Source organism: Dyadobacter sp. CY347, from assembly GCF_021502655.1.
Taxonomy (GTDB): Bacteria; Bacteroidota; Bacteroidia; order Cytophagales; family Spirosomataceae; genus Dyadobacter.
Map to the genome: position 1 here is coordinate 1 of NZ_JAKFFT010000010.1, position 115,343 is coordinate 115,343.

Annotated in this window: 89 protein-coding genes and 3 tRNA genes; 64 read left to right on the forward strand and 28 right to left on the reverse strand. The window is 43.4% G+C overall.

Going from position 1 to position 115,343, the window contains the following annotated elements; translation table 11 throughout:
- Nucleotides 1-171 precede the first annotated feature (171 nt).
- Together L0659_RS23015 and L0659_RS23020 are read right to left on the reverse strand one after the other, a co-directional pair.
- Nucleotides 172-564 carry a hypothetical protein gene (locus L0659_RS23015; protein ID WP_235128928.1) on the reverse strand — a complete coding sequence of 131 codons (393 nt, stop codon included), beginning with the start codon at nucleotides 562-564 and terminating at the stop codon, nucleotides 172-174.
- Between the two features lie 65 nt (nucleotides 565-629).
- Nucleotides 630-1,922 (reverse strand): hemolysin family protein, encoded by a 1,293-nt coding sequence (locus tag L0659_RS23020; protein WP_235128929.1) that lies wholly within the window; start codon nucleotides 1,920-1,922, stop codon nucleotides 630-632.
- 217 nt (nucleotides 1,923-2,139) lie between these two features.
- Here L0659_RS23020 and L0659_RS23025 point away from each other — a divergent pair, with 217 nt between their 5' ends.
- The 5 genes from L0659_RS23025 to L0659_RS23045 all read left to right on the forward strand — a co-directional run bounded on the left by L0659_RS23025 (nucleotide 2,140) and on the right by L0659_RS23045 (nucleotide 7,701).
- Complete coding sequence (locus L0659_RS23025; protein ID WP_235128930.1) at nucleotides 2,140-5,583, forward strand: HEAT repeat domain-containing protein; 3,444 nt, start codon at nucleotides 2,140-2,142, stop codon at nucleotides 5,581-5,583.
- 103 nt (nucleotides 5,584-5,686) lie between these two features.
- Nucleotides 5,687-5,932, forward strand: coding sequence for a DUF433 domain-containing protein (locus tag L0659_RS23030; protein WP_235128931.1), 246 nt, complete (start codon nucleotides 5,687-5,689; stop codon nucleotides 5,930-5,932).
- On the forward strand, nucleotides 5,922-6,266 hold the full coding sequence (locus L0659_RS23035; RefSeq protein ID WP_235128932.1) for a DUF5615 family PIN-like protein: 345 nt from the start codon (nucleotides 5,922-5,924) through the stop codon (nucleotides 6,264-6,266). Before L0659_RS23030 ends, L0659_RS23035 begins: the two co-directional genes overlap by 11 nt.
- 23 nt (nucleotides 6,267-6,289) lie before the next feature.
- Nucleotides 6,290-7,363: a hypothetical protein gene (locus L0659_RS23040; protein ID WP_235128933.1), complete on the forward strand. Its 1,074-nt coding sequence runs from the start codon at nucleotides 6,290-6,292 to the stop codon at nucleotides 7,361-7,363.
- Nucleotides 7,360-7,701 carry a DUF6984 family protein gene (locus tag L0659_RS23045; RefSeq protein ID WP_235128934.1) on the forward strand — a complete coding sequence of 114 codons (342 nt, stop codon included), beginning with the start codon at nucleotides 7,360-7,362 and terminating at the stop codon, nucleotides 7,699-7,701. The genes L0659_RS23040 and L0659_RS23045 overlap by 4 nt, the downstream gene beginning before the upstream one ends.
- 14 nt (nucleotides 7,702-7,715) lie before the next feature.
- Here the strand turns inward: L0659_RS23045 and L0659_RS23050 are convergent, their stop codons facing one another.
- Nucleotides 7,716-8,957 (reverse strand): MFS transporter, encoded by a 1,242-nt coding sequence (locus L0659_RS23050; RefSeq protein WP_235128935.1) that lies wholly within the window; start codon nucleotides 8,955-8,957, stop codon nucleotides 7,716-7,718.
- Between the two features lie 32 nt (nucleotides 8,958-8,989).
- Complete coding sequence (gene arfB / locus L0659_RS23055; protein ID WP_235128936.1) at nucleotides 8,990-9,397, reverse strand: alternative ribosome rescue aminoacyl-tRNA hydrolase ArfB; 408 nt, start codon at nucleotides 9,395-9,397, stop codon at nucleotides 8,990-8,992.
- A 302-nt stretch (nucleotides 9,398-9,699) separates the two neighbouring features.
- Here arfB and L0659_RS23060 point away from each other — a divergent pair, with 302 nt between their 5' ends.
- Both L0659_RS23060 and L0659_RS23065 read left to right on the forward strand, forming a co-directional pair.
- Entirely contained in the window at nucleotides 9,700-11,058 is a 1,359-nt protein-coding gene (locus L0659_RS23060) for a DUF6600 domain-containing protein (protein WP_235128937.1), read from the forward strand.
- 95 nt (nucleotides 11,059-11,153) lie between these two features.
- Nucleotides 11,154-12,173 carry a GntR family transcriptional regulator gene (locus tag L0659_RS23065; RefSeq protein WP_235128938.1) on the forward strand — a complete coding sequence of 340 codons (1,020 nt, stop codon included), beginning with the start codon at nucleotides 11,154-11,156 and terminating at the stop codon, nucleotides 12,171-12,173.
- Between the two features lie 361 nt (nucleotides 12,174-12,534).
- On the opposite strand, the gene L0659_RS23070 is transcribed toward L0659_RS23065, so the two are convergent.
- From L0659_RS23070 to L0659_RS23090, 5 genes are all read right to left on the reverse strand, one after another.
- Nucleotides 12,535-13,818, reverse strand: a complete 1,284-nt coding sequence (locus tag L0659_RS23070; RefSeq protein ID WP_235128939.1) for a TIM barrel protein — start codon at nucleotides 13,816-13,818, stop codon at nucleotides 12,535-12,537.
- A gap of 130 nt (nucleotides 13,819-13,948) precedes the next feature.
- Nucleotides 13,949-16,072 (reverse strand): bifunctional aldolase/short-chain dehydrogenase, encoded by a 2,124-nt coding sequence (locus L0659_RS23075; RefSeq protein WP_235128940.1) that lies wholly within the window; start codon nucleotides 16,070-16,072, stop codon nucleotides 13,949-13,951.
- 290 nt (nucleotides 16,073-16,362) lie between these two features.
- Nucleotides 16,363-18,450: a prolyl oligopeptidase family protein gene (locus L0659_RS23080; RefSeq protein ID WP_235128941.1), complete on the reverse strand. Its 2,088-nt coding sequence runs from the start codon at nucleotides 18,448-18,450 to the stop codon at nucleotides 16,363-16,365.
- A gap of 80 nt (nucleotides 18,451-18,530) precedes the next feature.
- On the reverse strand, nucleotides 18,531-20,414 hold the full coding sequence (locus L0659_RS23085; protein WP_235128942.1) for a CocE/NonD family hydrolase: 1,884 nt from the start codon (nucleotides 20,412-20,414) through the stop codon (nucleotides 18,531-18,533).
- Between the two features lie 9 nt (nucleotides 20,415-20,423).
- Entirely contained in the window at nucleotides 20,424-21,341 is a 918-nt protein-coding gene (locus L0659_RS23090) for a PE-PGRS family protein (protein ID WP_235128943.1), read from the reverse strand.
- A 92-nt stretch (nucleotides 21,342-21,433) separates the two neighbouring features.
- Between L0659_RS23090 and aspS the strand changes: the two genes are divergently transcribed.
- From aspS to L0659_RS23225, 27 genes are all read left to right on the forward strand, one after another.
- Nucleotides 21,434-23,191 carry an aspartate--tRNA ligase gene (aspS, locus tag L0659_RS23095; RefSeq protein ID WP_235128944.1) on the forward strand — a complete coding sequence of 586 codons (1,758 nt, stop codon included), beginning with the start codon at nucleotides 21,434-21,436 and terminating at the stop codon, nucleotides 23,189-23,191.
- Nucleotides 23,192-23,332: 141 nt separating this feature from the next.
- The gene (locus tag L0659_RS23100; protein WP_235128945.1) at nucleotides 23,333-25,738 is read left to right on the forward strand and encodes an SLBB domain-containing protein; all 2,406 of its coding nucleotides are present in this window, start codon (nucleotides 23,333-23,335) and stop codon (nucleotides 25,736-25,738) included.
- 18 nt (nucleotides 25,739-25,756) lie between these two features.
- Nucleotides 25,757-26,830 (forward strand): Wzz/FepE/Etk N-terminal domain-containing protein, encoded by a 1,074-nt coding sequence (locus tag L0659_RS23105; RefSeq protein WP_235128946.1) that lies wholly within the window; start codon nucleotides 25,757-25,759, stop codon nucleotides 26,828-26,830.
- Nucleotides 26,831-26,871: 41 nt separating this feature from the next.
- The gene (gene rfbF, locus L0659_RS23110) at nucleotides 26,872-27,642 is read left to right on the forward strand and encodes a glucose-1-phosphate cytidylyltransferase (protein WP_235128947.1); all 771 of its coding nucleotides are present in this window, start codon (nucleotides 26,872-26,874) and stop codon (nucleotides 27,640-27,642) included.
- 9 nt (nucleotides 27,643-27,651) lie between these two features.
- Nucleotides 27,652-28,731: a CDP-glucose 4,6-dehydratase gene (gene rfbG, locus L0659_RS23115; protein WP_235128948.1), complete on the forward strand. Its 1,080-nt coding sequence runs from the start codon at nucleotides 27,652-27,654 to the stop codon at nucleotides 28,729-28,731.
- Nucleotides 28,724-29,620 (forward strand): NAD(P)-dependent oxidoreductase, encoded by an 897-nt coding sequence (locus L0659_RS23120; protein WP_235128949.1) that lies wholly within the window; start codon nucleotides 28,724-28,726, stop codon nucleotides 29,618-29,620. The genes rfbG and L0659_RS23120 overlap by 8 nt, the downstream gene beginning before the upstream one ends.
- 3 nt (nucleotides 29,621-29,623) lie before the next feature.
- Complete coding sequence (gene rfbH, locus L0659_RS23125; protein ID WP_235128950.1) at nucleotides 29,624-30,946, forward strand: lipopolysaccharide biosynthesis protein RfbH; 1,323 nt, start codon at nucleotides 29,624-29,626, stop codon at nucleotides 30,944-30,946.
- 1 nt (nucleotide 30,947) lies between these two features.
- The gene (locus L0659_RS23130; RefSeq protein ID WP_235128951.1) at nucleotides 30,948-31,967 is read left to right on the forward strand and encodes a GDP-mannose 4,6-dehydratase; all 1,020 of its coding nucleotides are present in this window, start codon (nucleotides 30,948-30,950) and stop codon (nucleotides 31,965-31,967) included.
- A gap of 19 nt (nucleotides 31,968-31,986) precedes the next feature.
- Nucleotides 31,987-33,087, forward strand: coding sequence for a glycosyltransferase (locus L0659_RS23135; RefSeq protein ID WP_235128952.1), 1,101 nt, complete (start codon nucleotides 31,987-31,989; stop codon nucleotides 33,085-33,087).
- 44 nt (nucleotides 33,088-33,131) lie between these two features.
- On the forward strand, nucleotides 33,132-34,586 hold the full coding sequence (locus L0659_RS23140; RefSeq protein ID WP_235128953.1) for a lipopolysaccharide biosynthesis protein: 1,455 nt from the start codon (nucleotides 33,132-33,134) through the stop codon (nucleotides 34,584-34,586).
- Between the two features lie 40 nt (nucleotides 34,587-34,626).
- On the forward strand, nucleotides 34,627-35,574 hold the full coding sequence (locus L0659_RS23145; protein ID WP_235128954.1) for a glycosyltransferase: 948 nt from the start codon (nucleotides 34,627-34,629) through the stop codon (nucleotides 35,572-35,574).
- Between the two features lie 101 nt (nucleotides 35,575-35,675).
- Complete coding sequence (locus L0659_RS23150; RefSeq protein WP_235128955.1) at nucleotides 35,676-36,779, forward strand: glycosyltransferase family 1 protein; 1,104 nt, start codon at nucleotides 35,676-35,678, stop codon at nucleotides 36,777-36,779.
- Complete coding sequence (locus L0659_RS23155) at nucleotides 36,776-37,756, forward strand: GDP-mannose 4,6-dehydratase (protein WP_235128956.1); 981 nt, start codon at nucleotides 36,776-36,778, stop codon at nucleotides 37,754-37,756. The genes L0659_RS23150 and L0659_RS23155 overlap by 4 nt, the downstream gene beginning before the upstream one ends.
- Entirely contained in the window at nucleotides 37,737-38,468 is a 732-nt protein-coding gene (locus tag L0659_RS23160) for a glycosyltransferase family 2 protein (RefSeq protein ID WP_235128957.1), read from the forward strand. Before L0659_RS23155 ends, L0659_RS23160 begins: the two co-directional genes overlap by 20 nt.
- 61 nt (nucleotides 38,469-38,529) lie before the next feature.
- On the forward strand, nucleotides 38,530-39,801 hold the full coding sequence (locus L0659_RS23165; protein ID WP_235128958.1) for an O-antigen polymerase: 1,272 nt from the start codon (nucleotides 38,530-38,532) through the stop codon (nucleotides 39,799-39,801).
- Between the two features lie 41 nt (nucleotides 39,802-39,842).
- Nucleotides 39,843-42,119: an alpha-L-fucosidase gene (locus L0659_RS23170; protein WP_235128959.1), complete on the forward strand. Its 2,277-nt coding sequence runs from the start codon at nucleotides 39,843-39,845 to the stop codon at nucleotides 42,117-42,119.
- 370 nt (nucleotides 42,120-42,489) lie between these two features.
- The gene (locus L0659_RS23175; RefSeq protein ID WP_235128960.1) at nucleotides 42,490-44,115 is read left to right on the forward strand and encodes a DUF1800 family protein; all 1,626 of its coding nucleotides are present in this window, start codon (nucleotides 42,490-42,492) and stop codon (nucleotides 44,113-44,115) included.
- A gap of 9 nt (nucleotides 44,116-44,124) precedes the next feature.
- The gene (locus tag L0659_RS23180; protein ID WP_235128961.1) at nucleotides 44,125-45,654 is read left to right on the forward strand and encodes a DUF1501 domain-containing protein; all 1,530 of its coding nucleotides are present in this window, start codon (nucleotides 44,125-44,127) and stop codon (nucleotides 45,652-45,654) included.
- A 190-nt stretch (nucleotides 45,655-45,844) separates the two neighbouring features.
- On the forward strand, nucleotides 45,845-46,960 hold the full coding sequence (locus tag L0659_RS23185; RefSeq protein ID WP_235128962.1) for a glycosyltransferase family 4 protein: 1,116 nt from the start codon (nucleotides 45,845-45,847) through the stop codon (nucleotides 46,958-46,960).
- 67 nt (nucleotides 46,961-47,027) lie between these two features.
- Nucleotides 47,028-48,116 carry a glycosyltransferase family 4 protein gene (locus L0659_RS23190; protein WP_235128963.1) on the forward strand — a complete coding sequence of 363 codons (1,089 nt, stop codon included), beginning with the start codon at nucleotides 47,028-47,030 and terminating at the stop codon, nucleotides 48,114-48,116.
- Nucleotides 48,117-48,179: 63 nt separating this feature from the next.
- Nucleotides 48,180-49,445 (forward strand): nucleotide sugar dehydrogenase, encoded by a 1,266-nt coding sequence (locus tag L0659_RS23195; RefSeq protein ID WP_235128964.1) that lies wholly within the window; start codon nucleotides 48,180-48,182, stop codon nucleotides 49,443-49,445.
- Nucleotides 49,446-49,503: 58 nt separating this feature from the next.
- On the forward strand, nucleotides 49,504-50,496 hold the full coding sequence (locus tag L0659_RS23200; protein ID WP_235128965.1) for an SDR family oxidoreductase: 993 nt from the start codon (nucleotides 49,504-49,506) through the stop codon (nucleotides 50,494-50,496).
- Between the two features lie 64 nt (nucleotides 50,497-50,560).
- The gene (locus L0659_RS23205; RefSeq protein ID WP_235128966.1) at nucleotides 50,561-51,727 is read left to right on the forward strand and encodes a glycosyltransferase family 4 protein; all 1,167 of its coding nucleotides are present in this window, start codon (nucleotides 50,561-50,563) and stop codon (nucleotides 51,725-51,727) included.
- A gap of 261 nt (nucleotides 51,728-51,988) precedes the next feature.
- Entirely contained in the window at nucleotides 51,989-52,990 is a 1,002-nt protein-coding gene (locus L0659_RS23210; RefSeq protein WP_235128967.1) for a sugar transferase, read from the forward strand.
- Nucleotides 52,991-53,029: 39 nt separating this feature from the next.
- A complete protein-coding gene (locus L0659_RS23215) occupies nucleotides 53,030-54,445 on the forward strand; it encodes a capsule assembly Wzi family protein (protein WP_235128968.1) in 1,416 nt (471 codons plus the stop codon).
- Between the two features lie 221 nt (nucleotides 54,446-54,666).
- Nucleotides 54,667-55,935, forward strand: a complete 1,269-nt coding sequence (locus L0659_RS23220) for a capsule assembly Wzi family protein (protein ID WP_235128969.1) — start codon at nucleotides 54,667-54,669, stop codon at nucleotides 55,933-55,935.
- 110 nt (nucleotides 55,936-56,045) lie between these two features.
- Nucleotides 56,046-57,512 (forward strand): capsule assembly Wzi family protein, encoded by a 1,467-nt coding sequence (locus tag L0659_RS23225; RefSeq protein WP_235128970.1) that lies wholly within the window; start codon nucleotides 56,046-56,048, stop codon nucleotides 57,510-57,512.
- 15 nt (nucleotides 57,513-57,527) lie between these two features.
- On the opposite strand, the gene L0659_RS23230 is transcribed toward L0659_RS23225, so the two are convergent.
- A complete protein-coding gene (locus tag L0659_RS23230) occupies nucleotides 57,528-57,926 on the reverse strand; it encodes an HIT family protein (RefSeq protein WP_235128971.1) in 399 nt (132 codons plus the stop codon).
- Between the two features lie 128 nt (nucleotides 57,927-58,054).
- Here L0659_RS23230 and L0659_RS23235 point away from each other — a divergent pair, with 128 nt between their 5' ends.
- Nucleotides 58,055-58,765, forward strand: a complete 711-nt coding sequence (locus tag L0659_RS23235) for a DUF1080 domain-containing protein (RefSeq protein ID WP_235128972.1) — start codon at nucleotides 58,055-58,057, stop codon at nucleotides 58,763-58,765.
- Here the strand turns inward: L0659_RS23235 and L0659_RS23240 are convergent.
- Both L0659_RS23240 and L0659_RS23245 read right to left on the reverse strand, forming a co-directional pair.
- Nucleotides 58,760-62,752, reverse strand: a complete 3,993-nt coding sequence (locus tag L0659_RS23240; protein ID WP_235128973.1) for an AAA domain-containing protein — start codon at nucleotides 62,750-62,752, stop codon at nucleotides 58,760-58,762. The genes L0659_RS23235 and L0659_RS23240 overlap by 6 nt on opposite strands.
- Before the next feature lie 28 nt (nucleotides 62,753-62,780).
- The gene (locus L0659_RS23245; RefSeq protein ID WP_235128974.1) at nucleotides 62,781-63,845 is read right to left on the reverse strand and encodes a TerC/Alx family metal homeostasis membrane protein; all 1,065 of its coding nucleotides are present in this window, start codon (nucleotides 63,843-63,845) and stop codon (nucleotides 62,781-62,783) included.
- Nucleotides 63,846-64,203: 358 nt separating this feature from the next.
- Between L0659_RS23245 and L0659_RS23250 the strand changes: the two genes are divergently transcribed.
- The 5 genes from L0659_RS23250 (at nucleotide 64,204) to L0659_RS23270 (ending at nucleotide 65,995) form a co-directional block, all read left to right on the forward strand.
- Nucleotides 64,204-64,276 (forward strand) — tRNA-Gly (locus L0659_RS23250).
- Between the two features lie 61 nt (nucleotides 64,277-64,337).
- Nucleotides 64,338-64,423, forward strand: a tRNA-Leu gene (locus tag L0659_RS23255).
- Between the two features lie 233 nt (nucleotides 64,424-64,656).
- Complete coding sequence (locus L0659_RS23260; protein WP_235128975.1) at nucleotides 64,657-65,367, forward strand: GIY-YIG nuclease family protein; 711 nt, start codon at nucleotides 64,657-64,659, stop codon at nucleotides 65,365-65,367.
- A gap of 86 nt (nucleotides 65,368-65,453) precedes the next feature.
- Nucleotides 65,454-65,723, forward strand: coding sequence for a helix-turn-helix domain-containing protein (locus L0659_RS23265; protein ID WP_235128976.1), 270 nt, complete (start codon nucleotides 65,454-65,456; stop codon nucleotides 65,721-65,723).
- A gap of 2 nt (nucleotides 65,724-65,725) precedes the next feature.
- On the forward strand, nucleotides 65,726-65,995 hold the full coding sequence (locus L0659_RS23270) for a hypothetical protein (protein ID WP_235128977.1): 270 nt from the start codon (nucleotides 65,726-65,728) through the stop codon (nucleotides 65,993-65,995).
- A gap of 1 nt (nucleotide 65,996) precedes the next feature.
- Here the strand turns inward: L0659_RS23270 and L0659_RS23275 are convergent, their stop codons facing one another.
- On the reverse strand, nucleotides 65,997-66,644 hold the full coding sequence (locus tag L0659_RS23275; RefSeq protein ID WP_235128978.1) for a hypothetical protein: 648 nt from the start codon (nucleotides 66,642-66,644) through the stop codon (nucleotides 65,997-65,999).
- 89 nt (nucleotides 66,645-66,733) lie between these two features.
- On the opposite strand from L0659_RS23275, the gene L0659_RS23280 reads away from it, so the two are divergent.
- From L0659_RS23280 to L0659_RS23300, 5 genes are all read left to right on the forward strand, one after another.
- The gene (locus L0659_RS23280; RefSeq protein ID WP_235128979.1) at nucleotides 66,734-66,982 is read left to right on the forward strand and encodes a hypothetical protein; all 249 of its coding nucleotides are present in this window, start codon (nucleotides 66,734-66,736) and stop codon (nucleotides 66,980-66,982) included.
- 138 nt (nucleotides 66,983-67,120) lie between these two features.
- Nucleotides 67,121-68,632 (forward strand): type IV secretory system conjugative DNA transfer family protein, encoded by a 1,512-nt coding sequence (locus L0659_RS23285; RefSeq protein WP_235128980.1) that lies wholly within the window; start codon nucleotides 67,121-67,123, stop codon nucleotides 68,630-68,632.
- A 29-nt stretch (nucleotides 68,633-68,661) separates the two neighbouring features.
- Nucleotides 68,662-69,444 carry a hypothetical protein gene (locus tag L0659_RS23290; RefSeq protein ID WP_235128981.1) on the forward strand — a complete coding sequence of 261 codons (783 nt, stop codon included), beginning with the start codon at nucleotides 68,662-68,664 and terminating at the stop codon, nucleotides 69,442-69,444.
- Nucleotides 69,445-69,642: 198 nt separating this feature from the next.
- Nucleotides 69,643-72,381, forward strand: a complete 2,739-nt coding sequence (gene mobF, locus L0659_RS23295) for a MobF family relaxase (protein WP_235128982.1) — start codon at nucleotides 69,643-69,645, stop codon at nucleotides 72,379-72,381.
- On the forward strand, nucleotides 72,365-72,769 hold the full coding sequence (locus L0659_RS23300) for a hypothetical protein (RefSeq protein ID WP_235128983.1): 405 nt from the start codon (nucleotides 72,365-72,367) through the stop codon (nucleotides 72,767-72,769). The genes mobF and L0659_RS23300 overlap by 17 nt, the downstream gene beginning before the upstream one ends.
- A 468-nt stretch (nucleotides 72,770-73,237) precedes the next feature.
- Here the strand turns inward: L0659_RS23300 and L0659_RS23305 are convergent, their stop codons facing one another.
- The 3 genes from L0659_RS23305 to L0659_RS23315 all read right to left on the reverse strand — a co-directional run bounded on the left by L0659_RS23305 (nucleotide 73,238) and on the right by L0659_RS23315 (nucleotide 75,875).
- On the reverse strand, nucleotides 73,238-74,074 hold the full coding sequence (locus tag L0659_RS23305) for a zincin-like metallopeptidase domain-containing protein (protein WP_235128984.1): 837 nt from the start codon (nucleotides 74,072-74,074) through the stop codon (nucleotides 73,238-73,240).
- 296 nt (nucleotides 74,075-74,370) lie between these two features.
- Nucleotides 74,371-75,297 (reverse strand): toprim domain-containing protein, encoded by a 927-nt coding sequence (locus tag L0659_RS23310; protein WP_235128985.1) that lies wholly within the window; start codon nucleotides 75,295-75,297, stop codon nucleotides 74,371-74,373.
- A 53-nt stretch (nucleotides 75,298-75,350) separates the two neighbouring features.
- Nucleotides 75,351-75,875, reverse strand: coding sequence for a helix-turn-helix domain-containing protein (locus L0659_RS23315; RefSeq protein WP_235128986.1), 525 nt, complete (start codon nucleotides 75,873-75,875; stop codon nucleotides 75,351-75,353).
- Between the two features lie 107 nt (nucleotides 75,876-75,982).
- Here L0659_RS23315 and L0659_RS23320 point away from each other — a divergent pair, with 107 nt between their 5' ends.
- Nucleotides 75,983-77,281 (forward strand): site-specific integrase, encoded by a 1,299-nt coding sequence (locus L0659_RS23320; protein ID WP_235128987.1) that lies wholly within the window; start codon nucleotides 75,983-75,985, stop codon nucleotides 77,279-77,281.
- A 3-nt stretch (nucleotides 77,282-77,284) separates the two neighbouring features.
- Here the strand turns inward: L0659_RS23320 and L0659_RS23325 are convergent, their stop codons facing one another.
- The 3 genes from L0659_RS23325 to L0659_RS23335 form a co-directional block, all read right to left on the reverse strand.
- Nucleotides 77,285-80,233, reverse strand: coding sequence for a type I restriction endonuclease subunit R (locus L0659_RS23325; protein ID WP_235128988.1), 2,949 nt, complete (start codon nucleotides 80,231-80,233; stop codon nucleotides 77,285-77,287).
- Nucleotides 80,234-80,272: 39 nt separating this feature from the next.
- Nucleotides 80,273-81,499 carry a restriction endonuclease subunit S gene (locus L0659_RS23330; protein WP_235128989.1) on the reverse strand — a complete coding sequence of 409 codons (1,227 nt, stop codon included), beginning with the start codon at nucleotides 81,497-81,499 and terminating at the stop codon, nucleotides 80,273-80,275.
- A gap of 75 nt (nucleotides 81,500-81,574) precedes the next feature.
- Nucleotides 81,575-83,152 (reverse strand): type I restriction-modification system subunit M, encoded by a 1,578-nt coding sequence (locus L0659_RS23335; protein ID WP_235128990.1) that lies wholly within the window; start codon nucleotides 83,150-83,152, stop codon nucleotides 81,575-81,577.
- 742 nt (nucleotides 83,153-83,894) lie between these two features.
- Here L0659_RS23335 and L0659_RS23340 point away from each other — a divergent pair.
- From L0659_RS23340 to L0659_RS23350, 3 genes are all read left to right on the forward strand, one after another.
- Nucleotides 83,895-85,517 carry an AAA family ATPase gene (locus L0659_RS23340; RefSeq protein WP_235128991.1) on the forward strand — a complete coding sequence of 541 codons (1,623 nt, stop codon included), beginning with the start codon at nucleotides 83,895-83,897 and terminating at the stop codon, nucleotides 85,515-85,517.
- A 2-nt stretch (nucleotides 85,518-85,519) separates the two neighbouring features.
- The gene (locus L0659_RS23345; protein ID WP_235128992.1) at nucleotides 85,520-86,386 is read left to right on the forward strand and encodes an HNH endonuclease; all 867 of its coding nucleotides are present in this window, start codon (nucleotides 85,520-85,522) and stop codon (nucleotides 86,384-86,386) included.
- Nucleotides 86,387-86,573: 187 nt separating this feature from the next.
- Nucleotides 86,574-87,443 carry a hypothetical protein gene (locus tag L0659_RS23350; RefSeq protein ID WP_235128993.1) on the forward strand — a complete coding sequence of 290 codons (870 nt, stop codon included), beginning with the start codon at nucleotides 86,574-86,576 and terminating at the stop codon, nucleotides 87,441-87,443.
- 13 nt (nucleotides 87,444-87,456) lie between these two features.
- On the opposite strand, the gene L0659_RS23355 is transcribed toward L0659_RS23350, so the two are convergent.
- The 3 genes from L0659_RS23355 to L0659_RS23365 form a co-directional block, all read right to left on the reverse strand.
- Nucleotides 87,457-88,257 (reverse strand): nucleotidyltransferase, encoded by an 801-nt coding sequence (locus L0659_RS23355; protein WP_235128994.1) that lies wholly within the window; start codon nucleotides 88,255-88,257, stop codon nucleotides 87,457-87,459.
- 96 nt (nucleotides 88,258-88,353) lie between these two features.
- A complete protein-coding gene (locus tag L0659_RS23360) occupies nucleotides 88,354-89,301 on the reverse strand; it encodes a patatin-like phospholipase family protein (protein WP_235128995.1) in 948 nt (315 codons plus the stop codon).
- Between the two features lie 85 nt (nucleotides 89,302-89,386).
- The gene (locus tag L0659_RS23365) at nucleotides 89,387-90,592 is read right to left on the reverse strand and encodes a site-specific integrase (RefSeq protein WP_235128996.1); all 1,206 of its coding nucleotides are present in this window, start codon (nucleotides 90,590-90,592) and stop codon (nucleotides 89,387-89,389) included.
- A gap of 341 nt (nucleotides 90,593-90,933) precedes the next feature.
- On the opposite strand from L0659_RS23365, the gene L0659_RS23370 reads away from it, so the two are divergent.
- The 5 genes from L0659_RS23370 to L0659_RS23390 all read left to right on the forward strand — a co-directional run bounded on the left by L0659_RS23370 (nucleotide 90,934) and on the right by L0659_RS23390 (nucleotide 97,641).
- A complete protein-coding gene (locus tag L0659_RS23370; RefSeq protein WP_235128997.1) occupies nucleotides 90,934-91,632 on the forward strand; it encodes a response regulator transcription factor in 699 nt (232 codons plus the stop codon).
- The gene (locus L0659_RS23375; RefSeq protein WP_235128998.1) at nucleotides 91,616-92,992 is read left to right on the forward strand and encodes a cell wall metabolism sensor histidine kinase WalK; all 1,377 of its coding nucleotides are present in this window, start codon (nucleotides 91,616-91,618) and stop codon (nucleotides 92,990-92,992) included. The genes L0659_RS23370 and L0659_RS23375 overlap by 17 nt, the downstream gene beginning before the upstream one ends.
- Before the next feature lie 141 nt (nucleotides 92,993-93,133).
- Nucleotides 93,134-93,592 carry a hypothetical protein gene (locus L0659_RS23380; protein ID WP_235128999.1) on the forward strand — a complete coding sequence of 153 codons (459 nt, stop codon included), beginning with the start codon at nucleotides 93,134-93,136 and terminating at the stop codon, nucleotides 93,590-93,592.
- Nucleotides 93,583-94,494: a bestrophin family protein gene (locus L0659_RS23385; protein ID WP_235129000.1), complete on the forward strand. Its 912-nt coding sequence runs from the start codon at nucleotides 93,583-93,585 to the stop codon at nucleotides 94,492-94,494. Before L0659_RS23380 ends, L0659_RS23385 begins: the two co-directional genes overlap by 10 nt.
- Nucleotides 94,495-94,701: 207 nt before the next feature.
- Nucleotides 94,702-97,641: a DEAD/DEAH box helicase gene (locus L0659_RS23390; RefSeq protein WP_235129001.1), complete on the forward strand. Its 2,940-nt coding sequence runs from the start codon at nucleotides 94,702-94,704 to the stop codon at nucleotides 97,639-97,641.
- A gap of 313 nt (nucleotides 97,642-97,954) precedes the next feature.
- Here L0659_RS23390 and L0659_RS23395 read toward each other — a convergent pair whose 3' ends face one another.
- From L0659_RS23395 to L0659_RS23405, 3 genes are all read right to left on the reverse strand, one after another.
- Complete coding sequence (locus tag L0659_RS23395) at nucleotides 97,955-99,250, reverse strand: adenylosuccinate synthase (protein ID WP_235129002.1); 1,296 nt, start codon at nucleotides 99,248-99,250, stop codon at nucleotides 97,955-97,957.
- A gap of 74 nt (nucleotides 99,251-99,324) precedes the next feature.
- On the reverse strand, nucleotides 99,325-99,825 hold the full coding sequence (locus tag L0659_RS23400) for a Fur family transcriptional regulator (protein ID WP_026630576.1): 501 nt from the start codon (nucleotides 99,823-99,825) through the stop codon (nucleotides 99,325-99,327).
- A gap of 117 nt (nucleotides 99,826-99,942) precedes the next feature.
- Nucleotides 99,943-102,234 carry a bifunctional (p)ppGpp synthetase/guanosine-3',5'-bis(diphosphate) 3'-pyrophosphohydrolase gene (locus L0659_RS23405; protein WP_235129003.1) on the reverse strand — a complete coding sequence of 764 codons (2,292 nt, stop codon included), beginning with the start codon at nucleotides 102,232-102,234 and terminating at the stop codon, nucleotides 99,943-99,945.
- 169 nt (nucleotides 102,235-102,403) lie between these two features.
- Between L0659_RS23405 and L0659_RS23410 the strand changes: the two genes are divergently transcribed.
- Nucleotides 102,404-102,485 (forward strand) — tRNA-Leu (locus L0659_RS23410).
- A 163-nt stretch (nucleotides 102,486-102,648) separates the two neighbouring features.
- Nucleotides 102,649-103,998, forward strand: a complete 1,350-nt coding sequence (gene tig, locus L0659_RS23415) for a trigger factor (RefSeq protein ID WP_235129004.1) — start codon at nucleotides 102,649-102,651, stop codon at nucleotides 103,996-103,998.
- Nucleotides 103,999-104,054: 56 nt separating this feature from the next.
- Here the strand turns inward: tig and L0659_RS23420 are convergent, their stop codons facing one another.
- Entirely contained in the window at nucleotides 104,055-104,435 is a 381-nt protein-coding gene (locus tag L0659_RS23420) for a helix-turn-helix domain-containing protein (RefSeq protein ID WP_235129005.1), read from the reverse strand.
- Nucleotides 104,436-104,684: 249 nt separating this feature from the next.
- Between L0659_RS23420 and L0659_RS23425 the strand changes: the two genes are divergently transcribed.
- The 7 genes from L0659_RS23425 to L0659_RS23455 all read left to right on the forward strand — a co-directional run bounded on the left by L0659_RS23425 (nucleotide 104,685) and on the right by L0659_RS23455 (nucleotide 113,007).
- On the forward strand, nucleotides 104,685-105,359 hold the full coding sequence (locus L0659_RS23425) for a ClpP family protease (RefSeq protein WP_026630572.1): 675 nt from the start codon (nucleotides 104,685-104,687) through the stop codon (nucleotides 105,357-105,359).
- 254 nt (nucleotides 105,360-105,613) lie between these two features.
- Nucleotides 105,614-106,858, forward strand: coding sequence for an ATP-dependent Clp protease ATP-binding subunit ClpX (gene clpX / locus L0659_RS23430; protein WP_235129006.1), 1,245 nt, complete (start codon nucleotides 105,614-105,616; stop codon nucleotides 106,856-106,858).
- Nucleotides 106,859-106,965: 107 nt separating this feature from the next.
- Entirely contained in the window at nucleotides 106,966-107,742 is a 777-nt protein-coding gene (locus L0659_RS23435) for an SDR family NAD(P)-dependent oxidoreductase (RefSeq protein WP_235129007.1), read from the forward strand.
- A 134-nt stretch (nucleotides 107,743-107,876) separates the two neighbouring features.
- Complete coding sequence (locus L0659_RS23440) at nucleotides 107,877-108,836, forward strand: 1-phosphofructokinase family hexose kinase (RefSeq protein WP_233795327.1); 960 nt, start codon at nucleotides 107,877-107,879, stop codon at nucleotides 108,834-108,836.
- 70 nt (nucleotides 108,837-108,906) lie between these two features.
- Complete coding sequence (locus tag L0659_RS23445; protein ID WP_235129008.1) at nucleotides 108,907-109,968, forward strand: 6-bladed beta-propeller; 1,062 nt, start codon at nucleotides 108,907-108,909, stop codon at nucleotides 109,966-109,968.
- A 126-nt stretch (nucleotides 109,969-110,094) separates the two neighbouring features.
- On the forward strand, nucleotides 110,095-112,422 hold the full coding sequence (locus L0659_RS23450; protein ID WP_235129009.1) for a TonB-dependent receptor: 2,328 nt from the start codon (nucleotides 110,095-110,097) through the stop codon (nucleotides 112,420-112,422).
- 36 nt (nucleotides 112,423-112,458) lie between these two features.
- Nucleotides 112,459-113,007, forward strand: a complete 549-nt coding sequence (locus L0659_RS23455; RefSeq protein WP_235129010.1) for a hypothetical protein — start codon at nucleotides 112,459-112,461, stop codon at nucleotides 113,005-113,007.
- On the opposite strand, the gene L0659_RS23460 is transcribed toward L0659_RS23455, so the two are convergent.
- Nucleotides 113,008-113,418 carry a Fur family transcriptional regulator gene (locus L0659_RS23460; protein WP_235129011.1) on the reverse strand — a complete coding sequence of 137 codons (411 nt, stop codon included), beginning with the start codon at nucleotides 113,416-113,418 and terminating at the stop codon, nucleotides 113,008-113,010. It abuts the gene before it with no gap.
- A 233-nt stretch (nucleotides 113,419-113,651) separates the two neighbouring features.
- Between L0659_RS23460 and L0659_RS23465 the strand changes: the two genes are divergently transcribed.
- Complete coding sequence (locus L0659_RS23465; protein WP_235129012.1) at nucleotides 113,652-114,044, forward strand: MerC domain-containing protein; 393 nt, start codon at nucleotides 113,652-113,654, stop codon at nucleotides 114,042-114,044.
- A 3-nt stretch (nucleotides 114,045-114,047) separates the two neighbouring features.
- Here L0659_RS23465 and L0659_RS23470 read toward each other — a convergent pair whose 3' ends face one another.
- Complete coding sequence (locus tag L0659_RS23470) at nucleotides 114,048-115,262, reverse strand: serine hydrolase (protein WP_235129013.1); 1,215 nt, start codon at nucleotides 115,260-115,262, stop codon at nucleotides 114,048-114,050.
- Between the last annotated feature and the right edge of the window lie 81 nt (nucleotides 115,263-115,343).

Sequence of the window (115,343 nt, forward strand, 5' to 3'; positions counted from 1 at the left end):
CCACCCCCTGCCCCCGGGCGCGTCGCCGACGCCGCGTACCCCAGGAGTAGCGCGCCTTCGACTCCGCTCAGGCTGACAGGGCCTTCGACCGCCCGGCGGCCCGGTACGCTCAGGCTGACAGGGCCCTCGACCGCCCGGCGGCCCGGTACGCTCAGGCTGATAAGCCGGAAACTACTTCACCTCATAATCAATCCGAACCACCCTTCTCCCCTTCTCATCCACCGCGCCTATTGAAATGTTAGTGATATTACTGCTTTTTGTTTTGAGCTCCGTTTCTGCGCGTTTCGCGTTTTTTTCCTTTCTGCCGTTCAAAATATAGGTAACGCTGTCTTTGGGATAACCGAAAACGTCAAACCTATGCTCGGTGACATTGGTGCGCCTGATTAGATTGTATTTACCGGTTTCAGGAATTGCGGAAACTGGGTTGGCATTGATGCTCTGTGGCGCTACGAAATCGTATATTTCTGATTTGTTCCCTCGGATTTGCTCGTAAGTAGGGAAAGAATCTTTCTTTTTGGTTTGAGCGAAAGCAGGAATAAAGGCTATAAAAAAGAATATAATCAAACTTATACAGGGCTGTCTCATCATGTCGTCGATTTAAACTTTTTCGAATCTTCTCCTATAAATAATCAGTCATCGAACACTGTAATTTTTACTTGCGATATGGTTGCGCGATGTTTTTTAAGAATGGTAAACTCAAAATGTTTCGTTTTAAGTTTTTCGCCCACTGCTGGAATCCTGCCAAATTTATAGATCAGATAACCGGCCAGCGTTTCGTAATCACTCTCCTTAGAAATATCGTGGGGAAGTTTGTCATTAATATCCGTGATCGACGCTGAACCCAATACTGTATATGTATTGTCGCTTTCGTTCTTCACTATGGGAATCTCATTGTCATACTCATCCTGAATTTCCCCAACCAGCTCTTCCAGAATATCTTCCATCGTCACAATCCCATCAACGCCGCCATATTCATCAATGATCACAGCCATTTGCTGTCTGCTAAGCTGAAAATCACGCAGCAATGCGCCGATCGGCTTTGATTCGTGGACCGTCGAGATGGGCCGGATCAGCTCAGTAAGCACTATTTCCTTGCCCTGACGCATTTTCAAAAGCAGATCTTTCAAATGCAGTACGCCCACAATCTGGTCCAATGTATCCTCGTAAACCGGGATTCTTGAATAGCCTTCTTCAATGACTTTTTCAAGTTTCGCCTCATCGAAATCGTTGATATCGATACCAAAAACCTGTGGCCGCGGGATCATTATCTGCTTGGCGATCCGCTCCGAAAAGTTGAATGCGTTTTTGATCAGATCATAATCCGCTGCTTCGATCATCCCGCTATCTTTCTGCTGCTGAACCAGATAGCGTAACTCATCGCTGCTATGCACTTCGCTACCGTGCGAAGGCGTGATGCCAACGCCTTTGAGAATAAAATTGGCAATGCCATTCAACATCCAGACAACCGGCCTGAAAACGATGTAGAAGCCATGTAGTGGATAGGATAAAAACAAAGTAGTGGCTTCCGGGCGTTGTATGGCGATAGATTTAGGCGCCAGCTCACCGAAAACAATGTGCAGGACTGTTATAATGGCAAATGCGGCTGGTAATGCGATCTGATGCGCAAGCTCAGGATCCAGTGAAATGCCCACCAGTTCCATTCCGCCAATCAGTATTTTGGAAACGACCGGCTCCCCTATCCAACCTAAACCAAGACTTGCCAGCGTTATTCCGAATTGTGTAGCAGCCAGATATCCATCCAGGTTAGCAACGATTTTTTTTGATAGAATGGCCATTGGATTCCCCTCCTGCGCCTTTTGCTCCAATTGCGAAGCCCTGATTTTCACAATCGCAAACTCCGCAGCCACGAAAAAACCATTCAACAAAACAAGCACTAACGTTATTAAAACCTGGATAGCCATTCAAGATATGTTTTTTAAAAAAAGGGTAATGAACTGCATGTTATGAAAAAATTATTCCAAATAATACACATGGGCACATAAGCGTGCAACACGAATTGTTTTAATATTGTATTGAATGCGTTTTTGTCAGTATAATGGCCCCGAAAAAGCCTCTTTAAATTTCTTTCATTCTGACCAACCAAGATTATAACTAAATCCTGAACAAGGAACTGCCTCAATGATTTCCAAAAAACATTTACGAAAACCTTTAATTCTTCTGGCTGCCACGGGTGTTGTGGTGGTGTCTTGTATGAAAATGTCGCCGACTGGTGGTAAAACTGGCGCTACATCGAAGACAAACAGCACGGCGGTCGTCATTAAAGAAGATGCCGCGACGGGTAAGGCGCGCGCCAAAAAAATCCGTGACAAAACGGTCGTTAAGCTTGCTGACGGCCTCAAACTCGATCTTTGGGCATCAGATTCACTGGCGCCGGACCCGGTTGCTATCTCGGTTGATGATCAGGGAAGGGTTTACCTAAACCGGACAAACCGTCAGAAAAATTCAGAATTCGACATTCGCGGTCACCGGAACTGGATGACTGCTTCTATTGCTTTGCAAACCGTGGAAGAGCGCCGCGCTTTCCTTCGCAGCACTTTTGCACCTGAAAAAAGCAAGGAAAACAGCTGGTTAAAAGATCTGAATGGCGACGGAAGCCATGACTGGAAAGACCTTGCCGTAGAGAAAGACGAGGTTTGGCGCATTGAAGACACTGATAACGATGGCATTGCAGATGTTTCCATGCGTATTCTGGATGATTTCTTTGAAGAAGTTTCAGACGTTGCCGGCGGGGTGCTCATCCGCGCAAAAGATGCATTTGTTGCCATTGCACCGGATCTTTGGCGACTGACGGACACAAATGGTGACGGGGTTTTGGATCAAAAAACCTCCATTAGCCACGGTTATGGCGTCCATATCGGTTTTGGCGGCCACGGCATGTCTAACCCGATCGAAGGACCGGACGGCAAAATCTATTGGAACATCGGGGACATTGGAGCCAACATTACCACAGCCGAAGGCGTAAAACACGAGCATCCAAACTCAGGCATCATCGCACGTTCCAATCCTGATGGAAGCGATTTTGAGGTTTTTGCGCATGGTCTGAGAAACACGCACGAGTTTGTTTTTGATGAATACGGTAACCTGATCAGCTCGGATAATGACGGTGACCATCCCGGTGAGAGCGAGCGGTTAGTCCATGTTGTGGAAGGTTCGGATGCAGGTTGGAGATCCAACTGGCAATACGGAAAATATACGGATCCGAAGAACAATAGTTACAAGGTTTGGATGGATGAACAATTGTATAAACCGCGTTGGGATGGCCAGGCGGCATACATTATCCCGCCTATTCAAAATTTCCATAATGGTCCGACGGGTATGCAATACAACCCTGGAACAGCATTGGGATCGGCTTGGAAAAACAAATTCTTCCTGGTTGAATTCGTAGGTAACCCTGCGCGTTCGCCGATCTGGGCATTTGGTCTGAAACCAAAGGGTGCGTCATTTGTTTTGGATGGTGAGAAAAATATTCTGAACGGAATTCTGCCAACGGGCATTCGCTTCGGACCGGATGGTGCATTATATGTGGCTGACTGGATCAATGGTTGGGATACAAAAAATTATGGAAGAGTTTGGAAGCTGGATGTCTCCGATGACAAAAATGACTTGAAAGAATTGCGCGCTGTTACCAAGCGACTCATGCAGCTGGATTATACAAAGCAAACGGATGATATGCTTTTGACCTTATTGGGCAACCAGGATATGCGTATCCGCCAGAAAGCACAGTTTGAGTTGGCGACGCGTGGCGCAAAAGGCGCAGCGGTGTTGAGCAGAGCCATTGCGCAAACGGGCAATCAGCTTGAAAGAATTCACGGCATTTGGGGAATGGGACAACTGGCGCGCCAGGACAAATCCTATGCGAATGTGTTGATGACATTGCTGAAAGATTCGGATGAAGAAATTTCTGTGCAAGCTGCAAAAGTGCTTGGCGATGCCAAAATCGCCGAGGCGGGACCCATGTTGATCCCTATGCTTTCATCCAAAAATCCGAGAATGCAATTTTTCGGGGCGCAGGCGCTTGGCCGGATTGCTGATAAACAAGCTGTTGCGCCTCTTTTGGCTATGATTAAAGTTAATAATGATCAGGATGTTTATTTAAGACATGCTGCCGTGCTTGCATTATCAAGGATTGGTGAAGTTGAACCGATCGTAGCATTGTCATCGAGTCCTGATAAGTCGCTTAGAACTGCCGCAGTGCTTGTTTTAAGAAGATTGCGCAGTGAGAAGATAAGTGTGTTTTTGCAGGATAAAGACGAATACATTGTGACCGAGGCAGCCCGGGCAATCAATGACGATTTGTCAATTCCTGCTTCTCTTCCTGCATTAGCGGCACTTTTAAAAGAGAAAAGATTCACTTCTGAGCCGTTACTGAGAAGGGCTATCAATGCTTCTCTAAGAGTTGGAACAAATGACCAATTGGATAATCTGATCGCTTTTGCACAGAGAACGGATGTAGACAAAGACGTTCGGACTGAGGCATTGGCAGCGTTAGGAACCTGGGCGAGCCCATCGGTGATGGATCGCGTGGACGGTCGTTACAGGGGCGCTGTAGAACGTGATCCTTCTCTTGTGAAGTCTAAAATACAGCCAGTTGTTGCTGGCTTACTAAATGATAACGACGCAGCCACATTGATCGCCGCAGCGCAAATGGTGACGAATCTGGGAATGTCTGAAAACAATGCTGCATTGGCCAAAATCCTGAGCACGCATAAGGACGCGAAAGTAAGAACTGCAATGCTCGTCGCGTTGAACGAACTGAAATATTCGGACATGGAAACGGCAATGAAGCTCGGCATGACCGATACGGATGCGGACGTGCGTACGGCAGCATTGGGAATGGCAGGAAGCGTAAATATGTCAAAAGAAGCGTTGACCGATATTTCGAAAAGCATTTTTGAGAAAGGAAGTGTAAGGGAACAACAGCAGATGCTGCGTGTGTTGGGCACGATCCCCGTCGCGAAAACGGAAGGCATTTTTGAAGATCTGATCGGTAAAATGTCGGATAAGAAATTACCGCAGAGCCTTGCATTGGATCTTTCGGAAGCGGTTGATTCAACCAAATCCAGCGCATTGATCGCAAAATTGGCTCCGTTGCGTACAACCGGAATGACAGTTGCTGATTATCAGGATGCGCTTTTTGGCGGTAATGCGCAATTGGGAAGAAGATATTTTATGACCAATTCAGCTGCTGAATGTGTGCGCTGCCATTCTATTGGCGGTCAGGGCGGTGAAGTTGGTCCTAACCTTTCCAACATTGGCAATGTGCTGTCAAGGGAGCAAATATTGCAGGCACTGATCGAGCCAAGCGCGCGGCTTTCACCTGGGTTCGGAATGGTTATGCTGACATTAAAAGACGGCACATCCGCTGCCGGAATCCTCAGCCAGGAAAGTGATCACGAACTGGTTTTGAAAACATCGGAAGCTGAACCATTAAAAATCGCAACCGCCAGGATCGCCAAACGCGACAACGTTCCATCCAGTATGCCCCCCATGGGCACAATCATGTCCAAAAGGGAAATCAGGGATATGGTTGAGTTTCTATCAGGGCTGAAAAGCGGGAAATAAAGCAAGAAGGTCCGGGTTATATGATCCGGACCTTTCATTTTGAAAGCATTTACCAAAATATTCGTTGTCTTTATAATGCGTATCTTTGGCTAAATTTTGAGCTATGACAACTTACCTGACCGAAAGAATTGCTGTAAATCCTGATGTTTGCAATGGCCGTCCGGTCATTCGCGGAATGCGGATCACCGTTCAGACTGTTCTTGAATTCTTGTTCGCTGGCACAAGTCGGGAAGAATTATTATATCAGTATCCTAGCCTGGAAAATGAGGATATCGATGCTTGCTATCAGTTTGCGATTGAAATGATGAACCGGAATTATTTCATCAAAGAGATAAAGCATGTCGCCTAAGTACTTGATTGATGTAAATTTACCTTACTATTTTTCCCTTTGGAATAACGAAAATTACATTCATCAGCTGAACATTGAACGGACCGCTGTTGACTCTGACATTTGGGCAAAGGCAAAAGAAAACCAGATGACCATTATTTCAAAAGATGCCGATTTCTCCAATCGGATCCTGATTTCCTCCCCTCCTCCAAGAATTATTCATTTTCGAACCGGCAATATGTCGATGAAAAATTTTCATATGCTCGTTTCAGAGATCTGGGAAGAAGTTTTAACATTAAGCAACGAATACAAATTGGTGGTTATATTTAATGATAAGATTGAGGCATTTAACTAACGGATTAATTTTACCGAGCTGAAATGTCAATTCATCAACGCAAGACATTAATGGAATTAGATAAGAAGGAGGCGGAGGCTGTTGATAAGGCTATTCAGTATTGGCGGGAGAGCGGCAAGGTTTCCGGAGAATTGGCGGAGGAATTGAGGAATAGTTACCAGTTGCGGAATGCTAATGTGGATGCAATTGCCGTTTACGCTTTAATTTCTGCTGTTTCTTGCGGTTTGCTTGCATTTGGCGCATTGGTCCTGGATGAAAAGTGGCTGGAACAACTGCGCAATAAATGGGGTTTTTCGGCAACCATCTTTGGGGTTGGGTTTACTGCATTAGCGGCTTTATTTATTTTTCTGGCCAAAAGAAGACAAACCAAATATCCCGCCTCAAAGGCCAGTAACGAAACTTACAACATTACCATTATCCTCACTATTGGCGTCGCGATCACTTACTGGACGCGCAGCTTCACGAATTTTGAAGGAAATTATGCTATCCCATTGCTCATAGCGACCATTGTTTACGGGGGCGCGGCGGTTTTCCTGCGTTCTACATTGCTATGGACTGTAATGATTATTTCCCTGGCGGGCTGGTGGGGCGCGCAGACGCATTTTTGGTCGGGCGGAAATTACCGCTTTTTAGGGATGAACTATCCTTTGCGGATGACCGTATTCGGACTGGCTATCTGGCTATTTTCAATTGCTTTGCCAAGGCTCAAACTCCTGCCATTCTTCCAGGACACAACCTACTCCATCGGTCTATTTCTGTTTCTTTTGGCGGCATGGACATTGTCTATTTTTGGGAATTATGACGATTTGAGTGGCTGGACGGCGATTAAGCAGAGTTATTTCTGGTATTGGGCGCTGGGTTTCAGCATTATGCTTGCACTTTTACTTGCCTACGCATTTCAGAACAAACTGGATACATTGCGTGACCTGGGGTTGGTTTTCTTTCTGGTTAATATTTATACAAGATATTTCGAATATTTCTGGGACAGGACCAACAAAGGAATTTTCTTTGCCATTCTGGCACTTTCATTCTGGTTTGTAGGAAAAAAAGCGGAGCAGTTGCGAAACAAAAACAGCATTTCAAAAGCCGATTCATGAGCAGCATACGGCCCATCAGACAAAACGAAATTGACCTCATTCATTTTCTGCTCCAACAATTAAGCCTTAATCCGGACGACTATCCTATCAGTAAAGAAGTGGATGAATATGAAGGCGGTAAAATGGGCAGCATTAGCCTGGGAGGCAATGTGGACGCTTATGAGGGTGATCTTATCCAGGCAGAATATGTCGACAGCGACGGAACACCGGTTGTTATCACACTTACCAAAGACACACAAAATCACCTGCTTGACCTCGACTTCTGGAAAGTAGATTTCTCAAAACTCATCGATTACCCGCGACCGGATCAGCTGATTTTTTCACAAAAAACAGATTAGGAAAGAACCAGGGTTTAAGCCTCTTCGTAATCCAGTTCCTTCCCGTAAGTTTCTTCCATTTTCCAAAGTGAAAGCAGTGCCAGCGCAAAGCATACAGCGCCAACAATTGCGCCTGAGCTCAACACGCCCCATCCCGGCTTTAAGAGCTGAAAAACAGGCAATGTGATCAGAACCGTTGCCCGTACATTGTTTGCTACGGAAGTGGTTACGGTTGCGCGTAAGTTTGTGCCGAATTGTTCCGCCGTTGTTGTCAGGAACATGGCAATGTAACCGATTGAAAATCCAAGCCATACATAACATGCATAAAGCACAGTAGTAGATTCAATCCCGCCATAAAGCAGCCAAATCACGCCAGCGAGCGTCATCGACATCATTAACAGAATTGCTTTTCTTCTGGACCGCAGCCACTGACTTAAAATCCCGCTGAAAAAGTCACCTGTTACCACGCCAATGTATGTGTAAAGCACGCACGATGCTGCTTGTACGTCGGCTGTAATGCCCAGCGCCTTAGCGAATTCATTTCCAAATGTTGAATAAATGCCGATCACCATATAAGTTGGCAAACCGATTCCCATGCAGCGGATATAGCGCACAAACCGCGACCAGCTTGTGAAAATCGTCCACCACGGCACAGGCTTTTTTCCTCGCTTTTCTATGCTTTTGTTGAAAATAATGGATTCCAGCACATTAATCCTCAAAACCAGCAGGATAAAACCCATTCCGCCGCCTATGAAATAAGCAATTCGCCAATCCGTCAGTTTTACAGCAAAAAATGCCGCAATAGCACCGGCAAGGCCTACGCTGGCCACCACCGAAGCCCCATAACCGCGCAGCTCTTTTGGTAAAATTTCTGCAATAAGTGTGATACCCGCACCAAGCTCTCCGGCGAGCCCTAATCCTGCAATGAACCTCAGAAATGAATATAACTCAACATTATTGGCAAATCCACAGGCAATGTTCGCAATTGAATAAGTAAAAATAGACCCAAATAATACAGACCTTCGGCCCAGCTTATCGCCCAATATGCCCCACATAAAGCCACCCAGAAGCAAGCCCGCCTGTTGCCAGTTGTAAATGTTAGCACCTATCCTCGAAATTTCCTCTTCGGATAATCCGAGATCTTTCAGGCTGGGCACGCGTACAATGTTGAACAACAGCAAGTCATAAACATCCACAAAGTAGCCCAGCGAGGCAACGATAACGGGAATTGTAAGTACGGCGCTTATTTTGGGCTGAGCAGAAGTTGTGACATTCATTTGGCTAAAAGATGAATTGGCGATGCCGGAATTTATTCTTCGAAAGACTTTTTCCGTAGCGATTTAATGCTGGAATTACGTTGCTTCGTTTGCAGCCTGTCCAGTTTTGAAGCAAGCGTTGGCCGTGTTGCGCGGCGGCTTTTTTGTACGGTAAATGCCTTTTTGATCAGGTCATTAAACTTTGATACAATTTTCTCCTTATTGCCCAGTTGTGAGCGTTCGGTCTGGTGATAAAGGATCAGGACCTGATCATTGGTAAGCTTATTAGCGAGCTTTTCGATCAATGTTTGTTTCTGCTCATCGGTGAGTTGCTGTGAATTTTTAATGTCAAATCGCAGCTCGACTTTTGTTTCGACTTTATTCACATTCTGCCCTCCTTTTCCGCCGCTGCGCGCAGTTTGAAAGACCAGTTCATTATGTAAAATTTCAGGGTTGACCATTGGCTGACTGAAAATATTGTTAATGTGTTGTTAATGTTGATGATGGCGGATAGGGCTAAATTAGTTTACAATTGTCTTACAGTCAGCAAACAGCATTTGAAATCTTTTATTCAAAACAAATAAAACATTAATAATCAAATACTTAAATTCAAAATCTGATTGAGAAGTCGAACCGGAAATGTTACTCTATCCAAAGAGCGAATATTTATACCAATTGAAGCATTTCGCAACGTTTAAACCAAAACCATAAAAGTGTGTCTTACTTACGATTTCAATAAAGAAAACAACTAATCCATATAGCCATGAAAATCATGCGAACACTTCGGATAATGGGCCTGATCTTGCTTTTGCTGGGCGGTGTTTCCATATCAAGCAAGACACAGGCTCAGCCCGGAGTTAACATTTCATTTCAAACATTTTACGAGGAATTATCTCCTTACGGAAGATGGATCAGGACGCCGCAGTACGGCTCTGTTTGGGTGCCCGACGCACCATCCGGTTTCCAGCCCTACTCCACCGCAGGGTATTGGGAAGTGACCGAATATGGTAACACCTGGGTTTCGGATTACGACTGGGGCTGGGCGCCATTTCACTATGGCCGCTGGTCGTTTGATGATTACAATGGTTGGTTCTGGATTCCCGGTTACGAATGGGGACCGGCCTGGGTTAACTGGCGTTCGGGTGGCGGATATTATGGCTGGGCGCCGTTGGGGCCTGGTATGCAGGTAAACATTTCGGTGAATCTTCCCTCGTTCTGGTGGGTTTTTGTACCGCAGCGTTACATTACCAGTCCGCGCTGGCATTCCTACTGCGCTCCGCGCAACCGCGTTTCGCATTATTATGGCAGAACGACGATCATTAACAACTACTATTATAACAACAACCGCACTTATGTTTATGGCCCGAGACGTGATGAAATTGAGCGCGTAACCAGAAGAAGTGTTTCGGTTCGTGAGATCGATGTGCGGAACAGAGGTCGGGTAGTTGTTGCCGGCAATAGCCGTGGAAATGACAGATATGACAACAGCCGCGGTTCTACTGACCGCAGCAGCAGATATAATGAAGCCAATCGCCGCGGTGCAACCATTGATGCAGGATCATCAGACCGCAGCAGCAGAGGCGGCAATGGCAGAAACCCCGGATACGAGGCCAACCGGAATGATAACAACAGCCGCGGCAATCGCGAATACGAAGCGCCAACTCGTGCAGAACGCGCTCCCGATCGCACAGTGCCCAACAACGGTTCAGAAAGAAGCAGCCGATCAGAACGTGGTAATGAATCGGTAAACCCAGGCGGAAACAGAGAAGCCTATGAAGTGCCAGCACCACGACAAAGCCGTTCTGAAAGGGGCTCCTATGAAGCCCCCGCTCAACGGGAAAGCAGTCCAAACAGAGGTTCTTACGAGGCTCCTGTCCAACGTGAAAGCCGGTCGAGCAGAGGATCATATGAAGCACCTGCTCAGCGTGAAAGTAGTCCAAACAGAGGTTCCTATGAAGCGCCTGTTCAGCGTGAAAGCCGGTCGGAACGCGGCTCTGTGGACAGAGGTTCTTCCGAATCCAGAAGCAGCGCACCTAATGCCCGCTCTTCTCAGGGAAGTTCTGATAGAGGCTCCCGAGGTGGCGGTGGCGCTTCGGAAAGAAGCAGCAGAGGACCGAGATAAATTTTAAAAGCCTAATAAAACAGCCCGGTAAGAAAGTAGTTTTCTTACCCGGCTGTTTTTAATTTATAGTCACCGGGCATTTAAATACCGTTTTAATGGAAATACAATTTGACATTGAGTTTAAGGAAAGTGCGCCAAAATACATGCAAATCATCAAGTCGCTGTTGCAGGCGATCAGCAAAGGAAAATTAAAACGTGGCGATAAAATCCCTTCGATCAATCAGTTAAGTGAAGAATATTTGCTTTCCAGGGACACGGTAGAAAAGGCTTACAAACATTTGATTAAAGACGGCGTTTTGATTTCCGTTCGGGGCAAAGGTTACTTCATTAACCGCGTCGACATTGAAACATCTGTGCGTATTCTTTTGGTTTTCAATAAAATAAGCAACTATAAGAAGCAGATTTACAATGCATTTGTTGAGAATGTGGGGCGTAATGTGAATGTTGACCTGCACATTCACCATTCCAATGCCAATATTTTCAAGAATTTGATTAAAAACAGCCTGGGCGAATACGATTATTACGTGATCATGCCGCATTTCTACGAAAAGGCGGAAGAGGCCATTGAAGCATTAAAAATGATCCCACCCGAGAAGCTGATTTTATTGGATAAAGACATTGAACTGAACAGCAAAAAGCATTCATCAGTCTTCCAAAACTTCGAAAAAGACATTGTATCTGCATTAAATGAGGCCGTTGACCTGCTTAAAGTCTACAAAAAGCTGATCCTCATATTCCCGACCATTATCCGTTATCCCAAAGAGATTATCAAAGGTTTCCGGATTTTCTGCATTCAACACGAGTTCGAACACGAGATCATGTACGATTTTCATGAAAACAGCACTGCAGTGAAGGATACTGCATATGTTGTAATCGAAGAAAATGACCTCGTTAACCTCATCAAAAGATGCCGCGAACAGCAACTGACGATCGGGAAGGACATTGGCATTATTTCCTACAATGAAACGCCATTAAAAGAAATCCTGCTGGACGGAATCACAACCATTTCAACAGATCATGAGCAAATGGGCAAAACGGCCGCGGAATTGATTACGGAGAACCGAAGGGCGATCGTGAAGAATCCGTTCACGTTGATAAGGAGGAAGTCGCTTTGAAGTGTTTGCTTGTTCGCATGGTCGCCTGTTCGCTGGTTTGCTTGTCAGGAGCGTTGGGGACGCACTTCGACCGCCCGGCGGCCCGGTCCGCTCAGTGTGACAGGGCGTTGGGGACGTGCCTTCGACCGCCCGGCGGCCCGGGCCGCTCAGGCCGACAGGTCGTATTTGCCAGCTAACTGCTTGTTATTGTCAACGTCCAACTTAGACCGCAATGCCCTGTCACACTGAGCGGACCGGGCCGCCGGGCGGCCGAAGTGCAAGCAAGACGCTCCCCCCAACCCGAAGTGAAGCCCAGCCCTGTCACACTTAGCGTACCGGGCCGCCGGCCGGTCGAAGTGCTAGCACAATGCTCCTGTCAACCCTAAAGCCCGGTCGCCACCGTAACCCTACCCCGCTCGTTCATCAACTCATTCCGAACTTTTAAATTCCGGAACAACCCAATCGGGTCCAGTGAACCGCCGCTTAGCCGCATGGATTCTCGTACCAATGGGCGTACGTCTGTTCTGAATGCGTTTTGGAGGATTTGCTGGGCTAGCACAACATCGTTTTGATTTCTGGCTTGTTCCAGTTTTTTGCGGTCGACCAGCAATGCTTGTGCGTAGGATATCAGAATGGCTTCAACGGATTGCAGCAGATCTTCCAGTGGATCTTTTACATTATGGCTTGCGTCGATCATCCAGGCGTAGGTGTCGGCTGAGCGGTGTGCGCGTTTCATGCCTTCTACCAATTCGACAAAGATCAGGAACAGCATATATGGACGGATGCTGCCTACAGTAAGGTCATCATCACCATATTTGGAATCATTGAAATGGAAACCTGCCAAACGGCCTTCCATCATTAACGTTGCGACAATCTGTTCAATGTTTGCATTTGGCAAATGGTGTCCCAAGTCGACCAGCACATCTGCTTTCGGGCCCAATTTCTGGCAGAAAAGCAATGAACTGCCCCAATCCTGTATAACAGTTGAATAGAAATTCGGTTCGTATGCTTTGTATTCCACATAAACTTTCCAGTCGGCGGGCAGCTCAGCGTAGATTTCCTGTAAAGATTCAAGTGTATTTTGGAATGCTCTTACGAAGTTGGACTGTCCCGGAAAGCAAGAACCATCTGAGAGCCAGATTGATAATGCTTTCGACCCCAAGTCTTTGCCATATTTGATCACTTCAATGTTGTGCTCAACGGCTTGTTTCCGAACCGCAGGATCCACATGCGAAAGCGACCCGAATTTGTAAGAATGCGCCTGATCTTTCTGGTCCTGAAAAGTATTGGAATTAACTGCGTCAAATTTCAGGTCCAGTGAAGAAGCCAGGCTGATAATAGATTCCGCCTGCTGGGGAATGTCCCACGGAATATGGAGCGAAATGGATCCGCTCGAACGGTTTAATGCATGCAAAAGACCTACATCCTCAACTTTTTCTTCCAAAGAACGTGGTTCACCGCCACCAGAAAAACGCCCGAAACGCGTCCCGCCAGTTCCCAAAGCCCAACTCGGAATAGCAACCTGGAAAGCAGCCAGTGCACTAATTACTTCGCTTGCATTGATTCCCTGCTCGCCCAGCTGCTCTTTTAAGAACCTTAGATGATTATCGTGACGCTGTGATAAGCTGTCGTTATGCTGGTCAATCTGATATTGATCAATTTTCATTTTTGTTAAAATTTAAAAGACTTCCCAAGTTGTAAAAACTCAGAAAGTCTAATTTAAAAAATCTTGAAATGTAAGATCATTGAAAACATTTCCGCGACTTTAAAGTCGCGGGAATATTTCGGTTTTTTGTTTATCTTAAAAACGCCGCCGGAACGCCGCCGTCTACATTGATTACATTTCCGGTGCTTTTGTTCAAAAGTCCGCTTACAAAAATGTAAACACCGTTTGCAATGTCCTCCGTATGGATTTCAGCATTCAAAACTGTCCTTTTGGCATAATAAGCAGGCAATTCCGCTACACTGATGCCATAAGCCTTTGCCCGTCCTGCTGCCCAGCCGCTTTCCCAGATCTTGCTTCCAGCAATTACTGCATCCGGGTTCACCACGTTCACGCGGATTTTATCAGGCCCCAATTCCGCTGCCAAAAGGCGTGACATATGTTGCTGAGCCGCTTTTGCAGTTCCGTAGGCTACATTGTTTGGTCCGGAAACAATTCCGTTTTTGCTGGCAATGTTAATGATATCTCCGCCCAAACCTTGCTGACGCATGATGGCAACCGCTTCCTGAGAAACCAGGAACTGGCCTTTTACCAACACATCCTGCAAAATATCCCAATCCTTAATGGTGGTTTCTGCCAACGGTTTTGAAATGGATAAGCCGGCGCAGTTTACGATGATATCAACACCGCCATATTTCAATTTTGTCGTATGCAATGCAGCTTTGATCTGATCTACTTCCAGCACATTCGCAATGGTGGTTGCTGAGAAGTCTTTACCAAATTTGGCGTCAAATTCAGCTTTGGTTTCTGCCAGTGCTTTTTCATCAATGTCTGAAATCACAACGCAGGCGCCTTCTTGCAGCAATTTCAATGCAATGGCCTTTCCAATCCCGCCTGAACCGCCTGTAACGACCGCAATTTTGCGTGACACTGACTTTTCTTTGGGCATACGCTGCAATTTAGCTTCTTCCAGAAGCCAGTATTCAATGTCAAATGCCTCTTGCTCAGGCAGTGAAACGTAAGAAGAAATTGCTTCCGCGCCCTTCATTACATTGATTGCATTGATATAAAACTCTGCCGCTACACGTGTAGTTTGCTTGTCCTTCGCGAAAGAGAACATACCAACACCTGGCACCAAGATGATAACCGGGTTCGGATCACGAACGGCCGGGCTGTTGTCGTGTTTGCAACGGTCATAATAAGCTTGGTAATCAGCGCGGTAAGCCTCGAACTGCGGACGGATTTGATCCAGGATTTCCTGGTCTGTTAAACCAAGTTTTTCAAATGGGAAGTCGAGAACCAACGGACGAATTTTTGTACGCAGGAAGTGGTCGGGGCAGCTTGTGCCTAATGGTGCCAGTTTATCAAGATCATGGCTGCCGATGAATTCCAGCACACGCGCGTCATCCGTAAAATGTCCGATCATCGCTTGTTGCTCGGAAGCCAGTCCGCGCAAGTATGGCGCCAGCTTACCAGCAATTTCTAACCGGCGTGCTTCCGGCTCACTTTCAAGGCGCTGACCTCCGAAAACCGGACGGTTCTTGCCGTAATTTTCATTCAGATATTCGGATGCTCTTTCAATCGTATCCAGCGTATTAATGTAGGATTCGTAAGCCGTATCACCCCAGGTAAACAAACCATGTCCACCCAATACGATTCCCCGGATCCCCGGATTTTCTGCCAATGCCTGTTCCAGTTTTAATCCAAGATCAAAACCGGGACGTTGCCAGGGCACCCACGCCAGTTCTCCGTTAAACAATTCTTTGGTAATGGCTTCTCCTTCTTTCGATGCAGCAATGGCAATCAATGCATCCGGGTGCAAGTGATCGATGTGCTTAAATGGCAATAAGCCGTGCAATGGCGTATCTATGGAAGGCGCTTTGGATTTAAGATCGTAAATGCAGTGGTTAAAAAGCTCAACCATTTCATCTTCAAATTCCAAACCGCGGTAAATATTTTTCAAATTGTGCAGGCGGTCCTGGTAAAGTCCAGCCAACCCGCTTCTTGTTAAAGTGCCAATGTCACCACCAGAACCTTTGATCCACATTACCTCGACCGGATTGCCAGTCAAAGGATCTTTTTCGATGGTTTTACAACTTGTGTTACCACCGGCGTAGTTAGTAAGACGGAGGTCTGCGCCCAACAAATTGGAACGGTACAAAAGAAGTGCTACCTGATCGTCACCAAGCGAGGCCGCTTTGCTTTCATCCCATAAATAGCTGACATACCTGTACTGGCTTACATTAGAACTGCTCATATTTTTGTAGTTGATTAATTATCATTTTTGAGGTAAGTGATTCAATTTCTGAAAGGGTATCACTTCATGAATACTACTCTGTAACTGTCACAAGATTAGAAAACTTACGAATTCCCACCGTCCTGTTGTATCCTGCATGTAGAAATAAATTAAGAAATAATGGGAAATTAAGAAGTTACCCTAAAACAAGAATGGTCCGAACAAGGGTGTAATTGTTCAGACCATTTTGAGAGCTTTTTACCTTACTTAATATGCGAATTAGTATAGACGCATGGAATCACGCCAATGCATCACTTCCAAACCAACCCCATATTAGCAAACATAAATGCGTAAATGTCTGCCTGGGTTTCCAATGCTTTTTTGGTGTTGCTGGCGCCGTGGCCTGAGTTGGTGTCGATGCGGATTAGTAATGGGTTTTCGGATGATTTGCCTGCTTTGGTTTGGAGTTCGGCTGCGTATTTGAATGAATGTGCGGGCACAACTCGGTCGTCGTGATCGGCGGTTGTGATCATGGTTGAAGGATATTTTCCCCCTTCCTTAATGTTGTGCAGGGGCGAATAAGCGTACAGGACTTTGAATTCTTCGGCGTTGTCGCTGCTTCCGTAGTCTGCAATCCAGTTCCAGCCGATGGTGAATTTGTGGAAACGGAGCATGTCCATCACGCCCACTGCCGGGAAGGCGACTTTGAAAAGCTCAGGCCGCTGGTTCATTACGGTTCCTACCAGCAACCCGCCGTTAGAACCGCCTTGGATGGCTAGTCTTGCAGCGGATGTATATTTTTCTTTGATCAAAAACTCAGCGGCGGCAATGAAATCGTCAAAAACATTCTGCTTTTTGAGCTTCATTCCCTGCTCGTGCCATTTCTCACCATATTCGCTTCCGCCACGCAAGTTGGCCTGCACGTAAATGCCGCCCTGATCCAGGAACGGAATGCGTGTGGGACTGAAACCTGGGGTTAGGCTAATGTTAAATCCACCATAACCGTACAAAATCGTCGGATTCGAGCCGTCGCGTTTCATTCCTTTTTTATAGGTGATAAAAGCGGGGATCTTAGTGCCGTCTTTGCTGGGATAAAAAACCTGTTCAGTTTCGTAATCTTCCGGTTTGAAGGACACTTCCGGCTCACGAAAAACTGCGCTCTTCTTGCTGGCAATGTCGTATTTGAAGATCGTCGGAGGGTAGTTGAATGATGTATAGGTGTAAAAAACAAAGCTGTCTTCGCGCTCACCACCGAATCCGCTGGCAGTTCCCAGTCCTGGCAATTTCACCTCATTTTCCAATGCTCCCTCGATGCTGTAAACGTATGCACGGCTGCTAACGTCCTTGGAATAGGAGGCAAACAATTTGTTCCCGGCAAGCCCGGCTCCTAATAGCGGTTCAGGCTTTTCAGGGAGAACGGTTTTCCAGGATTTCGACGCCGAAACATAGCGCATAACCTTGCTATTTGGCGCATTTTCATTGGTTTCAATCAGAAAATCGTTTCCAACATTCTCGATAACTCCATATTGAAAATCCGTTATCTCTTCCTTAATCGGTGTAAATGTCGTTTCTCCTTTTTTCAAAATCCACAAACCATTCCCGTCCTTCCCTTTCCCCCGATCGCTTACGCTTAACACCGCAAACTGCTCATCCTCAGTTGTGCCGATGGTATGGAACCGCTGTGGATTTGCCGGATCTTCAAATACGAGCTTGTCTTCGCTTTGTGTTGTCCCGATTTTGTGGAAGTAAACCTGATGGTTCTCATTTTTCGCGGCCAATGCACTGCCTTCGGGCTTTGGGTAGCGACTATAATAAAAGCCATCGCCCTGCCACGCTGCACCGGAAATTTTCACCCATTCAACCTTATCTGAAAGCATGGACAGGGTTTTCATGTCCATCACCTGATATTCCTGCCAGTCGGAGCCGCCTTGGGAAAAGCCTAGCACTGCGTGATTTCCGTCTTTTGAAAGGCTAAAAACGGTGAGCCGCGTTGTGCCGTATGCCGAAAGTTTATTCGGATCGATTACAGTTTCAGGCGTGCCGTTCTCTCCTTCCTGACGATATAGCACGGCCTGATTTTGCAGACCATCATTTTTATAGAAATAATAATAATCGCCTTTTTTCCTTGGGGCCGAATATTTGGGATAATTATATGCCTTTTCAAGATCAAGGAAGATCTTATTTTTAAAAGGGATCTTATCTAAATAACTGAATGTAACTGCATTCTGCGCCTTCACCCACTCGCCTGTTTCCTTCGAACGATCGTCTTCCAGCCAGCGATAAGGATCAGAAACTTTAACTCCGTGGTAGTCGTCAGTGTGATCAACTTTGTTTGTCACCGGATAATCGGGCTTTTGGCCCAAACTGTCGTTCAGCATGGAAGCGGCAAGGATAGTCATTACAATATTTTTAAAATTCAAAAAATAAGATCGCACTGAATAGTGTCGCACCGAATGGTGTCGCACTGAATAGTGTCGCATCATTTGATCACGTCAATTTCAAGTGAACTGGCTGCGCCGGCCTGATGAAAAATGGTTTGCTTTGCGCTGATAAAGTCCGATTGGTCAGCCTTGTAAATGTTCTCCACGTATTTCTGGGGATTTCGGTCAAAAAGCGGGAATGCGGTGCTCTGAACCTGCACCATAATGCGGTGGCCTTTTTTAAATGTGTGCAAAACATCCTGCAAGCGGAATTTAATGTCGGTCATTTTTCCAGCGACCAATGCTTCCGGTTTCTCAAAACTATTTCGGAACCTCGATCTCATGATTTCGCTCCGCACCATTTGCTGGTAACCTGCAAGAACCGTCGTGGGATTGGGCAGATATGCATGAATTTTTTCGTCACCGGGATAGACGTCGATTAGTTTCACAAAAAAATCGGCGTCGGTCCCGGTTGTGCTGATCTTTAATAATGCTGTAATTTCTCCTCCCAATGTAACGTCATTTTCAAGCACATCGGTCTGAAAAACAAGGACATCCGGTCGCGTGGAAGCGAAGCGCTGGTCTTCCGACATGTATTCAAACGGCGTGAAACCGGCCATTTGCTTGTAATTCGCGGTGTAAGGAACCGGTTTGGCCGGGTCACTTACATATTCACTCACAGACTTGGCCTGTGCGGGCGCTTTGAAATCAAGTTTGCCGCTTTCGTGGAAATATAATTTGCGCTTCTCAACATTCGCCAAAGGCCATTTATCAAATGTCTGCCAAGCTTTTTTGCCCGTATCAAACATGTATGCTTCCGGCAAATCGGTTTTCCCGTCGCCCGATTCTTTCAGGAAATGTTTGAAAAATTTCGCCTCAATGTTGGTTTGATAAAATGTTGCAATGCTATCTCCAAAATAAATATCATTGTGCAATGTATGCCCGGTTTCCCTGCTCCACCGCCCGTGCCCGAAAGGCCCCACGACAATCGTATTATATGTAGAAGGGTTGTTCTTTTCTATTGTTTTGTAAGTGTTCAAAGGACCATATAGATCTTCTGCATCAAACCAGCCGCCAACGGTCATAAATGCATGCTTAATGTTTTTCAAATGCGGCAGGATGTCCCTTTTTTGCCAAAACTCATCCTTATTTGGGTGGTTGACCGTTTCCTGCCAGTAGAAATTCTTTGAATAATATTTATCAAAATTTTTCAGCGGGCCCATGTTCAGGTTGAATGTGTAACCATCGGGCTTGGCTTCGAACATATCCCCGGCAAACCAGGAAGACGTTGTCGGTTTCGGAGGCTTGATCCCGAAAACCGGAAATGTCAGGTAATAACCTTGCGTAAATGCGCCGTTATGGTGGAAATCGTCAAAAAAGAAGTCGGCGATGGGTGCTTGCGGCGACGATGCTTTTAATGCCGGATGCTCAGAAAGCGCGCTTGCGGTGGTGTAAAATCCGGGATAGGAAATTCCCCACTGGCCCACTTTGCCATTGTTGTTAGGAACGCTTTTGAGCAGCCAATCAATCGTGTCATATGTGTCCGAGGCTTCGTCCACATCCTTTTTTCCCTTTTTCTGCGCAATGTGCGGCGTCATATTGGTCCACTCGCCTTCGCTCATGTAGCGGCCGCGCACATCCTGGTATACAAAAATAAATTTGTCCCGCATTAATGTCGGACTTGGACCGATCCTGGGTGGATAATTGTCTGGCCCGTAAGGAGCAACGCTGTAACATGTGCGCTGCATTAAAAACGGATATTTTTTGTCGGCAGAAGCGTCTTTCGGGCTGTAAACGATCGTATGCAGTTTCACGCCATCGCGGACCGGAATGTCGTATTCGGCTTTCGTGTAATTTTCGCGAATGAATTTTTCATCCCCGTTCTGAGCGTTTGCAAGAGTAACAACGAGCATCAGAACGACGCCTAGTAGATTTTTAAACATGAGTTTTGTCTATTTTTTTTTATAAAAATTCAAAGTAACGCTGGCAGCATTGGACCGTTCGCTGAGCGTATAAAATCCTTTCCCATCGGCATCCATACAAACCGCCTCACCCTGCGGTTCAAGGGCCACCAATAATTGTTTTGTCGATGGTTGGGTTAATGTTTGCCCCACAGATTCACCTGCCTTTATTTTCCAATAATATACAGCAAGATAAGTCCTGATGAGGATTTCGGTGCCATCTTTTGAAATATTTCCGCCTGTGGCTAATCCTACGCCCGGCACTGTTCCCACTTTTTCAGCAACAATGGTTTGCGTCGTGGATTGCGGGAAAGCCAGCCTGTAAATGCCTGTATTTTGTCCTTCCTTTGATAAAACAAAAAGATCTTTGGTGGCCGGATCAAGCATGAGTGACTCTGCATCCCTGGCGCCATCAGGATAGCTGAATGTGATTTTTTCCAATTTCGTTTCATCAAAATTCGCATTGGCATCGCTCACTTCCGGAACCCTGTAAATGACACCGACCTGGCTTTTAGGCTCATTATTGTTTCCAATGTCTCCTATATAAAGATAATTGACGCCTGCCTCTGGTCCGGGGCCAGTCGCCACATCTTCCCAATCACGGTTAGCGGCACCGGGAATTTTCATTTCCTTAATATTCTTTCCATCTGCGCTTAACAAATACAGAGAGCTCGGCTGGCCGGAATCCTGGTTCACCCAGAAATTCCCAGGCATGTTATAACTCGGAACTAGGCCCGAGGCTTCGTCTATAATACCGGGTGTAATGGCAACTTTTTGAGGAATTATATCAAAGTCGGCAGCGGCGGTGGGATTGGTTACGGGATCGGGATCGCAGGAACAGGTAACACAAAAAATAATGGACGACAGAACCACTCCTGCTTGCCCGCTCAGCCTTTTATATAATTTCATAAAAAACACTTCATGTTAGATTTGCTAAAAATACGTACTTTTGCGCCATTTATTATCAGGCAGTTTCACTATATCAGTATTAAAAAAGTTATATGTTACGTACCCATACCTGTGGAGAGTTAAGCTTAGAACATGTAAATCAAGAGGTTGTATTGTGTGGCTGGGTTCAGCGTGTCCGTGATAAGGGCGGCATGATCTGGCTTGATTTGCGTGACCGCTACGGATTAACTCAGCTTCTGTTTGAAGAAGGAAAAACACAGGCTAATGTGCTTGAAATCGCGCGCTCACTGGGCCGTGAATTTGTTATTTCAGCAAAAGGCCAGGTGATAGAAAGGCTTTCCAAGAATGACAAAATAGCCACCGGTGCTATCGAAATACGCGTTTCGGAACTAAATATCCTGAATCCTGCAAAATTACCTCCCTTCCTGATCGAAGATGAAACGGATGGCGGTGATGATATCCGGATGAAATACAGATATCTGGATCTGAGAAGAAATAATGTTCGTAAAAATTTACAATTGCGGCATCAGGTTGCGCGTCACACGCGTGCTTACCTGGATGATCTGGACTTTATAGAAGTTGAAACACCTGTATTAATAAAATCCACACCGGAAGGCGCGCGGGATTTTGTTGTTCCTAGCCGCATGAACCCGGGGGAGTTTTACGCATTGCCACAATCTCCGCAAACATTTAAGCAGCTGCTGATGGTGGCAGGTTTCGACCGTTACTACCAGATCGTGAAATGTTTCCGGGATGAAGATTTACGTGCTGACCGTCAGCCTGAATTTACGCAAATAGACTGCGAAATGTCGTTTGTAACGCAGGAAGACGTTTTGAATACTTTTGAAGGACTTATCCGTAACCTATTTGCAAAAGTAAAAGGACTTGACCTGCCGGAAGTTCCGCGTATGACTTATACGGACGCCATGCGACTGTATGGCTCGGACAAACCGGATATCCGGTTCGATATGCAGTTTGTCGAATTAAAAGGAGCTGCACAGGATCTTACTTCGGGCAAAGGTTTCGGTGTATTTGATGACGCTGAGTTGGTTGTCGGCATCTGCGCACCGGATAGTGCCGTATATACCCGCAAGCAAATGGACGAACTAACGGACTGGCTGAAACGTCCGCAAATCGGAGCGAAAGGCTTGATTTATGTTCGCTATAATACCGATGGTTCATTGAAATCGTCCGTTGACAAATTCTACGCCGAAGAAGATATTAAGAAATGGGCTGAGGCGTTTAATGCTAAACCGGGCGATCTGATCTTAATTATTTCGGGTGCCGCAGACAAAGCGCGCAAGCAATTGAACGAGCTTCGCCTTGAAATGGGAACGAGGTTAGGGTTGAGAAACCCGGACGAATACAGAGCATTATGGGTGCTGGATTTTCCATTGTTGGAATATGGGGAAGCAGAAAATCGCTGGTTTGCCATGCACCATCCTTTTACAAGTCCGAAGCCGGAGGATATTGCTTTGCTGGACGGGAATTTGGGAGCGGTCAGGGCCAATGCATACGATATGGTGATCAATGGCGTTGAAGTTGGCGGAGGTTCTGTGAGGATCTTTGAAAAAGAGCTTCAAAAGCAAATGTTTGGAATCCTTGGCTTTACCGAGGAAGAGGCTCAGGAGCAATTTGGGTTCTTGATGAATGCTTTCGAATTTGGCGCACCTCCCCACGCCGGGATTGCGTTTGGATTTGACCGTCTGTGCTCCATCTTTGGCGGCGCGGACTCTATCAGGGACTTTATCGCGTTCCCTAAGAATAATTCGGGACGCGACGTGATGATTGATTCACCGTCTGTTATATCGGATGCGCAATTGAAAGAATTGGCTATCAAAGTAGAATAGTTTAAATATTTATTGGATTAATATATTTTTCCGGGGAATTTAATTATTGTAAGATTTTGTAGTTTTGCTGCTTGCTTTGTCAAGCACCCTGGATCTAGTTCAGAAAAGCGTACCGACGCCATTTAATATAATAAACACTGCATGCATTATTTATCTAAAACAGTTAACGCCATTCGGATAGCGTTTTTTATCCTACTGATAAGTACAGCCACCCAAGCCCAGGATCCAGTACCACAAACCCCGACCACTGTACCGGGGCAAGCCACCCCAACACCGTCGACCGGAGCTCCCGTTTCCAACTCACAGGCCGTTGAATTCTATAACCAGGCCAAGCAGTCCGGAATGTCCGATATGGATATCGAAAAGGCAGCATTGCAAAGAGGTTATACGCTGGATGATATTTCCGCAATGCGTAAACGTCTGGAACAGAGCTCTAAGGACAACACAAAAAATGATCCTAACAGAGACCAGCTGGATGAAACCAGGGAGCAGGATGACCTGGATGAGTTAGAAGAAGAGACAAATAACGAAAGAGATACGACTGCTGCTGGAAGAGCACGGTTTAGAAGGTTAAACAGAACATTCGGTTCATCATTTTTCAGAAGGACTTCAACAACTTTTGAGCCTAATCTACGAATTCCAACACCAAGAAATTACATTTTAGGGCCTGACGACGAGTTAGTGGTCGACATTTATGGAAATTCAGTGGATAATTTCCGCATGAAGATCAGCCCGGAAGGAACAGTCAAAATGCTGAACCTCGCTCCGGTGTATGTCAATGGACTCACCATTGAACAGGCCAGCGAGAGGATTATTAACAGACTGAGACAGGCATATTCTACATTAAACCGCCCCGGATCCGGCACCTACTCCACCATTACATTGGGTAATGTTCGCAGCATCCGGGTTATGATTGCGGGTGAAGTGGTTCGTCCCGGCACTTACACAGTTTCCTCTTTATCAACCGCTTTCAATGCACTTTACGTTTCGGGAGGACCAGGGCGAAATGGTTCTTACAGGAACATCGATATAATCAGAAATAACAAAATCATCCGTCAGATAGACTTGTACCGGTTCCTGATAGATGCAGATTTAAGGGATAACATTGCTTTGCAGGATCAGGACATCATTTTGATCCGCCCATATGAAACACGACTGGAACTAACCGGTGAGGTCAAGAAAAGCGGGATTTTTGAAGCGAAGGCTGGCGAAACAATGAAGGATATCCTGAAATATGCAGGCGGCTTTACACCGGATGCATTCACGCAGCTGATCCAGTATCAGAGAAATACGGGTAATAACTTCATAATCGGAAGTATCGATTCTGTTCAGGTGAATACTTTTGTCCCAAAAAACGGGGATATCTATAATGTTAAAAGGATTCTCGAAGTTGTTGCTAACCAGGTTGAAGTCCGCGGTGCAGTAACAAGGCCGGGCGTATATCCTCTGGATGAACGCACCAAAACAGTAAAAGAATTAATTACAATTTCACAAGGAATCAGCCCCAGAGCATTCCTTAACCGCGCACTTCTCGAAAGATCAAGCGGTGACACCCAAACCGGACTTGTTGCCATTGATTTAAGGAAACTGTTAAACAATGAGATCCCTGATATCACATTATTACCCGGCGATATTCTTACCATTAAGTCGGTAGAGGACCTGAAAGAATTTACCTTCTTATCTGTAAAGGGGTCGGTTATTAATCCCGGTGAATACTATTACTATAAAGATATCACCATTGCGGATTTGATATTTCAGGCAGGCGGCTACACAGAAGGCGGTATCCCCTACCGCATCGAAGTTTCACGCAGGGTTAAAAATGATACAACCGGGCTTCCAAGCGACCAGAATGTAAGGATTTTCACGCTGGACGTTGCTGATAACCTGACATTGAATGAGCAGGATCAGAAGTTTACACTCTATCCTTACGACATTGTTCTGGTGCGTAAATCCCCAAGATATGAGACGCAGAAAACGGTGACGATTTTTGGTCAGGTGACTTATCCCGGAACGTACACCATTCTGAACAACTTTGAAAAAATTTCAGATCTGTTCCCCAAAGCGGGCGGAATGCGCAAAGAAGCATACATAGAAGGAGCCAGGTTTTACCGAAATCGTGAATTGGTTGCCCTTGACCTGAAAGCGATCATTGAGAAGCCGTCAATCCCTGCTAACCTGCTTCTGGCGGATGGCGATACAATCTACATTCCGAAAAAATCCGAGATGGTGAGAATCCAGGGAGGCGTTTATAATCCTTCATTGGTAAACTTCGATCCAAGTTTCAACTTCCACGAATACATCTCTCAGGCCGGTGGATTTGCTGAAAGAGCCCGCAAAAACAGGGTTTACGTCTCCTACCCTAACGGAAGGACGCACCGCACAAGCAAATTCTTGTTTTTCAGATCCTACCCAAAAGTTCAGCCGGGATCTGTTGTAACGGTTCCATTGAAAGAGCCAAAACCTGACCGCCCAATAACGCCCGGAGAACGTATCGCGATCATTTCACTGGCGACGACTTTGATTCTCACAGCTATCCGTTTATTCTAACATACTTGCGAATCCAGAATGTCTGATCAAATAACAAATACCGAAAACAAGTCGCAGCAAGTATTGGAAATTCGTCTTGTCGATGTTTTTATTTTCTTAAAGAAATATATAAAGATACTGTTGATCATTGGTGTCGTATGCGGAATCGCTGGCATTGTTTTAAGCTTTTTTGTTACTAAAACATACGAATCCAAGATTACATTGCTTCCTGAATACGGACTTAAAAGCAATTCCTTCTCGCTTTTGGGAGCAGGCCTCAATTCTGATGGTGCCGAAAAACTATCTCCGGAATTGTATCCTTCGATCCTGCAAAGTTCTCCCTTCGGTGAGTATCTGCTTCAGCAACCCGTAGTAGATCAGGACAATGTTAAATATAAGAACCTGGAAACATATTTGAGAAAAGACTCTTCCGTCAGTTTTGTCTCGCGTATTTTTAGTTTTTTCCGCCCTTCAAAGTCGGGCACAACAACGAAGGTGGCGCCAAAATTGCCAGCGGATATTGTTTCAAGAACTGTCGGAGAGCAGAGCTTAGTAAACCAGGCTACATCGATTATCAGTGCTTCCGCAGACCCTAAGGAGGGAATTATCACAATCAGTGCAGAAACCGAAGATCCCTATGTATCGGCAGTGTTGGTACGGGAGGCGAAGAATTACATGGAGGTTTATGTGGAAGACTATCGGACAACCAAAGCGAAACAAAAAGTTGATTTGCTGAAAGAACAAGTTGCCGAAGCAAAGAAAAGGATGTCGGATTCAGAATATGCTTTGAATAGCTACCGAGATCGCAATCGTAACGCGTTTTTGAATGTAGCGAGAATTGAAGAGCAACGCTTACAAGCCGATTATGTACTCGCGCAGTCGCTTTACAGCAGTCTGGTAAGCAGGTATGAACAAGCCAGAATATCAGTCAAAGAAGAGAAACCCGTATTCAAAATTTTGGAACCTGCGAAGGTGCCGCTATCCAAAAGTGGCCCGAAGCGTCTGAAATATGGTATCTTCACAGCTATATTTGGGGTCGTTATTGGATTAATGTACATATTATTTGTGAGGGAAAAGATCCAGGATAATCTTATTCCTGCGACATCACTTTAATTTTTTGGAAAATTTCATCTGCTTTTAATTTGCTATTTTAAATGAAGGTCGTCTTACTTGCCGGCGGATTAGGCACACGCTTATCCGAAGAAACAGTTTTAAAGCCAAAGCCCATGGTGGAAATTGGTGGAAGTCCAATTTTATGGCACATTATGAAAATATATGCCGCGCATGGATTTAATGATTTTGTAATATGCCTTGGCTATAAAGGTTATGTGATAAAGGAGTATTTTGCCAATTACTTTCTCCACCAGTCAGACGTTACGTTTGATATGAGGGAAAATAAAATGGAAATTCTCAATTCACAGGCAGAACCCTGGAAAGTGACACTTGTGGATACGGGAATGGATACGATGACCGGAGGGAGAATTAAAAGAGTAAAACAATATCTGGATGGTCAACCATTTCTGCTTACTTATGGCGATGGTGTGGGGAATGTTAACATTTCGGAGCTGGTTGCATTTCACCAGAGAGAGCAAAAGTTATTGACTGTGACAGCCGTACAACCATCCGGCAGATTCGGTGCATTAAACATTTCCGAAAGTAACGAGGTTTTATCATTTTTGGAAAAACCAAGAGGCGACGGCGCCTGGATCAACGGAGGATTCTTCGTCTGCCAGCCCGAAATCCTGGATTATATCGGTGAAGATCAGAGCGTGTTCGAAAAAGAGCCGCTTGAAAATATCGCGAAAGACGGTCAAATGGCTGCTTTCAAACATTCAGGGTTTTGGAAGCCGATGGACACGCTGCGCGACAAGCAGGAATTAGAAAATCTTTGGGGGAGCCAAGAAGCACCTTGGAAAATTTGGTAAATATTAATTATGGAATATCAGCACTTAGCACATTACTATAAGGGTAAAAAAGTTTTTGTTACAGGTCACACTGGTTTCAAAGGTTCGTGGCTTATCTATTGGTTACACCTTCTTGGCGCTGATGTGAAGGGCTACAGTCTCGCCCCGGAAAATACATTTGATCTATATAACACGATTGACGGCGACGGATTATGCGAGTCGGTCATTGCGGACATCCGAGACACTGCGAGCTTAAATGAAGCATTGTCGTCCTTTGAACCAGATTTCGTATTTCATTTGGCAGCTCAGCCATTAGTTCGTCTTTCCTACGCCATTCCTGCCGATACATTTGCGATAAATGCAATTGGTACTGCGAATTTACTGGATGCTGTAAAAGCTCTCAAGAAACCTTGTGCTGTTGTTCTTATTACAACTGATAAAGTCTACGAGAATAAAGAATGGCATTACCCCTACCGCGAAACCGATAGACTTGGCGGCTATGACCCTTACAGCGCCAGCAAGGCATGCGCTGAACTAGTTATCAGCTCTTACAGGAATTCATTTTTCCATCCGAATGACTATTCAATTCATCAAAAATCGATTGCCAGCGCTCGGGCAGGTAATGTGATCGGCGGCGGTGATTGGGCGAAAGACCGGATCATTCCGGATATTGTCCGCTCTCTTGCGAAATCTGAAATAGTAACAGTTCGTAATCCAAATGCGGTTCGCCCATGGCAACATGTTTTGGAGCCAATTGGAGGTTATCTGCACCTAGGGTGTAAGTTGATCGAAAACCCTACATTTTTTGCGGAAAGCTGGAATTTTGGTCCAAAGTCGGAAGATAATCTGACTGTTGAAGAGCTCGTAAAGACTGCATTGAGAATTTGGGGAAGTGGTGAATATAGCATTCAAACAGTGGATGGACAACCCCATGAGGCAGGATTATTAAAACTTGACATTAGCAAGACAGTAAATTTACTTGGCTGGCAACCTAAACTCGACGCAACCACCTCGATCCAAAAAACTTTGGAGTGGTATTTAAAAAATGACCAGAAAGTTTCAGGTAGAGAATTGGTAGAGGAGCAAATAATCAGTTTCAGTAATGAGTAAAATCAAAGTCGCCATCCTGGGATCAAGTGGCTTTGTAGGTCAAAATTTGGTGCGGATATTCAAATCTGAGCCAACTATTGATCTTTTTGTTACCTCACGAATTTCAAAAGCTGATAACATTCAATTTGATCTTCTAGAATCAACCTCTTGGAAGCTGCTTGTCGACTTGCAGCCAGATTTAATTATTGATGCAAGCGGTTATGGGGTTGTAAAAAATCAGATCGATCTCGAAACATTATATCAAATTAATTACCTAGAAAAGCGAAACCTCGTTGACTATTTATTCAAATATATACCTGGGCTCTTCTGGATACAAATTGGTACTGCTTTTGAATACAGTATGGAGCAGGAACAATTAACGGAACAAAGCTTATGTTTTCCCAAAACACATTATGGGATTTCTAAGCTGCTTTTCACAAATTATTTGCTGCAACATATGAAGCAACAATGTGCAGTGATCAGACCATTTGGGATGTTTGGTAAGGGAGAAGATCTTTCTAAATTCTTCCCAATGCTGATCAAAGCTCAGAAAGAAAATAAAGTAATTGACTTGTCTGATGGGCAACAGGAACGAGATTATATTTTCGTAGAGGATCTAGCACAGTTTATCCTAAATCTTGTAGTAAGTGGGACTATTCAAGAAATTGATTCAAACATTATCAATGTAGGAAGCGGAAAGCCAAGAAGCCTGAGGGAGCTAAGTCAGCTTCTTTCAAGACAAATACCGGATTATGATCCAAATATTTGGAACTGGGGTGCTTTACCTCAGCGCCAAGGAGAAAGTCAAACCTTTTACAATGCATCATCAAAAGCTCGGGAGTTAGGTTTTTACTGTACCGATCTAAATGAAGCACTTCAAAAAACTGCTAATTATTATTACAACCTTTGAAACATGGAGCAAATTCTTGATAAGCTGACTAATATAGACAATGATGTGCTACAACTTCTGCTTCCAATTTTGCAGAAAAAAACGGCCAGAGAAATTGTCCCTGGTGAACATTATATACCGGTAACCGGTAAGGTCATTGATGAGCAAGACCTATTATATGGCATAGACTCCGTTATGGATGGCTGGTTGACCACAGGCAGGTTTGGAAAAAAGTTTGAATTTCAGTTTGCAAAATACTTCGGTTCAAAATTTTCAATCTTAGTAAATTCTGGTTCCTCTGCAAACCTGTGCGCTTTTTATGCACTAACTTCTCCAAAATTGGGAGAGCGCCAAATCAAGCCTGGTGATGAGGTTATTACCGTTGCAGCGGGTTTTCCCACAACGGTAAACCCAATGATACAGTATGGTGCTATTCCGGTATTCATCGATGTCGATATCCCGACATATAATATCAAAGCCGAACTGATTGAGCAAGCTGTGTCGCCAAAGACAAAAGCCATTATGATTGCGCATTCTCTGGGCAACCCATTTAATTTGGATGTTGTCATGGAGGTTGCAAAAAAATACAATTTGTGGGTTATAGAGGACGATTGCGATTCGCTAGGTGCTACTTATCGGGGACGAAAAACAGGAACCTTTGGTGACCTGGCTACTGTATCCTTTTATCCGGCTCACCACATTACAATGGGCGAAGGCGGAGCGGTGCTCATAAACAATCCTAAGCTAAAAATGATCGTTGAAAGTTTTCGCGATTGGGGTCGGGATTGTTATTGTGAAACCGGCAAGGACAATACATGCCGTAAAAGATTTGAATGGCAACTTGGTGACCTGCCTTACGGCTATGATCACAAATACACATACTCACATATCGGCTTTAATCTTAAAGTGACCGATATGCAGGCGGCGATCGGGCTTAGCCAACTTCAAAAAGCCGACCAATTTGTTGAAAAACGCAGAGAGAACCATGCTTTGCTATATCAGTTATTGAAACCGTTCGAGGAACACTTTATATTACACGAAGCGACTCCGGAAAGCGAACCGAGCTGGTTCGGTTTCATGATCACCATTCGTGAGGGAAGCCCAATTGACCGAAGCAGTCTTACTCAATACCTGGAAGAGAACAAAATCGGGACACGTCTGCTTTTTGCAGGTAATCTCATCCGCCAACCTGCTTATAAAGGGCTTACATATCGACTTGTGGGAGATCTTACCAATACCGACATCATTATGAATGATTCGTTTTGGCTGGGTGTATGGCCTGGCTTGAACCGGTCTCACTATGAATATATTGTAGCAACAATCGATACTTATATCAAATCTTTATAACATGCGCTATTTAATAACTGGAGGGTGCGGATTTTTGGGTTCAAACCTTGCAGCAGAGGTATTAAGAAGGGGTGACGAACTTTTTGTTTTTGATAACCTCTTTCGTTCGGGGTCCGAACAAAATTTGGAATGGTTGAACAAACAGGGTGAATTTAAGTTTTATAAATCCGATATACGATCCTACAATGACGTTGAGTACGCAATACTAGATGCAAAACCGGACGTCATTTTTCACCTTGCGGGACAAGTAGCAATGACTACATCCCTCGCAAACCCAAGGCTGGATTTCGAAATTAATGTATTAGGAGGAAACAATTTGCTGGAATGTGTCCGTAAGTATGTTCCTGACGCCATTGTGACCTATTCTTCAACAAATAAGGTTTATGGCGACTTCGACGCTTTAAACTTTATAGAAACTGACACCCGTTTCGTTGCAGAGAGATATGAGAATGGATTTGATGAAACGCTTCCCCTGAATTTTCAGTCGCCATATGGCTGTTCCAAAGGAGCAACAGATCAATATATGCTTGATTATGCCAAGATGTTCGGATTGAAAACTGTTGTTTTCAGACACTCATCGATCTTTGGCGGAAGGCAGTTTTCTACTTTTGATCAGGGTTGGGTTGGCTGGTTTGTAAAACAAGCCCTGGATATTAAAGATCAAAATTCTAAAAAACCATTTACAATTTCTGGAAATGGCAAGCAGGTTAGAGACATCTTATTTGTTGATGATTTGATAAGCTGCTATTTCTCTGCTGCTTTAAACATTGAAAAAGTTGCTGGCCAGGCATTCAACATTGGAGGTGGAATGCACAATAGCCTATCGCTACTCGAATTGTTTGCATTGCTTGAATCCGAGCTTAATGTAAAAATGACTTACGAAGAACTTCCCTGGCGACAAAGTGACCAAAAAGTATTTGTAGCAGACTGTACCAAAGCGATTGAACATTTCAGCTGGACTCCGAAAATAGACAAGCATGCCGGCGTCAAAATGATGATTGATTGGATGACTGAAAAATAGTGGCCTCAAAGAATTATCAATGAAAGTAAATGTAACAATCTACGGAGTGGCTGCCGGCAGTTATCGAACTCAAAACTTGCTTAAGGCACTCTTAGATACAAAAGACGTAAATGTCTTCTTTCTAAATGTCAGAGAGTTGTGGGGTAAAAAAACGCTTTTTGTCAAGATCCAGCAGATGCTTGTGGAGGCAATTGTGGTGGCTAAATCAGATATCATTATTATTCCTGCGGTTGAGCATATTTATTCTTATCGTTACAGGTTAGCCAAATTTTTTAAGAAAAGAATCGTCACGGACTTCTATATATCCTATTACGATTCGTATGTAAATGATGGCAACAGGCTGCCTGCGGATAGTCCGGAAGCAAAAAAATACTACAATCTGGATAGGGAAGCTATTTTGAAATCCGACTGTACTATTTTCCTTAATCAAGCAGAGGCTGACTATTATACAAATGTCCTAAACGTAAAGTTATCTGAAATAAAATATCAATTGATACCGCTATGCGTTGACTCACGAGGTCGCGGGAAAAATCTATATGCTAGCGGCCGTAGCAATGTATTCAAAATATGCTGGTGGGGAACCTATATTCCTTTACATGGCATTGAGAAAATCATAGATGCCGTTAAGATACTAAGCGCTAAGAATGTTGATTTTGAAGTTTATTTGTTTGGAAATAGCGAAGAGAAATCGGTTGGTTACAGAGAGAAGATCAAACAATCCGGTCTTGATCATTTAATTCGGGTGGAAAATGACAAATCATTTAACAATGGTGCATTAGAACCGTTCCTGATTAATAACTGCGACCTGGCACTTGGAAGTTTTGGTGACAGCTCAAAAGCAAAAACTGTTTTCATAAATAAGATTGCTGACGCATTTGCTTTAGGCGTTCCGATGTTAACTATGACAACAACAGCCATCGAACAACTTCTCTCAACAGATTCCGACATCATAATTTGCAACAATACGCCTAATGATATTGCGGACACCATTTTTAATGTAATGTCTGACAAAGAGAGGCTCCTTAGGGTTGGGAATAATGGCTTCCAAAAGTATGAAAGCATTTTTTCTTATAATTCTTTCAAAGAAAAAATAGCTTCCCTGATATTAGATAAACTTTAATATTAAAAACTGTTAATGTTTATCTTGAAGACTGTAAAGCTAGAATGCAAATACAACAAGAAATAAGAAAAGGGACCGTTATAGTCTTCATTAGTAGATACAGCGGAGTACTTATTGGGATTTTAATTAATTCTTCTCTGGCCAGACTCTTGTCCCCAAGTGAATTTGGAGTCTTGGGTGTTGTAACGGTATTTATTACATTTTTCAATATTCTGAGTGACATTGGTATTGGATCTGGTATCGTTCAGAATCAAAATCTTGATTCACGGGACACATCAGATATCTTTAAACTGAGTGTGCTGTTAAGTATTACACTAGCGATCGCGTTCTTTCTCTTTTCTTATCTCATTGCTGATTTTTATTCAAACAAAGAATATATTAAAATATGTCAGCTGCTAGCAATTAACCTATTCTTCAGTTCAATTGCCGTAGTGCCCAGAAACTTACTGATCAAAGCCCGGGCATTCAAAGTCACCGGACTTATTGATACGTGTACTGCTTTGTTTACAGGCATCTTTGCAATCTTTCTTGCCCTGAATAATTTCAGCTATTATTCGATGATCTGGCGTTCAATTGTATCCAGTGTCATTGTATTTAGCCTGTATTATATTTTTTCAGGGTTAAAGCTCCAAAGTAAAATTTCGTTAGTCGGAATAAGAAAAATAGCCGGTTATTCGTCTTATCAATTTGCATTCAATTTCATTAATTATTTTTCTAGAAATTTGGATAATATATTGATTGGAAAATATATGGGGAATGCGAGCCTAGGCGTATATGGGCAAGCTTATCAGCTAATGATATATCCTATTGCTTATCTTACTAATGTAATAACACCGGTTTTACATCCAATCCTTGCAAAGTTTCAGGATAATAAACCGGTCATTTTTCAGGAATATACAAAAGTGGCAGGAGTGCTCGCAACACTTGGATTTCCAATATCCATCTTTATTTTCTTTGCAGCAGATGAGATCATTATTACGTTGCTTGGAAGACAATGGCTTGAAGTTATTCCAATTTTGAAAATTTTGAGCTTTTCGGTATGGCTGCAAATGATTTTGTCCAGTAGCGGCTCTATTTTTCAAGCTGCCGGAAGAACGGACCTTTTATTTTTATCCGGTTTTCTGTCCGCCGTACTGACAATTGCATCTATTTTATTTGGGATTTTCTACTTTAAATCTCTTTCAGTTACAGCAACATTACTAGTAGTTTCATACTATGTGAATTTTATTCAAGCATTTTATTTATTGATAAGCATTGTACTGAAATCGTCTTTATGGACATTCTTTAAAACCGTTCTAAGACCGCTTCCTATGGCAATTACTCTGGCGGGCGTCTTTATCTTATTTAACCGTTTGGAAGCCTTCACTCAAATATCATTATCGGTCGTATTTACTTTGCTCATCAAGCTTGGCTTTTTAGCTATCACATTTATGCTTTTTGAATTTTCAACGCTTAAAAAGCTGTCTGCACCAATAATTGCAAAATTTGCAGGCAGGTAGGTCATGTATTAATAGTTAATTCCGGTTCCTAACGAAATCAATGCAAAAAGATCTTTCACCTATACTGCTGTTTGTTTACAACCGGCCCCAACAAACCAGAAAGACGTTAGAATCTTTGGCGAAAAATACTTTGGCCGACCAATCGACTCTATATATATTTTCGGATGGCCCGGCTGATGTGGAGGATTTGGGTAATGTAAGTCGAATAGACGAAGTAAGGCAACTTATCACTGAGAAAAAATGGTGTAAGGAAGTTGTTATTTATAATTCTGAGAAGAATAAAGGCCTTGCCACCTCAATTATTGAGGGTGTTACTGAAAAAGTCAATCAGTATGGCAAAGTCATTGTCCTGGAAGATGACCTCGTAACAGCCCGTGGGTTTCTTGAATATATGAATGCATCCCTGGAAAGATATCAGCTCGAAAATCGGGTAATGCACATTTCTGGATTTCAATTCCCTATCCGGGTGAATCCTGATCATAGTGCCTTTTTTTTACCTATAACATCTTCCTGGGGATGGGGCACGTGGAAAAGAGCGTGGGACCGCTTTGATCCTGAATGCATCGGCTATGAAAAGCTAAAAACGGATGATGACCTTCGCAAAAAGTTTGACCTGAATGGTACTTTCTTATACTCCAAGATGATTATTGATCAAATGGAGACGAAAAATATCGATTCGTGGGCAATCAGATGGTATTGGGCTGTCTTTAAACATAATGGCCTATCATTGGTTCCAGACAAAAGCTTAGTATTAAATAACGGCTATGGCAAGGGTGCTACTCATACGAAAGGACGAAACCCCTTCAAGATTGAATTTGACGCAGATTATTATGTGAGCTCACTTCCGGATAAAATAAGTGTGAATGAACAGCATTTTTTGAGCCTGCAAAATTTATATAAAAAGCTTTATCCAGCTAAGATTAGTTTAGTAGGCAGAATCATAAGGAAGATTCGCAGGGAGATTCACGCTATGCTTGATCGAGACTAACAATAGTTGCATAAGTCTTTTTTGCCAGTTTCATATCCGTTATACATTACACGCCGAGTCATTACTCTGGACTTTAAACATTGCAAAAATTAGATAATAATATGAGAATCTTATTTGATCATCAAATTTATAGTAATCAGAAATATGGTGGGATCTCACGTTATTTTTATGAATTAGCCAAAGGGCTTACCAGCTTGGGTGAGGAATGTACAAACTCCATTTTTCTATCAGACAACGAGTTTGTCCAAGACAAAACCATGTTTACGGCACGAGAAATGCCGTCCGTAAATTTTAAGGGGAAGGGTGCTTTGAAGAAATACTTAAATCGGAAGGTTTCAGAGAAGATCATGAGACGAGGAAATTTCGATTTACTACATCCAACCTATTATGATACATACTTTCTTGGAAAGAAACCAACGTCCCTACCCTTTGTAGTGACATTCTATGATTTAATTCATGAAAAATTTGGTGAAAAATTTCCAGGTAGCCTGAAAGATCTTGATAAGGTCATCGCAGACAGAAAAGCGTTAATCAAAGAAGCTTCAAGGGTGATTGCCATCTCCGAGAGCACCAAAAACGATATAATTGAATTCTACGGAGTGGATCCGGCCAAGATTGATGTAACATATCTGGCGAGTTCAATGCCTTCAACCAACCTTTTAAAAAGCGACGAACTAGGACCTTACATTCTCTACGTTGGCAACCGTAGCGACTATAAAAATTTCAGAAATTACGCAGAATCTATTAGGCCCCTGTTAGTTAAAGAGCCTACTCTCAGGTTAGTTTGTGCAGGCGGGGGTGAATTAAGTCAAAGCGAAATTGAATTTATCAATTCACTACACCTATCCCGGCAGATTATTCAAATGCCGATCAATGATAGCATTTTGGCGAAATTATACCACAATGCCATTTGCTTTGTCTTTCCGAGTTTGTATGAAGGCTTTGGAATTCCTGCATTAGAGGCATTCAGTTGCGGTTGCCCGGCAATATTGAGTGACAGAAGCTCGCTTCCGGAAGTTGGCGCGGATGCTGCTTTATATGTAAATCCGGAAGATAAGGCTGATATGCTTGATAAAACAGAGCGCTTCTTCTATGACGATCAGATGAGACAAGCATACACTGCCAGAGGACTAGACCAGGTGAAAAGGTTTTCTTGGGATAGAATGGCTATTGAGACATTGAACATTTACAAAGGTGCATTATGAGGATAGCAGTAATAACAGGCATATCGGGCCAGGATGGCGCATATCTCGCAAAGTTGCTATTGTCCAAGGGCTATAAAGTGATTGGGATAGTGAGAAATCTGAACCAAAGATTTGTTGGCTTAGAATATTTAGGAATTGAGAAGGACATCACCCTGGAATTATGTGACCTTTGGGAACAGGCGTCAATCCTGAGATTACTAAATAAATACAAGCCGGACGAAATCTATAACCTGGCTGCTCAAAGCTCAGTTGGGCTCTCCTTTGAATACCCGACTGAGACCATCAAATTCAATTTTACATCCGTTCTGAATTTTCTGGAAGTTATTCGTCAGCATAATCCGGCTATAAAGTTTTATCAGGCATCCAGTAGCGAAATGTATGGAAAAGTGGTGAATTTGCCCATCAAGGTGGATTCGCCTATGCACCCACTCAGTCCCTACGCCATTAGCAAGGCGTCGGGATTTTGGACAGTAATAAACTATCGCGAAGCCTTTGGCCTCCATTGCTGTACAGGCATCTTGTTCAATCACGAGTCTTATCTGAGATCTCCTAACTTTTTTGTTAAGAAAGTGATCGGTGAGGCCATCAAGATGACCAGGCAGCCAGATTTAATGCTTAAGCTAGGAAATTTAAATGTAAAAAGGGACTTCGGGTATTCGCCAAAGTATGTAGAGGCCATGTGGTTAATGTTGCAGAGACCCAAGGCAAAGGATTTTATTATTTGTTCGGGAACCAGTATTCTGCTGAAAGACATAGTAAGCTATATCTTTGATAAGTTAGGGTTGGCCATGAACAGAGTCATAACTGGTGATGAACTGCTTAGGCCAACGGACATCGAAAATATTTACGGAGATAAGGATGATGCGATAAATGATCTGGGGTGGGATTATGATTTGAATTTTTTTCAAGTTCTTGATATACTGATTGAAGAAGAAATTGAAAACAATCCGGAAGGAAATGCAGGAACAACGAGATAATTCACCATTGATTACTATCATTACGGTTGTTTATAATGCTGTTCAAACACTCGAGAATACAATCAAAAGTGTGCTGGATCAGTCGTACTTAAACATCCAATATATCATTGTGGATGGTGCGTCGACAGATGGCACACATTTAATCCTAGACAAATACCGGGACAAATTAGCTAAGGTTATCAGCGAGCAGGATTCAGGAATATATGACGCTATGAACAAGGGGCTAACCCACGCAACGGGCGATTGGGTGTACTTTCTGGGGGCTGACGATATCCTTGCAACCACAGATGTGATCCAGGAGGCTGTTTCAAGATTTCAGAATCCTGCAAAGATTTATTATGGAGATACTTTTCTTAAAAATAGCAACCGAGTATACCAGGGCGAAGTGAATGCTCGTAAATTTTTCCTTTGTAATATCTCACATCAGGCAATTTTTTATCCGCAAACCGTTTACAGAAGTAACAGGTACGACTTAAAGTACAAATATTTTGCAGACCATATTCACAACCTTGAAATCTACGCTGCTGATAAAAACACTTATGAATACATACCCGTGCTTGTTTCTATCTATAATGATTTGGGCAGAAGCTCGACCAGCATAGACCATCAATATAATAAGGACATTGTCTCATTTATCTTCAGGAAATTTGGGGTAACAGCAGGAGCTTATGTCTGGACAAGGAGAATGATTTCAAGTTTAAAAAATATATAAAGAATTGAAGGCACGCCAACTTTCAGAACTGGTTTTCGATGACTTGTACTTTTACATGTTCATGTATGCACTATTCATGGCGCTGTACCTGATTCTATTTTATAAATCCTATTGGGGGATTTTTGACAGGATGTTCTTCAGTGTTATAAATGAGGTCGGTGGAGCATTTTGTGTTTGGCTTTTATGGTACAGACAGTCTTTAAAGCCAGAGTTCGGTTGGTCTTTTATCTTTACCGATTTAGCGCTAGTCACAGGACTTATCATTGCACGGCAGATTCCCATAGTTAAGCTGGAATCAGCAAAAGTCGGTGATGTCAGACAGCGGGTGGATGGCATCTCGGAATTCGATACTTTCTTATTTGTAGTTAGTGTAGGGTATGTTATCGTTGAGATGCTTTCTATGGCGACAATCGGCTTTGTGTTGCTCAACCGCGCAGAAAACCATGCAAGCGCATTTAGTGAACACGGTATCCTGAGAGCATTCGTATCTTCATTTCGGTTTCTACTAATCATGGTTCTTTTTTACAAAAAAGTTGTGCTGAACAGGAACTGGAGTCTTATGGACATATTCTGCTCCGTATTCCTATTGATAGGGGTGCTCACCAGCGGTGCGAAGGCAGCAATTTTGTCATTTGTCTTCATTTACTTCATGGTTTCTTATCCGCTGATTCATTCCAATCAAATAAAGAAAATAAAAATCTCTCCGATGCTAGCGCTTGTACTTGGCAGTTTCCCAATACTAGTGCTAATGATATCTGTCCGAACAAATGCAGTGACGGCATTGCAACAGGTTTACGTGCGGCTACTAGCCAGTGGGGATATCTTTTTACTAGGCTACTATGACGATGTGATGAACTATATCAAGGAAACATCGTTTTTCCGCTATGCTTTCTATCCAGGTTGGGGCAGCGTTCTGAAAAATCTTGGATTTACTATCCAGGCACCCAGGCCGCTAGGAGCTTATATTTTTGAATATTATACCAAGGCAACTATGGGTGGCGGCCCGAATGCCAGGCATAATTATTTGGGTCTATACTTCTTTGGCTTTTATGGAAGCATATTGTATTCCTTTATAATCGGTCTTATCATTGGTTATGTTCGAAACAGTTTTAAGTCCGTCAATGCATTGAAAAGCTCGTATTTCATTTACTTTTTCTTTCTGATACTTGCTTATTATATGCCTTATATGATTGATGATCTAAACTTATTTGCAAACTCAATTTTCTGGACAAACCTGTTTTTCTGTCTGTCATTTGTTGTTGCAAAGATCATTCATTCAGTAATGAAAGCCATTGTTTATGCAAAAAGTCCGGCGCGTTACCAGATGGATTAACCACTGACATTAATGCTGCGCGACCTTAACATCAAGTACTTATGCCAATAAAGATCACTACGACTTCTAGCCAGGCAAAAGCTTATCTGCTGGATCGAACAAATTCAATTTTTCCTGTTTTTGTTGATAACATGCCCTATGAGTCTTGGAGCTTGACTGAAAGATTTGCATATTTTCAATTTGCCGCAGAAGGTGGATCTTCATATAGATGGCAGGTCATTGACGGAGCCCTCCCGACCGGATTATCCTTATCCAAAGATGGAAAACTGTCCGGAACCGCTACAAGAGAGGGGGATTTTAATTTTACGGTTCAGGTTAGCGCTGGTAAAGAAAAAGCCACAAAAAAATTATCCGTTACTGCGCACCCATTCCGTGCCAAATGGCATGCAGATGCGAAAATCGGAGCATTCTTAAATCTTGGGGTTGGTCAGTTTCCTGCTTTGGAAATGAGTACGGCCGGTATCGCAGCTTTCGAAAAAAGAGTCGTGAACTTCGACGCAGTCCAATGGGCAAAGCAATTAAAAGATCTGGGATTTAAAATACTCAATTTCAACGCCTTCGCGGGAGACTCAGTAAGGATGTGGCCAAGTACTACTCCCACATTGAAAGAGTTTAAGACTAAGCGCAATTTTGTGATGGAATTGGCGAACGCATGTCATGCGCAAGGAATAAAGCTGGTTGTTTATTTTGCCGCTGACAGTATTGCCATGGATCCCCGGGATAAAAATGGAAAGAAGATTTCGGGCAAAAGCGGGACAAACGCTGATCCTCCGCAGCCTTCAAAATGGGGAGGCCGAAATACGGGATTACTTACCGAGTTATCTTTGATGGACATTGATGGTTACTGGTTTGACGTAGCCGCAACCGACCCGAAACTATATCCAAAAGGAGCGATCGAGCCTGACTTTTTAAGATGGAATACTGTGAAGCCCATTATTCGGCATAACAATCCATGGCAGATTGTTGGCGTTAACCCGGGAACCGCTGCACTGGGAAATCTCTGGCAATATCCCTTTATCGATTTTACGATTTTTGAAGGTAGAGGTGGGAGCTTGCAGGAAAGTACATTGGTAGAGGCAGTTCCGACATTAGTTAAGAAAAAAATCTCCGTTGAAGCAGTTAATATCCTTGATGATTCCTGGGTTTATGTAAAAAAGGAAGATGCGCCGAGCGCTCACCACAAGCCTGCCAGTATGATCATTAAAAATATCAAGCAAAACTGGAATGCGGGTGCAACCTATCTACTTAACTGGCCAACACTGCCGGATGGAACAATGATTGCCACGGTATATAAAGACACCCTGGAGAAGATCAGTGAGTTCGTTAAAACGAATAAACCGCTGCTTCGAACCAAATCGGCTCTGCGAGAAAGTGGACAGTCACTTCGAAAAAGTGCAGAATCCGCACCTTTAAAGTTAGTTAAGTCAATAACTACGGTCATTAAAACGGATATCCTTACGAAAGAACCTAACTCCTACTACCGGGGGATGGTTTTTGTCGTGGATGAGTTCCCGATCGAATTACATAGGATTGGGCGCAAGCACACTGGCAAAACGTCGAGCAAACAGATAATCATAAGGAAATTCTGGAACAACTATCCAATTTTGGCTGCTGATTGGAAAGCGGGTGCAAAAGTGAATGCTGATGGTTACCAGTATGTTGATATTGACCCAATTGTTTTGGATGCAGGTATGGTGTACTACATATGCATCCATGAGAACGATGTGGACAACTATGCCTCAAATGATTTTAAATCTCCGTTTAGAACCAAGAACATTCGAATCTTAGAGAACAAAATTTTGAATCAAAATGGAGATGTATCACCAGTTACTCAGGATGGAAAAGGTCAGATTATTAATTTGGCATATAATGTGTTACCCAAACCAACCGGCGATATAGCGCTGGGCAAACCTGTCCGTTTTCAACACCATTTACCTCCATTTAAAGAGTTAAGGACACATGTTAATGTGCAAAAGCTCTATCCCTTCAATGTCAATGATAATGATCCTGACACAGTAGGCCAGCCAGCGGGCGATCCTCAATACGTAACTGTCATTAATCTCGAATATGTTAGAAAGATCAGCAAAGTTATAGTTCGTTTTTCCGCGCGCGGCTACGCTACTGAAATGAAGCTAACGACCGGTATCACTGAGAACGTTTTCAACGAGATCGAAACAATCAAAAATAACAATCCGAAAGAAATCACATTTCTTTTCAAGCCGGTCGAAGCTCAGTATGTACACGTTTGGGTAATTAAACCAGATGGACCAAATCAGCCTGGCGGGAATGTATCAATAACCAGTCTGGAAATTTATTAAGTTCTGCCTACTAACTAAGGCAATATGTTGCATGTACAGCAACATATTGCCTGTTATACCAATCTTCTTCATCTTTCTAAGCTTTCAGAGTCGAATTTGCAGCTGGCTATAAGCCACATACACGTCTTAGCCCCCTAATCCACTTTAATACCGCACTTCGACATTGGTTTAGCGAGGCTTATCAACTATGGCCTTGCTGTCTATATTCTACACGCAGCCAAAAACGCTTCGAGTCTTATAGAATAATGACTACAAATTTATAGTAAAGTAATACTATGAATTTATAAATTCGTTATCTTTGATACTTACTATTGACAAGTGTTTGCGTATTGAATTCACCAACAACATTAGACGAACCATAATCTGAGATATGCCAAATCTTGACACATATACACCATTACTTACCGCACATACTGCCGCTCATCTCCTCAGAAGGGCAACTTTTGGGCCTACCAAGCAAGAAATTGATAGTTTTATCGGCCTTACAGCTACCGAAGCTGTCGCCAAATTGATGTCTAATGTTGCACTTACCGTTAATCCTTCCCCTCCCGTAGATTATTACGACACTCAGCCTACCGCAGGACAGCCGTTCCTGAATGAACCGTACAATCTTCCAAGACAGGGAAATTTTAATGCTTTTATCAGATACTGGTGGGTGGGATTAATGTGCGAACAGAACGGAAACCCGTCTGTTTTGGAAAAACTGGCTGCATTTTGGCAAAACCATTTTGTTGTTCCGCAGGGTGTTATTGGTGATTATAAAAAATCATTTCAATTTTTAAAACTTCTGAGAACCGGCTGTTTGAAAAGCTTCCGTACCCTGATTATTGAAATGACGAAAAATCCGGGGATGCTAAAGTTCCAAAACGGAGACTTAAATCAAAAAGGCTGGCCGAACGAAAATTATGCACGAGAGCTGCAGGAGCTCTTTGTCGTAGGGGAAAATGATTTTGCAGGAAATCAAAATTACACAGAAGATGACGTGAAGGCGGCCGCAAAAGTGCTCACGGGATGGCAGGTTACCACCAATTCAAATGGGGACTCCACTGCTGTATTTACGCCCGCCCGACATGATACATCCGACAAGACGTTTTCTTCGAAGTATAACAATAAGACCATTGCAGGAAGAAGTGATGCTTCTGCCGGAGACGCAGAGTTGGCAGAATTGATTGATATGTTGCTTGCGCACCCGCATACTGGCAGGTTCATCTGCAGGAAACTCTACCGGTGGTATGTTAATCCTAATGTTACGACTGACATAGAGGATAATGTAATCGGCCCGTTAGCAAGCTTTTTCACAAGTCCGGCAAATAACTTCAACATTCAGCCAGTTCTGGAAAAATTGCTGACAAGTAACATTTTCTATGACAATCGGAACATTGGCGCGATTATAAAATCTCCAGCTGAGTTCGCCATTGGTATGGTTCGGCTGTTTGGACAGGAAGTTCCAAATCATACAACTGACTATGTTGCATTTAGAAAATTTGCGGAGTTTGTGTACTGGAATATGTCTGGCTTACAACTTGATTTTTTAAGTCAGCCTCTCGTATTCGGATCAATACCGTACTATCAAAGTGGATATTCAAAAAACTGGATCAATGGCAATACGCTCGGAATACGGGGAGCACAGATTGATAAATTCGTTCATCCGTATATAGCGATTCGGCCCGGAAGTCTCATAGGAATTGATTTTCTGGCCTGGGTCAGAGCTTTGCAACCCAATTTCTCAGATGTGGCTGGAACGCCCTCAATCTCTTGTGAGTATGCTTTTGAGCAATTTTCCAAGTATCTATTTGCTATTCCGCTCACACAATCTCAAAAAGACTTTCTCATTGATACGATCATGATGAAGAACTTGCCGAGAGCGACCTGGACGAACGAACTTACAAATTACAGAAAGAACCCCACGAACATAAACAGCAGTAACGCTGTGATGTGGCGGGGCCAGCTTGTAATGCGTTATATGATGAGGATGGCTGAATACCACATTTTTTGATAAACGAAAATGAAAAGAAGAGAATTCATCGCCTCGGCGTCGTCTATGATGTTGCCACTCACTGTAAGTGGCATGGGCATCAAAACATTAAGCCAAACCTCCTCAATGGTTCGGTCGGTACTTAAAACCAATGCCGCTCAAACCGATAGGGTTTTAGTAATCATTTATTTAAATGGCGGTAATGATGGCCTGAATACAGTCATTCCGTTGGATCAATATTCTAAATATTATAGTCTACGGAGTAATATAGCTATACCTGAAAGTAGTGTCCTAAAACTCAATGGAAATCTGGAAACAGGATTTCACCCAGCGATGACGGGCATGCAAAATTTATATAATGAAGGTAAACTCGCCATTGCACATTCCGTCTCTTATCCTAATCCAAACCAGTCACATGTGCGTTCGACTGATATCTGGATGACGGGTGTAAACTCTGATGTATACTCCTCGTCAGGATGGGCTGGAAGATATCTGGAAAGCAGGTTTGCCAATTATCCCATGAATTATCCGAATCCTCAAATGCCGGACCCATTGGCCATTCAGATTGGCTACATGGATACTACGACCCTAAAAGGAAATCAGCAAACAACCAATATCTCTTTTGAAGATCCGTCTAAGTTCTACCAGATGATGGGAGCGCTCGGAACGGTTAATTCCGATGACATGCCGTGCTGTGATGCGGGTGACTTAATTAGCTTTATCAAACAGCAACAAATTTCATCAATTGGATACTCTTCCCGAATCAAGGCTGCTGCGGATGCAGGGCGCAATCTAGCAACATATCCAACCACTACTTCTGTCAACGACTTATCAGAACAACTAAAAATTGTTGCACGACTGATTCACGGCGGATTGAAATCCAAGTTGTATTTTGTGGAGATGGGTGGTTTTGATACACATGCAACACAGATAGGCAGCACACCGACGGAAGGAGTGCATGCAAATCTTTTGAAAAAACTATCTGAGGGCATATCAGCATTTCAAAAAGATTTGAACCTTCAAGGTATAGAAGACAAAGTAATTGGTATGACATTCTCTGATTTTGGTCGCCGGGCTAACTCTAATATCTCAAAGGGCACTGACCATGGAATAGCTGCTCCAATGTTCATTTTCGGCACAGGAATCAAAAGACAACTGGTGGGAACCAACCCAGACTTGGTCAATGACATGATTCCGCTAACGATGAATCCCTCCAACAAAAACCAGGACATCAAAATGCAGATCGATTTTAGAAGAATCTATTCTGATATGCTGAATGACTGGTTTGGGACTAATAAGAGCACTACAGAATCCCTGTTATTTGGAGCGCACAGAACGACATCATTATTTTCCAATACGATCGAAAGTTTGGGATCTGGTGCCTGGCCTGACCGGAACCTTTGGTCATCAAACAGAATGCCTGGTCCGGGAGATTATGTCAAAATTAATTCCGGCCATATCGTGTCGCTGGGCGAAAACATCACGGTCAGGAACATTCACGTTGAAGGCAATGGGGAATTAAAGCTTCTTCCAAACGTCAAAGTAAATACGACGGGCTGATCCTGATCATACACTTTCTTGTCAATCCTAAGGTGCAATTACTTTTATACTAATTGCACCTTTCCTTTGCTATCGGCCGGATCGTGTGCTAATAATGCTGAATTTTGATTTAATGCGCATCAAGTTTAAGGTCAATTGGCTATTTTTGCGACTCGTTAGATCTTTTTACACACATTACGCATTCCTTTTGATGGTTAAGTCAAAAAAATTGGCAGTCGTAGGGTTCAGTGGACTCAGCGGAGCAACCCAAGTTGGATTAAATTTTGTTGGCGGTGTCGATATCCCCAAAGACGACATTATCTTCATTTTCTACGGCAAGACCGACGCCGTTAATTCAGGTTATACAGACGAACTTAGGACATTCGGGGTCGATCACCATTTCGCTAAAAAGACGCGTGGTAAAATTGACTTGCCTGCCGAATTTGAAGTTTTCAAATTTTTGCAAAAATACAAACCCAACAATGTATTACTTGCATCCTCTGCCCCGATTTTTGGCGTGCTGGCTTACAAAATACTCAACTATTTCAGGTCTAACATCATTACAATTGAGCAACATCCGCTTAATCTGACCAGCGTTAAGGAATATCTGCACTCTTACATTGGATTTACATTTTTTGAATATGTTGTCCCTGCGTCGCAAGCTTATGCAGATGGATTTTCAGCTGCAATGCGTCCGTTTTCCAAAATTTTTGCAAAAAAAATGGTTGTGGTTCCCAATGGGCTAAACATCCCTGCTCCATTTGCACCCGGCGAGGCATTGGCTGGTAAAGCAACCATAAATCTCGGTATGGCTGCAAGATTCGATGATGTAAAAGACTTCGAAACCGTCATCAGGGCCGTAGCAAAGCTAAACAGCGGGGGTAACACTAAATACATTTTCAAAATAGCAGGAGACGGGCCAAACAGAAGCAGAATCGAAAGTTTGGTTAAAGAACTTGGCCAGGAAGAAAGCATTAAGTTTTATGGATTGCTCCCTAAAAATGAAATGGTTGCATTTTATCAGAATCTCGACATTTACATTCAGTCCACCACCGGCGAAGCAATGAGCATTTCAATGTTGGAAGCGATGGGTTACGGCTTGATATTTATTGGAACAAGGGTCAGAGGTGTTCAGGAATTTATCATTCCTGACAAGAATGGCGTTCTGTTTGAATGTGGTAATGCGAATGACCTCGTGGCGCAAATTGAAAGAATTGTCGCAGATCCCGCATTATCGAAGTCCCTTGCATCAGGCGCCAGGTTACATTATGAGCACAATTTTAGCTTAAAAAATATGGTTAGTGGATACAGCCGTTTGCTGCGGTAACGGCAGCGATAGCAGGCATCATTCAATTTGGATTAAAAGTAAAAATGCTCCCCCAGTAACTACTATTTTGAAAAAGAAAAAGCTCATATACATTCTTCACGACATTAAAATGGGCGGCGTTGAAGTGGCCCTTACATCCGCAATTCCCGAATTACACGCTCAATTCGAGCTTAGGGTAATGGTCCTTGGCACTGTCGACAAAGCAATGACGGCCCACCTTACTCCTGAGGAACTGGCCTGCTTTTACACATTTGATTACAAGCTTTTCACTTATCCATTCTTCATTTTCAAGCTCGTTGCATTTGTCCTCCGCTTTAACCCCGACGTAATGATCTGTTCGTTATGGAGGGCATCGCTGGTTGGAACGATTGTTAAACGCATCCGAAACAAAATACCGTTTCTATCCTGCATCCATAGCACAAGGTTTGTGCATGTTTTCGACAAAACCTGCACACTGGCGGCACTCAATGTGGCAGATAAGATCCTTGCCGACTCCACGGCCTCAGCCGATTTCATCAGAAATACGCTTCATCCAAAAGTGCCTGTTGAAATCGTCTCATTTTACACGCATAGCTCGCCTTCCCGGAGAAATATTGCACCCTATCATACAGAAGACATTAAATTTATGTTTTTGGGGCGCCTGAACCCGGTCAAAAATATGCCCATGGCGATTGATCTGATTCATGACCTTCGTGCACTCGGTTGGCCGGTAACATTGGATATCTACGGCCGCGACAATGGTGTAATGAGCTCAATTACAGAACATATCAGGAATAAAAAGCTGGAAAATTATATCCATTTCAAATCTGAATTAAATTATAAGGAAAAAATAGAAGCGTTTGGAAAGCACAATTTTCTGCTTCAATTGAGTTTAAAAGAAGGCATGGCCATGAGTGTGGCAGAGGCCATGCAGAACGGATTAGTTTGTATTGTTTCTCCCGTCGGCGAAATCCCGAATTATGCAAAGGATATGGAATCTGCCATATTTGTCGATATTTGGAAAAAAGAAGCGTGGGCAGAGGCGATTACCAAAATTGAACGTGTTTTTAAAGAGCCGGAATTATATGAAAGGCTATCTTTAAATTGCTACGAAAATTTGAAGAATGTGGAAACCTATTCAAAGTCATTAATACGAAATATTGAGCGCGTAGCTTAGTAATATCAACCATTGCAGCCAATTATTGCATGACATTACAATCGATTAAACAATAAAAACTATATGCACCAAAACGATAAGATTATCTGCGTGGTAGGCCTCGGTTATGTGGGTCTTCCTCTGGCAGTTGAATTCGGAAAAATTTTCAGCACCATCGGACTGGATATTAACCAGCAAAGGATCAACGAGTTAAAAGAACATTTCGACCGGACATTGGAGGTTGACAAAGCTGGTCTAATGGCCGCTTCGAAGCTTCGGTTTACGTACGATGAAAAAGAGGTTTCCGAAGCGACTATCTTCATTATCACCGTTCCGACACCAGTCGACCAATTCAACAATCCAGATCTTACGCCTGTCCGTAAAGCAACGGAAACTGTTGCGAGGAACCTGAAAACCGGTGACATCGTCATTTATGAATCGACGGTTTACCCAGGTGTGACGGAGGATTATTGTGTTCCCATTTTAGAAAAAATTTCCGGATTAAAGTTCAACCAGGATTTCTTCTGCGGCTATTCACCTGAAAGGATTAATCCGGGTGACAAACATCATACGCTGACCAAAATAAGGAAAGTGACATCCGGCTCGACGCCCGAAATTGCCGAAGAAGTAAATAATTTATATGCCTCTATCATTACTGCCGGCACATTTAAAGCGTCGAGTATTAAAGTTGCTGAGTCTGCAAAAGTGATTGAGAATGCGCAACGCGACATTAACATTGCATTTGTTAATGAGCTGGCGAAAATTTTTAACCTGCTCAAAATCGACACAAGCGAAGTGCTCGAAGCGGCAGGGACAAAATGGAATTTTCTTCCGTTTAGGCCGGGGCTTGTGGGAGGACATTGCATCGGCGTCGATCCCTTTTATCTGGCACAGAAGGCAAAGGAAGTAGGTTACCATCCCGAAATTATCCTGGCCGGCCGCAGACTGAATGACTCAATGGGCCCTTATGTTGCCACCCAGTTTGTGAAGTTGCTAATCCAAAGCGAGCGTAAGATCAAAGGGCAGGACGTGCTCGTCTTAGGGATAACATTCAAAGAAAACTGCCCCGATATCCGGAATAGCAGGGTTATTGACATTGTAAGGGAGCTCGAATCATATGAAATGAATGTGCATGTGTACGACCCCTGGGCAGATAAAGATGAAGTGGAGCACGAATACGGCATTCGACTGATTGATAAACTCGACGGACTTAGCGGATATCAGGGCATTATTGCCGCAGTGGGCCATGATCAGTTACTTGATCTTGAAATTCCCTCAGGAGAAAATGCGCCGATTGTTTACGATGTGAAAGGAATATATCCAAAAGATAAAGGTTACACCAGGCTTTAAGGCATGCGTCAACGCTCTTTAAAATAGCCGTTATATTAAATCTCAGCTTCATAACTCAATGACTTTCAATCAATATCATCAGCAGGATATCACTTCCTCTACATTCCTTATCACCGGAGGAGCCGGATTTATTGGTTCTAACCTGGTTGCTTATCTTGCTCAGTATCAAGCCGCGAAAATTGTGGTGCTTGATAACTTATCGACGGGTTACCTGGAAAACATTGCGGAGTTTATAGAAAAAGGAAAAGTTGAGTTCATTGAAGGAGACATCAGGAATTATGAAACCTGCGCAAAAGCCATGCAAGGTGTCGATTATGTGTTGCATGAAGCTGCGCTCGGCTCGGTGCCACGGAGCATTAACGATCCGATTACAACGAATGAAGTGAATATTAGCGGCTTTTTGAATATTCTTCAGGCCGCTAAGGAAGCTGGTGTAAAGCGTATGGTCTATGCAGCGTCCTCATCCACATATGGGGATAGTCCCTCGCTCCCAAAGCAGGAAGCGATTATCGGAAACCCGCTCTCGCCTTACGCCGTTACAAAATTTGTGAATGAGCTATATGCTGATGTTTTTTCAAGGACCTATCAGTTTCATAGCGTCGGACTTAGATATTTTAATGTATTTGGCCCGAAACAAAATGTAAATGGCCCTTATGCAGCAGTAATTCCGCTGTTCATAACACAGGTGTTGAATGGTGAGCGGCCGGTGATCAACGGCGATGGCTTGACTTCCCGCGATTTCACTTTCGTATCCAATGTTGTTCAGGCCAATATCAAGGCGTTGCTCGCAGACAATCTGACTAAGCACGAGGTTTTCAATGTTGCGTGCAATGAGCAAACTTCCCTTACAGAACTCGTCTCGGCGATAACTGAGGAGTTGGGCAGCTCACTCGAACCTACCTATGTGCCGGAAAGAAGAGGTGATGTAAAGCACAGTCTTGCGGATATTTCAAAAGCAAAATCACAATTAAACTATCAGCCTGAAGTACTTTTTAAGAACGGACTTAGAGAAACCATTCTCTATTTTCAAGAATTGACCAGCGCTTCCTGATTTTAATTCAAAGCTACTCGATCAATCAAATTTTCAGGCACTAAATAAAATACACCACACTAGAATGGAGGAAATCAAATTACTTAGGATAACAACCGAAACTTATTCGCTACGTATATTATTAAAGGGCCAGCTGAAATACATGTCGGAGCACGGTGTAGAAGTGTCTATGGCAAGTACGCCGGATAAATTTGTTGGTGATTTGGTGCTCAATCAAAGAGCCCGGTTTTATCCACTCAATCTTTCCAGGGAATTGACACCCTTTAAAGACCTGATTGCCCTTTTCAACACCATTCGGCTCATCAGGAAAATCAAACCGCATATTGTTCATACCCATTCTCCTAAGGCGGGAATTATCGGAATGCTTGCAGCTTATATTTGCAGGGTTCCCCTCAGAATGCACACAGTGGCCGGGCTGCCGCTCATGGAGGTCACCGGCTCAAAAAGAAAACTCCTTGATTTTGTCGAATCGTTAACTTACGACTGTGCGCATTGGGTTTTACCTAACTCACAGGAGCTTAGGAAATTTATTTTAGATAACGATCTGGGTTCTGATAAATCCAAAGTGCTCGTTCTTGGAAACGGCAGCAGCAATGGCATTGACCTCGAATACTTCTCTGTAACACCCAAATTGCGGGAAGAAAGCAATGAGTTCAGGAAGGCGCACAACATTGGCAACAGCGATGTGGTCCTGGCATTTATGGGCCGTCTTGCTAACTATAAAGGTGTGAATGAGTTGGTTGAAGCGTTCCTCATTCTGAAAAAGCGCCATCAAAACCTGAAACTTATTTTAATAGGGGCGCCGGAGGAACTGAATCCATTAAAAGCAGAAACAGATGCGGAAATTAAAAACAACGAATCCATCATTGCGGTCGGACATCAGCATGACGTGCGGAAATTTTTAGTTGCTGCGGAAATATTTGTGTTTCCAAGTTACAGAGAGGGTTTTCCGCAGGCACTCTTACAGGCCAGCGCAATGGGCATTCCATGCATAGCAACGAACATTAACGGCTGCAATGAAATGATCGACGACGGGAACACGGGACTTTTGATACAACCGAAAAGTGTTGGCGCGATTGTTGATGCGTGTGAAAAGTTAATCAGCAATAAGTCGGCAAGCAGGGAAATGGGAAAATTAGCACAGCAGTTTGTTCTTAAAAATTTCGAACAGCAACAATTGTGGAATGACATTCTTACATTTTACAAATCAAATTTGCCGTCAAAAAAATAACGCAGCGAAAAAAATTTTTGATAAAACAAAAAAGTATAAACTTTCCGCACTTATCTTTATGAAATACTCGCTCAATACCCTCCCCTCTATATTTGAACATACAAGCTTATTTCCCGTTTGTTCAATCCCATAAACCTTTAATTAACTAAAATACGCCGAAGGTTCACTATACTCTGGCAAATGTTTTAAAATAGGAAATTTTACACTATAATTGCATTCTTTTTGCACACGCTTTAATCTTTTTACTATTGCCGCACACATATGGATCAAACTTCTGTTTCTAATCGAAAGTACGTACATCGATTGTTGAGCAAAAATGCTTCTACCGATGAAATCTTGATTATCACGAGTTATGACTATTTTCTGCAGAAATACGATTTAAAACATCTTCGTCAGATCTACAGGGAAATCATTTTAGTCCCTCATACCGCAGATGACGATTATCTGATCAACTACACCGTCAGACCTTTATTGGACAAATTTGAAAAAGTCCATCTTGTAACAAATCCCCATTACGACAAACGCAATAAAGTAATTTACGAATTAGTAATTCGTAAGAATAAATCCATACGCATTACAACGGTTTATGACTTTTGCGAGAAAAGCTTAAAGAAGGTTTATATCCCGGAAGACATATCGGAGATGAATCCCAACTTATCGGATATGCCCTCATTCGGCAAGAGAGTGAGATATCCAAAGAAGATCATCGACGTTGCGGTTTCGATTATCCTATTCTTACTTACTTTCCCTCTCTGGATTTTAAGCTATTTCCGAATTAAATTCGAGTCGCCCGGTCCCGTGTTTTACTATCAGGAAAGAGTTGGGATGGACAACATTGCTTTTAAATGTATCAAGTTCCGTTCGATGTCGTTGGATGCAGAGTCCAATGGAGCGACTTTCTCAAAAAAGAATGATTCCAGGACTTTCGGCTATGGATCTTTCATGAGGCTGAGCCGGATTGATGAGCTTCCCCAAATCATTAATATTTTTAAAAGAGATCTGTCATTGATCGGTCCACGGCCGGAAAGACAGGTGTTTACCGAGACCTTTGATGAACTGATTCCTTATTATAATTCAAGGCATGCCATCAAGCCGGGAATCACCGGATATGCTCAGGTAATGTATTCTTACGGCGCGGGCGTCTTCGATGCACGTCACAAGCTGATGTACGATCTTTACTACATCAAAAACTGGTCATTGTATCTTGAATTGAAGATCATTCTTCTTACGGCTGTTGTCATTTTTGGCAAAAGAGGGCGGTAATAAATCCGGAAACATCATTTCGCGGTCAACTTATCATGCATGAGAAATTTATTCTTAATGCTGCTATTCACCATAGCATCGCAAGCAGGCTGTTTCTCTCAGGATTCGACATGGCATTATTCTGCGGAAATTAAGGGCGCTCTTTCTTCGAGTCAAACACCATACTTCATTTACGCAAATACGTATGGCGTCATTCCGACCAACGGATCGTTTTTGCTGGCCCAAGGCGGTTTTCACAAGGTTTACAATCCAAACAATCCCCGGTTTTTCCAATGGTCCGGGGGATTTGAATTTGTCGCGAACCCAAGCCATTCATCTCCCATATTCCTGACTGATTTATTCCTGGCAGGAAAGGTTGGCCCGGTCGAAGTAAGCATTGGACAACGGAAAGAATATTCGGGCCTTGGAGATAGCCTCCTTACCAGCGGCTCCGTAGCAATGTCTTCCAATGCCAGGCCGTATCCCAAGATTCAGATTTCAACACCTCACTTTGTCAATCTGATTCCCAGAAACGACATTATATCATTTAAGTTTTCTTACTCCGACGGTTTGTTCGGCCCCGCCCAATCCGTTTATGGCAATGTGCAATCAGTGCCGGAAACATATCTCCACCAGAAATCCATTTACATTAAACTTGGAAAAACAAGCCATTTGCTGAATTTGTATGCCGGATTCAACCATCAGGTCATGTGGGGCGGGGAAGAAAAGATCTTTACGGGAGGTCTTAAATCGTCGGAGGCGTACAGCTTCGTTGTTTTCGGCAAGCCTTGGGGCGGCAGCAGAGTTGGAAATCATTTTGGTACAATAGACGCAGGAATGGAAATAAACGGGAAGAACTGGACAACGTTCCTATATCGGCAGAGCATTTACGAAGATGGCTCAATTGCGAATACATCCAATATCGCAGACGGGCTCAACGGACTCAGGTTCAAGAGAAACAAGCCGCAATTTGACGGTTTCCAACTCAATACAATTTTGCTCGAATATCTGTATACCAAGCAACAGGGCGGAGATGTGTTTGATTTCGCAACAGGCACATTCGGACGTGACAATTATTTTAACCACTACGTTTACAGCCAGGGTTGGTCCTACAAAGGCAGAACACTCGGAACGCCACTGATCGCTCCTCAGCACTTGATACGCGAAGGATTGCGGACATCCCCGAGACTTTTCACTGCGAATAACCGGCTTATCGCCTTTCATGGCGCGCTGGAGGGCTCCGTGAATAAGGTCAGATTCTTGTTAAAAGCCAGCCATTCCATCAACTCCGGCACTTACTACAAGCCTTTTGAATCTTCTGTTGGTCAGACATCTCTGCTTGCGCGTGTGGAAACACCATTGAAACTTATGAACGAAAGTTTTTTAAGCGCAACTTTTGGCACGGATTTTGGACAATTTTACCCAAACAACACTGCTATTTTGATTGGATGGAGAAAATCCGGTTTTATCAGATAACTTTGGGAAATCAACTCAACCCCTTAATGAGTAATTTTTACATTTAAATGCCGGTCCCAATCTCTCAGATGCGAGTCTGCCTTTTTGCTGTATTGATATGCCTCGCGTCATATTCCCACGCCCAAGACTCAACGATTCATTACAGAGCCAGCTTATTAGTATCTGGCGCTACAAACAATACTCCCTTTTGGGCACACGCCAACCAAAATGGCAATATTCCGATGGATGGAAACTTTGGCCTGGTCAATGCCGGTGTGTACAAAGTTTATAACCCGCACAATCCAAGAACTTTTCAGTGGAGCGGTGGTATTCAGGCGATTGCTAGCTATGGAAAATCGGGCAATGCATTCCTTTCAGATGCCTACATCGCTGCCAGAATAGGCAAACTGGAAATTTTGGCCGGACAAAAGAATAACGTTGTCGGATTAATGGACACGACCATGACGTCAGGCTCCTTGTCGGTGGCGGGCAATTCCAGGCCTTTTCCGCGGGTGCAAATATCACTTCCGGAGTATTTGCCATTGTATTTCACAAAAAACTTTCTGGCATTCAAATTCTCATACTCTGAGGGTTATCTCGGAAGCAGCAACCTCAATTACGGCGTTGAGCGGGAAGTTTCATACACTTACTTTCACCAAAAATCCCTGTATCTAAGGTTCGGGCCGGAAAGTGGCCGTTTGAAAATTTATGTGGGTGCTAATCATCAGGCAGTTTGGGGTGGTGAAGAAAAAATTACGCCGCTTTACAAATTAGAGCCGCTGGATGCTTACTGGCATACCATTTCCGGCAAAACGTTGAACTATAAGAAAGTTGGAAATCACTTTGGAACGGTTGACCTGGGTGCCGAGTGGCGTGGGAAAACGTGGTCCTATTTCGTGTATAGACAGAATATTTACGAAACCGGCTCCCTTTTCAGGATTATTAATTTCGATGATGGCTTAAATGGAGTCCGGATCAAGAGAATAAAGCCTCTCCCCGCAGGATCCAAATCTTTTGCATTACAAAGCTTCCTGCTTGAAGCAATTGGCACGAACAGCCAAACAAATAAATCTCCGTTATCCGGCCTGGCTATTTATGAGAAAGGAAATTATTACAATAGTTACATTTATCAGCGTGGCTGGTCCTATTTCAGCCGCGGCATAGGAACGCCCCTGGCGCCAGCTTCGGGTATAACGAGGCCTACATTACCCGTTAATGGCTCAGAATTTACTAATAATAACCGCTTCTGGGCGTTTCATACAGGTATTACTGCCACCTGGCAAAAGACTTATTTTGGCCTGAGAGGCACATATTCCAGGAATTCAGGGTCATTATTAAGTCCCTTTGATTCGTTAGCGGAGCAGGTATCCCTGGCTTTAACGGCAGAAAAGAACATAAAGTTATTAAACGGTTGCAGTGTGTTTTCGAACCTTACAACTGATTTCGGACACCTTTACCCTACTTCTCATGGACTGATCATAGGGCTAAGAAAAAGTGGATTTCTGGATTAGCGCCGCTTTTTAGTGTTGCCTGTTCTGTCCAATATGAATAGCAAAAAGTTATAGTTATTTTTGTCAAATGTCACATTATACACATTAAGAAAAAGCTTGAGGGCACGCCTATGAAATTCTTTCCCATACTGGTATTACTGTTATGCATTTCCATAGCCGGCTTTTCTCAATCTAAGCCTGCCGAGGTTACTGAATATTCGGATTCCACAAATAACTTCATTGAGATTGCAGGTTTTGGAAGCACCAATACGCATACGCCGTTTTGGATCCAGGCCAATCAGTTCGGCACCGTTCCCCTGGACGTCCCGGCGGGCAGTGCGAGAATCTCCCTTGAAAATTACTGGCCTCTGGGCTCATCCTGGCGCGCCGGATTTGGGGTTGAAGCTGTGGGAAATCTGAACGAAAACACAAAAATGCTTCTGCCCCAGCTGCATGCTACATTGAAGTTCAAAAACTGGGAGTTATTTGTTGGAAGAAAAAAGCAGAATGTGGGTTTGGCTGACTCAACGCTCGGGACTGGTTCCTACGCATGGTCTGGTAATGCGCTTCCAATCCCTAAAATATACATCGGAACAAGCGGTTTCGTAGCTGTTCCCCTTACAAAAGGGTGGATTTCTGTCAACGGGTTTTATTCGGACGGACTTTTCGAGAAAGGTCGGCCAGCCACTAGTGGCCTTAAATTTCATCAAAAAGCACTTTACGTACGCCTCGGAAAAGTCAATTCAAAACTCAAACTATACGGAGGATTCAATCACCAGGTGCAATGGGGAGGCACTTCCAAATATCAGGAAAACGAAAGTAAAAAGTTACCAGATGGTTTCTCAAATTATGTATATGCCGTTTTCGGAACAATCGGCGGAAGCGGAGACGACGTCACGCATTTTGACAGCACTAATCGGGTTGGAAATCATTTGGGTTCCCTGGATCTGGCAATCGAAATTGAAACATACGGGAGCACCATTTATTTATATCGTCAATTCATTTATGAAGATGGTTCCTTATTCTATATGGAAGGAGTCAAAGACGGCCTGACAGGCTTACGGATCAAACGCAAGAATTCATACGGCGCGAATTTCGAAATTACAGAAGGCGTAGTAGAGATGCTCTTCACGAAAGACCAAGGTGGAAATCAATTTGATATCAGCACCGGAAAAAAACGGGGTATCGACAATTATTTCAACAATCAGCAGATTCGTGACGGATGGTCCTACTATGGCCGTGGGATTGGAACACCATTTATTCCTCCAACTTCTCAGACAAACTGGAAATGGCCGGGCTATGCAGATAACTTCACCAGTAACAATAGGGTCCTTGTGTGGCACGTCGGGTTAAGAGGAACGCTTTTCAGGCAGGTGCAGTGGCATACCAAATTGTCTCTATCGAGTAATTCGGGCGCTTACAATTCCCGCTTCGAAGGTTCCCCGAAACAATTCTCAGGGCTGATCGGCGCGCAAACCAATGTGAATGTCCTTGGCGGAATGACCATTAAGGGATCCTACGCAAGCGATATTGGTGATTTATACCGCAAAACACACGGGTTTATGTTAGGACTCAGAAAAGATTTTTCTTTTAATTAAGGAAAATCTGATTTTTCAAGCTGAGCCAATTTCCGCACGGATTTTCGCTGCCAGCGACGCCAATTCTTCTTGTGTAGTTTGTATTTTCTTCGAGAAATCAGCATCAGCCATGCTGTTCAGCGGAAGCAGGTGAATGTGTGCATGCGGCACTTCCAAACCAATGACTGTCAAGCCTATACGAAGACAAGGAACTGTGTTCTGTAAGGCAGGAACAATGCTTTTTGCGAATAGAAAAAGCTCTGAAAATTCCTGGTCGTCCAAGTCGAAAATGTAATCCACCTCTCTTTTCGGGATCACCAATGTATGTCCGGCTGTGATCGGGAATGCATCAAGGAATGCGAGAAAGTTATCTGTTTCAGCAATTTTATGACTGGGAATTTCACCCTCAACAATTTTAGAAAATATAGAAGCCATCAGAATATCAATTAAATATCGTTTAGTTGAAGAACAGCGCAACGGAGCGCACCATATCTTTCCCCAAATAAGTAATTAAAAACTGAAAAGTACTTAATATTGTGTTCCAAAACTTTAACATTAAGAATATGAATTTTACGAATTGGCGTGCTTTCACTAAGGCAGGCGTGGTTGCATTATTTTCACTGGCTTTGATATCAAACACCGCTGAGGCGCAAGACAAAGGTAAATGGGTGAAGCTATTCGACGGCAAAAGTTTGAACGGCTGGCATAGCTGGCAGTCGGATAAGGTGTTACCACAATGGAAAGTGGAAGATGGCGCTATTGTTCTTGCAGAAAAAGGCGGCAAGGATCTTGTAACCGACAAAGAATATGGCGATTTCGAACTGGAATTGGAATGGAAAATTTCAGAATCAGGAAACAGCGGCATCATTTACCATGTAATAGAAGATAAAAAATATTGCTGCCCCTACTCCACCGGCCCGGAAATCCAGATCCTGGACGATGAAAAGCACCCGGATGCAAAAGCCGGAAAAGCAGGAAACCACAAATCCGGATCACTTTATGATATGTTGCCACCAACAGACTTTGCTGCTGTAAAACCAGCTGGTCAGTGGAACAAAGCGAAAGTTGTGATCAAAGGAGGCCGTGGCGAAAGCTGGCTGAATGGCAAAAAAGTAGTTGACTTCCCTGCACAAGGCGGCGAATGGGACAAGTTGGTTGCCGACAGCAAATTCAAAACCTGGGAAGGTTTCGGTGCTTCTTCCAAAGGCAAGATCGCTTTACAAGATCACGGAAACAAGGTGTCTTTCAGAAACATCCGGATTAAGGAGCTATAATAACTGCTCGTAATCCACAGTTTTAGACCAATATTCGCGGCTGTAAATGCGCCGGTAAGGCCAGTTTTTCTGCTGCAAAAGAAGGGGTAAATAAGCGTGCGGTTCTTTTGACGATTTGCTGTAATGATACAAATCATCGTCTGTCAGGATCAAACCTTTATAAACCCCTTCTTTTTTTATGGTTATGTCGCCGAACGGCAATTCCTTTTCAAAATCAGCATGCTGCTTCACCAGCTTGTCTTTCAGCAGCCAGTCTGACCTGAATTTTCCTGTTGCCATTGGCGCGGGCACAAATTTACCTTCCGACACATTCAGCGCATATTCAAGATAATCTTTCAGGATTTTAGGGCCTGCATTTGCGGTTTGGTCCGTTTGGAGTTGAGAAGGCCATAAGCTTGTTACAAAATAAATCCGCTCTCTGGCCCGGGTTACGGCCACATTAAGCCGGTTTTCACCACCTTGCATATTCAGGCTGCCAAACTGCATGGAAACCTTCCCTTTTTCATCCGGCGCATATCCCATAGAAAAGATAATAATGTCGCGTTCGTCGCCCTGCACATTCTCAATGTTCTTGACAAACAAGTCTTTAAAAAACACATTATCTCTTTCCAGAGCATCCTGAATGGCATTTTGCTGGTAAAAATTAAATGTCACGACGCCGATGCTCTTTCCGGTTTCTCCTAGTTCTTTAATCAAAGAAACAACCTGCTCAATTTCAACGAGGTTAATGTTGTGCTTCCAAACCCCATCCATCTTAATATATTGAATCCCAGGCTGATCATTATTAATTCGGGCAAAATCCGGAAGTAAGCGTAGTGTGTCTTTGTAAAAATTCCGGTTAGAAAAATCGATCAGATCGAGTGAAAGGCTGCGGTAATGTCCTGTAAGCTGATACTGGTCAAGCGATTGCGCTGCCAGATCCAGCAATGATTCGATTTCAATGGCAGCTGTATATTCTTCCTCCTCTGCCTTTTCCTCATAGCGAATTTTATATAAGTCACTCGGAGACAACTGCTTACTATCCCCGGTTACTACAACCTGAACTCCCCGATATGCCGCTGGCAATCCATATTCTGCATAACATTGCGAAGCTTCATCAAAGATCACAAGATCGAACAACGCGGCCTGCATCGGGAAAACCGCGGAAACGGCTTCCGGCGACGCCATCCAGCACGGAATGAGTGAAAAAACCTCGTCTGTGTAGCTTTCAAGCAACTTCCTGATCGGCCAGATCTTCCGTTTCTTGGTTACCTGGTGCCCGAGCTCGCGATAAGTGACGCGATTACCAAGCCGGTTTTTCTCGATATCCTCGTAAGTCGCCTCCCTAAGCTTGATCCCTGTGATATCTGTGCTCAGCTTCTGTTTTTCCGTGATGCTATCCTGCAAGCTGGTCTCCCATTGTTTCATTTTCAATGAGGTAACCGAGCGTAAATCAGGAAATTTGCTCTCTATATGCTCAATCCAGGCCAGCCTGATGCCATTTTCAAAAAGGTTGACAAACTCTTCCGAATTGCTATGTCCGAGATCTTTGCTTTTTTCAATGATAATTTGAGTAACCGTTTGCTCGGCGGCGCTCATATTTTCAGTCAGGTCGTCCATGTCAACCATTGAATCGAAATCTTTGGCTAATGCTGCGGATAACTGCTGGCTGAAAGTATCTGGCTGTTCAAGCAATCTCCGGATTTGCTGAGGCAGTAAGAAAGGCGACATAGCAGCCTCCAATTTGCTCCAAACGGCGATCCAGGCGTTCAGCTCATGCATTCTTTGATTGAATATCTCATGATTCCCAGTCTCAGTGGCAATGTGCTTCAATGTTGAAAACCACGGATCAAATGTCGCTCTAACAGCTGCATCAGCCGCCGCTTCTGCTTTTTGGAAGAAAGAAATGTATTGCGCGCCAACATTATCTTCACTCGGATCAATATAAGAAACGTCGAAATTCAAATGCTTGTTTGTAAGCCATCCTTCAAGTTCGATCCTGTTTTTAAGTTTGATTTCAAGCTTTGAAAGATCATCTAATGAAGTTGAAAGACCATTTTTCTTAGCAACTTCTTCCACTTCCCTCTTTTCCTTGCCAAACATATTCCACCAAAGGCCCGAAACCGTCGAGCTGTTTGCTTCGATCGATTTCCTCAACGATTGCAGAAACGTGGGTAATTCTGACGTCGGCAAAGAAAATTCAATGCCATCCTCAGCCAAAAACCCTTCCAGCACATCCGTAGTTTGCCGGATGAATGCAAGCCGTTCATGGCCACCCGTGGAGGAAATGTATTTCTTGAAAAGATTAAATGTCGCCGCATTAGAAATGAGCGCCGCAATGTCGGTAAGCCGTTCACTAATCTCCCCTTTCCTATCCAGGTAATCGAGCGAAAAAGGCTGGCTGGTCAAGCGCTCAAATTTCTGCGTTTGTCTTGAAAACACGGTCGGCCATTCCAAGAGCATTTCTTCCATGCTACGCAGCTCGCTCATTCCAAACTTTGCGAAGCTTTTGCGTTTGACCCAGGGATGATCGCCGGGGAAATGCCAAACATATGTACTATACGTCTTCAATTTCCTTCGGAACTGATCCAGATCATCCATCCGAAAAGATCTGTAATGCCCCTTCATGTCAACTTTCGGAGCTGTTTGATCGCTTTTCAGGTAGAGTTCTTTAATGCTCACGCCACATTCCGTTTCATCAAATAATGCTTCACGAAATGCGTTCAGGTCCTGAACTGTGCGGTCAATCGCCCGGCTTTGCTGGGTAAACTGCCTTTCCAGGAAAACGGCGTCAAGACTGTAATTCTGCTGCTTATATGCTTCAACGCGATCTATTTGCGAAGCCAACTGTCTGTATAAGCCAGGGCGGTCGTTCTTAAAATCATGGATCAGGCCTACAAAATCGGTCATACCAATGGTTTGGAGCCTTTGATAAACCACATCCAGCGCGACACGTTTTTGACAAACCAGCAAAACCCGCTTTCCTCGCGCGGCAAAATCGGCCATCAGGTTACAGATAAGCTGCGATTTCCCGCTCCCTGGCGGCCCCTGCACCACAACCGATTTCCCTGATTTCACAGCCAGAATGATCTCTTCTTGCGACTGGTCCACCGGAAAAGGCGTTAAAATCTCCTCTTCCCGGACTGTTTTGTTTTGAACTGGCAGGTCTAACACGTCCATTTGCTCCTCCAATTCCGTTTGGTCTTCTGAAAGCAATGGAATTGAGAAAGTGGCATCCTGCGTGTTTTCCAGCAGCAAATTATAGTCCGGCACAAGATAGGATCCGGCTTGCGGGAAAATCCCAAGCACTGCTTCCGGGAAGAGTTTCAGCTCGCCATTCCGCTCATTGGCAGTGAGTTCAGAACTTTTCTGTGCATTAAATGCAATGAGCTTGTCTTCGAAAAGATCCTGGTTGAAGTTAATTTTAAGCGGCGTGGTCTTCAACCATTCATATAAATGCGTCCTGAATTCCCGAAAATCAACGGGAAAATCCTCAAAGGACTTTTCAAGAACTTCATCCGTTATAACCGCCTCATTGAAATGGGCATAAGCGAGCGCAAAACTTGAATTAAGGATCACATTACTCTCCGGCACTTCAAAAAGGCACCATTGCTCCCGATCCATTTTTAAAGTGACCGGAAAAAACAAAAGCGGCGCATGAATGGGCGTCCCGTCGGAGAGTTTCCCTTTTACAAACGGATATCCCACATACAAATCACGCGATCCTCTTTCCTCCTCAATGAATCGCTCCGTACGCGCAATCTTCCGCAACTTTTTGCTGGTTTCATTCACCTTTTCAAACCGTGAATCCGCCACATCACAAAGCGCAATGCGCGATTTCCCGGAAATCAGCTGCCTGATAAGCTCAATTGCTGGCTTTTCCAGTAAAAAATCAGTTTCATGCAGATCAAGGAACTGCTCCGAAGGCAGGCCGGATAGCAACAACGATTTGTTACGCGTACTAAGGTTGGTAAGTCGTTTTAAGTAAGCTTTAAGAATGCGATTCATAGATACTCAAACGATCCTGATTGCTTAACTATTGGATTTGGCGTGGTTCCGTCTTTTTCTCAGGAATTACAACAGAAGCAAGTACGCTCACTGCCAGAATGCCCAGAATTACGTAAAGTGAATAAACCGTCTCGAATCCAAGATCTTCCAATTGGGAATGGAAGAGCATTTTCCCACCAATAAATACAAGCAGAACCCCCAATCCGTATTTCAGGAAGCGGAAAAGGCCCATAATGTTGCTCAGGAAAAAGAACATGGAACGAAGCCCCATGATCGCGAAAATATTGGAAAAGAAAACGACGTAAGGGTCTTTTGTAACAGAAAAAACCGCCGGAACCGAGTCCACAGCAAAGATAAGATCGGTGAATTCGACGATCAGAACAACTACAAAAAGCGGTGTTACCAGCCATTTTCCCTTTTTCAAAACAAAGAAATGCTCGCGGACATATCTTGGGAAAACGGGTAAATATTTCGCCGCGAATTTCACCACCGGATGTTTGGCCGGATCAATTTTCTCGTCTTCGCCAGCTTCAAAGAAGATCTTGCCACCTTGGTAAACCAGCAGCAAACCGAAAATATAAATGATCCATTCGAACCGCTGCATTAATGCCGAACCCAGGAATATGAAGATAAAGCGCATGATAATAGCGCCCAGAACACCCCAGAAAAGCACTTTTTTGTAATACTGCGGACGAACGCCAAATGAGGAAAATATTAGTATGATCACGAAAATGTTATCAACCGAAAGCGCATATTCGAGCAGATAACCCGTGATAAATTCCAGGGACATATTTTTCCGGTAGATTTCCAGGCTCCCGTCGAAATCTCCGGGAATGAGTTTTAGATGCGGCGCGTATTTGTCTTTGACCGCTGACAGGTCAGCAAAGTTCTCCATCCCGTGCACCAGATCACCATGCGTGTTAATGATGACATAGAAAACGAGCGCCAGAAATATCCAGGCAACCGTCCAGGCGGCAGCTTCACCGAATTTTACAACATGGTCTTTTTTATTAAAAACGCCCAGGTCCAGAAGCAGCATTACGCTGATCACCAATATGAACCCGCCAAAAAACAGAACTTCGTTGGAAAACATGAATAATTATATTTATTATTTAAAATCGACCCAAAGACATGATCATGCAAGAAAACATTAATCTATGCAATCCTGTCAAAGGAGGCAAAGGTAATTAAAATATAAAGTGCTAAAATTAAATAGGACGGGCGGCATAAAAATTATGCGAAGTCCGCCAAACCTTTAAATAAAAACTAATCAATTTCTAATGTAGCGAGCAGCCATTTTTATGCTGTTTAAAAAAAAATGCGTCCAGTATCAATTGAGTAACAATTTGTTAATAAAATGTTGAGATTTTTTTGCTAAATATTTTTTACAAAAACTTGCGTCACATACTCGCTGTGCCTACATTTGCACCACCATAATCAAAAACGGTTATGCGAAAGTAGCTCAGCTGGTAGAGCGCGACCTTGCCAAGGTCGAGGTCGCGGGTTCGAACCCCGTCTTTCGCTCAGAGGTTAAAGCACCGGAAACGGTGCTTTTTTTCTCTCTATGCCATCTTAAATGGCGGATGCCGGGGTGGTGGAACTGGTAGACACGCAGGACTTAAAATCCTGTGAGCCGAAACGCTCGTACGGGTTCGATTCCCGTCCCCGGTACTGATTATCAAGAGGTTATACATTCAATTGTATAACCTCTTTTTCGTTGGTACAACATAGGTACAACAAGTGATTATATATTGAATGCACTGAACTTTGTGTATCAAGACCATCCCTCTTACCAGAAGTTCCTTCCTATGAATCTGAGTTCAATACTTAATCTTTCCGATCTTAGTCTGTATAAATTGCATGCAGCCCGATACAATGGCTCTCACGAACCATTGGACGTTTTTTTGAGAAGTAGAGCAGAGTGGGATCAGTGGAATAGCTGGCAGGGAAATAAGAATGAATTTACACGCGACACAATTTTATCACTGATAAAGTTTTACCCGGAGCCAGATACTTGGTTATTCGGCGGTTTGTATCAAGTGAAAAGCCGTTCCCCGGAAAAAAATGCCCACAGCTATGAAATCCAGAAATTAGACCAAGGGAAGGAATTGATTGGGAGACTAAAGCTGACTGGTCCGCTGCCCCGTGGAAGAGCTTTTCACCTAGAAAATGTTTATAATCGTCTAACCGTATCAGAAATCCTTAAGAATACCTACAATGGAGAAAGTTTTTGCGGTTATGAGAATGTAAGTATTGATTTCACTATGCTTGAAATAATTTATCAGAATGGTCGAATAGACTGGCAGACTGCTCTGACAAATGTCAAAGGTATATATCTTATCGCAGACAAAAAGAACGGTAAAATTTATGTCGGATCGGCTACTGGTGAGATTGGTATATGGGCCCGTTGGGGCAGCTATATTAGTACAGGTCATGGGTGGAACAAAGAATTAGTCGAACTCGGTGATGTCTCTTTATCATATGCTCGTGAAAATTTTCGACTAACATTGATCGAATGCTGGCCGTTTAAAACAGATGATGACATTATCCGCACGCGTGAAAGCTTTTGGAAGGAAGCAATGTTAACAAGAGAACATGGCTATAATTCAAACTAATGTTAATGACGATCAGCTAGAAGTTGTTGCAGAAAAACAGTTGATTACAACTATCCTTAATTGCATTTATTAACGCACTCGGTCTTATGCAAGTAATCTGTCTCGAAGAGGCTGCCTTTTATACTTTAGTAGAACAGGTTGTTGACCGTCTCAAAGAGGGTCATTCACAGCGTATAGAAAAGTGGATTACTGACGAACAAGCCATGCAACTCATGAATATCAAGTCTAAGACCACGTTACAAAAATTACGTGACGAAGGAAAAATCCGCTTCTCACAGCCGCAAAAGAAAATTATCCTATACGATCGCGACTCAATTGAAGCTTATCTGAACAACAACGCACGCAAGACATTCTAACGATGGAAGACGAAAAAATTGATCCTGCGTATCTCAAAGGCTTTAACGACAGCTATTTGATTGCTGAGAATATGCCGGACCTCTCGGAAAAGATCTCCAAGGTCGAAGGCAATAGCCAGCGTCTGCAAGGAATGCGTGACGGTCGTCAGCAATATTTGTCCGAACAGCTCAAAAGCAAGCTGCCCTCTTGGCTCAAAAACGAAAAAGTAAGCACTAATGCGCCATCGCCTTCAAAAGATATAACCCGTGGAGTTGATCCGCCTTCAAAATAGCCTACTCTTTTCCAGGAATTATCCCTTTATCAGGCGATTTTCCTGGTTCTGGTGAATTCTGTTCCTGCACTTTGGTATAACTCAGGCTCTGCGTAAATCGTGCTGACATAGAAAACGGTTTTTCTTCCTTCTTAACAAATGTCTCTTGTATAGGTGGGGATGATCTTTCCTCGTTTTCCTTTGCCTTATAATCTGTCCTACGCTTCAGCATATAGTCCTGTGAGTAGTTCAGGTCCTTTGACGCTTTCTGCAATCTCTCCATTTCTTTGTCGGACTTACCCTCGAATGCATTGGGGTTCATCCTGTGAAACGTTGCCTCGCGCAACTGCTTGGCGGTTTCATCATCTAAACCGAGTGCGTCAATCTCACGCTCAACCCGGACGCTGATGCCAGCTTCAATTTCAGATTTTTGCTTTTCCAAATCATACACAACATTGACCGGGTTGGTTTGCTTTGCCGTCTTCAAAAAACTTGGCGGGTTATAGCGGGGCACATGTGGGTCGGGCTTTTTGAATTCCCGTGGCGTTGTATCCAGCTGCTTATCAATCAGTTCGGCCTTTTTCCTGGCCTCGTTGACGAGCTCTTCGACGTATTCCAAATTCTCAGGAAAGGGGTGTTGTTCCTTTCGTTTATCATCCTTGTTTTCCATGTTTCAGCGAGATTAAATGCTTGACATTTTTCATGCATTTGTTAATATGAAAAAATAATATTTTGACACATGTTTTATGGAGTCTTCGCATGAAATACGAAGAACACCTTCTCAATAACGTCCATGGCGAAGACGAAAAGCGTCTTGATGACGCTTGGCAGCAACCCTTTGACGATAACTACGATGGCGCAGTGAGCTGGAAAAAACTTATTACCCCTGCCCTGCCTACCCAAAAACCTCTTGACTTAGCTTCTATCTACAAACCTGAAAGCCTGACCTCCATCGTGAAGCAAGTTTCTTTCGGACACTTCCGATCATACTTTATCTGGAAACATTAAGCGAACATTTGGCAAATCTCCTCACAGTCAGACAGCCAGCCTGAAAGTAATTATCCGGTCACTTATTTAACGGTCAAAATAATATCAGCCGAATCCAATATTTTGTAGAAATATTCCTCCTCTCATTCTTATTGACTTATGAACTCGTTTGATCTTGATCAGCCGATTATCGAGCTTGCCTCGCCTACGGAGCGAAATTACTGGACAATCCGCCACGCTGTCGAAGGCGTTCAAATATTTGGCGGCATTGGTTCTGGTAAGACGTCCGGCTCTGGCCGCATGCTGGCTTTGAAGTATTTAAAAGCTGGTTTCGGAGGACTGGTACTCACCGTCAAACCGGATGAAAAACAATCCTGGGTGGAATACTGCCAGAAAACCGGACGGAGCAATGATCTGATTATCCTTGAACCGGGTGGACGTCACAGTTTTAATTTCCTGTCCTATGAATCCGCTCAATCTGGTGGCGCTTCTTCCCTGACAGAAAACCTTGTTGACGTTTTAAAGACTGTTATTCGTGCCGGTGAACAGCAGGACAAGGGAAAAGGCGATGATCCATTTTGGGAGACAGCGTTGGACATGCTAATGTTTAATGTCATCGACCTATGCCAGATCGCCTATGGAAAGGTGACTGTTAAAGACCTTTACAACGTAGCCCAGACCATTCCAAAGAATATTGAAGATCTCAAATTAAGCAGTGAGGAAAACGCTAAATACTTTCACAAGGCATTTGAAGCAGCCAAAGAGCGGGTCAACCAGCAGGTGGAAGAATGGTATTTGACACTGTCACATGAAGATCAGGAACGTATGCAAGATGAGCTTGCCATGGAGACAGAACTTCTCGAAGCTATTCCAAGCGCCCGGTTGTTCAGGTTCATCGATCAATTCTTTGTCGAAAATTTCATCACTCTGACCGACAAAACACGCTCCATCATCGATTTCATTTTTTCTGGATTTCTCTTTCGTCTTTTACGGGAGCCTGTCTATTCTATGTTCTGCCGCCACGAGCTTTCGACCGTAACCCCCGAGGATTCGCTTCGCGGCAAGATCATCCTGATCAACCTGCCCGTTAAGATTTATCATAAAGTCGGGCGGGACTGTCAGATCCTTTTTAAGTATTTATGGCAGCGTGCCATGGAAAAACGTGACATCGGCCGAAACGACCGCCCTGTGTTTCTATGGGCAGATGAGGCACAAAACTTCATTCATGAAAAAGATGCAGATTTCCAAGCGACCGCTCGGAGCAGTCGGGTTTCGACAGTGTATATATCTCAAAACCTGCCAAACTATCTGGCGTCCATGGGCGGGCAACACGGAGAATACAAGGTTAAAAGCTTTTTGGGAACGCTGGCGACTAAGATCTTTCACGCAAACGCAGATATTGAAACCAACAAATATGCCTCTGAGCTTATTGGTGACGCCTTCTTTGAAGACCATGGGGATAGCGTGACCTATGCCAAAAACTTCTCTCATTCACATTCAACATCGTTCAAGCTCGAACGTGTTGTCCGACCGGAGGAATTTGTTCGACTACGCACCGGGGGTCCTAATAACAAGTTCTTTGTCGAAGGCTACTTACACCGGCAGGGTGATGTCATCTTCAAAGGGCAAAACCATATCAAAATGCTCTTCCAGCAGAATTATCAACCATAACCTTAATTTACAAACCTAACTCTTTATTTATGAAGAAGAACCTCTATTACAGAAGCGTCCTGAGGCGGCGTAATGTTATCAAAGAATTCTTTTTTGATTTTTTTCTGGCTGCCTGTTCGAAGCCCAGGTTATTACTAGAAGTGTTCATCCGCAGGAATATGGGTGAACGCTATTTCTCTTTATCCACTGCCATATTGTTTACGGTCTTCCTGGCTGTCATGCCAGTTGCTAAGAGCTTGGGCTTTCATGCGCTCGCCAGGTTTGGTTATGGCCGTCCATTTGATATCTTTTATTTTTTGATCCATGACCTGACCTGGTATTTGTTTCTGGCTGGTTTTATCGCAATGTGCATTGACCGGCAGCTTGAGATCAAAACTCTGCCTTCTGTTTTTGATTTCGGTCGGTATAGCCTGTCATCAGGCAATATCCGTCCGATGTTTTTGAACTACCAACCCTTTCTGAAACCGCTCTCGATACGCACGATTGAGACCATTGTTGAGCCAGGATTCTTCCTGCTTATCGGACTAGGACTTTGGCTGTTTGGACAAACTGTCGGCCCTCTCATTGTGGTATGCAGTATCTTTTATTCGTTAGGCTACTTCGCTGCTTATTATCGCGGCGACAACTTTGTCATGGATCAGATCGACGAGATGATCTTCAACGAAGAGCTTACATCGGCGTTCATCGAAGGCAGGAGCCCCAGTGAAACCAGAGGTGTTAACTACTATGGACGCAAGCCAGCCGACCCGGAAATGCGACGCAAGATGGCCGAAAATTTTATTGACGATACAAATATTGCGGTGGCGTTATGACATCCTAAGCTGTGCTTAGGGAAGACGTCTGATGCAAGTTTGTTTAACGACATTACAGTTTCACCCAGCACAGCTAATCGCACCTCGTGAACACAGCTTCTTTAACGGTGATGTTTAACGCGGACGGTTTATCATTACTCTATTTAGAAACACCAGAGCAGGACATAAATCTCGATGTAAGATCATTGTATGATACGAATGATCCAGAGCAGCAATGCTGCCCATGCCAAAGCATATTTCAAGCAAGCCTTGTCCAAAGCTGATTATTATATCAATGATCAGGAGCTGAATGGTCATATCCAGGGCAAGCTTGCCGAGCGACTTGGTTTGACAGGGATAGCAACACAGGAGACGTTTTTTGCCTTGTGCGAAAATGTTCATCCGGTCACAGGGGAGCATCTAACTCCTCGGACAAAGGATGAGCGGACAACGGGCTATGACATTAATTTCCATTGTCCAAAGTCAGTGTCAATACTGCATGCCTTATCCAAGGATGACCATCTACTGAAAGCCTTTGAAGCAAGCGTCAAGGCCACGATGGACGATATCGAAACGGACGCTAAGACCCGGGTGCGCAAGGGTGGTCAGTATGATGATAGGCAGACCGGAGAGCTCCTTTGGGCAGACTTTACCCACCAAACCGCACGACCGGTCGAAGGGCACCTGCCCGACCCCCACTTGCATGCTCACTGCTTCGTGTTCAATGCGACTTGGGACGAGCAAGAGCAGCAAGTAAAGGCCGGGCAGTTCCGGGACATCAAACGGGACATGCCTTACTATCAGGCACGTTTTCATAAGCATCTATCTGACCAGTTGATGGATCAGGGCTATGGCATCAGGCGCACCGATAAGTCCTTTGAAATTGAAAATGTGCCTGATCGTGTGATTGACCTGTTTTCCAAGCGGACAGATGAAATTGGGCGGATCGCAAAAGAAAAGGGAATTACAGATATTGACGAATTAGGCGCTTTGGGTGCCCGCACCCGTGCCAAAAAGCAAGCGGGTGTAGGCATGGATGAACTTAAAGCTGACTGGAAGCGCCAGATACATGAGCTTGGACCCGAAAAAGAAGGTATTTCAGAGCGACCTATCCGTCATGCACCGGAACAGCTGAGAGAGATTAAACATGTCAAGGACTGCGTTGATCATGCCGTTTTGCATGGTTTCGAGCGGGCGTCGGTTATTCGGGATAGGCGATTGCTCGAAAGCGCCTATCGCCAGAGTATCGGCGAGCGGACGATCAGTCTTGACGCTGTAACAACCCACCTGAATGGAGATAACCGCCTGATCGGTGTCAACGATCAGGGCCAAACCCTGCTCACCACGAAGGCTGTGCTGGCTGAGGAGCATCACATGGTGAAGCTTGCTAGGGCTGGACAAGGCAAGCTGAAGCCTTTGTACGCGAAGGCTCCTGAACTCAAATTGGATGGTCAACAAGGTGCTGCCGTCTCTCATGTCTTGACGACAACCAATCGGGTTTCAATTATCCGTGGTGCAGCCGGTTCCGGCAAAACCACGTTAATGCGGGAAGCCGTTAAACATATCGAGAGTGCTGGCAAGACGGTGACAGTTGTTGCCCCGACCTCGCAAGCCTCCCGAGGGGTGCTTAAAGAGGAAGGCTTTGAAGATGCCGAAACCGTCTCGCGGCTGCTGGTTGATAAAAAAATGCAGGATAAAATCGCCGGGCAAGTGTTGTGGGTGGATGAAGCCGGGTTGCTCGGAACCCAGGATATGACGGCACTGCTGGAACTGTCCACCAAGCAGAACGCTCGCCTCATTTTAGGCGGCGACACCAGGCAGCACTCGTCCGTTATTCGCGGTGACGCGCTGCGCATCCTCAATACGGTCGGTGAGATTAGAACGGCTGAGGTGAGCAAAATTTACCGCCAGCGAAATGAAGACTACCGCAAGGCCGTTGAAGACCTTTCCAATGGTGACGTGAAAAGTGCTTTTGAAAAGCTTGACCATATGGAAGCTATCCAGACCATCGATCCGCTGAAGCCAAATGAAGTCCTGGTAAAGGATTTCACTAACACGATAAAAAACGGAAAGACCGCTCTTGTCATTTCACCTACTCACCGGCAAAGCGAGGATGTTACCGGTGATATCCGCAAAGAACTGAGACGCGAGGGTGTCTTGGGAAAAAAGGAAATTACAGCTACACGCCTGGTCAGCCGTAATTTAACCGAGGCTGAAAGAAGCGACTGGCGCAATATCGATGTCGGCAATGTTATTCAGTTCAATCAAAATGTGGAAGGTATTCAGCGCGGCAGTCGCTGGAAAGTCGATGACAGCAATGAAAATCACATCCATATCCGCAACAGCGCCGATGAAACGCAGATGCTTCCGACTGGCAAAAGCGCACTTTATGATGTTTACAGAGAAAAATCACTTGATCTTGCCAAGGGCGATCTTGTGCGCATAACCCGCAACGGTTTTGATGATCAGAAAAAACGGCTGAACAATGGTCAACTTCTACAAGTGACATCTGTCAAGAAGAGCGGTGATATTGAACTACTCAACACGACAAGTAAAGCCAAATACAAGATTGATCAGAATTTTGGGCATGTAGCTCACGCCTATTGTATTACCTCACATGCAAGTCAGGGTAAAACGGTTGATGAAGTGTTCATATCGCAACCGGCTGCAACGTTTCCAGCAACGGATGCCAAACAGCTTTATGTGTCCGTGTCTCGTGGACGTGACCGGGCACGTATTTATACCGATGACAAAGAAGAACTGCTTTCCTATGCCCAGCGGCTCGGTGACAGACAATCAGCGTTGGAATTAATACAACGGCGAAAACAGGTCGAAGAAATCGCCCGCGACAATGTCCGGCGCGAATTACAGCAACAGATGCAAAAAACAAAGGTGCCTGTCCCGGTCAAAAAGCCCAAACAAACAACCAAAGACATAGATTATGAACCAGGCATTTAAAACACGGTTCGACCAGATGCGGGAGAGCAACCCCGCTAAAACGGAAATGGAGCCGGGAGACATTAATGTCCATACTAATCCGCTGTTCCATTCTGTAGGCCATGCCCGCAATTTATGCATGGTGTGGCCGGACGGACGTCAGTCCTTCTTTAATTACGCATATCTGGTGTCGGCAGACTTTGTGCCGGGCGAGGAGATGAACACGATCCGATTGGGGTTTTCGTCCCAGGACGTAATAATCAAAGGGTATGGGTTGGAAACGTTGTTTGTACAATTGCTTGACCATCTTCCCCGGATCATTACAGCAGTTGATAAACGATACATACCGGCAGAAACGGGTGGTGAAAGTATTGTTATGAATATTAAAGTTGAGACATCAGGAGGATAAAAAGCCGGGCAAATTGCTTGCCCGGCAGGGATATTATTTGCTTCTAGGTTTATTTTTTCTGATGACCATTGGGGTTTGCCCACTGGTGCTATCCACTAAGATGTTAAGACCGGTGCCATCTTTGTGTTCCCAGGCGACTCCGACTTTCATCCATTCTGGCTTGTCATTGCCGGTATCCTTCAAGAAGTAGACGTTATGTGTTGGGTATTTCTTTTGGTTTTGGTTTCCGGTTGTCATCAATAATCTCCTTTGTTGTGTTGTTGATGATGGAAGCAAAAATAGTGGATAAGAACGTGACAGCTCCCCGAAGCGAAGCGGAGTCGAAGATGATTTTTATGGAATAGAAATCAGGGATAAGCGCAAGCACGGGCGTTCCGCTATGCTGACAGCATATATCGGCAGACCAAACAAAGGAGGTTTGAGCTTAACCGAAATCAATTGGCGAAAGGTCTTCCACACATCTTACTCCTATGAAGGTTGAAGACTACGGACATATTCAACGGCCTTTTGAGCATGGGATGCTGCTGAGAAGATTAACCGTTTGTCGTCTTTCAAGGCTTTGAGCCAATGTTGAATATAGGCGGCATGCCGTTCTTCCGGCATCGGTTCGAAACCAAGAAATGCTGCCAGAAAGCAAGCGCCGATTTCTGCAACCAATTCTTCTTTCGCGTATCCTTCATCTCCGAACTGTTTACGTCCCAGATCACGGTTCAATCTTGTTGGATGTTTTGTCCAATGGGTAATCTCATGCGCTAGAATTGCGTAATAATCTTCAATTGTTGTGAAGCTTTCTACCGGTGGCATTTGTATTCGGTCAGACAATTGAGAATAAGATGCTTCGCGTCCTGTATAGATGTCAGCTTTTGTATGAGCGAAGAATTCTTCCAGTTCAGCAACGCGCTGGGGACCATTATCCGTCTTCAGCTCTGGTGTCGTATAAAATTGATCAGGCAATCCATTGATCTGCGATGCGTTGAAGACGGTGTAGGTCTTTAAAAATGGAATCTTTTTGGTTTCAGATTGACCGTCCTTGCCCTCTTCTTCTCTGATTAAGTGGTCAGCATAGACGATCTGTGTGCCCTTCTCACCTTTGATAACAGAGCCCTTCATGTCTAAGGCCTGATTGAACGTCATCCAGTGTGATAACGGATAATTTCTCTCGGCAGCTGTTGCCCAGAGTAGAATGGTGTTGATGCCAGTGTACGGGATATCATTCCAGCGAACGGGCAGATTGACAGTTGCCGACATATTCTGTGAATTCCAGGGCTGACGCCAGGTCAAATTTCCCCGTTCAAGATCAGCCATGATTTTATTAGTCACACGAGAGTAGATGTCAGTTTGTGTTTGAGGTTCTTGGATCATTGCTTGCTCCTATTCGATGTTTCAAAATGGTGGGCGTGGAATTTGAAGTTTCTATGCTCTTCCGATGTCAGGGTTCTGTGATGGAATAATCCGGTGAGCTAGCGAACAAACGGCAAGAATTTTGGATGGGCGGGGAATGGCGAAGCCAGGCGAAAATTCTTGTTGGTGCAGTGAGCGGCACCGGATATCATCAGCGACTTAAACCCTGATACCGGAGAGAATGAAACCAGACGCCAAACCTATCGGTTTGACATTGGTCTAGTAGGAGATGACATTGCCACATGCCACTCATTGACATCTTTGTGCGGTGCATAAAGATTATTCATGCGGATATGCTGAATATCCTGCTGAGTCTTCAAGAATTCAGATAGAAGACGGGTCACATTTGCTCCGGATTGGTCATTATCCATCCAGGTATAAGCTACGCGATAGCCGTAATTGTGAATGTAGGGAAAGGCTTTGGATAAGCAGGCAATGGAATTGAGAATGATGCTGTCACCGTTTAGGTAATCATTTCCAAGTCTGCTTACGGCAGAAAGATAATCCATGAAACCCTCAAAGACATGTATATGCTGGGACGGTGGATTATCCCCTCGTACAAAACTTATGGTCTTTGGTTTAGTGCTGCCTTTAAAAAATGGATTACGTAATTCATATCCGCCGTCTTCATTCTTGAAACCAAGAGCGAAAAAGTTTTTACCAGACGCTTTATTTTGGAGCTGGACTTCTTGTAGATGTTCCTTTGCAATGTTGAGATCAATATTTCTTTGGCCTAGATATCGGATTAACGCCAAATGTTCAATTTGTTTTGATGATTTTACTATAAGCGGTGGGTCGGTGATTTCATGCTTGTCCAGAAATTGTATCGGTGGAATGGTGATATCATTTGTCGCCATATTTCTGATCCAGCGCAAGGCATCTGATGTTGTGCAGTCTTCCTTGCTGGCTCTTAAATAGTGACGTACAAAATCAACAAGATCGCCGCCAGCCGCTTCTCCATAGTCGTACCAGCTGTTTGTTTTCAGGTAGACCCAAAAACTTGGTGTCTTTTCGTTACGTAGTGGCGAGAGATACAAGGCTTTATCGCCACTAAGACGTTTTGGATGCCTGTCAAGCTTTGCAAGAATTTCAGGCATAGGAATAGCTTTGGCATGATCAATGTTCATGTCAGTCTCCGGGCAAAAAAGGGAATGGAGTTAGTCTGGTTTAAGAAGTGCGGCTATCGCTTTACAAGGCGCTGTTCGAGAAATTTATCGATATCAGAACGTCGATAACGAACTGCGCGACCGACCTTAATTGGTTTAAGATCATAGCGTTTTGTGCAGTCCCAGACTGCGAGGGTTCCGGGTGATACGGCTAGATATTTCGCAGCCGTTTTTCGATCGAGCAATACTTCACTGTTTGTATCCTTGGTCATGATAATCTCCTGGGTGGGTGATTCTCCTTGAATGAATAGACATCCATAAATAGGAATATATTCATGATACAGGGAATTAATACCTAAGAGCAACCGAAAAGTGAATACGTTAACAAAGGATAAGAACGGAGAATTTCCATTCAGCGCAGTTACAGAGTTTACGAAATAGGAAAAGAAATGCGGCACCAGTGCGGCACTAAGCTTTTTAAGCTCAAAGTTAGATGTATCTAAGTGCTTGGAATAATTGGTTGCGGGGGCCAGATTTGAACTGACGACCTTCAGGTTATGAGGGAGATTTATACAATTTCCACCGAGTTTAATCATCATATTTTATTATTAATACTCAAGTACTTATTAGGCGAGATTTCCTTTTCGTGCTACACTGGTTTATATACAATTTAACCCAGAATGCGGCACCAGCGCGGCACCAGAAAATGTCAGTCAGATTTACAAAACCTTTTTTTGAAAGCCTTCCACTTCCCTCAAAGGGGCGTAGATACTTTCACGATGATAAGGAAAAAGGCTTGTCTGTATATCAGACTGCCAATGGCGTAATTTCATTTTACACTCGTAAACGGGTAAAAGGAAAAGACGCAAGAGTGTTTATTGGGCAGTATCCAGATATATCAATAGAAAATGCCCGAAGAAAAACGGCGGAACTTAAAGGCCTGATCGCAACAGGGAAAGACCCTCATGAAGAGAAACAGGTTGAAAAGCGTAATAGTCAAACCTTTGGGAATCTGTTCGATGAGTACATGACACGTTATAGTAAAAAACACAAAAAATCGTGGAAATATGACGAAAGAGAAATCAATAAGTTTTTGGCTCAGTGGTTCAATAAGCGCTTAACAAGCATTAACCGGCTGGATGTTCAAGTATTACATGAGAAAATTCATCATAATAGCGGCCTCTATCAAGCTAATCGCATTCTTGAGCGGATCAAGGGAATGTATAACAAGGCAATTGAGTGGGGTTGGCAGGGGCAAAACCCTACCATCGGAATAAAAAAATACAAAGAAAAGAGCAGAGATCGATTTGTTCAGCCATCGGAAATGCCTTGCTTGATCCAGTCCTTAAACGAAGAAGAAAATACCACAGTAAAGGACTTTTTCTGGTTACTACTTCTCACCGGGTGCCGGAAAACGAATACGTTAATGATGCGCTGGGATCAAATTAATTGGGAAAAAAGTGAGTGGCGTATTCCTGATTCCAAAAATGGAGAGCCTCTATTTATTCCACTAACAGAGCGAGCCTTTGAAATATTAAAATTTAGATATTCCTCGTCGGAGAGTGCCTGGGTGTTTCCTCAAGAGCTCGACAATGAAAAGCATTTTGCCGATCCTAAAAAGGGTTGGAAGCGTACTCTTCAAAGAGCAACATTCTATCTTTGGTTGCGCCACGAAAAAATAGGTGACTGGCTTTTAGGAATAAGAGATGAGCTCCCTCACCTCTCTCCTCAAATGCTGTTCAAGGAGGCTGTCGAACGAGCAAAGAGAGAAAGATTAGAGTTGCCGGCTGGCCTTCTGGATATACGTATGCACGACATTCGCCGCACTTTCGGAAGCTATCAGGCAATTACTGGTGCTAGCCTTCAAGTAATTGGCAAAAGCTTGGGTCATAAATCCACCCAAGCTACTCAAATATATGCCAGATTAAATTTAGATTCAGTTCGAGGCTCTGTTGAAAAAGCTACGGAAGCGATGTTTCAAGCAACCGAACTGCTGCCAAAATAATTGCTAATCTCGGACCTCTCCCACGTCGATAAAAGTTCGCACAAAATCTAATATTTTGTTCAAAATGCGATCACCAATCTTTTTTCGCTGAAGTAAAGACGGCCGACCAGTTTTTAACAATAACAAGATTTCATCTCGAATAGGCTCTCTTTCCGCAAAGAGATAATCTTCAATTAGTTTTTGAGTTCTGTATGCATCAAGATTCTCTTCCTCGACTAGCGCATTAAAAGATTTCACTTGTTCACCCTGCCAGAACTCATCGAACCGATCGCTAATTTCGCTTACCTCATCAATGAAGGGCAGATTCTCATCTATAAATTTTTCAATTAAATCTTTTTTACTACGTAGTTGCACTTCCGAACCTAATAACTGTTCAATCTCTCTACGCTTTCTTTCCTGGTCCAGGGGTTTAGCAAATTTCAAGCCTGCTAAAAGTTTCAGAATATATGTGACGTTGATTTCATCGCGATGAATAAGCTCTAGTTCGAAATCAACTTCCTCAAGGATGGATACTTTTTCTTTTGATTGATTGAATTTCACCTTATCATGTAAATCTAGATATTTACTTTTGAAATCTTCAAAAGTCTGTTGGGAGATTTCTAGTTCCTTCCATGAGAAATCTGCAAAGGATTCAAGTACGTTCTTAATTCTGATTAAATCTCGAAAAGCATTAACAAACCTGAGTTCATCCTCCTCACTAACTAAATCATTTACACTATTTACAGTCGGCGTAATCTTGAATAATTTTTCTAGGGCCACATTAAATTTATCAACATAATCTTCGAAAGGTCCTATGATGATCTCTTCGATAGCATCTTTATTGCTGAAAAGCGTAATTGCTTCATCCGTCGCCTCTTTTAGATTACGAAATACAACAATATTGCCCTGTGATTTCTGCTCATTTAAAATACGATTTGTACGAGAATATGCCTGGATCAACCCGTGGTATTTCAGATTTTTGTCAACATACAAAGTATTAACCTTTTTGGCATCAAAACCAGTTAAAAACATATTTACCACAAGCAGAATATCAATCCGATTGGCATGTATATCTGGGCTTTTTTCACGATCTTTCAATTTTTTAGAGAGGTCATTGTAATAATTGTAAAAAGATTGCGAATCTTTGGTGGAAAATTTTGTACCAAACATGCCATTATAATCATCTATGTATTGATCTAGCTTTTCTCGGCTGTGAATGTTAATTGTTGGAGATAAAGCAGGCGTATCTAAGAGTTCTGTCGACTGATCAAAAAGGATGGATTGATCGTTAATAGAAGGATTTTGATCATCTCGTATCATTCCATCCGCATTTGCATCCGCTTCATTGTCTACATAGCTGAATATTGTTGCAATTTTCAAATCGTGCAGCCCTGAAACTTTTCTTTTCTGAAATAAATCATAGTAACGTATTAGTGATTCTACACTGCTGACACAAAACATCGCTGAATAATCTTGGTTGTGTGTTTTACGAGCATGATGTGCAAGAATGTAGTCTACAATTTTTTCCGAACGTTTTGGAGAATCCATTAGTTCTTTTGTGTCGATGTCATCTACCTCGAAATCAATTTCATTGTCAGTTCCATCTTTACGTTTAAATTTACCGACATATTCAATTGAGAACCGCAATACATTTTCATCACGAATGGCATCAGTAATGACGTACTTGTGCAAACATTCATCGAATAGATCTTTAGTGGTCCGTCTTCCCAATTCATTCTTAACTGAATTATCTGCAAAAATTGGTGTGCCAGTAAAGCCAAATAATTGGATGTTGTTAAAAAATGCTTTGATTCGATTATGAGTTTCTCCAAATTGCGAACGATGACATTCATCGAAAATGAAAACGATCCGCTCATCTTTTAGCCCACTCATTTTGCTCAAATGATACTTTTTACTGATAGCAGCGTTGAGCTTCTGTAGTGTCGTCACAATCAATTTAGTATCATCTGTAAGCTGTGTCACCAAATCACGGGTATTTTCGGTGGCGTCGACACTACCTTTCTTGAAACTGTCAAACTCTCTTGTGGTCTGATAATCCAAGTCCTTCCGGTCGACTACAAACACAACTTTCTTTACTTGTGGCAAGCTAGTCAGTATCTGACTGGCCTTAAACGAGGTCAAAGTTTTTCCTGAGCCAGTTGTGTGCCATATATACCCACTTCTAGCACCTCCATGACTGGGAGAATTTTTTACTCGCTCAATTAATGCCTCAACCGCATAAAACTGATAAGGTCTTAATACCATCAAAATTTTATGAGTTTCATTCAGTACGATGTATTTACATATCATCTTAGAAATATGACATGGCTCCAAGAATGAATTTGTAAAACCGTTCAGAATATTTGTAAGGCGATTATTGTCCCTGTCTGTCCAATAAAAAGTTTGCTTGAAAGACTGGTTTCGATTATTCGCGTAATACTTTGTGTTAACACCATTACTGATTACAAACAGCTGCACATACTGAAACAAAGCGGCCCCTGCACCAAATGAATGCCCTTGATAGCGATTAATTTGATTGAATGCCTCTTTGAGCTCTAGTCCTCTACGTTTAAGTTCAATTTGAACTAACGGCAAGCCATTAATCAAAAGAGTGACGTCATAGCGATTCTTGTATTTACCCTCCATTGTCATCTGCTGTGTCACCTGAAATAAATTTTGACACCAATGATCAGTATTGAGAAATTCGAAGTATAGACTATCTCCGTTATCCCGAACTATATGTTGCTTTTCCCGAAGGGTTTTTGCTTTTTCAAATACCGATCCCTTACTCAGCAAATTAAGAATTTTCCCAAACTCATCATTAGACAGCTGAATTTTATTGTGTTTTTCAAGCTGGATTTTCAAATTAGCTAAAAGTTGGCTCTCCCCTCGAATTTCAACTAGGTCATAGCCCATACTTTGAAGCTGATTAACCAATTGCTCTTCGAGAACTTGTTCTGGTTGTTTTGACATTAGATTGTTCAACTTTAATTTCCTTAACTAAGATGAGGATTAAACGAACATCTGCTGAAGAAGTCCCCGTTTCCACGTTTCCATTTTTCCGATTTTAGCTTCAGTATGTTTAATCTTATTATCTATGATTGATAAGAAATTTGAGATCTTTCTCTGTTCATCCATACTTGGCATATTAAATTCAATTTTTAAAAAATCATCCTTCTTCAAAACCCTGTTTCTTCCCGCACCACCAGGTGAAATAAGCTCCAATGCATTTTTGAAAAGATTATTCGGATATAAGTATCTAAAGAAATCTAATAGTAAAATTTCATTATTGCAGAGATAAGTGGGGAAGCGGTGGGATACCAATCCACCCTCATCGTCTTCAGTCGCAATCGCAACAGCACCTTCCCATGCAAATGTAATATTGACGATCAAATCATTTTTTTTTACTTGGTATAAAATGTCCATTTCGATCTTACTTGGATCACTATCTAATCTCTGAAATGTCCCTTTGAAATGACTTCGTACGCCTAATGCCTTGTAGTTGTCTGTTGGTTTTGCTACCGGCCTAGATACTAAACTAAACAAATCCCCTAACTTCTTTCTGTCCCATTTAGCAAATTCTTTACCATCATCATCTTTAAACCGAATTTCGTTTGAAAAAATCCGGTGCATCATTCCATTTTTGTAATCTGTCAACAAGTCCCTTTCTTTTTTTAACCAACTAATTTTCTGATTAATTTTCGAAAGGAACAATGAAACTTTCTCTTGCTCCGGTACTGAAGGTATCCATATTCTATCACTTAAAACTTGTAAATTATTGACCTTCATGTCATTTTTAGCACCCTTTTTAACGAGGGGTCTCAGATATGCATTTGTATTTTCATCCAACGAAAAATAGTGATCTAAGTAAGCCCCAGAAGCCTGCTCATTGATCACTTTATAGACTGCGTACAATGTCGATACTATGCCTGAAACTCCCTTATTCACCTTTATTATGCCGTAGGGATTTGCTCTAAGGGGACTTTTAGTGTAGACGATATCACCATTTTCCACTACATGGTAATTATGCACAGATTCACCAGCATAGCTTCTACCTAAATGCTCAATCTGATTCACTATCCCGAATTCACCGGAAACAGACAAAACATCCTTTTTCCCAAATTTAAGGTGAGTATTTCTTTGCTTGGCTTCCCGCAAAAGCATATTAAGCTCTTTATGTTCCCATGTGCCACTAAATTCTTTGAATCGAATCTTTGGCTTTTTTATATCTAAACTCATGTTTCTATTTTTTCCGTTAATGATGTGTAGAACGATCTGATCGCAAAATACTAATTCACCACACTTTAATTTAATTTAAAAAGGCTTCTCAATTCCTAGTTCTTCGCAAAACGCAGCCAGCTCAATATCTGTATTTATCATATCCTTCTCCAATTTCCTGAGTTCAATAGCGATACTATTTACGTCGATTTTCTCTTCTGCTTGAAAAGTATCAACATAGCGAGGAATATTAAGATTGAAATCGTTGTTTGCTAAGCTTTTCGTAGATATCACTTTACTGTACTTTTCAATTTCAGCTCGGCTACGGTAAGTGCTTATTATTTTTTCAACATCCTCGTTACGCAAAGCATTTTGAGTTTTCACTTTCTCAAAATCACGACTAGCATCTATGAATAAAATATCATTCGGATTCTCTCTGCACTTTTTGAAAACTAAAATACACGTTGGAATACCAGTTCCATAGAAGATGTTTGATGGAAGGCCTATTACAGCATCGAGATAGTTTTTTTCCTCAATTAAAAATCGACGGATTTGCAGTTCGGCACCACCTCTAAATAAAACACCATGTGGTAAAACAATTGCCATGCTACCATTTTCGGCTAGATGATGTATCATATGCTGCACAAATGCAAAATCTGCCTTGGTAGCTGGAGCAAGTCGGCCATATTGGCTAAAACGGTCATCTGTTAAAAATAATGGATTTGCACTCCAGTGAGCTGAGAAGGGCGGATTTGCGACTATGGCCTCAAATTGCAAGTCGACATGCTGTGGATGCTCTAAAGTGTCTTCATTTTTTATATCAAACTTTCGATAATGGACATCGTGAAGAATCATATTCATTCTAGCTAAGTTATAAGTTGTCGGATTTCGTTCCTGTCCATAAAAACTACTGACATCCTTTACTTCTTTCGCAACACGTAACAACAAAGATCCGGAACCGCAGGTTGGGTCATAAACAGATCGCAATTTCTCTTTTCCGGTCGTGACTAGCTTGGCTAGTACCATACTGACTTGTTGGGGAGTATAAAATTCCCCCGCCTTTTTTCCTGCTCCGCTTGCAAACTGAGAAATCAGATACTCATATGCGTCACCAAGTACATCTAATTCAGTGTCTTCTAATTTGAAATCTATTTTGTCCAGGTGGATTAACACTTTGGTGATTAATTCATTACGAAGTTCAGGTGTTTTGCCTAACTTACTACTTGTCAGATCCATATCTTCAAAGAGGTTATCAAAATCCTCTTCGCTTTCAGTCCCCATAGTACTGAGTTGGATATTGATCAAAATACGTTGCAACTCTTCAAGGATGAAGTTAGAAGCAGAATCCTCATCACTGCCATTATTGCCTCGTTTGGCTACTTCTCGGAATAATTCTGATGGCCTGAGAAAATATCCTAATTTGCCCAAGGCTTCTTCTTTCACGGCCATTAAATACTCAAGTCCGTCTTCTGTATCTTCTTTGATGTCTTTGTAAGCAATGCCATCTTGCTCAAGGATTGAGTTTGCATAAATTTCGATCTTCTCAGAAAGGTACTTATAGAAAATAAACCCTAAAATGTAATCTCTAAATTCGTCTGCATTCATCTTACCCCGTAGGGTATTCGCAATATTCCAAAGTTGCTGTTCAAGCACACGCTTTTGATCTTCGCTCATAATGTCTTCTTTTTCAATTGATTAAATAATAGATTCTCCACTTCGATGATATCAGATCTTCTGAATACAATGAAGACCCCTACCATGAATCTCAAAGTAACAACATTTTGATACTTTGATCTATGTTTTAAAATAACTCTATGGTTTGTCTACATATTATTGCATGCCGGGAGTTGCCACTTGACTTATCTGGGATACTTTTACGCCAAGCCTGCCTTCACCTACTATAATGTCCTCTGTTGACTGGCTGTGTTTGGTTCAGTTGGTGGCTGAAACCGTCATGTGCGAATTTAAGTACGATGGACATATATGCGACATAGACGGGTGCGCACAAACGGAGAAAATTACGTTGCCGGGAATTTTACTTTACGTTCGAATGCATGACCTTCGCCGCACATTTGAAAGTTATTAAGCGATAATTGGTGCTATCTTTCAAATAATTGTTAAAAGCCTGAAGCATAAGCCAATTCATGCGATTCAGATGTATACCAGATCAGATTTGGATGCTGTAAGAGATTCCGTAAAAAAGCAACTGACGCCATGTTCCTGGTTTGATCAGCTTTTCTTGCAACTTTCAGATAATTGAATAGCTTTATGAATTTATATGTGAAGTCATCCCATGACTAATTGCAACTAATGTATTTAAGGAGCATCTTCATTTATGTTGTTAGGAACTACAGTGACATAGATCGATTTTGAGAGTCTAGCGTTGTAAAGTTTTAATTTTGTAAAGGTATTGATTATGCGTTTTCGAGTTATTGCACCCAGAGTACCTATTCCTACAATTCCACAGTTTTCCTTTGTGCTTCATCAAGATGAATGGAACGATTTTTCTTTTCAAACCCAATACCATTTATATTTTAAAGGCTCAGATGACGAAGTAGTGCTGATAGGTGCTGTTAAGATATTGCGAAAGGGTCAAACTAAGGTGGACGGTTTACAAATTCAAAATGACTTTGATGCACTTCCTGCAGAATACTGCTCACTCGGGCAGACTTTAGATTACTATGAACGTCTTTCTGCGATAGATGATCGATATAAAGAGGAGGTTCTGACAGCGCTTAGAGATGTGATATATGAGCCTAAGTACATATTTGATTTCAAGGACGAGGATGGATGGAACACATCCCTGCTTCGTGAATTTAAGGAGAACGACGAATTTTTTACACTAGCTGGTTCATTGCTCGAGCGTGATTACACTAAGATTCCCGATGAAAATTTGTCGTTTGCCTTTAAAATGCCCAGGTGGAAACATTCTTTGGACTTTGACTTTACTGCACCAGAAGTTGGAAGATCATATTTCTCTCAGAATCGTAATCTACTGCCAAGCCGTATAATAGCTATAATAGGCCGAAATGGTTCAGGAAAAAGTACGTTACTTGCTCGCCTCGCAAGAGTTGCTCATGGTTCGAGAAAAGATAGAAATGGTGAGTTTTTGAGTTCACTCGGATCTATTGTTCCTGACGGCATAGGTTTTCCAAGGATTCTAACCTTTTCATACAGTGCATTTGATAGTTTTCAACTTCCAGGTATAGACATCATAGAAAAAGAACAAATAGTTAGAGATGTCTTAAAAGGTGAAGGTAGATTTGTGTTTTGTGGCTTACGAGATATCGCGCGTGAGCTGCAAGAAGAAGTTAAGAATAAGGAATCGAACATTAATGCCCATTTGCAAGATGACAGGTTAAAAAAGACATATTTGAAATCTATTGATACCCTGGCAGATGAATTTGAACGTACATTGAACTTGGTCAGAAATGGATCAAACAGTGAATTATTTGACTATGCGCTTCAAATTTTGCTGGACGACCCGTCTTTTAACGAGTTTAGAGAAACCGAATTCACTGAATTATTTGCGAATCCAAGAGAGATATTTTTGTCTCTCAGTACGGGCCATAAAATCGTCTTACAAATTATCACAAGCCTGACCACATATATTACTCCAAGGTCTTTGGTACTCATCGATGAACCAGAAACGCATTTACATCCTCCTCTCCTAGCAGCATTGATGCATGCCGTTAGACACGTACTTGATACAAAGAAGGCATTTGCAGTAATTGCTACGCACTCACCGGTTGTAATTCAAGAAACCATGGCCAAACACGTGTATATTGTTAAACGTGAAGGGCAAGTTATAGATGTTAAGCGCACAAAAATCGAGACTTTTGGTGAAAATATCGGCGCTATAACGTCAGAAGTATTCGGTCTCAATAGCGAAGTGACTGATTATCACAAAATTCTAAGAAAAATAGCGCGCCTTGACCTTTCTATCACTGAAATAGAAAATCTTTTTGGTGAACATGGATTAAGTATTCAGGCAAGGGCCTACATCATGAGTCTTTTAGCTGATAAAGAAAGTAAGTAATAATGTGGAACTTAGATTGTCTTACTAAGACTAATGAGGAGCTGAAGAACCATTTAAAAGTAGCTCTAACACATGTAGATGGAACTGTCGTCTACCCGATAACTGAACCACAACAAGAGTCTGTTCTAGAACTGTACAGGCGCTATGATGCTAACGGTGGCCTTCCCCTTGCAGCTCTAAGAAATCCTGCCCTAGCCGAGCCGTTTCTTACAGCCTTGCACAATGCGTATGGCCAAATACAAATTGGAGGGCGTCTGAAAGGTCTTCGGGATGAATTGATCATGCTTACATCCTTATGCCCTTATTGTGGCTTTGGAGAGATCACTAATCTTGATCATCACTTACCACGAAGCTTGTACAATGGGTTAGCCATTTACCACAAAAATCTCGTCCCCTGCTGTGGAACGTGTAATAACAAAAAAAGAACAGTTGATGGAGCTCAGGCTGATCAGCAGTTTCATCATATCTTTTTTAATACTATTCCAAACGATCTAATTTTTTTCAAAGCGACTGCTGAATTGGATGCTGGAAGTCTTAGTGTAATCTTTGAAATTCAAGATATAGATGGAATGCCACCAGAAACATTGGATAGGTTACGCTTTCAAGTCGAACGACTAAACTTGAAAGAGCGCTATATATCGACAATCAATGATTTTATTATTTCTCACAAATCTAGTTTCGAAATAATGTTTGAGGTCAGAAACAGCGGAGCCGACGTCAAAGGTTTTATTGATCGCTCGGCCATTAGTCTTGGGAAGGAATATGGGTTAAACGACTGGAGACCAGTTTTATTCAGGGCTTTAGCTGAATGTAACGATTTTTGTAATGGCGGTTTTGCCTCTATTGGTAGAAAAAATATTGGGTTGTAGAGCGATAATAGAATGGAAACATCGTCATCACCTAATTGGACATTTGAAGAGCTCGAGTCTGCCGTTGACGCATATTTGCAAATGATGACATTTGAAAAGAAAAGACAGCTCTAACCGAACAGTGACGTAACACAAGATTAAACTCAGACGTAACAACGGCTAGTTTACGACGAAAAAAGGTAAAATAATGATACTCCAACGAAAAACATTAGAAAAATTGCGAAGCATTATTAATGAGGAATCTGAGTATCGATCAGGCCCTCAACTAGTATCATTCTTTAATCAATTAGGGTTTAAAGATGCATACGGACAGGGCTTCCCCTCAAGGTGGAAGTATACTGATGAAAGATTGAATCTAATTAATGGTCGTCCCGAACTAGACCAATGTATAAAAATGCTTTTCGCAGTTGTTAATTATGTAGGGAACGTCTCACGTTTGGATCAACTGATTAAAGAGTTCAACAACTATTTAGCGTTCGATAAGTGGAAGATTAAAAGAGTAAATGCTGAAATACACTTTGAAAAATTGGACAAAGTGATAGTTCAAGATGAAATTGTATCAGAAAAATCTGACCTGAAGGAGGAGGATTTTCTCCATCAAGAATTTAAGAATTTAAGTCTCGACGCGTTAATGCTGGATGGATCCATAACAGCGGTATTGAAGTTAAGGTTTGAAGAAATAAAAACTTGCCTTAAGAATGAGGCACCGCTCGCAACAATATTCCTGATCGGCAGCACATTAGAAGGTATTTTGCTAGGAATTGCTTTGGCAAATCCGCAAAAATATAATCAATGCACAAGTACACCCAAAGATAAAAACGGCACAGTAAAACCTTTTCATATGTGGACTCTTAGCAATTTTATTGACGTCTCATATGAGGTAGGATTCTTAAAGCAGGACGTTAAGAAATTTAGCCATGCGCTTAGGGATTTTCGGAATTATATCCACCCTTACGAGCAAATGAGTTCAAGGTTTAATCCAGATAAACACACCGCTTCAATCTGTTGGCAAGTACTGAAAGCAGTAGTATTCCAACTATCGAGCAGGAAGAAATGAGTTCTTTGTTGATTCACTGAGCGTTCCAAAATTTGTTAACAGCGCTCAAATATTTATCGAATGACTCGGCTCTCCAAGTTACTGGAGAAGTTGGATGCAAGAGGCGATATAACTCATTTGCGCACAATAAGCTATTTTTGTCAGAATTGTTTAGCCAATTGATCGAATTAACTACTGTGTCTTGAAAGGTTGATCCAAATTTTGAATTAGGAACGTTATAGAGCATGCCTTCCAGAAAATACGATGGCGCAATCCCTTCTTGTAGATATCCCTTCGTAATCATACTATTACGCATATTCTTTAAAATCCTAACACTTGGCTTAAACCAGCCATTGGTTGCCTTGTTTTTTGTAGTACAGTTTGCCGAATGTTGTTTTGGAAAGTTAATAATCTCAGTTCCGCTACTTGATAGAAATCTGATACCTTCATGATAACTTTGGTCTGAATAACTTTTGAACCTCGTATATCTGCGGTGCAACGTAGCAGCCAACACATCAGAATCACGGCGCGTTCCATTGCCTTCAACTAATATGGCCTTATTTCCCGGTTTTACCAAACTACCAAATTCAAGTCTGAGTTGACCTATGACATCGGTCTTGAAGTCGCCATAGCTGTAGCTGGCAGTACTGCGTGATGCGTTATACAAGTTGAGATCGTCTTGACTCAGTCCTTCCAAATCAGAGTAATAAACTGAATCAAGCTGTATAACTACATCAACATCACTATCTGCATAGATATTGGTATCGTTTCCATAAGATCCTTGAAGATAGATTGAATACTCCCTACCGTCATAGGGCGCACTTCTATCCTCCAAAGCCGACCGAATGGTTCTGTATGTACTTGCAGACTGCGTTATAGAGCCTTGTTTACTCCACGTGTCTAACTGATTTTCGCTAATTGCCATATCCTATCAACCTAAAAGTATCTGTTGGATTTCATTTTCTCGCTTAGCAAAAGACTCCGACCCACGTTGACGAAGCAAATTTAATTTATCCATGTTATACTCGAATAAATCGGTAGCCATTTCCGGTTTCTCAAAAGTATCGCTAATCCTTATTGTTTTAATTCCACCATATATAATCTTCCGCAGCTGATCCATGGATTGGGTATTGATTTCAAGCGTCTTTTGAAGTAGTTGAACACTTAATAGATAATTGACCCATCGAGTTCTACTAAACAGTGATGATTTTGGCTCTGGATATACACCAACACCGACACTTACAACGCGAAGATCTTCAATATTTTTGTGTAAACCATTCACAGCATCAGCAATTGCATACAACGTTGGGTTGTTTGCACAGTAGCCACCATCGACTAACATGATATCGTCTCCCGCACTCGTTGTTACCCGCTTTTTTTCAAAAAATGGATATGCTGAGCAAGACGCTTGCACCGCTTCGGAAACAGATACACCAAATCCGGGAACAAAAGTAGCCGTACGACCGTGTGCCTGTTGGATATTACCTTTAAATATCATTGGCGTTTCCAAATCCCATTTGGTAGCAACTACTCCAACGCCAGTTTTAAAATCCGAAAAAGTTGTATTCTCGAAAATTGCCGCTGCTGCGATTGAAAGTGCGTTTGATTTATCGGCAGCGCTCTTACACCTCATTATTGTTGGAACAAATTCTTTATAGGAGTCATGAATTTCATCGACGGTTTTTCCAGCAGCGAGAAGTGAGCCAATAATGGAACCTGTGCTTGTTCCATAAATAAGGTCGAAAACTTCGCACAGTCGACAATTAAACATAGCTTCTATTTCACGAAGCACGCCAAGTGAGTAAAAGCCTTTGGCCCCTCCACCGTCGAGACTAAGTATTCGAAAGTGCCTATTTCCTTCTGCTAATTCAACGCACATAATTCCTCAATGAATAGTCCCTAATATCGACAATTTATAACCAATTGCCAGTGTGAGTCTACTCTTTAAAATAACCTGTTTTGCTTCATAAATTAATCACCTCATCTAAGGCATCGTCCGTCGTCTTGTTAATAAAGTTACTTTGATAACCCATTGTGGTCTTAATGTCTGAATGCCGATAAAGACGCTGTAAGATATTAACAGGGATCTTATCGGATGAAATTTGAGCGAAGGTATGCCGAGCAATATGCATAGTTAACGGCTTTGACAAGCCAAGTGTTTTCCCAACATGCTTCAAATAGTCATTACAACTTTTCGTTCTGGTCTTGATATAACTCTGTACAACATACCCATCAGAGAGATCAACCATACGTGCTAGATCAGGAAAGACTAGATTATGTGCGCTTTCCTTACCATATTCTGCCAATATCTTTGAAGCTTTATCTGGAACCCTCAATGATCCCGCTTTCAGATTCTTGCCCATAGAGTAGTATAGCCGGTCATTTTGAAAATCCGACCATTTCATTCTAAGTACATCAGAAATCCTCATTCCGGCGAAGTAGAACGAGATAAGCCACAAATTTCGCGCATGGTGCTGACCATCTGTAAGCTCTGCTTCTTCTAATGATTTCACCTCGGCTGAAGTCAAACCAATTTTGGCGCTATCTGGAAATTTGATTGAAATCTTCCCCTTTCCGAACGGATAGTATTTTTGATCGACCAATCCTGCGGTGATTGCCTGGTTAAAAATAGTACGGATTACCACCAGGTGATTTACGACCGTCCGCTCAGTTACCTTGCGTTTACTGCGTAAGTAAGTTTGAAATTGTCGTAATAGCGCCGGATTTATATCCGTAAAGCTGATATCAACTCCCTTTAAAAATTCTTTGAAACGATTTACACGCGGAAGATCGGCTGACTTGCGATTGAACTTCCCGTTATTTTCCAGCTGATCACAATACAGGTTTGCCTGCGAGAAAAAACCTGCTCCTGCTACCTGCTTGATTGTTTTGCGGACAGCGGCCACAGAATTATCTTTTTTCTGACTGGCTAGTTGAAGCAGCTGGTCATTGATCTCTGCTTTTTTGGATAAAATGAGATTGTTCAGCCATACTGAGTTTGGGTGTGCTTTCTTGACTTTCTGGCCTATGGCGTCCCATTCGCTCTCTTTCACATTCTGTTTAAGATACACGTAGGTTGAGCTACGGTTATTTGTCACACGCAATGCAATGGGAAAAGTGCCGTCTTGATTAGGCTTTTTACGCAAGATAACTTTAATTGTAGACGGCATATCATTCAGGATGAGACTGTTTCAGATATGCAAATATAAGAGTTTCGAAATCATTGGTACAACATAGGTACAACAAATGACAGTTTACTATGAATTTAACTAAATCAATATTATCTTATATTGTTGATATACAGGTACTATTGATACACATGAAACCACATGGAACCAAAATTCGCAGGACTTAAAATCCTGTGAGCCGAAACGCTCGTACGGGTTCGATTCCCGTCCCCGGTACAAAGCCTCTGGATCTTCACCAGAGGCTTTTTTCTTTCCCGGAATGCTTGATTTAGGCAATACTTTTCTACATTTATCTTCCTGACGATTTTTCAATATCTGCCTGCATGAAGCTTTTGCTTATCGAAGACGAACCCAGTGTGATCTCCCTCATTCAAAGAAGTCTATCCGCTTCCGGACATGAAATAACGGTGGCTATGGATGGGAAATCGGGGTTAGAAATGGCTACGCACCATACATTCGATATGATCATTCTGGACTTGATGCTCCCAGTCATTAATGGCATGGAAGTGTGCCGGAAGATCCGCAGCGAAGGCCATGCAACGCCTATTCTCATGCTGACAGCGCTTGGGACAACGGAAAACATTGTATCCGGATTGGATGCCGGCGCGGACGATTATATGACCAAGCCGTTCAAACTGGCCGAACTTGAAGCCCGCATCCGTACGCTTACCCGGAGAGGCAAGGAAGTTGAAAAGGAGAAGAACGGGACGAAACTTGAAATCGCAGATCTGGTGCTCAACACCGAAACCAAGATCGTGCAAAGAAACGGCCATACAATCGAGCTTACGGCCACGGAATTTCGCCTGCTGGAATTTCTGATCCACAACCGGAATAAAGTGCTCAACAGAATGGAAATCCTGGAAAATGTATGGGACATTAATTTCAACCTGGGCACCAATGTTGTGGACGTTTACATTAATTATCTCCGCAAAAAAGTGGATAAAAACCAAAAGAATAAGCTGATACACACTGTTTTCGGCATGGGATATGTGATGCGACAGTCTTATGAAGATACAAACTAAAATTGCGCTCATTTTCACGATCCTCACGTCCGGCATCATTGTGGCGCTGAGCGTGTTCATTTATACCTTCGGGTCAGAGAGCGTTTCCAACAGCTTTTACCACCGCCTCGAAGTCCGGGCCGACATCATTGGCCATGCGGCGTTACAGAAAAGTAAATCCACCACCTCCATATATTACGACATTAAGGAAAGGCACCTGGGTGATCTGCCTTTTGAACAACACCATATTATCAAAAACGGAGAGATTGAAAAGGCAAAGCAACTGAAAGAACGGTTGCCGATGCCTCCTGCATTTTACGACAACATTGTCAGAAAGGAACCTGCGCGTTTCTTCAAAAATGACACTTCTTACGTTGGATTAAACATTAACCAGGCAGGCAAAACGATCATTGTATTGTCATCCGCAGTGGATCTTTACGGCCTGGAAGAAATTGAAAACCTGAAAAAGCTGCTCATAGTTGGTTTTTTCATTTCCATGATATTTGTTTTTACGTTTGGGAAACTCTTTTCTACCCAAGTTTTCAATCCCATCAGACGCATTATACGTAATGTGAAAGGAATCAGCGCGCACAATCTGCATCAGCGTTTGGATGTGGCCGGAAGTAATGATGAGATCGATGACCTTACGCATACATTCAATGATATGCTCAACCGACTGGAAATCACATTTGAAATACAAAATAACTTTGTCAGCAACGCTTCACACGAATTTAGGACGCCGCTTACCGTGATCAGTGGCGAAGCGCAACTGGGTCTTTCCGTGGAAGGAATGCCAGCCGCTGCGAAATCTTCATTTGAGGTCATTTATAAAGAAGCAGGAAAGCTGGAACATTTGGCCAACAGCATGTTAAAGTTGGCGCAGACCGGTTTCGACGGCACAAAAGAACAATGGTCGCCTATCCGGGTCGATGAATTGGTTCTGTCGGTCAAAGAAGCTGTGGACAAGATCATTCCGGATAATCGCGTTGAGATTGATTTTAATCACTTGCCTGAGGACGAAGCCAAACTCACGATTAACGGAAATCAGACTCTTCTTACCGCCGCATTGTCAAACATTGTTCTGAACAGCTGTAAGTATTCTGATAATAAGCCCGTTAACATTATCATTTCTTCTGATGAAACGCATTCTATTGTTGAAATTGAAGACTTTGGGATAGGCATTCCCGATCGGGAGATTGCCCAGATCTATGTCCCGTTCTTCCGGGCATCTAATACGGAGCGCTATAAGGGCTTTGGTATCGGACTTCCTTTGGCTAATAACATTGTAAAAAAGCACAACGGGACCATCGCCGTTGATAGTCAGGTCGGTGCGGGAACGAGCTTTAAAATATTCCTGCCACACTCGAAAGCCGCTTTCTAATCCCGTTTTAATACTCTAATCCCGTTCTAATAAGTCTCTCATTGTATTATAACACCACTTTTAACTGGTGCTAACAACCTCGCTGTAACATTGCATTATCAAATTTATCAATGCATCAATCAACAAAACAAGCGAGAAAATATGAAGACTGTAATTATCCCGGCCGGCTTTACTGCTGACAGCCTGCAAGTTGCACACATCCTTGCCAGAAACGCACAACAGAAGTTCTCGATCGTCTTTACACACCTTTTCCACGTTGCCGACGACATTCAGGACCTTCTTTTCTCAACTTACAGAAAGAAAGAATACGACTTTGTTTCAGAGGATTTCTGGAAGGAATGTCATGTCATCAAAGATTTATACGGCAACAAAGTTCATAGCATTAAGGTTGAATTTTTCTACGGTAACAAGCTTGCCGCATTTAAAAACTTCCTTGAAGCGAACAACGCCGACTTCATCGCATACTCTGAAAGCAATGGCATCCCAAAATTGTCGAAAAGCAGCCTGGAAGCATTGCCCGTAATTAAAAAAGCAGGTGTGGAATTGATTAATGTAGACAAGATTGAGGAACCAGCTAATACACAGGAAATATGCTTCTGAAAAAAAATATCCCGATCAAATACATTTTTGGCAAAATCAAATACGAGATTTTATTTGTAGCCATTTATGGATTTGCGATTGAGATCATCTATAAAAATTTCAACATTACAGAGATCTCCATTCCGATGACAGTCCCCACAGTGCTGGGAACGATCATTTCACTCCTGCTCGCATTCAGGTCCAACCAGGCATATGACCGCTGGTGGGAAGCCCGTCAGATCTGGGGCGCTGTTGTTAATGATTCCAGGACGCTGGCCCGTCAGGTAATGTTCCTGATCGATGATCCTTATAATCCGGATCAGATTGATGGTTTCAAAAACCGCATTATCAAACGGCAAATTGCATGGTGCTATGCATTAGCGCACGGTCTGAGAAAAGAAGATCCAATGCCTGCCATTGAGAAATATGTATCGGCAGAAGAATGTGATTCGTTGCAAGATTATGATAACAAGCATGTTGGATTGATCCAATTGCATGCGCGCGATTATAATAACGCATTAAAGCAAGGCTGGGTAAACCCATATCAACAAATCGAGATGGACGCAACGCTGACGCGTCTGGTAGACTCAATGGGGAAATGCGAACGGATCAAGAACACCGTTTTCCCTTCGACTTACAGCCTGTACATTCATCTGGCATTGCACTTTTTCATTTTACTGCTCCCGTTTGGACTGGTGGAACTATTTGGTTTCCTGATGGTCCCGGTGCTGATCGTCATCACAGGATGTTTTTTCCTGATCGAAAAAATGGCCATCCATTTGCAGGATCCGTTCGAAAACAAGCCAACGGATACGCCAATGCTGACCATTTCCAGGAACATTGAACGCGATTTGAAACAAATGATGCGCGATAAGCAAATGCCGGTGGCAGTTCCTCAGGCCCAGCATTTCTATGTTCTTTAAGCTTTGCAAAAGCCTTTTTTATTGCTTGAATTTATTGGATAACTAACTAGGAATTTGTTCTATGATTTTAAAAAAGACTTCCGCCTGGAAGTCTTTTTTATTGGTTGGTTTTCACCTATATTTGAAGTTTTCCAAATTGTAAAGAGCCTCTTTATTTGAAAAAGCAGCGCTTCACAAGCACTTCACGCCTAGCCCAACACTAACAGAATGAAAGTTTCTCCCACCGAGCCGTTTAAAATTGTTTATTCCATTCTCAACCATGAATTTTTGGGATACATTTTTGAATCCTTTGTGGTCCAGCTCAACAATCAGGGCGATTTTTCATTTCAGATTCAAAATATTTCATCCAAGAACATTAAAGAATTCCGCACCGGTATTGACGAGCGTGATGTGGAATTGGTGGGGCTCATCGACGACATTCAGCAGGATGTTATTCTCCGAAAATTTAATCCAAAAAAATTAAATGCCGTTGACTTTTTCCTGAAAGTGTATGACGCCCAAAAAGGCGATAAGGCTGTCCAGGAAACCATTGCAGCTTATCTTGAAAACTGTAAAGCGAAAATCCTGGAAAGGCTTAGCGACAAGGAAATATTTATCATGGGAAGTGATGGAAACCCACTTTGGAAACCCGTATTCTGGGAGCCGGAAAAAGCGACGATCCGCTTCCACTTTATCAGGAATGAAGATAACACACATTATTTCCCAACAATCCGTCACAAATATCAGAAGGTTGATTTTCAGTATAAAAATGCGTTTTTGATTTGTGAGGAGCCTGCCTGGCTCGTTGTGGACGGACATTTGCTGCATTTTGAAGGACATGTGGACGGCAAAAAGATCAAACCGTTCCTGGCCAAAAAATTTATAGCCATTCCAGGCCAGGTTGAAGAACAATATTACGGCAGGTTTGTGGCCCCGCTTATTGCTTCCTATGATGTCGTGGCCAGAGGTTTTGAGATCAGAAATGTTTCGTCAACGCCCAAAACCGTCCTGACAATCTCTGAATATAGCTCAAACAAGAAAGCACCGGTGATTTTCCAGGATTCCGATGTGGAGGTAATGGAAGAGGATGAGGACAATGATGTGGCTTTCGATCTGTCGTTTCAATATGCCAATTTTTCCTTCCATTACGACAGTTTCGCGCATGCGTCGAGCGTGCATATGGAGAAGAAGGACAATGATTATGTATTCAATAAGGTTAAGCGCAGCATTGAAACGGAAAGCCACCATGTAGCGCTGCTGAAAGACTGGGGACTTAACATTCGGAACGGCAACATTCAAATGCCTAAATCCCAGGCATTTGGCTGGTTACAAAGCAATGCAAATACCTTGGCTGAAAACGGCATCGTGGTCCGACAAAACACCAGCGATGCGAAGCGCTATTTTCTAGGTTACTCTTCCATCGACATTTCCATTCAGGAGGGCCGGGATTGGTTCGATATCAATGCGAAGGTCAAATTCGGTGAGTTTGAGATCCCATTCATTCAGTTAAGAAGCTATATATTAAGCCGTAAGAAGGAATTTTTACTTCCTAATGGTGAAATCGCGGTGATCCCGGAATGGTGGTTTACCAAATATTCGGAATTCTTTTCTTTCACGGAGCATGAGGGCGACGATGATCCATTGCGGTTGCGCATGCACCATTTGGCATTGGTACAGGAGTTAAAAGAAGAGAATCTCGCCACTGCCACGATCAGCAGAAAACTGGAAAACCTGCGTGATTTCAACCATATCGAGGCTGTCGAGCCGCCGTTACATTTCGAAGGGACATTGCGTCCTTATCAAAAAACAGGTTATGACTGGCTGCGGTTTTTGAAACAATATCGCTTCGGAGGATGCCTTGCGGATGATATGGGTTTGGGGAAAACAGTGCAAACGCTGGCGCTTCTGCAAGCCGAAAGAGAAAGTGGTGTAAAAGAGCCGTCCATGCTCATTATGCCCACTTCGCTGCTCTATAACTGGCAGTTAGAGGCAAAACGCTTTACGCCAGACATGAAAGTGCTGCTCTACACCGGCACAAACCGTGAAAAAGACACCGCCCAGTTCGATCATTACGACCTGATTCTGACATCCTACGGAATTGTCCGGCTGGACATTGACTTTATTCAGTCTTACCGTTTCAATTACGTGATCCTGGACGAATCTCAGGCGATCAAAAACCCGGCTTCTATCATTACTAAGGCGGTCAGAAAGCTCAATTCAGCCAACAGGCTCGTATTAACGGGTACGCCAATTGAAAATAACACATTGGATCTCTGGTCTCAAATGTCCTTCGTTAATCCGGGACTTCTGGGCAGCCAATCGTTTTTCAGAGATGAATTTCAAATCCCGATTGAAAAACGCGGGGATGAAGACAAGACAAAAAGACTCTATAATCTCATCAAACCATTCATTTTAAGGAGATTAAAATCGCAGGTCGCAACCGACTTACCGGAAAAAGTCGAAAGCATTCAATATTGCGATATGTCCGAAGAGCAGGAAAAAGCCTATGAAGAAGCCAAGGCATATTACCGCAATCTGATCCTGCAAAGCATTGATAATGATGGCATTTCCAAATCACAGTTAGTTGTTTTGCAAGGCCTTACTAAACTGCGGCAACTGGCAAATCACCCATCCATGGTGGATCCGGAATACACGCATGGTTCAGGGAAGTTCGAAGATGTGCTTTACAAAATGCAAACGGCCATCAGCGAAAATCATAAAATACTGATTTTCAGCCAGTACATCAAACACCTCGATCTGTTCAGGCAATTTTTGAATGAGAAGGAAATCACATATGCTTATCTGGATGGTTCAACCAAAAATCGCCAGGAGCAAGTGGAGTTATTCCAGAACAACAACGACATTAAAATCTTCCTCATATCATTGAAAGCAGGCGGACTAGGCCTAAACCTCACCGCCGCAGATTACGTCTTCATCCTCGACCCCTGGTGGAACCCTGCCATAGAAGCCCAAGCCGTAGACCGCGCCCACCGCATCGGCCAGGACCGCACGGTTTTCACTTATAAGTTTATCACAAAAAATTCCGTAGAGGAAAAGATCCTGGCCCTGCAAAGAACCAAGAAGCAGTTAGCAGATGATCTGATTTCAAATGAAGAAGGTTTTATTAAGTCGCTGAGTCGGGAGGATGTTTTGAATTTATTGGCTTAGTGATTGGTTAGCGCTAGTCGTAGAACCTGTCAGCACGGTGAGGTTAGCCCAGGCACAATGCCCTGTCAGCATGTGCCCCTAAAGCCCTGTCAGCGTGATCCCTAAAGCCCTGTCAGCATGGAGCCCTAAAGCCCTGCCAGCATGGGCCCCTAAAGCCCTGTCAGCCTGATCCCTAAAGCCCTGTCAGCCTGATCCCTAAAGCCCTGTCAGCCTGAGCGGAGTCGAAGGCGCGCTACTCCTGGGTAACGCGCCTTCGACTCCGCTCAGGCTGACAGAGGCCTTATTCCGGCTGACAGAGCCAATAACTCTCCTATTAAACCGACAGCGCCGAGGCCTCCCTACTAATCAAAGCCTCTCTATCAGGCCCGGTTGAGATAAACGTAATCGGCAGTTTCAATTCCTCTTCCAAAAACTTCACATATGCCAGCAACTCCTCAGGGATTGCGTCGAAATCGTGAATTCCATCCAGTGATTGTTGCCATCCTTTGAAATCTTTGTAAACCGGTTCAACCGTTTCGTCACACAAATCATATGGCAAGTGATCGGTTAACGTGCCGTCTGGCAGGCGGTAATTGGTGCAGACGCGAATGTTATCAAAAATTGTTAACACGTCCACCTTCATCATAATTAGCTGCGTAACGCCATTGATCATGATCGCGTATTTCAATGCAGGCAAGTCTAACCATCCGCAGCGGCGTGGGCGTCCGGTTGTGGCTCCAAACTCACGGCCTTCCTGGCGCATTTTTTCGCCTGTTTCTTCTAATAATTCAGTTGGGAATGGTCCGCTTCCTACGCGTGTGCAATAGGCTTTGAAAATCCCGAAAACCTCTCCGATCTGGCTTGGCGCAATGCCTAAACCTGTGCAAGCACCGGCCGTCATCGTTGTGGAGCTGGTTACGAATGGATAAGAACCGAAATCAATGTCCAGCAAAGATCCTTGCGCCCCTTCCGCCAAAACCGTTTTTGATGCTGCTAATGCTTCGTTTACAACATATTCACTGTCAACCAATGTGAATTGTTTCATGAATTCGATGGCGCCGAAGAAGTTTTCTTCCGATTTTGGAAGCACTTCTGAGTAATCAAATGCGTAGAAATCAAGGATTGTCTTGTGTGCGTCAACGAGCTTTTTATATTTCGCTGCAAAATTTGGAGAAAGAACATCTCCTACTCTCAGACCTAATCTTGCTACTTTATCCTGGTAAGCCGGGCCAATGCCTCTTAATGTTGAACCGATCTTGGAATCACCTTTCGAACGCTCATAAGCAGCATCCAGCAAAGAGTGGGTAGGAACAATAATCGATGCTTTTTTAGAAACGTACAGATTACTGAACAGGTCAAGGTTGTATTTGGCGAGATTTTCAATCTCTCTTTTGAAAACAATCGGGTCTAAAACGACTCCGTTTCCAATAATGTTCTGGATATCGCTGCGGAAGATCCCGGATGGGATTTGGTGCAAAACATGCTTGATTCCGTCAAATTCCAATGTGTGTCCCGCATTAGGCCCTCCCTGAAAGCGGGCTACAACCTGATAACGTGGTGCGAGAACGTCCACGATTTTACCTTTTCCCTCGTCTCCCCATTGAAGACCAAGTAATACGTCAACTTTCATTCAATTTATGATTACTGAAACTAATATGGTGTAAGGTTGGCCGGACCCGCGAATGCTGCCCGGCCCGATGTTTATTATCTGTCTTCGTAAACAGCAGAAGTTTCCCGAACCTCGTTGCGGTTCTGGCAGTTTTCTTTGGTGCAGTTGCCGTAAAAAATAAGCGAATGGTGCATCACGCTGAAATTCAGCATTTCACCCACCATGTTTTGGATAGACTGGATCCTTGGATCGCAAAATTCCATCACTTTATGGCAATCCGTGCAGATCAGGTGATCATGCTGCTTGTTACCATAGGATTTTTCAAACTGCGCCAGGTTTTTTCCAAACTGATGCTTCGTAACCAGGTCACAATCAACCAGAACGTCCAATGTATTATAAACAGTCGCGCGGCTCACCCGGTAACGCTTGTTTTTCATGCTGATGTAAAGTTCATCTACATCAAAGTGATCTTCCCTGGTGTAGATCTCTTCGAGGATCGCGAAACGCTCAGGCGTTTTGCGCAGTCCTTTATTTTCCAGGTAAGCCGTTAAGATTTTCTTTGCGGCTTCAAAATTCGGTTTGCTGGCTTGTGGCATATCTCTGATATTCTTGCGCGAAAATACGCTTTTTTACTTAAATCACAGTCACTTTCACAGTCTTAGTTCTGACTATCCAGTTTTATAACACCTTAGCATGTGAATGGTTCCTTCCCGCTATTTGCCGTTCAGATTGGTGTCAAAACGCTGCACATTGTACACACCTTCGACCTCCTCCAACTTTCCGATCAGGATATCTAAGTGCTTGGTATCCTGCACATAAAGCTTGATATCGCCATTAAAAACGCCATCTTTTGTATCAATGGTCAGACCTCGCATGTTGATATGCAGCTCATTGGAAATGATCCTCGTCACATCGTTTACCAAGCCGACGCGGTCGGTTCCCGAAAGATACAATCCCGCCAGGAACGCTTCATCTTTGCCTGACTCCCATTTGGCTTTAATGATGCGGTTTCCATGCTTGGACATCAATTCCGCTGCATTCGGGCAAGTCGTTCTGTGAATTTTAATGCCTTCATTAATCGTCACAAAACCAAAAACGTCATCTCCGGCGATCGGATTACAGCATATGGCCAGTTTGTAGTCGATTTTGTCCATATCATCGCCGATCAGGAGCGTATCGCTGTCTGCCCGGTCGCCGTGAATGTGTTTAAGAAATTTAGTAAGCGTTTTGCCATCGCCTGAACTTGTGGCCGGTGAGGGAAGCGCAGGGTTGGTGTCTGTCGCCTTGCGCTCTTTCGCTTCTTTATCTCGTTTAAACCGCTTTAATTCATCAAGATGAATGTACCCCTTCCCTATCCTGTAAAAGAAATCGCTCGTTGTTTTACATTCAAAAAATGCCCTAAGCTGGTTCACAACCTCAGCTGTAAGCTCGATTCCCAGGATTTTAAGCTTCTTTTCCACCATTTGGCGGCCATCCGTTTCATAACGGCGGTTGTCCTCTTTAAGAAAATCCTTGATTCTTGCCCTGGCCTTTGATGTTACTACGATCCGCAGCCAGTCTTCGTTCGGCTTTTGTTTGCCGGATGTAATAATCTCGATTTGATCCCCATTATTAAGGACATAACTGATGGGGACGAGGATCCCGCCGACCTTGGCAGCCATACAATGCACACCCACTTCCGAGTGTATATCAAATGCAAAATCCAGCGCCGTGGCACCGCTTTGCAGCACTTTCAATTCCCCTTTTGGTGTAAAAACAAAAACTTCCTCATTGAACAAATTGCTCCTGAATTCATCCAGGAATTCGATAGCGGCCGTTTTGTCGCCGAAACCATTTTCCAATGTCTCCCTAACCTGCGTGATCCACTGCTCAATGTTGCCTCTAACCTTGGTATCGTTACCCTTATATTTCCAGTGCGCCGCATAGCCCTTCTCCGCAATTTCATCCATCCTAGAAGTCCGGATCTGCACTTCCACCCATTGCCCGCTCTTACTCATTACCGTCGAATGCAATGATTGATAGCCATTCGCACGCGGCGTGCTCAGGAAGTCTTTCAAACGATCCGGGTTAGGCTTGTAATGGTCTGTTACAATGGAATACGCTTGCCAGCAGATCGCTTTTTCCCTGTCATTTTCTGCCGAAGATTCCAGGACGATTCGAATAGCAAAAAGGTCATAGATCTCTTCAAAAGGCTTATTCTGCTTTTTCATTTTGTTCCAAATCGAATAAATCGACTTGGGACGGCCTTTTAAAATAAAATTCAAACCCGCGGCTTCAAGATCCTGCGCAATCGGCTCCATAAACTTGGAGATAAACCGATCACGAATGCCTTTGGTTTCTCTCAACTTTCGGGCAATGGCGCGATACTCCTGGGGTTCGGTGTATTTTAAATATAATTCTTCCAGCTCGGACTTAATGCTGTAAAGCCCCAGCCTGTGCGCAAGTGGCGCGTAGATGAAGATTGTTTCCGAGGCAATTTTAAGCTGCTTATCCCGAGGCATGCTGTCGAGCGTTCTCATATTATGCAGCCTGTCGGCAAGCTTAACCAGGATCACGCGCACATCATCCGAAAGCGTAAGCAGCATTTTCCGAAAGTTTTCCGCTTGCTGCGAGCTGCCATATTCAAACCTTCCCGAAATTTTTGTCAGCCCGTCGATGATTTTGGCCACCTTCTTGCCAAACAGCCGCTCAATGTCCTCGATACGCATATCCGTATCTTCAACAACATCGTGCAGCAAGGCAGCGACAATGCCTGTGGTCCCCAAACCAATCTCTTCAACTACAATCTGGGCAACGGCAAGCGGGTGATATATATAGGGTTCTCCCGACCGGCGACGCATGTCTTTATGCGCCTCTACGGAGGTGTAAAAGGCTTTTTTGATTAATTTGGCATCATTATCCTTCAAGAAGGGCTTGGCTGTTCGTAATAACCTCCGGTATTTTTTGAGAATATCCTTCCGCTCCTGTTCCAGATCAATGGTGAGGGGTTCAACGAGTTGCTCCACTGCTATATTTTAATTGGTATGCTTCACCAAAATAACAAATTCCGATGACATTTTTCAATTTAATTTTACCCAAAGATAAAATTTTCAAAAAAGTTTGGATGTATCTAAAAAATAAGAATACCTTTGCACTCCAATTCAACAAAAGGCGTTGAAAAAGGACAATAAGTGAGCGGGCGTGGCGGAACTGGTAGACGTGCTAGACTTAGGATCTAGTGCCGCAAGGCGTGGGGGTTCGATTCCCTCCGCCCGTACGATTAACAAGGGAATGACGGGGCGTCTGATTCCTATCTCAATTAGAAAGATGAACTGCTCCAAAGTTAAACCCGTCAAATGCCCTCAGGACTTCGTTTTGAGGGCATTTTTGTTTTTCTTTTCTATTTAATCTAAAAGTTTTACCCATAGCATAAGCGACACATGGAAGTTGTATTAGAACAAAATTCGCCGACATTAGCCTCTCTTAAAGTAAAGTTGACGAAAGAAGATTATCAACCTAAAATTGATAAGACGATCAAGGATTACTCAAAAAAGGTTAATCTGAAAGGCTTTCGCCCAGGCAAAGTGCCATCCCATGTGATTCAGCGCATGTATGGTAAAAGCATTCTGGTTGACGAGGTGAACAACCTGTTGAGCACGGCTGTGAGCAGCTATATCAGGGAAAATAAATTACAGGTTGTCGGCGATCCGGTTCCTAATCGTGAGAAAGCTGCGGAAGTAAACTGGGACAGCCCAAGCGAACTGGAATTCATTTATGACCTGGGCGTTGCTACGGATTTTGATATCAATTTTTCAGAGCTTCCCGCAGTAAAACGTTACACCATTAATGTGGACGACGCGGAATTGTCTAAAACGATCGAAAACCTTCGTGAGCGTTTTGCAGAAAACATTCACCCGGAAGTGAGCGAAGAAGGCGACATGATCTTCGGGGAATTGAAACAGGAATCTTCTGAGTTCACAACCCGCACTGCAATCCCTACCAAACAAGTGAAAGCAGACGCACTAGCGAAGTTCATCGGCGTTAAAAAAGGCGACGAGGTTGTTTTCGACATTCAAAATACATTTTCTGACGAAGCTGCAATTGCGCATGTGACGGGCAAGAAGAAAGAAGATATTGCAGAGCTTTCCGGTGACTTTACATTGGTTGTTGAGGACGTAACCCGTTCGGCAGCATCGGAATTGAACCAGGATCTTTTTGACAAAGTTTTGGGTGTAGGCCAGGTTGAAAGCGAAGAGCAGTTCAACGAAAAGCTTTTGGAAATCATCAAAGGAAACTACGAGCGCGAAACAGAAGCATTGCTTCGTCGTGATATAGAGAATGCTTTGCTGGACAGCATTGCCATTGAACTTCCAGCTGACTTTTTGAAAGATTGGTTGGAACGCACAAACGAAGGCAAATTCACCCGCGAGCAGATTGAGGAGCAATTCGAAGATTTCAAAAAATCATTGAAATTGAGCCTGATCAAAAACAAAGTGGCTGATAAAGAAAGCGTTAAAGTTGAGTATCCTGAAATCCTTGAATTTACCCGCAACATGGTAAAAGGACAATTCGGAATCTACGGCGACGACGAGAGCATGAAAGAAACCATTGACCGCGTTGCACAAGGTTATCTTGCTGACAAAGAACGTGATAACTATACCAATGTTTTCAATCAGGTATTTGATAACAAAGTAATGGAGATCATCCGCAGCCAGGTTTCTACGGACGAGCAGACCATTGAAGTAAGTGAATTCGAAAAATTGGCAAAAGGCGAAGAGGTCGCTGCTTAACCAGTTTCACTAATATTTTTTTTTCACCGTTCATTGCTTTTGCATGAACGGTGTTTTTATTTAAAACCAATGCGTTCGCGTTCTTCACCAATGTGCCGAATGATCCCGTCGCCGAACCATTGCTTGAATTTCATTTTCCACTGGTCGAGCTCGTTCTGCATTCTCCGGTTTTCGGCCAGTAACCGTGTATTTTCCTGACGAAGCCAATCGGTTTCTGACATGGAAAGCGAGTCGAAACCAAGTAATTCCGGCAGCGGGACATCAAGCAATTTTGCGATATTTTCTACCCTGGAAACCGACAATTCGGTTCTTCCCCTTTCCAGATCACCGTATGCCGTGGTGGACAGGCTAAGCATATCCGCCATGTTTTCCTGAGAAAGACCTTTTTGCAGCCGGATCAGGCGGATTCTTTCTGATAAGTTTGATGCAACATTCATAGCTATAGGATGATATTCTGCTTTTGAATCAATTCATAATGCAATGTAATCAGGACCTTCATTGCTGACTCTCGCAATTTTCGATAATTTATCGCTTCAATAGACAAGGATTATTCGCTGAAATAATCAATTTTGTGAAATCCAAAGAATAAAGAGGCCGGATTATTATCAGAAACTAACATATAGCGCTTTTTGTTCTTTTAATTATTTGCCCTTTAATATTACTTCAATTAAAATTTAAGTTGATCGATGAACCACGGAAATGAATTTAGAAAATACGCCGTTCACCACCTTGGGATGAATGGCCTTACAGTTGACGGCTACGTAAACCACACAGTTGAAAATATGACGCGTTCAGTGATTGAAGAGCGTCCGATGAACTTCCGTGAAGTTGATGTTTTCTCGCGCCTTATGGCCGACCGCATTATTTTTATGGGAACCGGTGTTGATGACAACATTGCCAACATTATCGTTGCCCAGCTTTTGTTCCTTGAATCTGCTGATGCGAAAAAAGATATATTAATGTATATCAACAGCCCTGGCGGTTCGGTTTATGCCGGTTTGGGAATTTATGACACGATGCAATATGTGCGTCCGGACGTTGCGACGGTTTGTACGAGCCTTGCGGCTTCTATGGGCGCGGTGCTTCTGGCAGGCGGCGCAGCAGGAAAAAGATCCGCACTTCCACATGCCCGTGTAATGATTCACCAGCCATCGGGCGGCGCGCAGGGAACGTCGGTTGACATTGAAATCACGACACGTGAGATCGTAAAACTGCGTCACGAGTTGTACGAAATCCTGGCAAACCACACGGGTCAGACGCCTGAGCAAATCGCCATCGATTCCGATCGCGACAAATGGTTAAAAGCCTTGGAAGCAAAGGATTACGGCCTGATCGACGAAGTTTTGACAAGAGACAAATAAGGTCTTAATGCCTGTATTTTAACCGCCCGGATAGGTTCCCTGTCCGGGCGGTTCTTATTATAAGGCCCGGTGCCGATTTGGTAACCCCGACAAAAAACCGGAAATTTGTAATAATGTCTTTACACAGGTTAACATAGGTAAGATTTTTGAAACATTAATTTCAGTCTTCTTGTTAATGTGGCTCCTGGTTTGTACTCAATCAGCAAGTTCAAGTTGGCGACAAACCTGCAATTATTTTAAATACAGCGAAATCAATGGCACAAGTAAGTTGTTCGTTCTGCGGACGTAAGAAAAACGAAGTAGATTTATTACTTTCCGGAATCGATGCACATATATGTAATCACTGCATTGCGCAGGGACATCAGGTAATAACAGAGGAGTTGGGGTCCAAAGAAGATAAAAAAGAGAAAAAGACCAAGTTACCGAAGCTAAAACCGATTCCTCCTCACGAAATCAAGCATTTTCTCGAACAATATGTGATCGGCCAGGACGAAGCGAAACGCTCATTGGCAGTTGCCGTTTACAATCACTATAAGCGCCTCAACCAAACATCCACAGACGATGATGTTGTGATCGAAAAGTCGAACATTATCATGGTGGGCGAAACGGGAACGGGTAAAACATACCTGGCCAAATCCATCGCACGCATTCTGCAAGTTCCTTTCTGTGTGGCGGATGCTACGGTTGTGACGGAAGCGGGTTATGTAGGTGAGGATGTTGAAACAATTTTGACAAGATTGCTGCAAGCTGCTGATTACAATGTGGAAGCAGCCGAGCGCGGGATCGTTTATATTGATGAAATTGATAAAATCGCCCGTAAATCGGACAATCCTTCAATTACCCGCGATGTGAGTGGCGAAGGCGTTCAGCAGGCACTTTTGAAATTATTGGAAGGCTCGTCTGTTAATGTTCCACCACAAGGCGGCCGCAAGCACCCGGATCAAAAAATGATCACTTTGAACACGGAAAACATCCTGTTCATTTGCGGCGGCGCTTTTGACGGCATTGAACGTCATATTGGAAAACGCATTAACACACGTCCGATTGGTTTTTCAGGTGATAACCGCATTATTGAGATCTTCGATAAAGGAAATCTGATGCGTTACGTCACAGCCATGGACCTTAAATCTTTCGGTCTGATCCCTGAATTGATCGGTCGTCTGCCTGTTTTGACGCATTTGAATCCACTAGACCGCGAAACATTGCGGAGGATTTTGACCGAGCCTAAAAATGCATTGGTAAAACAATATGCAAAATTGTTCTCCATGGAAGGCATAACCCTTCACTTTGAAGACGAAGTGCTGGACTTTATTGTTGATCAGGCTATGACGTACAAGCTAGGTGCGCGTGGTTTGCGCGCGATATGCGAGTCCATCATGACCGACGCCATGTTTGACCTGCCTTCTCAAAAAGACGTAAAAGAATTCACGCTTTCACTGGATTACGCGAAAGACAAGTTCGAGAAATCTTCGATGTCGTTACTGCGCTCAGTGGCTTAAAAAAGCGATTCATTATATTTAGAACGCCCTGCTTTCCTCTTCGGAATCCAGGGCGTTTTACTTTTTATGGCAATAGTCCTATTTTGCATTAAAATTGATTGAATAAAATGGAAAATTGGTTAGCAAATAAGTCTATTGTAATTATCGGAGGAACGACTGGGCTGGGCTTTTCTGCTGCTAAGGCTTTTGTAAGAAATGGTGCCAATGTGGTTGTTGTAGGCCGAAACCCGGAAAATTGCCTCGTTGCCGAGCTGCATCTGGGCAACACCGCCCGCGCCAAACAAGGCGACGCGACGCATCCCCAAACTGCATTAGATGCCATTCAACTTTGTATTCGTGAATTTGGAAGTTTCGATGGGTTATACCATGTTGCCGGCGGAAGCGGTGAGAAATTCGGCGATGGTCCTTTGCATGAACTGTCTTTGGAAGGCTGGAACAAGACACTAGATCTGAATTTAACCTCCTTAATGTTGTCAAACCAGGCTGCTATCCGCACATTTATGGGCATGAACAAAGGCGGCAGCATCCTGAATATGAGCTCTGTCCTGGCCCATGCGCCGGCTTCACAACATTTTGCCAATCACGCGTACGCCACTGCGAAATCTGCCGTCATTGGCTTTTCCAAATCCATTGCAGCTTCCTATGCTTCCAAAAACATCCGCGTCAATGTATTAACGCCCGGAATCATTGAAGGCGTTGAAAACAGTTCGGAAGCATCAGACAATTATATCAGAAGCAAGCAACCGCTCGATGGCGGCCGTTATGGCTTACCAGGCGATTTGGATGGTGCTTCGGTGTATTTTATGTCTGATTATGCCCGTTTTACTACCGGACAGATCTTCACAGTGGACGGAGGTTGGGAAATAACGGATGGGCAATTCTAAGCGCTGATCAATCATTGTTGTGTGAAGAAATGGTGCGGGTTGCATCACAAATCGCTTTTTTTCTTTTATTCGCGTAAATTCGTTTGATAAGTTCTTTCGGACTTGTTGGTTTTTAACTTACGCAATAGAAATATATGGCAACCGGCCCCATTGTAACGCTTACAATTAATCCCGCCCTGGATAAAAGCTCCAATGTTTCACGCATTGTGCCCGACAATAAACTGCGCTGCGATGCCCCGAACTTCGAAGCAGGCGGCGGGGGCATTAATGTAGCCAAAGCCGTACACAGGTTGGGCGGAAACCCAATCGCTATTTTCACGATTGGCGGACCGACAGGTCAGCGTTTGCACAAATTGGTGAAAGCGGAAGGCGTTGAAACAATGGTGATTGAAACGAAACAATGGACCCGCGAAAACTTCCACGTTCTGGAAACGAGCACTGGTTTTCAATATCGTTTCGGGATGCCCGGGACGGAAATGATGCCTACTGAGGTGCGTTCTATTCTCGAAACATTGGAAGAACTTGACCCAAAACCATCCTACATTATCGCCAGCGGAAGTCTGCCCCCGGGCGTTCCGGCGGATTTTTACGGACAAATTGCCAAAATCGCCAACCAGCAAGGTGCTAAGTTCATTGCCGACACATCGGGTGACGCGCTTCGCTATGCCACGGAAGCGGGGATTTATTTATTAAAACCCAACATTGACGAGCTGAGCGAGCTGGTAGGCGTTGAAAAACTCGAACTGGACGAAGTGGACGATGCTGCACGCGCATTGATCATCCGCGGACAATGTGAAATAGTTGTTGTTTCGATGGGTGCCATGGGCGCGATGCTCGTTACGGAAGACCAGGTTGAACACATTCCGGCTCCTCCTGTGGAACCAAAAAGCACAGTTGGCGCGGGCGATAGCATGCTTGCAGGAATTATCTGGACATTATCCCAGGGAAAATCGGTGCGGGAAGCGGTGCGAATGGGCGTTGCGTGCGGAACTGCCGCGACGATGAACTCGGGAAGCGAACTGTTTAAAATGCAGGATGTGAACCGACTGATGGATTGGCTCAACCGTTACGGCAAACGCTATTCTGCGAGCTGATTTTTTTTATGTGAAAAGGTAAAATAGTAAGATTTTCTTGCAGCTGCCTTTTGCATAGAAAACATTCGTTATGCCTGAACAACATACCCGCCGTGATTTTGCCAAATTAACAGCATTAACTGCTGCTGCCATAACATTCAAGCCGTTTTATATTCTTCATGCCAAACCAAAAGTGGATGGAGAAGTGATCGGTCATGGATCCTATAAATACAAAGTGCACCAAAGCTGGGGCAATCTGGACGCTGCCAAATTCCCGGTTAACAACTGCCACGAAATGGTGCAGGACAGCAAAGGGAGGCTGATCATGGTGGGCGATGAGGTCAAAAACAACATTCTCATTTACGACAGATCAGGCAAATTGCTGGAAACCTGGGGACACGAATTTCCTGGCGGTCACGGCCTTACGCTTTGGAATGCGAATGGAGAGGAATTCCTGTTTATCAGCGATCCCAACCTGGGTAAGGTCTTCAAAACAGATTTGAAAGGAAAAATTCTGCTTACTATTGAGCACCCTTCCAAAGTTGGCGCTTATAAGGAAGCTGATCCATTCAAACCTACGGAAACAGCGATTGGGCCAGATGGAACAATCTATGTTGCAGATGGTTACGGTTCTCAATGGATTTTAAGATATAATCAAAAAGGAGAATTCATTGATAAATTCGGCGGATCGGGAGATGGTGACGCACAGTTCTCAACGGCGCACGGCATATCCATCGATTACCGTGACAAAGCCAATCCAACATTGCTGATCACTTCCCGCGCACACAATGCTTTCAAGAAATTTACATTAGACGGAAAATATCTCAGCACATTGTTCCTACCCGGCGCATTCGTTTGCCGCCCGGTATTTCATGGAGACACGCTTTTCGCAGGCGTTTGCTGGTCGAGATTGCGCTATCTGAACCAGACGCCTAACTCTGGTTTTGTGACGATTATCGATAAAAATAATAAAGTAATATCGAATCCGGGCGGCACCAAACCCGTTTATCAAAATGGCGAGTTGCAGCTAATGTTGCAAGAAAAGCCCATCTTCATGCATTGCCACGATGTGTGCGTGGACCAGGATGAAAACATTTACGTGTGCCAGTGGAACGCGAAGAAAACATATCCTATCAAGCTGGAAAGAGTTTAAATCTCCATTAAAATAAGAAAATTGTTCTTGTCATAATTTGCAACACAGTTGCAAATGCTATATTTTTGCAACATTGTAACACGTTTTTGTTACTAGAACTTTGATATAGTGCATACCGTGCTGACAATGAACCGGATTGTATTCAGTCTTTTCCTTATACTGACTTCCTTTGCTTTACGCGCCCAAACTTCGGATTGCGCTTGCTTTGTAAAGGGTGTGGTGAAGGATCAGCATACGGGACAACCGATTGTGGGCGCTACTGTCCTGATAGTCGGAAAAAACAGTGGTGTTTTTACAGATGAAAACGGGCGTTACGAGTTGCGGAACCTTTGCCCGGGCGCTTATACATTGGAATGCAGGATCATCGGCTACAATCCTTTCCGTGAAAAGCTGGATCTAACTGCCGGCCATGAAGAAAATTTCAATCTTGAGGAACAGGAAGTACATTTAAAGGATGTTGAAATTACTGCGCACAGGACCGACGCGCCTAGTTCCCAGCCATTGTCGACTATTTCAGGGGCTGATCTTGACAAAACGCGGGGGCAAAATCTGGCAGAAAGTTTAAAGGGATTTACCGGCGTTACTTCCTTACAAACAGGTTCATCGATCTCAAAACCGGTCATTCACGGCCTCCATAGCAACCGGATCCTGATCATGAACAATGGTGTGCGGCAGGAAGGCCAGCAATGGGGCTCCGAGCACGCACCGGAAATTGATCCATTCATTGCAACCCGATTATCTGTTGTGAAAGGCGCTGCTGGTGTCCGCTACGGGTCAGATGCCATTGGCGGCGTCATTCTCGTGGAGCCGGAAGAGCTTCCTTTTGATAAGGCATTAAGTGGCGAAGTGAATGCGGTGGGTTTTACCAATGGCAGGCAAGGCGTTTTGTCGGGAACATTGCAAGGCAGTATCAAGGGTTTTAAAGGGTTTGGATGGAGAGCGCAGGGAACGATAAAAAGAGGCGGTAACATCCGAACGCCCGGTTATTTCCTGGATAACACAGGAATTAGTGAAAAAAACTTCTCACTGGCAGCGGGTTATCGTAACAAGGGTTTCGGAATTGATGTCTTTTACAGTCGTTTTGATACGCAGATCGGCATATTTTCCGGCTCGCACATCGGCAGCGTTACGGATCTTCTGAGTGTGATTGAAAATGGCGAGCCGTTTGTTAAATCTGGTTTCAGTTACAACATTGCCAGGCCTAATCAGAATGTGAGCCACGAGCTTATTAAAGCGGAGACACATTATCATTTTCAAAATGGCAACCGTTTTCAATGGACCATTGCGCGGCAATTGAATGACCGGAACGAGTTTGATTTACACCGCCCCAGAAACGATTCCATAGCAGCGCTCAACAAGCCGGAGCTGACATTCAAACTGACCACATTAACTAACGATGTGATTTGGGATCATAAGCCCATCGCCGGGAAACTTGCCGGGCAGCTCGGGATCAGCACATTATACCAGTATAATTTAATGGACGGCCGGCCGCTCATTCCCAATTTCAATCAGTTCAACATTGGTTTTTTCTGGATGGAACGCTATGTGACCAATGGCTGGGAACTGGAAGCAGGGGCGCGTTATGACTACCGCTCACTGACGTCTTTCAGGATCGTTAACCGTGAGAAAGTTTCACAGGATTTTAAGTTTGCCAATTTCTCGGGAACATTGGGAGCAACCCGGAATTTCTCTGAAAAATTTTCTGCCAGACTGAATTTTGGAACTGCATGGCGTGCGCCTAATGTGAGCGAATTGTTCAGCGACGGCGTGCATCATGGTGCGGCAGCTTTCGAAAAGGGCGATGCAACATTAAAAGCAGAAAAGGCGCTGAACACCATTGCCAGCGTAAAATACGCCAGCCCAAAATTTACAGCTGAGATCGGCGGTTACTACAACATTATCTCTGATTTTATTTACCTAAAACCACAACCAGAACCCATTCTGACCGTTCGCGGTGCATTTCCATACTTTAAATACACCCAAACAGACGCCAGTTTCAAAGGAATAGACCTTTCAGCAAATTGGGAGTTTATGAAACACACGACCGTTTCGAGCAAGCTGAGCTATCTGCGTGTTTATGACCGACGGAATGACAATTATCTGGTATTAATTCCTGCCAATAGGATCGATAATCAGATCAAATACGAGCTGCCGGAAGATGCGAAATGGCATAAGGCTTATTTTTCAATTGGAAATTTATTTGTAGCGCAGCAAAAGCGTGTGCCGCCAGCCAGTGACTTTTTGGCTCCCCCGAAAGCTTATTCGTTGTGGAATGCGCAGGTGGGGACAACTTTTCATGTTACTGAAAAACAGCAGCTGGAAGTCGGATTATCAGTTCAAAACATTTTCAATGTCGCTTACCGCGACTATTTGAACCGGTTCAGATATTACGCTGACGATATGGGCCGCAATGTTTCGTTGCGCCTGAAATGGAAGTTTGGCGCATATGATTAATTTTTACTCAATTACATAAATCCGTTACCTATGAGAATGACCCGCAAAATTTCCTCCATGTTGCTTTTGGCTGCGGCCGTGTCCTTTACACAATGCAAAGATGCCGGAGACGATGTCCAGATTGACGATGAAAACGAATTGATCACTTCCGTAACATTAAAATTCACAGAGGAAGGAACAACCAATGTACAGTCATTTTCGTACAAAGATGCCGATGGGGACGGTGGAAATGCACCAACTGCATTTGATACGATTGCATTGAAACCCAACAAAACCTACACATTAGCCATTGAACTTCTAGACGAAAGCAAAACGCCCGCAAGCAACATTACCGAAGAAGTTGCGGAAGAATCTGACGAGCACCTTTTTGTGTACACGCCTTCACCATCCACCTTGCTTACTTACACTTATGGCGATAAGGATGTGAACAATTATGCGATCGGGTTAACCGGGAAAGCAGTGACTACTGCCGCAGGATTGGGAAAAATGAAGGTTCAGCTGCGGCACCAGCCTGGCTCTAAAAATGGAACGCCAGGACCTGGAAGCGACGATGTGAATCTGGATTTTAACTTGAAAGTGCAATAATTAACCGCACTTTGGACAAACGCCCTGGATCAACAGATTGAAATTTTCAGGCTGGTAACCATTGGGTAATTGAACGGCAGGAATGTGTAGATTCTCAAGACAATTGGTTTCTCCACATTCACTGCATTTGAAGTGGATATGGTCGTGATGGTGCTTCTCTTCCGAGCAATTGTGCGAGCATAATGCATAGCGCAATCCCTCATCATCCAGCACCTTATGAATGATGCCTTTTTCAAGAAAGGTTTTTAATGTGCGGTAAATGGTCACCCGATCGTAGTTCTCACCCAGCGCTCCTTCCAGATCACCATGAGACAACGCATTTTTCTTAGTTATAAATGTAGAAAGTACATCTTCACGGCATGTTGTCGTCCGCAGATGATGCCCTTTCAATGTTTCTCTTAACTGATCCATTTTTTCCAATAATTAATTTTGGAACCCCATACCGATATTCCGTACGGGTATTCCATACTGGGTATACTTTTTACAAAACCTTTCCTGCCAAAGTTAAGTTCTAACTGCTACAATTTCAAAAGCGATTTGGTTAATGCTGAAAATCAGGAGCCCGCTTTTAAGAAAAATAATTGTGCAACTTTGTTGCAAGTGATAGCGGATAGGTTTATTTTTGCAACGTTATTGTATATAGGATGAAAGCAGAACACTCACATAGCAAAGCAGATTATATCGGAATCCTGGGTTCTGTGTTATGCATCGTGCATTGCCTGCTGATGCCTGCACTGGCATTCGGCACGACGATGACTGCGCATCACGACCATGCAGGCCTTATTTCTCTCGACTATCTGTTTATCCTGATCAATGGAGTTGCCGTTTATTTTGCGACCAAAAACCATAAATCTGTGGCAGTAAGGACGATTCTTTGGGGCTCGTTGGCGCTATTCTCCGTTTCACTGATTTTCGAAGCAGCACATCCTGTATTTACCTGGCTGGGTTATATTGGCTCCGGATTGCTGATCATCGGACATTTGATCAATCTGTACATTTGCCAGATCGCACCGAAGATGAAGTGGAAAGTTTCCTGACTTTTACTTGTCGTATTCTACTTCAAATCTGCTTAAATCCGGCCTGTGAGGCCTTTTACGATTTAACTCATATTCAAAAATTGTCTTGCCGAGATTGGTCATGAAAGGAAAGCCCACCTTTTCATAATCATATTGATCATCATTGAAGATTTGATCTTCGTTGCAGTAGATAACCGCAGTCAGCATAAATTCAATTCCCTTCTCAAAATCTGCGATATAGGCATTATCCAGGAGAAAGCCGTAAGCATCGCCTACCTTATTAAAAAGCCGGATGTGCCTTGGTAACCTCGTTTTAGTGGCTCCAAAAAGCAGAAATTTTGCATAACCATCGTAGTAATCATCCGTATAATGTTCCGGAAAGCTCGTCTCAACCGGGAACTGGGACATGTATTGGTATATAAAACGATAATCGTCCGGGGTAAGGTTAAACCGCTGGCTCGCAGGCACCTGCTCAGGAAAAAATAGCGTTTTCAGTAACCGGTGCTGATCTTCCAGTGCGAAGTAATTTTTACTTGAAAAATCAAAAGGCTCATTCACCAGCACATTGTCTTTCATATAACCTTTCCCCAACAAAACAGGCGTCGGCGATTTGAGTTCTTTTGCTGCATATTTCGCTGGCTGCTCAAAAATTACCTTGCCATCCTTTTCAAACCGGATGGGATTGGTATACCTGTTGTTTTCAGGTCCTATGGGTGATTCCAGCCTGTGGGTGATCCTTGTATTCGTAAAGCCCTTTTTGTGGAGCGAATCATTAAACGCTTCCTGCCCGATAAATTCATACAACCGGTTAAATGCATCATTATCACTTACCAGCAGGATCTTTTTAGCATAATGTGCAACGGAAGGAACGCCGTTTTCGGCAGTTGTATCAGATTTTACTGCGGTTTGTTCGGGTCTTTCGGCGCCGGTGAACATGGGCGTATTTTTGTCAATGCCCAGTTTATTCAGTTTTTCAAAAGCCAGCGCGACGGCGGGGAGCTTTACTGTGCTTGCGGGATAAAAGTATTTCGAATTATTGACCTGATACCGGTGCGTGGTGAAATGCGGCTCGTTTTTCCGGTTCCGGTCAATCTTCGTATACAGGATCTGGATTTGATATTTGTCTGGATCTTTGAGCAATTCGGCAAACCTTTCGGGATGCTTTTTGAGTAATTTTTCAATGAAATTGTCGGCCTGAAATTGTGCTGGAGAAGGCAATGAAACCAATGGTAAAAGCAAGTATAGCAACAATTTATAACCTCGTAACAAAATCATGGAAATCCCTGGGCACGTGTAAAACGAAGATACAATATTTATTTT

Bases quoted from the DNA above. Each gene is read 5' to 3' on its own strand.
- L0659_RS23100 (WP_235128945.1), top strand. From the start codon at position 23,333: ATGCATTATTTATCTAAAACAGTTAACGCCATTCGGATAGCGTTTTTT.
- L0659_RS23325 (WP_235128988.1), bottom strand. From the start codon at position 80,233: ATGTCAAAACAACCAGAACAAGTTCTCGAAGAGCAATTGGTTAATCAG.
- L0659_RS23080 (WP_235128941.1), bottom strand. From the start codon at position 18,450: ATGACTATCCTTGCCGCTTCCATGCTGAACGACAGTTTGGGCCAAAAG.
- L0659_RS23365 (WP_235128996.1), bottom strand. From the start codon at position 90,592: ATGCCGTCTACAATTAAAGTTATCTTGCGTAAAAAGCCTAATCAAGAC.
- L0659_RS23275 (WP_235128978.1), bottom strand. From the start codon at position 66,644: ATGGAAAACAAGGATGATAAACGAAAGGAACAACACCCCTTTCCTGAG.
- L0659_RS23400 (WP_026630576.1), bottom strand. From the start codon at position 99,825: ATGCCACAAGCCAGCAAACCGAATTTTGAAGCCGCAAAGAAAATCTTA.
- L0659_RS23425 (WP_026630572.1), top strand. From the start codon at position 104,685: ATGAACCACGGAAATGAATTTAGAAAATACGCCGTTCACCACCTTGGG.
- L0659_RS23300 (WP_235128983.1), top strand. From the start codon at position 72,365: ATGAACCAGGCATTTAAAACACGGTTCGACCAGATGCGGGAGAGCAAC.
- L0659_RS23060 (WP_235128937.1), top strand. From the start codon at position 9,700: ATGAAAATCATGCGAACACTTCGGATAATGGGCCTGATCTTGCTTTTG.
- L0659_RS23375 (WP_235128998.1), top strand. From the start codon at position 91,616: ATGAAGATACAAACTAAAATTGCGCTCATTTTCACGATCCTCACGTCC.
- L0659_RS23205 (WP_235128966.1), top strand. From the start codon at position 50,561: ATGGAGGAAATCAAATTACTTAGGATAACAACCGAAACTTATTCGCTA.
- L0659_RS23045 (WP_235128934.1), top strand. From the start codon at position 7,360: ATGAGCAGCATACGGCCCATCAGACAAAACGAAATTGACCTCATTCAT.
- L0659_RS23360 (WP_235128995.1), bottom strand. From the start codon at position 89,301: ATGTGCGTTGAATTAGCAGAAGGAAATAGGCACTTTCGAATACTTAGT.
- L0659_RS23335 (WP_235128990.1), bottom strand. From the start codon at position 83,152: ATGAGCGAAGATCAAAAGCGTGTGCTTGAACAGCAACTTTGGAATATT.
- L0659_RS23380 (WP_235128999.1), top strand. From the start codon at position 93,134: ATGAAGACTGTAATTATCCCGGCCGGCTTTACTGCTGACAGCCTGCAA.
- L0659_RS23450 (WP_235129009.1), top strand. From the start codon at position 110,095: ATGAACCGGATTGTATTCAGTCTTTTCCTTATACTGACTTCCTTTGCT.
- L0659_RS23065 (WP_235128938.1), top strand. From the start codon at position 11,154: ATGGAAATACAATTTGACATTGAGTTTAAGGAAAGTGCGCCAAAATAC.
- L0659_RS23290 (WP_235128981.1), top strand. From the start codon at position 68,662: ATGAAGAAGAACCTCTATTACAGAAGCGTCCTGAGGCGGCGTAATGTT.
- L0659_RS23420 (WP_235129005.1), bottom strand. From the start codon at position 104,435: ATGAATGTTGCATCAAACTTATCAGAAAGAATCCGCCTGATCCGGCTG.
- L0659_RS23240 (WP_235128973.1), bottom strand. From the start codon at position 62,752: ATGAATCGCATTCTTAAAGCTTACTTAAAACGACTTACCAACCTTAGT.
- clpX (WP_235129006.1), top strand. From the start codon at position 105,614: ATGGCACAAGTAAGTTGTTCGTTCTGCGGACGTAAGAAAAACGAAGTA.
- L0659_RS23140 (WP_235128953.1), top strand. From the start codon at position 33,132: ATGCAAATACAACAAGAAATAAGAAAAGGGACCGTTATAGTCTTCATT.
- L0659_RS23170 (WP_235128959.1), top strand. From the start codon at position 39,843: ATGCCAATAAAGATCACTACGACTTCTAGCCAGGCAAAAGCTTATCTG.
- L0659_RS23445 (WP_235129008.1), top strand. From the start codon at position 108,907: ATGCCTGAACAACATACCCGCCGTGATTTTGCCAAATTAACAGCATTA.
- arfB (WP_235128936.1), bottom strand. From the start codon at position 9,397: ATGGTCAACCCTGAAATTTTACATAATGAACTGGTCTTTCAAACTGCG.
- L0659_RS23075 (WP_235128940.1), bottom strand. From the start codon at position 16,072: ATGAGCAGTTCTAATGTAAGCCAGTACAGGTATGTCAGCTATTTATGG.
- L0659_RS23030 (WP_235128931.1), top strand. From the start codon at position 5,687: ATGACAACTTACCTGACCGAAAGAATTGCTGTAAATCCTGATGTTTGC.
- L0659_RS23185 (WP_235128962.1), top strand. From the start codon at position 45,845: ATGGTTAAGTCAAAAAAATTGGCAGTCGTAGGGTTCAGTGGACTCAGC.
- L0659_RS23370 (WP_235128997.1), top strand. From the start codon at position 90,934: ATGAAGCTTTTGCTTATCGAAGACGAACCCAGTGTGATCTCCCTCATT.
- L0659_RS23385 (WP_235129000.1), top strand. From the start codon at position 93,583: ATGCTTCTGAAAAAAAATATCCCGATCAAATACATTTTTGGCAAAATC.
- L0659_RS23150 (WP_235128955.1), top strand. From the start codon at position 35,676: ATGAGAATCTTATTTGATCATCAAATTTATAGTAATCAGAAATATGGT.
- L0659_RS23320 (WP_235128987.1), top strand. From the start codon at position 75,983: ATGTCAGTCAGATTTACAAAACCTTTTTTTGAAAGCCTTCCACTTCCC.
- L0659_RS23090 (WP_235128943.1), bottom strand. From the start codon at position 21,341: ATGAAATTATATAAAAGGCTGAGCGGGCAAGCAGGAGTGGTTCTGTCG.
- L0659_RS23390 (WP_235129001.1), top strand. From the start codon at position 94,702: ATGAAAGTTTCTCCCACCGAGCCGTTTAAAATTGTTTATTCCATTCTC.
- L0659_RS23220 (WP_235128969.1), top strand. From the start codon at position 54,667: ATGGATGGAAACTTTGGCCTGGTCAATGCCGGTGTGTACAAAGTTTAT.
- L0659_RS23455 (WP_235129010.1), top strand. From the start codon at position 112,459: ATGACCCGCAAAATTTCCTCCATGTTGCTTTTGGCTGCGGCCGTGTCC.
- L0659_RS23315 (WP_235128986.1), bottom strand. From the start codon at position 75,875: ATGATGATTAAACTCGGTGGAAATTGTATAAATCTCCCTCATAACCTG.
- L0659_RS23145 (WP_235128954.1), top strand. From the start codon at position 34,627: ATGCAAAAAGATCTTTCACCTATACTGCTGTTTGTTTACAACCGGCCC.
- L0659_RS23305 (WP_235128984.1), bottom strand. From the start codon at position 74,074: ATGGCTGATCTTGAACGGGGAAATTTGACCTGGCGTCAGCCCTGGAAT.
- L0659_RS23245 (WP_235128974.1), bottom strand. From the start codon at position 63,845: ATGTTTTCCAACGAAGTTCTGTTTTTTGGCGGGTTCATATTGGTGATC.
- L0659_RS23200 (WP_235128965.1), top strand. From the start codon at position 49,504: ATGACTTTCAATCAATATCATCAGCAGGATATCACTTCCTCTACATTC.
- L0659_RS23040 (WP_235128933.1), top strand. From the start codon at position 6,290: ATGTCAATTCATCAACGCAAGACATTAATGGAATTAGATAAGAAGGAG.
- L0659_RS23050 (WP_235128935.1), bottom strand. From the start codon at position 8,957: ATGAATGTCACAACTTCTGCTCAGCCCAAAATAAGCGCCGTACTTACA.
- L0659_RS23070 (WP_235128939.1), bottom strand. From the start codon at position 13,818: ATGAAAATTGATCAATATCAGATTGACCAGCATAACGACAGCTTATCA.
- rfbG (WP_235128948.1), top strand. From the start codon at position 27,652: ATGGAATATCAGCACTTAGCACATTACTATAAGGGTAAAAAAGTTTTT.
- L0659_RS23215 (WP_235128968.1), top strand. From the start codon at position 53,030: ATGAGAAATTTATTCTTAATGCTGCTATTCACCATAGCATCGCAAGCA.
- L0659_RS23345 (WP_235128992.1), top strand. From the start codon at position 85,520: ATGTGGAACTTAGATTGTCTTACTAAGACTAATGAGGAGCTGAAGAAC.
- L0659_RS23340 (WP_235128991.1), top strand. From the start codon at position 83,895: ATGCGTTTTCGAGTTATTGCACCCAGAGTACCTATTCCTACAATTCCA.
- L0659_RS23435 (WP_235129007.1), top strand. From the start codon at position 106,966: ATGGAAAATTGGTTAGCAAATAAGTCTATTGTAATTATCGGAGGAACG.
- aspS (WP_235128944.1), top strand. From the start codon at position 21,434: ATGTTACGTACCCATACCTGTGGAGAGTTAAGCTTAGAACATGTAAAT.
- L0659_RS23285 (WP_235128980.1), top strand. From the start codon at position 67,121: ATGAACTCGTTTGATCTTGATCAGCCGATTATCGAGCTTGCCTCGCCT.
- mobF (WP_235128982.1), top strand. From the start codon at position 69,643: ATGATCCAGAGCAGCAATGCTGCCCATGCCAAAGCATATTTCAAGCAA.
- L0659_RS23465 (WP_235129012.1), top strand. From the start codon at position 113,652: ATGAAAGCAGAACACTCACATAGCAAAGCAGATTATATCGGAATCCTG.
- L0659_RS23165 (WP_235128958.1), top strand. From the start codon at position 38,530: ATGTATGCACTATTCATGGCGCTGTACCTGATTCTATTTTATAAATCC.
- L0659_RS23460 (WP_235129011.1), bottom strand. From the start codon at position 113,418: ATGGATCAGTTAAGAGAAACATTGAAAGGGCATCATCTGCGGACGACA.
- L0659_RS23235 (WP_235128972.1), top strand. From the start codon at position 58,055: ATGAATTTTACGAATTGGCGTGCTTTCACTAAGGCAGGCGTGGTTGCA.
- L0659_RS23120 (WP_235128949.1), top strand. From the start codon at position 28,724: ATGAGTAAAATCAAAGTCGCCATCCTGGGATCAAGTGGCTTTGTAGGT.
- L0659_RS23155 (WP_235128956.1), top strand. From the start codon at position 36,776: ATGAGGATAGCAGTAATAACAGGCATATCGGGCCAGGATGGCGCATAT.
- L0659_RS23350 (WP_235128993.1), top strand. From the start codon at position 86,574: ATGATACTCCAACGAAAAACATTAGAAAAATTGCGAAGCATTATTAAT.
- tig (WP_235129004.1), top strand. From the start codon at position 102,649: ATGGAAGTTGTATTAGAACAAAATTCGCCGACATTAGCCTCTCTTAAA.
- L0659_RS23025 (WP_235128930.1), top strand. From the start codon at position 2,140: ATGATTTCCAAAAAACATTTACGAAAACCTTTAATTCTTCTGGCTGCC.
- L0659_RS23210 (WP_235128967.1), top strand. From the start codon at position 51,989: ATGGATCAAACTTCTGTTTCTAATCGAAAGTACGTACATCGATTGTTG.
- L0659_RS23280 (WP_235128979.1), top strand. From the start codon at position 66,734: ATGAAATACGAAGAACACCTTCTCAATAACGTCCATGGCGAAGACGAA.
- L0659_RS23180 (WP_235128961.1), top strand. From the start codon at position 44,125: ATGAAAAGAAGAGAATTCATCGCCTCGGCGTCGTCTATGATGTTGCCA.
- rfbF (WP_235128947.1), top strand. From the start codon at position 26,872: ATGAAGGTCGTCTTACTTGCCGGCGGATTAGGCACACGCTTATCCGAA.
- L0659_RS23105 (WP_235128946.1), top strand. From the start codon at position 25,757: ATGTCTGATCAAATAACAAATACCGAAAACAAGTCGCAGCAAGTATTG.
- L0659_RS23160 (WP_235128957.1), top strand. From the start codon at position 37,737: ATGCAGGAACAACGAGATAATTCACCATTGATTACTATCATTACGGTT.
- L0659_RS23440 (WP_233795327.1), top strand. From the start codon at position 107,877: ATGGCAACCGGCCCCATTGTAACGCTTACAATTAATCCCGCCCTGGAT.
- L0659_RS23230 (WP_235128971.1), bottom strand. From the start codon at position 57,926: ATGGCTTCTATATTTTCTAAAATTGTTGAGGGTGAAATTCCCAGTCAT.
- L0659_RS23395 (WP_235129002.1), bottom strand. From the start codon at position 99,250: ATGAAAGTTGACGTATTACTTGGTCTTCAATGGGGAGACGAGGGAAAA.
- L0659_RS23310 (WP_235128985.1), bottom strand. From the start codon at position 75,297: ATGAACATTGATCATGCCAAAGCTATTCCTATGCCTGAAATTCTTGCA.
- L0659_RS23085 (WP_235128942.1), bottom strand. From the start codon at position 20,414: ATGTTTAAAAATCTACTAGGCGTCGTTCTGATGCTCGTTGTTACTCTT.
- L0659_RS23195 (WP_235128964.1), top strand. From the start codon at position 48,180: ATGCACCAAAACGATAAGATTATCTGCGTGGTAGGCCTCGGTTATGTG.
- L0659_RS23020 (WP_235128929.1), bottom strand. From the start codon at position 1,922: ATGGCTATCCAGGTTTTAATAACGTTAGTGCTTGTTTTGTTGAATGGT.
- L0659_RS23130 (WP_235128951.1), top strand. From the start codon at position 30,948: ATGCGCTATTTAATAACTGGAGGGTGCGGATTTTTGGGTTCAAACCTT.
- L0659_RS23265 (WP_235128976.1), top strand. From the start codon at position 65,454: ATGCAAGTAATCTGTCTCGAAGAGGCTGCCTTTTATACTTTAGTAGAA.
- L0659_RS23035 (WP_235128932.1), top strand. From the start codon at position 5,922: ATGTCGCCTAAGTACTTGATTGATGTAAATTTACCTTACTATTTTTCC.
- L0659_RS23270 (WP_235128977.1), top strand. From the start codon at position 65,726: ATGGAAGACGAAAAAATTGATCCTGCGTATCTCAAAGGCTTTAACGAC.
- rfbH (WP_235128950.1), top strand. From the start codon at position 29,624: ATGGAGCAAATTCTTGATAAGCTGACTAATATAGACAATGATGTGCTA.
- L0659_RS23330 (WP_235128989.1), bottom strand. From the start codon at position 81,499: ATGAGTTTAGATATAAAAAAGCCAAAGATTCGATTCAAAGAATTTAGT.
- L0659_RS23175 (WP_235128960.1), top strand. From the start codon at position 42,490: ATGCCAAATCTTGACACATATACACCATTACTTACCGCACATACTGCC.
- L0659_RS23225 (WP_235128970.1), top strand. From the start codon at position 56,046: ATGAAATTCTTTCCCATACTGGTATTACTGTTATGCATTTCCATAGCC.
- L0659_RS23135 (WP_235128952.1), top strand. From the start codon at position 31,987: ATGAAAGTAAATGTAACAATCTACGGAGTGGCTGCCGGCAGTTATCGA.